At 64.3% G+C, this 115,343-nt stretch carries 100 protein-coding genes and 1 pseudogene (2 of these 101 only partly in view); 45 read left to right on the top strand and 56 right to left on the bottom strand.

What is annotated here, in order from left to right:
- The 4 genes from QZL87_RS06410 to QZL87_RS06395 form a co-directional block, all read right to left on the bottom strand.
- Positions 1–27, bottom strand: partial view of a CusA/CzcA family heavy metal efflux RND transporter gene (locus tag QZL87_RS06410; protein WP_295325527.1) — the 5' portion only. 3,204 nt of this gene lie to the left of the window's left edge; 27 of the gene's 3,231 nt are visible here — the first part of the coding sequence; the start codon lies at positions 25–27; its stop codon lies beyond the left edge, outside the window.
- A gap of 2 nt (positions 28–29) precedes the next feature.
- Positions 30–1,154, bottom strand: coding sequence for an efflux RND transporter periplasmic adaptor subunit (locus QZL87_RS06405; protein WP_295325524.1), 1,125 nt, complete (start codon positions 1,152–1,154; stop codon positions 30–32).
- Positions 1,151–2,416: a TolC family protein gene (locus QZL87_RS06400; RefSeq protein ID WP_295325521.1), complete on the bottom strand. Its 1,266-nt coding sequence runs from the start codon at positions 2,414–2,416 to the stop codon at positions 1,151–1,153. Before QZL87_RS06400 ends, QZL87_RS06405 begins: the two co-directional genes overlap by 4 nt.
- 64 nt (positions 2,417–2,480) lie before the next feature.
- Positions 2,481–2,816 carry a hypothetical protein gene (locus tag QZL87_RS06395; protein WP_295325516.1) on the bottom strand — a complete coding sequence of 112 codons (336 nt, stop codon included), beginning with the start codon at positions 2,814–2,816 and terminating at the stop codon, positions 2,481–2,483.
- Between the two features lie 152 nt (positions 2,817–2,968).
- Here QZL87_RS06395 and hutC point away from each other — a divergent pair, with 152 nt between their 5' ends.
- A complete protein-coding gene (gene hutC, locus QZL87_RS06390) occupies positions 2,969–3,769 on the top strand; it encodes a histidine utilization repressor (RefSeq protein ID WP_295325513.1) in 801 nt (266 codons plus the stop codon).
- 3 nt (positions 3,770–3,772) lie between these two features.
- Here the strand turns inward: hutC and QZL87_RS06385 are convergent, their stop codons facing one another.
- The 8 genes from QZL87_RS06385 to QZL87_RS06350 all read right to left on the bottom strand — a co-directional run bounded on the left by QZL87_RS06385 (position 3,773) and on the right by QZL87_RS06350 (position 12,514).
- Complete coding sequence (locus tag QZL87_RS06385) at positions 3,773–4,507, bottom strand: PepSY domain-containing protein (protein ID WP_295325510.1); 735 nt, start codon at positions 4,505–4,507, stop codon at positions 3,773–3,775.
- Positions 4,504–5,208: a PepSY domain-containing protein gene (locus QZL87_RS06380; RefSeq protein WP_295325507.1), complete on the bottom strand. Its 705-nt coding sequence runs from the start codon at positions 5,206–5,208 to the stop codon at positions 4,504–4,506. Before QZL87_RS06380 ends, QZL87_RS06385 begins: the two co-directional genes overlap by 4 nt.
- A 14-nt stretch (positions 5,209–5,222) precedes the next feature.
- Positions 5,223–7,922: a TonB-dependent receptor gene (locus tag QZL87_RS06375; RefSeq protein WP_295325504.1), complete on the bottom strand. Its 2,700-nt coding sequence runs from the start codon at positions 7,920–7,922 to the stop codon at positions 5,223–5,225.
- A gap of 340 nt (positions 7,923–8,262) precedes the next feature.
- Positions 8,263–9,423: a copper resistance protein B gene (locus QZL87_RS06370; protein ID WP_295325500.1), complete on the bottom strand. Its 1,161-nt coding sequence runs from the start codon at positions 9,421–9,423 to the stop codon at positions 8,263–8,265.
- Positions 9,420–11,216 carry a copper resistance system multicopper oxidase gene (locus QZL87_RS06365; RefSeq protein WP_295325496.1) on the bottom strand — a complete coding sequence of 599 codons (1,797 nt, stop codon included), beginning with the start codon at positions 11,214–11,216 and terminating at the stop codon, positions 9,420–9,422. Before QZL87_RS06365 ends, QZL87_RS06370 begins: the two co-directional genes overlap by 4 nt.
- Positions 11,217–11,274: 58 nt before the next feature.
- Positions 11,275–11,838, bottom strand: a complete 564-nt coding sequence (locus QZL87_RS06360; RefSeq protein ID WP_295325493.1) for an RNA polymerase sigma factor — start codon at positions 11,836–11,838, stop codon at positions 11,275–11,277.
- Entirely contained in the window at positions 11,835–12,275 is a 441-nt protein-coding gene (locus QZL87_RS06355) for a periplasmic heavy metal sensor (RefSeq protein WP_295325490.1), read from the bottom strand. The genes QZL87_RS06360 and QZL87_RS06355 overlap by 4 nt, the downstream gene beginning before the upstream one ends.
- Entirely contained in the window at positions 12,275–12,514 is a 240-nt protein-coding gene (locus QZL87_RS06350) for a hypothetical protein (protein ID WP_295325487.1), read from the bottom strand. Before QZL87_RS06350 ends, QZL87_RS06355 begins: the two co-directional genes overlap by 1 nt.
- A 216-nt stretch (positions 12,515–12,730) precedes the next feature.
- Here QZL87_RS06350 and copC point away from each other — a divergent pair, with 216 nt between their 5' ends.
- Both copC and copD read left to right on the top strand, forming a co-directional pair.
- Complete coding sequence (gene copC, locus QZL87_RS06345; protein WP_295326771.1) at positions 12,731–13,075, top strand: copper homeostasis periplasmic binding protein CopC; 345 nt, start codon at positions 12,731–12,733, stop codon at positions 13,073–13,075.
- Between the two features lie 3 nt (positions 13,076–13,078).
- Positions 13,079–13,993 carry a copper homeostasis membrane protein CopD gene (gene copD / locus QZL87_RS06340; protein ID WP_295325481.1) on the top strand — a complete coding sequence of 305 codons (915 nt, stop codon included), beginning with the start codon at positions 13,079–13,081 and terminating at the stop codon, positions 13,991–13,993.
- Positions 13,994–14,355: 362 nt separating this feature from the next.
- Here the strand turns inward: copD and QZL87_RS06335 are convergent, their stop codons facing one another.
- Positions 14,356–14,724, bottom strand: a complete 369-nt coding sequence (locus QZL87_RS06335) for a hypothetical protein (RefSeq protein WP_295325478.1) — start codon at positions 14,722–14,724, stop codon at positions 14,356–14,358.
- 368 nt (positions 14,725–15,092) lie between these two features.
- Between QZL87_RS06335 and QZL87_RS06330 the strand changes: the two genes are divergently transcribed.
- The 12 genes from QZL87_RS06330 (at position 15,093) to QZL87_RS06275 (ending at position 21,395) form a co-directional block, all read left to right on the top strand.
- The gene (locus QZL87_RS06330; protein WP_054728090.1) at positions 15,093–15,299 is read left to right on the top strand and encodes a cold-shock protein; all 207 of its coding nucleotides are present in this window, start codon (positions 15,093–15,095) and stop codon (positions 15,297–15,299) included.
- An 8-nt stretch (positions 15,300–15,307) separates the two neighbouring features.
- Entirely contained in the window at positions 15,308–15,562 is a 255-nt protein-coding gene (gene infA, locus QZL87_RS06325; protein WP_136174216.1) for a translation initiation factor IF-1, read from the top strand.
- A gap of 180 nt (positions 15,563–15,742) precedes the next feature.
- A complete protein-coding gene (locus tag QZL87_RS06320; RefSeq protein ID WP_295325473.1) occupies positions 15,743–15,955 on the top strand; it encodes a hypothetical protein in 213 nt (70 codons plus the stop codon).
- A 360-nt stretch (positions 15,956–16,315) separates the two neighbouring features.
- Entirely contained in the window at positions 16,316–16,645 is a 330-nt protein-coding gene (locus tag QZL87_RS06315; protein ID WP_295325468.1) for a metalloregulator ArsR/SmtB family transcription factor, read from the top strand.
- 13 nt (positions 16,646–16,658) lie between these two features.
- Positions 16,659–17,087, top strand: coding sequence for an arsenate reductase (glutaredoxin) (gene arsC / locus QZL87_RS06310; RefSeq protein WP_295325463.1), 429 nt, complete (start codon positions 16,659–16,661; stop codon positions 17,085–17,087).
- Positions 17,088–17,097: 10 nt separating this feature from the next.
- Positions 17,098–18,162: an ACR3 family arsenite efflux transporter gene (gene arsB, locus QZL87_RS06305; RefSeq protein WP_295325460.1), complete on the top strand. Its 1,065-nt coding sequence runs from the start codon at positions 17,098–17,100 to the stop codon at positions 18,160–18,162.
- Between the two features lie 5 nt (positions 18,163–18,167).
- On the top strand, positions 18,168–18,926 hold the full coding sequence (gene arsH, locus QZL87_RS06300) for an arsenical resistance protein ArsH (RefSeq protein ID WP_294029606.1): 759 nt from the start codon (positions 18,168–18,170) through the stop codon (positions 18,924–18,926).
- Between the two features lie 52 nt (positions 18,927–18,978).
- Complete coding sequence (locus QZL87_RS06295; RefSeq protein ID WP_294029607.1) at positions 18,979–19,917, top strand: hypothetical protein; 939 nt, start codon at positions 18,979–18,981, stop codon at positions 19,915–19,917.
- 395 nt (positions 19,918–20,312) lie between these two features.
- The gene (locus QZL87_RS06290) at positions 20,313–20,621 is read left to right on the top strand and encodes an antitoxin Xre/MbcA/ParS toxin-binding domain-containing protein (RefSeq protein ID WP_294029608.1); all 309 of its coding nucleotides are present in this window, start codon (positions 20,313–20,315) and stop codon (positions 20,619–20,621) included.
- 8 nt (positions 20,622–20,629) lie between these two features.
- Positions 20,630–20,851 carry a hypothetical protein gene (locus QZL87_RS06285; protein WP_294029609.1) on the top strand — a complete coding sequence of 74 codons (222 nt, stop codon included), beginning with the start codon at positions 20,630–20,632 and terminating at the stop codon, positions 20,849–20,851.
- A 188-nt stretch (positions 20,852–21,039) separates the two neighbouring features.
- Positions 21,040–21,213 (top strand): hypothetical protein, encoded by a 174-nt coding sequence (locus QZL87_RS06280; protein ID WP_295325447.1) that lies wholly within the window; start codon positions 21,040–21,042, stop codon positions 21,211–21,213.
- A 47-nt stretch (positions 21,214–21,260) separates the two neighbouring features.
- Positions 21,261–21,395, top strand: coding sequence for a hypothetical protein (locus QZL87_RS06275; protein WP_264081034.1), 135 nt, complete (start codon positions 21,261–21,263; stop codon positions 21,393–21,395).
- A 7-nt stretch (positions 21,396–21,402) separates the two neighbouring features.
- Here QZL87_RS06275 and QZL87_RS06270 read toward each other — a convergent pair whose 3' ends face one another.
- From QZL87_RS06270 to QZL87_RS06245, 6 genes are all read right to left on the bottom strand, one after another.
- The gene (locus QZL87_RS06270; RefSeq protein WP_295325443.1) at positions 21,403–22,638 is read right to left on the bottom strand and encodes an FAD-binding oxidoreductase; all 1,236 of its coding nucleotides are present in this window, start codon (positions 22,636–22,638) and stop codon (positions 21,403–21,405) included.
- Between the two features lie 9 nt (positions 22,639–22,647).
- Positions 22,648–24,798 (bottom strand): catalase, encoded by a 2,151-nt coding sequence (locus QZL87_RS06265; RefSeq protein ID WP_295325440.1) that lies wholly within the window; start codon positions 24,796–24,798, stop codon positions 22,648–22,650.
- A 68-nt stretch (positions 24,799–24,866) separates the two neighbouring features.
- Entirely contained in the window at positions 24,867–26,150 is a 1,284-nt protein-coding gene (locus QZL87_RS06260) for a glycoside hydrolase family 130 protein (RefSeq protein WP_192648818.1), read from the bottom strand.
- Between the two features lie 7 nt (positions 26,151–26,157).
- Positions 26,158–28,428 carry a glycosyltransferase family 4 protein gene (locus tag QZL87_RS06255; protein WP_295325437.1) on the bottom strand — a complete coding sequence of 757 codons (2,271 nt, stop codon included), beginning with the start codon at positions 28,426–28,428 and terminating at the stop codon, positions 26,158–26,160.
- A gap of 195 nt (positions 28,429–28,623) precedes the next feature.
- Positions 28,624–29,370, bottom strand: a complete 747-nt coding sequence (locus QZL87_RS06250) for an HAD-IIB family hydrolase (RefSeq protein ID WP_295325433.1) — start codon at positions 29,368–29,370, stop codon at positions 28,624–28,626.
- A complete protein-coding gene (locus tag QZL87_RS06245; RefSeq protein ID WP_295325430.1) occupies positions 29,367–29,978 on the bottom strand; it encodes a hypothetical protein in 612 nt (203 codons plus the stop codon). The genes QZL87_RS06250 and QZL87_RS06245 overlap by 4 nt, the downstream gene beginning before the upstream one ends.
- Before the next feature lie 352 nt (positions 29,979–30,330).
- On the opposite strand from QZL87_RS06245, the gene QZL87_RS06240 reads away from it, so the two are divergent.
- Positions 30,331–31,122, top strand: a complete 792-nt coding sequence (locus tag QZL87_RS06240) for an isocitrate lyase/PEP mutase family protein (protein ID WP_295325426.1) — start codon at positions 30,331–30,333, stop codon at positions 31,120–31,122.
- Here QZL87_RS06240 and QZL87_RS06235 read toward each other — a convergent pair.
- The 12 genes from QZL87_RS06235 to QZL87_RS06180 form a co-directional block, all read right to left on the bottom strand.
- A complete protein-coding gene (locus QZL87_RS06235; RefSeq protein WP_295325421.1) occupies positions 31,119–32,030 on the bottom strand; it encodes a hypothetical protein in 912 nt (303 codons plus the stop codon). The two genes, QZL87_RS06240 and QZL87_RS06235, sit on opposite strands and share 4 nt — an antisense overlap.
- An 8-nt stretch (positions 32,031–32,038) precedes the next feature.
- Positions 32,039–33,205 carry an FAD-binding oxidoreductase gene (locus QZL87_RS06230; RefSeq protein ID WP_295325418.1) on the bottom strand — a complete coding sequence of 389 codons (1,167 nt, stop codon included), beginning with the start codon at positions 33,203–33,205 and terminating at the stop codon, positions 32,039–32,041.
- Positions 33,202–34,710 carry an aldehyde dehydrogenase family protein gene (locus QZL87_RS06225; RefSeq protein WP_295325414.1) on the bottom strand — a complete coding sequence of 503 codons (1,509 nt, stop codon included), beginning with the start codon at positions 34,708–34,710 and terminating at the stop codon, positions 33,202–33,204. The genes QZL87_RS06230 and QZL87_RS06225 overlap by 4 nt, the downstream gene beginning before the upstream one ends.
- Entirely contained in the window at positions 34,707–36,929 is a 2,223-nt protein-coding gene (locus tag QZL87_RS06220; protein WP_295325411.1) for a S9 family peptidase, read from the bottom strand. Before QZL87_RS06220 ends, QZL87_RS06225 begins: the two co-directional genes overlap by 4 nt.
- Before the next feature lie 116 nt (positions 36,930–37,045).
- Positions 37,046–38,275 (bottom strand): FAD-dependent oxidoreductase, encoded by a 1,230-nt coding sequence (locus QZL87_RS06215; RefSeq protein WP_295325407.1) that lies wholly within the window; start codon positions 38,273–38,275, stop codon positions 37,046–37,048.
- Between the two features lie 29 nt (positions 38,276–38,304).
- On the bottom strand, positions 38,305–39,291 hold the full coding sequence (locus tag QZL87_RS06210; protein WP_295325404.1) for a membrane dipeptidase: 987 nt from the start codon (positions 39,289–39,291) through the stop codon (positions 38,305–38,307).
- Positions 39,291–40,526, bottom strand: a complete 1,236-nt coding sequence (locus tag QZL87_RS06205; RefSeq protein ID WP_295325401.1) for an MFS transporter — start codon at positions 40,524–40,526, stop codon at positions 39,291–39,293. The genes QZL87_RS06210 and QZL87_RS06205 overlap by 1 nt, the downstream gene beginning before the upstream one ends.
- 44 nt (positions 40,527–40,570) lie before the next feature.
- Positions 40,571–42,295 (bottom strand): CocE/NonD family hydrolase, encoded by a 1,725-nt coding sequence (locus QZL87_RS06200; RefSeq protein WP_295325397.1) that lies wholly within the window; start codon positions 42,293–42,295, stop codon positions 40,571–40,573.
- Complete coding sequence (locus QZL87_RS06195) at positions 42,292–44,241, bottom strand: alpha/beta fold hydrolase (protein WP_295325393.1); 1,950 nt, start codon at positions 44,239–44,241, stop codon at positions 42,292–42,294. The genes QZL87_RS06200 and QZL87_RS06195 overlap by 4 nt, the downstream gene beginning before the upstream one ends.
- A 4-nt stretch (positions 44,242–44,245) precedes the next feature.
- A complete protein-coding gene (locus QZL87_RS06190) occupies positions 44,246–45,787 on the bottom strand; it encodes a serine hydrolase (RefSeq protein WP_295325390.1) in 1,542 nt (513 codons plus the stop codon).
- A 1-nt stretch (position 45,788) separates the two neighbouring features.
- Positions 45,789–47,075, bottom strand: a complete 1,287-nt coding sequence (locus tag QZL87_RS06185; RefSeq protein WP_295325386.1) for a peptide MFS transporter — start codon at positions 47,073–47,075, stop codon at positions 45,789–45,791.
- The gene (locus QZL87_RS06180; protein ID WP_295325383.1) at positions 47,072–48,064 is read right to left on the bottom strand and encodes a dipeptide epimerase; all 993 of its coding nucleotides are present in this window, start codon (positions 48,062–48,064) and stop codon (positions 47,072–47,074) included. The genes QZL87_RS06185 and QZL87_RS06180 overlap by 4 nt, the downstream gene beginning before the upstream one ends.
- Positions 48,065–48,333: 269 nt before the next feature.
- On the opposite strand from QZL87_RS06180, the gene QZL87_RS06175 reads away from it, so the two are divergent.
- Positions 48,334–48,948, top strand: coding sequence for a DedA family protein (locus tag QZL87_RS06175; RefSeq protein WP_295325379.1), 615 nt, complete (start codon positions 48,334–48,336; stop codon positions 48,946–48,948).
- A 15-nt stretch (positions 48,949–48,963) separates the two neighbouring features.
- Here the strand turns inward: QZL87_RS06175 and QZL87_RS06170 are convergent, their stop codons facing one another.
- A complete protein-coding gene (locus tag QZL87_RS06170; RefSeq protein ID WP_295325375.1) occupies positions 48,964–49,443 on the bottom strand; it encodes an Lrp/AsnC family transcriptional regulator in 480 nt (159 codons plus the stop codon).
- A 141-nt stretch (positions 49,444–49,584) separates the two neighbouring features.
- Between QZL87_RS06170 and QZL87_RS06165 the strand changes: the two genes are divergently transcribed.
- Positions 49,585–50,715, top strand: a complete 1,131-nt coding sequence (locus tag QZL87_RS06165; protein WP_295325369.1) for a diaminopropionate ammonia-lyase — start codon at positions 49,585–49,587, stop codon at positions 50,713–50,715.
- 132 nt (positions 50,716–50,847) lie between these two features.
- On the opposite strand, the gene QZL87_RS06160 is transcribed toward QZL87_RS06165, so the two are convergent.
- The gene (locus QZL87_RS06160) at positions 50,848–52,767 is read right to left on the bottom strand and encodes a peptidase M61 (RefSeq protein ID WP_295326769.1); all 1,920 of its coding nucleotides are present in this window, start codon (positions 52,765–52,767) and stop codon (positions 50,848–50,850) included.
- Positions 52,768–52,826: 59 nt separating this feature from the next.
- Between QZL87_RS06160 and QZL87_RS06155 the strand changes: the two genes are divergently transcribed.
- The gene (locus QZL87_RS06155) at positions 52,827–53,042 is read left to right on the top strand and encodes a hypothetical protein (RefSeq protein ID WP_295325366.1); all 216 of its coding nucleotides are present in this window, start codon (positions 52,827–52,829) and stop codon (positions 53,040–53,042) included.
- Here QZL87_RS06155 and QZL87_RS06150 read toward each other — a convergent pair.
- Entirely contained in the window at positions 53,023–55,509 is a 2,487-nt protein-coding gene (locus QZL87_RS06150; RefSeq protein ID WP_295325364.1) for a transketolase, read from the bottom strand. The two genes, QZL87_RS06155 and QZL87_RS06150, sit on opposite strands and share 20 nt — an antisense overlap.
- 238 nt (positions 55,510–55,747) lie before the next feature.
- Between QZL87_RS06150 and QZL87_RS06145 the strand changes: the two genes are divergently transcribed.
- A complete protein-coding gene (locus QZL87_RS06145) occupies positions 55,748–57,625 on the top strand; it encodes an alpha/beta fold hydrolase (RefSeq protein ID WP_295325362.1) in 1,878 nt (625 codons plus the stop codon).
- A gap of 8 nt (positions 57,626–57,633) precedes the next feature.
- On the opposite strand, the gene QZL87_RS06140 is transcribed toward QZL87_RS06145, so the two are convergent.
- Positions 57,634–58,605, bottom strand: a complete 972-nt coding sequence (locus QZL87_RS06140) for a M20/M25/M40 family metallo-hydrolase (RefSeq protein WP_295325359.1) — start codon at positions 58,603–58,605, stop codon at positions 57,634–57,636.
- On the opposite strand from QZL87_RS06140, the gene QZL87_RS06135 reads away from it, so the two are divergent.
- Positions 58,594–58,965, top strand: coding sequence for a hypothetical protein (locus QZL87_RS06135; RefSeq protein ID WP_295325357.1), 372 nt, complete (start codon positions 58,594–58,596; stop codon positions 58,963–58,965). The two genes, QZL87_RS06140 and QZL87_RS06135, sit on opposite strands and share 12 nt — an antisense overlap.
- Before the next feature lie 42 nt (positions 58,966–59,007).
- On the opposite strand, the gene QZL87_RS06130 is transcribed toward QZL87_RS06135, so the two are convergent.
- The 3 genes from QZL87_RS06130 to QZL87_RS06120 form a co-directional block, all read right to left on the bottom strand.
- The gene (locus QZL87_RS06130) at positions 59,008–61,884 is read right to left on the bottom strand and encodes a TonB-dependent receptor (protein ID WP_295325353.1); all 2,877 of its coding nucleotides are present in this window, start codon (positions 61,882–61,884) and stop codon (positions 59,008–59,010) included.
- Positions 61,885–62,021: 137 nt separating this feature from the next.
- Positions 62,022–62,447 carry a hypothetical protein gene (locus QZL87_RS06125; RefSeq protein WP_295325350.1) on the bottom strand — a complete coding sequence of 142 codons (426 nt, stop codon included), beginning with the start codon at positions 62,445–62,447 and terminating at the stop codon, positions 62,022–62,024.
- A gap of 82 nt (positions 62,448–62,529) precedes the next feature.
- Positions 62,530–64,017 carry an amidase gene (locus QZL87_RS06120; protein WP_295325348.1) on the bottom strand — a complete coding sequence of 496 codons (1,488 nt, stop codon included), beginning with the start codon at positions 64,015–64,017 and terminating at the stop codon, positions 62,530–62,532.
- A 316-nt stretch (positions 64,018–64,333) separates the two neighbouring features.
- Here QZL87_RS06120 and QZL87_RS06115 point away from each other — a divergent pair, with 316 nt between their 5' ends.
- The 4 genes from QZL87_RS06115 to QZL87_RS06100 all read left to right on the top strand — a co-directional run bounded on the left by QZL87_RS06115 (position 64,334) and on the right by QZL87_RS06100 (position 68,314).
- On the top strand, positions 64,334–65,242 hold the full coding sequence (locus QZL87_RS06115; RefSeq protein WP_263587997.1) for a site-specific integrase: 909 nt from the start codon (positions 64,334–64,336) through the stop codon (positions 65,240–65,242).
- 5 nt (positions 65,243–65,247) lie between these two features.
- The gene (locus QZL87_RS06110) at positions 65,248–66,438 is read left to right on the top strand and encodes an IS91 family transposase (protein WP_263587998.1); all 1,191 of its coding nucleotides are present in this window, start codon (positions 65,248–65,250) and stop codon (positions 66,436–66,438) included.
- 463 nt (positions 66,439–66,901) lie between these two features.
- The gene (locus QZL87_RS06105) at positions 66,902–67,486 is read left to right on the top strand and encodes a YdeI/OmpD-associated family protein (protein ID WP_295325345.1); all 585 of its coding nucleotides are present in this window, start codon (positions 66,902–66,904) and stop codon (positions 67,484–67,486) included.
- Between the two features lie 552 nt (positions 67,487–68,038).
- Positions 68,039–68,314, top strand: a complete 276-nt coding sequence (locus tag QZL87_RS06100) for an HU family DNA-binding protein (protein WP_295325342.1) — start codon at positions 68,039–68,041, stop codon at positions 68,312–68,314.
- 163 nt (positions 68,315–68,477) lie between these two features.
- Here the strand turns inward: QZL87_RS06100 and QZL87_RS06095 are convergent, their stop codons facing one another.
- The 4 genes from QZL87_RS06095 to QZL87_RS06080 form a co-directional block, all read right to left on the bottom strand.
- Positions 68,478–69,638, bottom strand: a complete 1,161-nt coding sequence (locus QZL87_RS06095) for a carbohydrate porin (protein ID WP_295325339.1) — start codon at positions 69,636–69,638, stop codon at positions 68,478–68,480.
- Positions 69,639–71,057 (bottom strand): succinylglutamate-semialdehyde dehydrogenase, encoded by a 1,419-nt coding sequence (gene astD, locus QZL87_RS06090; protein ID WP_295325336.1) that lies wholly within the window; start codon positions 71,055–71,057, stop codon positions 69,639–69,641.
- Positions 71,054–72,247 (bottom strand): aspartate aminotransferase family protein, encoded by a 1,194-nt coding sequence (locus QZL87_RS06085; protein ID WP_295325333.1) that lies wholly within the window; start codon positions 72,245–72,247, stop codon positions 71,054–71,056. Before QZL87_RS06085 ends, astD begins: the two co-directional genes overlap by 4 nt.
- A gap of 158 nt (positions 72,248–72,405) precedes the next feature.
- Positions 72,406–74,706: a TonB-dependent receptor gene (locus QZL87_RS06080; protein WP_295325330.1), complete on the bottom strand. Its 2,301-nt coding sequence runs from the start codon at positions 74,704–74,706 to the stop codon at positions 72,406–72,408.
- A gap of 137 nt (positions 74,707–74,843) precedes the next feature.
- On the opposite strand from QZL87_RS06080, the gene gcvA reads away from it, so the two are divergent.
- A complete protein-coding gene (gcvA, locus tag QZL87_RS06075) occupies positions 74,844–75,746 on the top strand; it encodes a transcriptional regulator GcvA (protein WP_295325327.1) in 903 nt (300 codons plus the stop codon).
- A gap of 11 nt (positions 75,747–75,757) precedes the next feature.
- Here the strand turns inward: gcvA and QZL87_RS06070 are convergent, their stop codons facing one another.
- The 5 genes from QZL87_RS06070 to QZL87_RS06050 form a co-directional block, all read right to left on the bottom strand.
- On the bottom strand, positions 75,758–76,789 hold the full coding sequence (locus QZL87_RS06070; protein WP_295325324.1) for an arginine N-succinyltransferase: 1,032 nt from the start codon (positions 76,787–76,789) through the stop codon (positions 75,758–75,760).
- The gene (locus QZL87_RS06065; RefSeq protein ID WP_295325321.1) at positions 76,789–77,892 is read right to left on the bottom strand and encodes a PepSY-associated TM helix domain-containing protein; all 1,104 of its coding nucleotides are present in this window, start codon (positions 77,890–77,892) and stop codon (positions 76,789–76,791) included. The genes QZL87_RS06070 and QZL87_RS06065 overlap by 1 nt, the downstream gene beginning before the upstream one ends.
- A gap of 17 nt (positions 77,893–77,909) precedes the next feature.
- Complete coding sequence (locus QZL87_RS06060; RefSeq protein WP_295325319.1) at positions 77,910–79,340, bottom strand: M20/M25/M40 family metallo-hydrolase; 1,431 nt, start codon at positions 79,338–79,340, stop codon at positions 77,910–77,912.
- Between the two features lie 132 nt (positions 79,341–79,472).
- Positions 79,473–80,852 (bottom strand): sensor histidine kinase, encoded by a 1,380-nt coding sequence (locus QZL87_RS06055; RefSeq protein WP_295325317.1) that lies wholly within the window; start codon positions 80,850–80,852, stop codon positions 79,473–79,475.
- 37 nt (positions 80,853–80,889) lie between these two features.
- Complete coding sequence (locus QZL87_RS06050) at positions 80,890–81,558, bottom strand: response regulator transcription factor (RefSeq protein WP_295325315.1); 669 nt, start codon at positions 81,556–81,558, stop codon at positions 80,890–80,892.
- A 113-nt stretch (positions 81,559–81,671) separates the two neighbouring features.
- Between QZL87_RS06050 and QZL87_RS06045 the strand changes: the two genes are divergently transcribed.
- On the top strand, positions 81,672–82,757 hold the full coding sequence (locus tag QZL87_RS06045; protein WP_295325312.1) for an ABC transporter substrate-binding protein: 1,086 nt from the start codon (positions 81,672–81,674) through the stop codon (positions 82,755–82,757).
- An 11-nt stretch (positions 82,758–82,768) separates the two neighbouring features.
- Here the strand turns inward: QZL87_RS06045 and QZL87_RS06040 are convergent, their stop codons facing one another.
- Positions 82,769–84,085, bottom strand: a complete 1,317-nt coding sequence (locus tag QZL87_RS06040; protein ID WP_295325309.1) for a CitMHS family transporter — start codon at positions 84,083–84,085, stop codon at positions 82,769–82,771.
- Between the two features lie 217 nt (positions 84,086–84,302).
- On the bottom strand, positions 84,303–85,880 hold the full coding sequence (locus QZL87_RS06035; RefSeq protein ID WP_295325307.1) for a serine hydrolase: 1,578 nt from the start codon (positions 85,878–85,880) through the stop codon (positions 84,303–84,305).
- Between the two features lie 419 nt (positions 85,881–86,299).
- Between QZL87_RS06035 and QZL87_RS06030 the strand changes: the two genes are divergently transcribed.
- The 4 genes and pseudogenes from QZL87_RS06030 (at position 86,300) to QZL87_RS06010 (ending at position 93,838) form a co-directional block, all read left to right on the top strand.
- A complete protein-coding gene (locus QZL87_RS06030; protein ID WP_295325304.1) occupies positions 86,300–87,928 on the top strand; it encodes a tannase/feruloyl esterase family alpha/beta hydrolase in 1,629 nt (542 codons plus the stop codon).
- 34 nt (positions 87,929–87,962) lie between these two features.
- Positions 87,963–90,830 carry a TonB-dependent receptor gene (locus QZL87_RS06025; RefSeq protein ID WP_295325301.1) on the top strand — a complete coding sequence of 956 codons (2,868 nt, stop codon included), beginning with the start codon at positions 87,963–87,965 and terminating at the stop codon, positions 90,828–90,830.
- Between the two features lie 58 nt (positions 90,831–90,888).
- Positions 90,889–92,799 (top strand): annotated as a pseudogene (locus QZL87_RS06020) (gamma-glutamyltransferase family protein).
- Between the two features lie 4 nt (positions 92,800–92,803).
- Positions 92,804–93,838, top strand: coding sequence for an SMP-30/gluconolactonase/LRE family protein (locus tag QZL87_RS06010; RefSeq protein ID WP_295325291.1), 1,035 nt, complete (start codon positions 92,804–92,806; stop codon positions 93,836–93,838).
- Here QZL87_RS06010 and QZL87_RS06005 read toward each other — a convergent pair.
- The gene (locus QZL87_RS06005) at positions 93,835–94,827 is read right to left on the bottom strand and encodes a GntR family transcriptional regulator (RefSeq protein WP_295325288.1); all 993 of its coding nucleotides are present in this window, start codon (positions 94,825–94,827) and stop codon (positions 93,835–93,837) included. The genes QZL87_RS06010 and QZL87_RS06005 overlap by 4 nt on opposite strands.
- A 462-nt stretch (positions 94,828–95,289) precedes the next feature.
- On the opposite strand from QZL87_RS06005, the gene QZL87_RS06000 reads away from it, so the two are divergent.
- Positions 95,290–96,390, top strand: a complete 1,101-nt coding sequence (locus tag QZL87_RS06000) for a pyridoxal phosphate-dependent aminotransferase (RefSeq protein ID WP_295325285.1) — start codon at positions 95,290–95,292, stop codon at positions 96,388–96,390.
- Positions 96,391–96,444: 54 nt separating this feature from the next.
- Here QZL87_RS06000 and QZL87_RS05995 read toward each other — a convergent pair whose 3' ends face one another.
- A complete protein-coding gene (locus tag QZL87_RS05995) occupies positions 96,445–97,365 on the bottom strand; it encodes a hypothetical protein (RefSeq protein ID WP_295325281.1) in 921 nt (306 codons plus the stop codon).
- An 85-nt stretch (positions 97,366–97,450) separates the two neighbouring features.
- Between QZL87_RS05995 and QZL87_RS05990 the strand changes: the two genes are divergently transcribed.
- Together QZL87_RS05990 and QZL87_RS05985 are read left to right on the top strand one after the other, a co-directional pair.
- Entirely contained in the window at positions 97,451–98,173 is a 723-nt protein-coding gene (locus QZL87_RS05990; protein ID WP_295326767.1) for a LuxR C-terminal-related transcriptional regulator, read from the top strand.
- A 79-nt stretch (positions 98,174–98,252) separates the two neighbouring features.
- Entirely contained in the window at positions 98,253–99,209 is a 957-nt protein-coding gene (locus tag QZL87_RS05985; RefSeq protein ID WP_295325278.1) for a threonine/serine dehydratase, read from the top strand.
- A gap of 5 nt (positions 99,210–99,214) precedes the next feature.
- On the opposite strand, the gene QZL87_RS05980 is transcribed toward QZL87_RS05985, so the two are convergent.
- Entirely contained in the window at positions 99,215–100,000 is a 786-nt protein-coding gene (locus QZL87_RS05980; protein ID WP_295325273.1) for a class I SAM-dependent methyltransferase, read from the bottom strand.
- A gap of 91 nt (positions 100,001–100,091) precedes the next feature.
- Here QZL87_RS05980 and QZL87_RS05975 point away from each other — a divergent pair, with 91 nt between their 5' ends.
- Entirely contained in the window at positions 100,092–101,345 is a 1,254-nt protein-coding gene (locus QZL87_RS05975) for a hydrolase (RefSeq protein WP_295325269.1), read from the top strand.
- Here QZL87_RS05975 and QZL87_RS05970 read toward each other — a convergent pair.
- Both QZL87_RS05970 and acnA read right to left on the bottom strand, forming a co-directional pair.
- Entirely contained in the window at positions 101,325–102,332 is a 1,008-nt protein-coding gene (locus QZL87_RS05970) for an alpha/beta hydrolase (protein ID WP_295325264.1), read from the bottom strand. The genes QZL87_RS05975 and QZL87_RS05970 overlap by 21 nt on opposite strands.
- Entirely contained in the window at positions 102,329–104,899 is a 2,571-nt protein-coding gene (acnA, locus tag QZL87_RS05965; protein WP_295325261.1) for an aconitate hydratase AcnA, read from the bottom strand. Before acnA ends, QZL87_RS05970 begins: the two co-directional genes overlap by 4 nt.
- A 131-nt stretch (positions 104,900–105,030) precedes the next feature.
- Here acnA and QZL87_RS05960 point away from each other — a divergent pair, with 131 nt between their 5' ends.
- Genes QZL87_RS05960 through QZL87_RS05945 form a run of 4 tightly spaced genes read left to right on the top strand, consistent with a single transcriptional unit; the run spans position 105,031 to position 108,121 of the window.
- Positions 105,031–106,071, top strand: coding sequence for an isocitrate/isopropylmalate family dehydrogenase (locus QZL87_RS05960; RefSeq protein WP_295325258.1), 1,041 nt, complete (start codon positions 105,031–105,033; stop codon positions 106,069–106,071).
- Positions 106,068–107,435, top strand: coding sequence for an NAD-dependent succinate-semialdehyde dehydrogenase (locus tag QZL87_RS05955; protein ID WP_295325253.1), 1,368 nt, complete (start codon positions 106,068–106,070; stop codon positions 107,433–107,435). Before QZL87_RS05960 ends, QZL87_RS05955 begins: the two co-directional genes overlap by 4 nt.
- Positions 107,432–107,824 carry a cupin domain-containing protein gene (locus QZL87_RS05950; protein ID WP_295325249.1) on the top strand — a complete coding sequence of 131 codons (393 nt, stop codon included), beginning with the start codon at positions 107,432–107,434 and terminating at the stop codon, positions 107,822–107,824. Before QZL87_RS05955 ends, QZL87_RS05950 begins: the two co-directional genes overlap by 4 nt.
- Positions 107,825–108,121 (top strand): antibiotic biosynthesis monooxygenase, encoded by a 297-nt coding sequence (locus QZL87_RS05945; protein ID WP_295325245.1) that lies wholly within the window; start codon positions 107,825–107,827, stop codon positions 108,119–108,121. It abuts the gene before it with no gap.
- A gap of 171 nt (positions 108,122–108,292) precedes the next feature.
- On the opposite strand, the gene QZL87_RS05940 is transcribed toward QZL87_RS05945, so the two are convergent.
- Positions 108,293–109,198: a LysR family transcriptional regulator gene (locus QZL87_RS05940; protein WP_295325240.1), complete on the bottom strand. Its 906-nt coding sequence runs from the start codon at positions 109,196–109,198 to the stop codon at positions 108,293–108,295.
- Between the two features lie 97 nt (positions 109,199–109,295).
- On the opposite strand from QZL87_RS05940, the gene QZL87_RS05935 reads away from it, so the two are divergent.
- The 3 genes from QZL87_RS05935 to QZL87_RS05925 all read left to right on the top strand — a co-directional run bounded on the left by QZL87_RS05935 (position 109,296) and on the right by QZL87_RS05925 (position 112,084).
- The gene (locus QZL87_RS05935; protein ID WP_295325236.1) at positions 109,296–110,045 is read left to right on the top strand and encodes a sulfite exporter TauE/SafE family protein; all 750 of its coding nucleotides are present in this window, start codon (positions 109,296–109,298) and stop codon (positions 110,043–110,045) included.
- A gap of 167 nt (positions 110,046–110,212) precedes the next feature.
- On the top strand, positions 110,213–111,478 hold the full coding sequence (locus QZL87_RS05930; RefSeq protein WP_295325232.1) for an acetyl-CoA C-acyltransferase: 1,266 nt from the start codon (positions 110,213–110,215) through the stop codon (positions 111,476–111,478).
- 12 nt (positions 111,479–111,490) lie between these two features.
- Positions 111,491–112,084 (top strand): uracil-DNA glycosylase family protein, encoded by a 594-nt coding sequence (locus QZL87_RS05925; protein WP_295325229.1) that lies wholly within the window; start codon positions 111,491–111,493, stop codon positions 112,082–112,084.
- 21 nt (positions 112,085–112,105) lie between these two features.
- Here the strand turns inward: QZL87_RS05925 and trxC are convergent, their stop codons facing one another.
- A complete protein-coding gene (trxC, locus tag QZL87_RS05920; RefSeq protein WP_295325226.1) occupies positions 112,106–112,570 on the bottom strand; it encodes a thioredoxin TrxC in 465 nt (154 codons plus the stop codon).
- 446 nt (positions 112,571–113,016) lie between these two features.
- On the opposite strand from trxC, the gene QZL87_RS05915 reads away from it, so the two are divergent.
- The 3 genes from QZL87_RS05915 to gnd form a co-directional block, all read left to right on the top strand.
- Entirely contained in the window at positions 113,017–113,958 is a 942-nt protein-coding gene (locus QZL87_RS05915) for a VPGUxxT family thioredoxin-like (seleno)protein, type 2 (protein WP_295325222.1), read from the top strand.
- Positions 113,934–114,746 carry a transglutaminase-like domain-containing protein gene (locus tag QZL87_RS05910; RefSeq protein ID WP_295325219.1) on the top strand — a complete coding sequence of 271 codons (813 nt, stop codon included), beginning with the start codon at positions 113,934–113,936 and terminating at the stop codon, positions 114,744–114,746. The genes QZL87_RS05915 and QZL87_RS05910 overlap by 25 nt, the downstream gene beginning before the upstream one ends.
- A 198-nt stretch (positions 114,747–114,944) precedes the next feature.
- Positions 114,945–115,343: the beginning of a phosphogluconate dehydrogenase (NAD(+)-dependent, decarboxylating) gene (gene gnd, locus QZL87_RS05905; RefSeq protein ID WP_295325215.1), read on the top strand. 582 nt of this gene lie beyond the right edge of the window; only the first 399 of its 981 coding nucleotides appear in the window; it begins with the start codon at positions 114,945–114,947; its stop codon lies off the right edge, out of view.

Raw genomic sequence — 115,343 nt, 5'->3', positions numbered from 1 at the left:
GGCGAAATCGACGATATGGGCGATCATGTTCAATGCCCTCCATGTTCGGCTTCGCCCTTGCCGAGCTCCGCCTTCAGCGTGAAACTGCCCTCCGCAGCGATCGACTCGCGGCCCGACAAGCCGGTGACCGTCGCCCGCCCTCCGCCGCGCGTTGCGACAGCGACCGGAACCGCCCGAAAGCCCTTGGTAGTGCGGACGAAAACAACGGTCTCGCCCCCGACGGTCTGGAGCGCGCTTTCGGGAACCGTGATCGCATGTGTCGCCGAGCCGATCCGGATCGCGACCGATACGGGCTCTCCCGGCCGCCACACGGCGCCGTCGTTGGCGAGCATCGCGACGGCCGGCACCAGCCGCGTCGCCTCGTCGAGAACGGGCGACACGAACGCGATACGCGCCTGCGTGCCGCGGTTGCCCGATCGCACCTCCACCGGCATGCCCACACTGATTTTCCCGGCGTCGGCGGGCGAGAGCATCAGCTTGATCGCGAGTTGTTCGAGATTGGCGACGCGGAAGAGTTCGGCGTCGGGCGCGACCGTCTGCCCCAGGACGACGTTGCGCGCGATCACCTGCCCGCCAATCGGCGCGACCACCCCGATCCGGTTGAGCGAACCATCCGCGACGCCCGCCGCGGCGAGTTGCTGCCGCGCGAGACGCAAGGCGATATTCGCTTCGGTCATCGCCGTGCGCGCCGCGATCACGTCGCGTTCGGGCGATACCTTGAGCTCGAACAACCGCTCTTCGCGGACAAGGGTCGACCGCGCCAGGGCGGCGCGCGCCCGCGCCGCCTCGATTTCGGCGCGGAGGCTCGCAGCATCGCGGCTTTCGATGACGGCGAGAGTTTCGCCGCGACCGACCGTCTGCCCCAGGTTGCGATTGAGAGCGACGATCCGGCCGCCGATCGCTGCCGACACCACCTGCGTCGCCTGTGGATCGCTTTCGATGGTCGCGGGAAGCGTCAGGGTGTCCGAACCGCCGGCGACCGGGCGCACGATCTCGATCCCCCCCGCGGCGATCTGCTTCGCAGTCAGACCGACATTGCCCTCTTCCTCCTCATGGCTTTCCGCGGCCTTCTCCGGCCGCTGCTGGTCACAGCCGGCCATGACGAGCGTCAATGCGAGCGGCAGGACCGCCCGGATAAGGATTTTGGATGTCATTCTATTTCCCCTGCGCCCCGAAAGCGCGTTGTCAGGCGCTCCAGGCGCGCGACGGCGTTGTGATAGGCGGCGCGGGCATCGATGGCCGCGCGCTGCGTGTCGAAAAGCGTGCGCTCAGCATCGAGCAGCACCATCTGGTCGAACTTGCCCTCGGCATATCCGATCCGCGCGATGCGGGCGGCTTCGCCGGACGCGACGAGCGCGGGCCCGGAGGCTTCGACCGCAGTCGCCGCGCGATCGCGATCGGCCATGGCCGCCGCGATGGCCTGCTCGGCTTCGAACAGTGCGACGCGCTGCCGGGCCTGGGCCCGATCGCGTTCACGCGCTGCCTGCGTAACAGCTGCCTTGCCGCCGTTCAGGACGGGAAGCGGTATCGTTACGCCGAAGACCATCGCCTGATCGTTCGATCCCGCAAGCCACCGTGTTCCCGCCATTAACGAGACATCCGGCGCGCGCTGGCTGCGGGCGAGACGGACGCCGGCTTCGGCCGCCTCGGTGTCCACCGCTGCGGCGGCAAGCGCCAACATATCCTCTGCTCTGCCCGGCATGTCCGGCCCGTAGGAAGCGAGCACCGGCCGATCGAACCAGCCGACATCGAGCGCACCGAGCGCCCGGTCTCCCACATATGGCCGCAACAAGGATCGGGCGGCCATCGCCGCGCGCCGTGCAGAGCCGGCCTCGGCACGCGACCTCACCGCTTCGAGCAACGCTCTCTGCTCGTCGATGGGAGAATTGGCGCCGACCATCACCCGGTCCCGGGCAATGCGCAGATTTTCAGTCGTGACGGCAAGCTGCGCCTCTGCAATCGCGGCGCGGCGATCGGCGGCGATCGCGCCGATATAAGCCTGCGTCACATCCAGCCGCAGATCGGCGCGGGTGATCGCGAGATCGACCTCCGCCTGCCTGATCCCGGCGTCGGCGACCGCGACACGCGCCGAACGCTTGCCGCCCAATTCGACCGGCAGGGCAAAGGCGACGGTCGTATCGCTTTCGTCGAACCCGCGATACGGCCCGGTTCCGAGCAGGTTTTCGGTTTCGATGCTGATCGACGGATTGGGGCGAAGCCCGGCAACGGCACGCGCCGCTTCTGCGGCGCTCACCCCGGCCTGGGCGGCAACGGGCGCTGGCGAAATTCTGCCCGCCTCGGTCAACGCCTCCCCAAGGGTCAGCATATCGCCGTCCGCAGGGGGCGGCGAGGTCTGCGCCTGCGCCGCAAGGACGCAGAACGGTGCGGCAACGACGGCCGCGATCAATCGCTTCATATGGAAATATCCCGAACAATCCGAAGAGAACCGGCGTCCTCAAGCGGACGACGGCGCGGATGGTTCAGGCGATGGGCGGGCGCAGATTGGCGTCGGGCACCAGTTGGGGCAGGAAATCCTTTCCGGCAGCGAAGCTCAGCGCGCGCGCGGGCGGCAGGCCCGCTACTCCGCCCTTGCCGATCGCATCCACCTGATGATGGCCGTGGCATCCGCCATGGGCGTGCAGACCCCATTTTTCGGCATCGCCATCGCCAGGCGCGCCATCCCTCTCGTGCGTCGCGATTTCCACGCACGCGGACGACGCGCTGTCGACAACCGCCTCTCCGGCATGGGCAATCGCGCCCAGCCCAAGGGAGAGTGTGACCATCAGGCCGAGCAGGAGGCGCGTTAGCCGGCGCATGACGCCCCTATAGTGGAACGATCGGAAGATGTCACGGATGCAAGCTCGGTCCGCGCGTCTTCATAAAGCCTGTAGCGCCAACCGAGGGATGGACGCCACGAAGCCTTTGATGCGGGTTGGAATTCGCCGCCGGCGACTTGTATATACGATCGATGGATTCGCCTTCCCTCACATCGCGCGGCGCCGTCAAATCGACGCGCCCACGAAGCTCCGGCGCCATGGAGGCGAACCTTCGCGAGGCCGGTCAGCCTTCGCCTCGCTATGCTGCGATCAAACAATCGATTTCCGACGCCGTGCGCGACGGTCGATTGAAGCCAGGCGATCGCGTGCCGTCGGAGGCCGAACTCGTCGATCAATTCGATGTATCGCGCATGACGGCGAACCGGGCGCTGCGCGAACTGCAGGCCGCGGGCGTAATCATCCGGAAGGCGGGGATCGGGTCCTTCATCGCCGAACAAAGGCCGATCGGACAGATGATCGAAATCCGCAATATCGCGGAAGAAATCCGCGCGCGCGGACATATATATCGCGCTCGCGTAATTCAGAATGTCGCCGAACGGTCGAGTGCCGAAACGGCGCCTCTGCTCGAAGTGCCAATAGGAACGAAGCTCTTCCACTCGATCATCGTCCACCACGAGGCGGAGTTCCCCATCCAGCTCGAGGAACGCTTCGTCCTCGCGTCGATCGCGCCCCGTTATGGCGACATGGACTTCACCGTGACGACCCCGAACGAATATCTGACCCGGATCGCCCCGCTCGAACGCGTCGAGCACCGCGTCTGCGCGATGATGCCCGACGAGCGCACGCGCGCGATGCTCGGCCTCGATCCCGGCGAACCGGTGCTGCGGATGACGCGGCGGACGTGGAGCCGTTCGCGGCTGGCATCGCACGCCTGGCTGACGCACCCCGGCTCGCGGTTCGAACTGTCGGCCGCCTTCTCGATCGACGATTGAGGTTCAGCCGCCCCTGCGCGTCGCCACGGGCTTGCGGCGGCGGCGAAGCCAGCGAAAATCGGCGCGGCTGAAGCTTTTGAACAGCAGGTAGAAGCCCGTCCCCGACAGCCAGAGCGCGCCGAAGCCGACAAAGATGATCAGCGGGTGGTTGAAGCTCTTGCGGTTCAGATAGTCCATATTGTGGAGCATCCAGAAGAAATCCCAGGTGCGCCAGGTGTCGCCGCGCATCACGAGGAAGCGCGCGGTATCGAGCGTGACATAGGCACTGCTGTTTTCGGCATCGGCGAAATCGACGCGCCACATCGCGCCTTCATGGTCGCGCGATTCGAGGTTGGGCTTGGCGATCGCGCTCACCTTGCGGACCGGCGCCTCGTTCATCATCATCGCAACTTCGCGCGCCATGTCCTGATCGACGCGGATATTCTCACCCGTCGTCGCATCGACAAGACGGGTGCCCTTTGCGCTCTCGATCTCATAGACCGGCCGCGCGCCGAGATCGCGCAGCACCACCCCCGTCACCGGCTCGCCATCGGGCAAGGCGGCGACATCATAATATTCGCCCGGCGGCAAGGGGTGCGAATGCGACATGCCGCCGCCGTGGCCGCCGACCTTGTCCTTGTCGAGCAGCGCCATCATCGAACCGCTCAATGCCCAGAGGAGGAACTGGAGGCCGAGGATCAGCCCGACCCATTTGTGGATGCGCCGGAACAGCAGCGGCGACAGGCGAAGCTTTTTCATGCCTTTTTCCTCTTGCGGCGCGGGAAGGACCAGATCAGCAGCCAGGCGCCGGTCGCCGCCATGGCAAAGGCGCTCCAGGTCGCGACGCGAAGCAGCGGATTGTTGACGTCGGTCCGCTCGTCATAATCCATGATGTGGAGCATCCAGGCGAAGTCGAAGACGCGCCATAATGCGTGGCGGCGCGAGATCAGTTCGCCGGTCTGCGGCGACAGATAGAGCGTCGGCCGGTTCCAGCCTTCGAATTCGATCTGCCAATAGGGCGGCTTGCGCGCCTGCATTTCCTGCGGCGCCTTGGTCAGAAGCCGAACCGCGACGATTTTGCCGTCACCCGTATAGATGCGCCGCGCCTGTTCGCGCACCTGGGGCTCGGTCAGCGCGGGCAGCGGCGCTCCGGTGCGCGCATCGAACAGGCGCGCGCCTGCGGGCGTCTCGGCGCGCCAGACCGGGCGGTCGAGGAAGCGCTGAAGCCGGATTTCCGAGACACCCGGTGCCGCCGCGACGATCTTTGACGGCGCGGCAAGCTCGTCGAGGTCGAAGGGCTGGGCAACCGGCGCGCGCACCAGATCGTCACCGTGGATGATGTCGATATGCACCGCCACCATGTAAAAGCCGGTCAGCGTCCAGAGCAAAGCCTGGACGCCGACCACGAGGGCCAGCCATTTATGCGTCCGGCGAACGACCAGCGGCCAACGAATTGCCATGCTCCCCTGCCCCTTTAAAAGGCGGTACGGAAGCCGGCATAGAAGCGCCGGCCGAGCAGGTCATAGGTCATCGTGTCGGTGTTCGCATCGGTGAAGCTCTGGATATAGGGCGCCTTGCGGTCGAAGAGATTGTCGACGCCGAGCTGGAAACGTGTCTTCTCGTCGATCTCGTAGGCGAGCTGGAGATTGTGGTAGAAGACATTCGGGGTGCGATAGCCGATCTCGCCGGGCGCGGCGTTGAAATCGGTCGCCTTGCCGATCCACTGCGTCGACCAGGTCGCGCTGATTCCGTCCTTCTCGGCCGTCAACACGCCATAACCGCGCCACTTCGCATAGCCGCCGTTGCCGCCGCCGATGAAGCCGTCGAAATCGATCGGAGCGCCGCCGGGGAATGGCAGCACGACATATTTGTTGAGGTAGGTCAGGTTGACGTCGAGCGAGAGGTTCACGCTGCCGATTCCGCCGGCATAGACGAGCCCCAGATCGAGCCCGTTCATTTCCTCGCGGCCGGTGTTTATCGGCTGCGCGGAGAGGAAGGTCACTTCGCCGGTCAGCGTGCTGCGCGTGAAATCGTCGCAGAAGGGATGCGACAGATTCTGGCTCGCGTAACAGATCGACAATTTGGTCGAGCCGGGGATCGCGCGGATCGCATCCTTGATCGTGATGTCGAACCAGTCGGCGGTCAGCGACAGGCCGGGGATCAGCCCCTTGGGCGAGATCACCGTCCCGACGGTCCAGGTCGTCGAGCTTTCGGGCTTCAGATTCTCGTTGCCGCCGACCGTCGTCAGGATCGTCGTGCCAAGCTGAACATAATTGGCGGGCACGCCCGAGGCCTGGCAATTGGCAATCAGCGTCGCATCGCCGCTGGTCGAATAGCGCGAGCAGGGATCGGTCGTCGTCAGATTGCCTTCGGATACGCCGCCATAAAGTTCGGGCACGTTCGGGATGCGGAAGCCCGTGCCATAGGTGCCGCGCAGGCGGAAGCTGTCGCTGATCATCCAGTCGAGGCTCGCCTTGTAGTTCCAGTCGCTGCCGAACAGGTCATAATCGGAGAAGCGCACCGCACCGCCCGCGGTCAGCGCCTCGAAGAAGGGCGTGTCGGCGAGGATCGGCACCGACAGCTCGAAATAGGCTTCCTTCGCCGTGGTCGAACCCGAGATCGGATCCTGCTGGTTGGTGTTGGCGATTCCGAGCACGGTCAGCGGATCGGGATCGCGCCAGCCCTTTTCCTTGCGATAGACAAGCCCGGTCGCAAACGACACCGGACCGGCGGGCAAGTTGAAGAGGTTGCCGTTCAGGTCGGCGGTGACCGTCGCCAGCTCGTTGCCGCCGCGATCGCGCGAGGTGAAGAGGATATAGTCGAGAACCTCGGGCGTCAGATCGCCGAAGCCCAGATAATCGGCGCACGGGATCGAGGCGCCCGCCGCCAGGCTGCATTTGCTCGTATCGAGCGTGCTGGCGACGCGCTCGAGATTGGCGATATTGGTCGAGCCGTCGACCGCCGTGTTGCGCCCGAATGCGCCCGCGACTTCCCACGCCCAGTCGTTGGACAGCTTGCCGCGCAGCCCGAACGTGCCCTGCCAGGTGTCGGTTTCCTGAAAAAACTGGCGCGGCCCCGGTTCGGCGAGGCGCCGCTGGATGAGCACGATGTCCTGCCCCGTCGGGTTGGTCGGGTTGCTCGCGGCGATCGACAGGTTGCGCAGCGTCCCCGGGGTCGCGATCTGGTTCGACTTGCGGAAGGTATAAAGGAACTCGCCGAACGCCTCGATATTGTCGCTGAGGTCATAGTCGGCGAAGAAGGCCGTGCTGACGCGCTCGACGGGGCTCACCGCGTTGAGGAACGGGTTCGAATTGAAATTATGCTTGGCGGCGCTGTAGGGCTCGAAGAAGTCGCCGTCGCCGCCGAGCTGCTGGTTGAAATTGATCTGCTGCCCGTTCGGGAGCACCGCGCGCCCGCCGATCGTCGAGGCGCTGTTGACGCAGCTCAGCGCGCCCGGGGTCGTTTCGGCGAGCGAACAGGGCGCGCGCGTCGCCATGTTGACCGCCCGCGTCTTTTGGTAGGTGACCGCGGCCATGAAGCCGCCGCGATCGCCCCGGACGCCCCACAGGAGGTCGGCGGTAAAGTCGGACCCGTCGCCCCTTTCGGTGATGCCCTGGCGCACGCTGAGGCCCAAGCCTTCATAATCGGTGCGGGTCACGAGGTTGACCACGCCCGCCATCGCGTCGGCGCCGTAGATCGCCGACGCGCCGTCCTTGAGCACATCGGTGCGCGCGAGCGCCGCGACCGGGATCATGTTGAGGTCGGGCGAGGAGTTCGCCCCGGTGCCGCCCGCGACGAGGCGGCGGCCGTTCAGCAGCACCAGCGTGCGTTTGATACCGAGGCCGCGAAGGTTGACCTGCGCCGTGCCATAACCGTTGTTCGCCCAATAGGCCGAAGTCTGATTGCCCGCGAAGCCCGCGTTGGCGGGCAGGCGTTGCAGCACGGTTTCGATATTCACGAGGCCGGTATTCTCGATCTGCTCGGCCGAGACGACGGTCGCCGGCCCGACGCCCGCAAGGTCCTGCCGCCGGATGCGCGACCCGGTGACGACGATGTCGTCGGGGCTCGCGGCGCTTTCGGCGCCGCCGGCCGGCGCTTCGACCTGTGCGAAGGCGGGCGTGGAAAGGCCGGCGGCGAGCGCGGCGCTGGCGAGCAAAATTGTCCTGATCGTCATGGCAAACCCCCATCTGGTTTCGTGCATGGCGGCAGAAAACATCAATTGTATATACAGGTCAACGGAAATTTCGTTTTTATTTCAATATCTTACATACGCTTCCGTAGGACGCATTGCCAGTCGATATACGCAGGCGAAAGCCCCACCCCTCAAAGTCGCATGATTTTTTGCTCGCACCGCAAAATCGGCGTAATTAAATTACGCGCGCTTGTCGGGGAGGGAGCGATGCGGCGCGCAAACGCCGGGGCGACCGCGGGCGCCCCCCCGAGTCGCGGCGGCGAGCGGCTTGTCGATTGGCTTGTCCGGAGCGTGCCCCGGGGAGGCGCCCAGGGTCAGAACCCTAGAACCAGGCGCGCACCCCCATGACAAGCGCTACACTGCTGGAATCCTCGCCCGCCGCGCGCGCGAAGCGGGCGGTGTCGCCGAACCGGCGCGTCCATTCGACGCCGATATAGGGCGCGAATTCGCGGACGATCTCATAGCGCAGGCGGAGGCCCAGCTCGACGTCCGACAGGCCCGATCCGATGCCGTTCGCCGGCACGTCCTGCAGCGCGAAATTCGCTTCGACGGCGGGCTGGAGCACCAGCCGCTGCGTGATGCGCTGGTCATATTCGCCCTCGATCCGGGCAAGAAGGTCGCCCTTGTCCGACAGGAAAAGCGCGCCGCCCACCTCGAACCAATAGGGGGCAAGCCCTTCGATCGCGACGGTGGCATAGCTCCGGTCGGGACCGGGGCCGAGATCCTGGCGAACACCGGCCTGCGCATTGAAATAGGGGCCGATGGCGCGGCTGTAGAGCAATTGCGCCTCGCCCTCTTCCAGCCCTTCGCCGATCGCGCTTTCGCCTTCGCTCTTGATCGTCAGCCGGTCGATGTCGCCGCCGTACCAGGCCTCTCCCTCCCAACTGAAGCCGTCACGGCCCTTGCGCGCCTGATATTCGAGGTCGGCACTGACGAAGCCGAAGGTCTGGCCGCCGTTCTCCTTCATCATCTCGTGCCGCGAATGGTCCATCGCGGCCTTGGAAAAGACGCGGTCGGCATACCAGTCGTCCGGCGGCGGCGGCGCGGGAGCGTCGCCCGGCGGCAGGTCGGTGCCCGTCGCACCGCCGGGGGACTGCGGCGGCGGTGCGACGTGGGGCGTGCAATGCCCCATGGCGGCATGTTCGGGCGGACAGGCGGGATCGCCCGGCGCGGCTTGCGCAGCGGGCGCCATCGCATGGCCGGCATGGGGGTCGGGTTCGGCCGGGGCAGGCCCGGCTGGCTCGGCATGATCGCCATGCGCGCCATGATCGGGGTCGCCGCCGGCCATGGTGCAATGACCCATCGCCGCATGTTCGGCGGTGCAGCCGCCGTTCATGCCCTGCTCCTTCACCTCGGGTGCGGGGGCTTCCTGCACGGACGGTTGCGCCGCACCATGCCCCGCATGGGGGTCGGACTGCGCGACGGCGGGACCGGCGAGCGCGAGGGCCGACAGGCCGGCGAGCAGCATCGACGCGCGCCTCATGCCGCCTCTCCCTTCGGGCGGACGCTGACGACGCGCATCATGCCGGCGTGCATGTGATAGAGAAGATGGCAGTGGAACGCCCAGTCGCCGAGCGCGTCGGCGGTAAAGTCGAACGTCGCGATCCCGCCCGGCTGGACGATCACCGTATGCTTGCGCGGCGCGTGATCGCCCTTGCCCGTCACCAGTTCAAAGAAATGGCCGTGCAGGTGAATGGGGTGGCTCATCATCGAATCGTTGATCAGGTTCACGCGCACCCGCTCGCCCTCGATAAAGGGAATGGGTTCGTGATGGTCGGACATCTTCACGCCGTCGAACGACCACATGAAGCGTTCCATATTGCCGGTCAGGTGGATGTCGAGCGCGCGTCCGGGCGCGCGCACGTCGGGATTGCGGTCGAGCGCGACGAGGTGATGATAGGTCAGCACCTCGTGCCCCACATCTTCCAGCCCCTGCCCCGGTTCGGCCATCCGGTCGACCGGCATCGGCGAAATCGACTGGACGCTGGGGTCGCGCTTGACCTGCGGCGCGACGCTGAAATCGCGCATGCTGTGCTCCATGCCGCCCGCGCCATGCCCCATTGCGGCATGATCGGTGGCGGGCGCGGCGCCGGCGGGGGTGCAGTGCCCCATCGCGGCATGTTCGGGCGCGCACGCCGCGTCGCCGCCGCCCGGCATGCCCCCCATCCCCCCCATGCCCATGTCCTTCATCGTCGCGAGCGGGCGCGGGCGCAGCGCCGGAACCGGCGCGACCATGCCCGCACGCGGCGCCAGCGTCGCGCGCGCCATGCCCGACCGGTCGTTCGCTTCGGCGACGAATGTATAGGCGCGGTCCTCGGCCGGGGTGACGACGACGTCATAGGTTTCGGCCACGCCGATCTGGAATTCGTCGATCGCGACCGGCCGGACGTTGAGCCCGTCGGCCTGCACGACCGTCATCCGGAGCCCCGGAATGCGGACGTTGAAGATCGACATCGCCGACGCATTGATGATGCGCAGCCGCACGCGCTCGCCGGGCGCGAACAACGCGGTCCAGTTGTCGCGCGGTCCATGGCCGTTGACGAGGAAGGTGTATGTCGAACCGTTGACGTCGGCGATGTCGGTGGGGTCCATCCGCATCCGGCCCCATTCGACCCGGTCCTTGAGCTTCTGGTCCTTGCCGGCGAGCAGCCCCGACAGCGCCTGGCGCTGCATGTTGAAATGCCCCGGATTGACCTTCATCTTGCGAAAGATTTCTTCGGGCGCGAGCTGGCTGTGGTCGGACAGCACGATCACATGTTCGCGGTCATAGGCGACCGGATCGGCATCCTTCGGATCGATCACGATCGGACCATAATGGCCGAGCTGTTCCTGCAGCCCCGAATGGCTGTGATACCAATAGGTCCCCGACTGCACGACCGGAAACTCATAGACAAAGGTCGAACGCGGCTTGATCCCCGGAAAGCTGACGCCGGGAACGCCGTCCATGTGAAAGGGCAGGATCAGCCCGTGCCAGTGGATCGAGCTATCCTCGTCGAGTTCGTTGACGACCCGCAACCGCGCCTGCTGCCCCTCTTTCAGGCGGATCAGCGGTCCGGGGATCGTGCCGTTGATCCCGATCGCCCGGCTGAGCTTGCCGTCGATGCGCATCGTCTGGCGCGCGATGCGCAGCGTGACGTCGTTGCCCGACACGGTCGGCAACTGCGCCTTCAGCCCGGCCGATACCGGCTGGGCCCAGGCCGGAAACCATGCCGAAAGCGCCGCCGCGGCCCCGCCTCCCGCCGCCGCGCCGATGAAATGCCGCCGATCTACCTGCATAAATCCTGTTTCTTCCTCTTATAAACTGCAAACTATACGCGCGCACCCGGCGCGCCCCTCACTCGCCCAGCATCGCGCGCAGCTTGGCGCGCGCGCGATAGAGGCGCGTTTCGACGGTCTTCTCGCTCACGCCCAGCATCTCTGCCGTTTCTGCCTGGCTGAGTTCCTCGATCCCGCGCAAGACGATGATTTCGCGAAGATTGCCCGGCAGCTCGACGATGGCATCCCGAACCCGCGCCAGTTCGGCGCGGTCGGCCGCTTCGACATCGGTCGCGGGGCTGTCGCCGGCAACGTCATGAGCATTTTCGAGCGGGAGCGCGCGCGTAAAAAAAGAACGCACCGCCCGGCGGCGGGCCCAGTCGCGACATTTGTTGAGCGCGATGCGCGAGATCCAGACGCGAAACGGCCGCTCGCCGTCATAACGCCCCAACGCCGCGAATCCGGCAACGAAGCTTTCCTGTGTCAGATCCATCGCCTCGCCCTCGTCGCCCACATTGCTGCGGATCAGGCGAAAAACGGGAGCCTTGTACCGCGCCAGAAACTCACGATACGCGTCCTGCCGACCCGACAGGGCAAGCGCCGCGAGAGCGCGGTCGCTATAGTGCGACAGGTCGCGCGTCACCTCGCATCGGCGGTCAGCGCCTTGACCACAACCTTGTCGAACATCGCGGCCTGTCGGGCGTCGAGGACGCTGCGCATCGCGAAAAGATGGCGCAGCGTTTCCTTCTGCAATTCGCCCATCACTTCGTGCGTCTCGTCGATGGCCTCGGTCACGCGCGGGCCATAGCCATGCTCGGCCTCGATCGCCCGCGCCAGCCGGATGTTGGACGCCCGCATCTCGACCTCGAGCGCCTCGCGCCGGCCCGCAAATCGCGCCTCGATCGTCCGCAGCCGCGCTTCCTGTGCGTCGGACAGCGTCAGTTCCCGGTGCAGCAGCGCGTGCAACTCGGTCTCGCTCTGCCGCGGGGCATCGACCAGCAGGCGGCCGACGAACACGCCCGCGAGCGCGGCCACGAACGCGATGAAGCCGATGATCGCCATCCGGCGCGCCGTCGTCATCAGCGGGCGTCCAATATCGTCGAAGGCGCCAGCGGACTTGCCGGTATCAGGGGGGTCAGCGGACTTGCGGCGACCGCACTCGGCACGAAAGCGCTGCCCGCCACGACCCCGCCGCCGAGCGAAAACAGCGCCGCGACCGCCATCAACCGGCGCGTCGCCGCCGCTTCGGCCTTCCGGACGGCAAGCGCGGCGAGGACATGGTCGTCGAGCGTTTCGAGCGCCGGCGGCAAAACCGCCATGTTCAGTTTCCGAAACTCTGCCTCCATCACCTTCTCATCGGTCCTTTCAGGAAATTATACGCGCGCCGTTGCGCTACCCCTCATCCTCCAGCGACGCGGCGCGCCCGTTTGCGCAAGGGGTGTCGCCATGCCCTGCGTAATAGCAGCAGGAACATCCCGTTGGAGTATTTTATGATCAAGCCTGCCCTCTCCCCTTTCGCCGCGCTCGCCGCCGCCATGCTCACGCTTTCGCCGACCGCCGCGCTTGCCCATGCCAAGCTGGTCGCATCGACCCCCGCCGCCAACGCCAAGGTGGCGAAAGTGACGTCGGTGCAACTCAAATTCAGCGAGAAGCTGATCGCCCCGACGGTGCGCGCCGAACTGGTGATGACCGCGATGCCCGGGATGACCGACCATCCGCCGATGAAGATCGCGATCGGCTCCGCGATGGGCAAGGACGGCAAGTCGATGACGCTCACCCCGAAGCGTGCGCTCGTTCCCGGAACCTACAAGGTCAAATGGTCGGCGGCGGGCGCCGACACGCACCGCATGGGCAGCGAATTCAGCTTCACGGTCAAATAACCCATGCCCGATCCCCTCATGACCGGGATCAGGTTCCTGCTATTCGCCGATCTGATGCTGGTCATGGGGCTGGCGGCTTTCCCGCTTTATGCGCTCCGTCGCCCCGCGCGCGAAGATGCGCGCATCGTCGGCGGACTGATAACCCCGCAGCCATGGCTTTGCGGCGCGGGCTTCCTCGCGTCGCTCGCGGGCATGCCCGCACTGACCGCGAGCATGATGGGGATATCGCTCAGCGAAGTCGATCCGGCGATGCTGTTCGAGATCGCGACCGAAACCGATGTTGGCAAGGCATGGCTCGTGCGGATGGCCGCGCTCGCCATCGCTCTCGCCGCCGCCCTGCGACTCGATCGCCGTCCGCCGGCCGCCGCCTTCGCTCTCCTCTCCGCCGCTGGCACGGTCGCGCTCGCCAGCCTCGCTTGGTCGGGCCATGCCGCGGCCGGCGAGGGCTGGGCCGGAGCGATCCATCGCGTCGCCGACGCGCTCCATATGATCGCCGCGGGACTCTGGATCGGCGCCATCGCCGCCTTCCTGATCCTGTTGCGCCCGGCCCGGGATGCCGCACGACCGGAAAGGCTCGCGCTCGCCGCCCACGGTCTCGACCGGTTCGCATGCGTGGGCACGGGCTGCGTCATCATCATCGCGGCGACGGGATTGATCAATTTTCAGATGATCGTCGGCATCGCGCAGGCCGGACGGATGCTGCACTCTTCCTATGGCTATCTGCTCATCGCCAAGCTCTCGCTTTTCGGCGCGATGCTCGCGCTCGCGGCCCTGAATCGCTGGCGGCTGGCCCCGGCGCTTGCCGCGACGGGCGGCGAGATGCCGGAGCGCGCGATCCGGCATAGCCTTGCGCTCGAAGCAGGCGCGGCCGCCGGCATCCTCGCGCTTGTAGCGCTGCTGGGCGTGCTCGAACCCTGATCTTATGAAGCGGAGCCCGGCTCGCCGACCCCGGTCAGCGAAGGCCCGCAGCGTCGATCATGCTGTCTTGGAGATGGTGCAGGGCTTGTATCGAACCAAATATATTATCTAATAATTATCATAACTTAAAGGATGCCTGAAAAATACTACCCCCACATTTACCCCCACATTATTGAAGCGTTGGGTCGATTAATAGAACCACCGTTTAGATTCGCTTTGGCAGATAAGCGACCGCTGACGGCTGGCTCAAACTGTTTCGCAAAGACTCACAAGAGCATTTTCGAGGGCCCTTCGCCTGTTATGACCATAGCCGGTGAGGCATTGTCGCGAGGAATAGAAGAAACGCGAAACCAACTTTTCCCCTATCGGTTATCCTCCTGGACCGAGGCAAGCCGGCCGACGACATCCTCCAAGCCGAAGGCCGCCCTTTCCTCCTCGGTCATCGCCAGCGCCTCGGTGATGAGCAACTCTGCAATCAGCGTGTCGCCAACAAAAACCGGATAGTCGGTTGCCGGATCGGAAACAGGTGGGTCAGCCTTCGGACCAACATGTTCCGGCGTGATAACCGCTGCAAAGCCGTCGGCCAGCCCACGGCGCTCGCGATACTCATTGATCCGCTTCGCATAATAGCGGGGCAGATCGAAGTTCGGAAGCAAGTGACCGTCGCGCCGGGCCTGGCTCACCGCCATGAGCGCCATCTGGTGATGATAGAGAAGTTGGTTGAGATCCATGTCTGCTCCCTTTTGCGGGAGCGCGATTGTCTCTCAGTCACCGGCATGCAATGCCAAGCTGGCGATAGCCTCATGTGGGCGTCCCGATGCTGCATTACAAGCCATCTGCATGTCGAAAGGTCCTGATCGAACTTCAGGCGCCCCGGGCGAGCATCGACCTCCTGCTCCCGGCCGACTATTTGTCGACGTAACTGAAAGCCAAGGAATTCCTTGATTTTTTTAGATTGGTGACTTATATGCAGATCGCTAACGTCGCCTGCGACGGAAATTTGATGCCCCCGCAGGGGGTCGCTTCTTCCCTTCTCACGCTTCCAGCTCTGCCGGTGCTTTTGCCGGCGGATACCCTGTTTTCGTGAAAGGAAACATCCATGCCGATCGGCAACGTCAAATTCTTCAACAGCGACAAGGGCTATGGCTTCATCGCAGCCGCGGATGGTTCGGGCGACAGCTTCGTCCACATCACCGCCGTCGAGCGCGCCGGGATGGCGACGCTGAACAAGGACCAGCGCCTCAGCTACGACCTTGAGACCGGCCGTGACGGCAAGGTTTCGGCCGTGAATCTCGAAACGGCCTGACGCGCCGGGTGGCCAAGGAAGAGCTCCTCACCTTCGACGGGATGATCGACGAGATTCTGCCCGACGGGCGCTTTCGCGTCGAACTCGAAAATGGCCACCGGCTGATCGCCTACACCGCCGGACGAATGCGGCGTTTCCGCATCCGCTCGGTGGTGGGCGATGCCGTGCGCGTCGAAATGACGCCCTATGATCTGACCAAGGGCCGCATCGTCTATCGCGATCGCGGCCCCGGCAATCCGGGCGCCGCAAGCAAGCGGCGCTGACACTAATATTCAAGAAGACCAACATGTTTCAGAATAATATCTACCCCGGCCTTACAGGCCTTTCACAGGCAGGGAGGCCGATACGCCTCCGCCCGCAGGCTCGGCGCTCGCCGACGTTATCGCGCCGCGAACTCCGCCGTCTCATCGCCGACATGATCGACTGATCGAAAGGACCTCACCGTGGCCGCTACAGCAACAAGCGTTCATTATCGCGAGCAGGCAGAACGGTGCGAGGCCGAAGCCGCTGCGGCCGAGCTGACGCAGGTGCGTGATCGCAACCTGCGCTCGGCCGCTGCCTGGCATGCCATGGCGGTTCGCCAGCTGAAGTCCGAAAAGGCGCGAGCCGAAAGAGACCATCTCGCGAATGAGGTGCGCAAGCAATGCCTCGCATGAGCAATGGTTCGGCAACGCCATCCTAACGCTTCGGGCGGCATTTTCCGAATATTCAGCCGGGAGATCTTAATGTGCGCAGCAATGGCTTCCGGTGGCAAAAAGGGTCCTACCAAGCGGGGGCCGGCCCAGCCTGCGACCGAAGTACCACCCCATCCCGATCCAACACGGCGTCTTCCGGACCCCATCGGGCAGAAAAATGGCACCACACCGAAGCCCACCCTTCAATAGCTGTTCCATATCGCCGGCGGCCGGGCGAACTCTCCTATATTGCCCGAGCCGGGTTATCAGCCAGCCCGCCCGGCCTATCGGATATTTCCGATATGAATTGACAGACGCTAATGCATCGGATAATTCCGATACATGAACACCGACACCGCCCTTGCCGCACTCGCTGCGCTGTCACACCCCACCCGTCTCGAAGCCTTTCGCTTGTTGGTCCAGCATGAGCCCGCCGGGCTATCGACCGGGCAGCTCGTCGATGCCTCGGGGCTGACGCAAAGCACGTTTTCCACACATCTCGCGGTGCTGGCCAAGGCAGGCCTCGTCAAATCCGAAAAACAAGGGCGACAGCAGATCCAGCGAGCCGATATCGACACGCTTCGGGATCTGATGCTCTTCCTTGCGAAGGACTGTTGCCAAGGCCGCCCCGAGCTCTGCGAACCGCTGCTCGCCGAACTCACCTGCTGCTGAAGGAACCGGCGCAGTGACCGACATCGTCATCTACCACAATCCCGAGTGCGGCACCTCGCGCAACACGCTCGCGCTGATCCGCAATGCCGGGATCGAGCCGCACGTTGTCGAATATCTGAAGACGCCGCCTTCGCGTGCCTTGCTCGAGCAATTGATCGAGCGCGCCGGGATCACACCGCGCGAACTGCTCCGCGAGAAAGGCACGCCCTATGCGGAGCTCGGTCTCCGCGACGAAAGCCTGAGCAATGGCACCCTGCTCGATGCGATGATGGAGCATCCTATCCTCATCAATCGACCGCTCGTCGTCTCGCCGCTCGGAGTCAAGCTCTGCCGTCCCTCCGAAGCCGTGCTCGACATCCTGCCCGCACGGCAGCTTGGCGCCTTCACCAAGGAAGATGGCGAACAGGTCGTCGACGCCGGCGGCAATCGCGTTCAGGCCTGAGGACAGCATCATGACTGCGGCAAAGCGCGAACGCCTGTCCTTCCTCGATCGCTACCTGACGCTCTGGATATTCCTCGCGATGGCGCTCGGCGTCCTCTTGGGGTCGGCATTCAAGGGCTTACCCGACGCGATCGACGCCATGTCGATCGGCACGACGAACATCCCGATTGCGATCGGCCTCATCCTGATGATGTATCCGCCGCTCGCCCGCGTCCGCTACGACGAACTGCCGCGCGTGTTCGAGGACAAGCGCGTGCTCGCGATCTCGCTCGTTCAGAACTGGATCATCGGGCCGGTGCTGATGTTCGCGCTCGCGGTCCTCTTCCTTTCGGACAGGCCCGAATATATGACCGGCCTGATCCTGATCGGTCTCGCCCGCTGCATCGCGATGGTAATCGTGTGGAACCAGCTCGCCAAGGGCGACAATCAATATGTCGCGGCGCTCGTCGCCTTCAACTCGATCTTCCAGATTCTCTTCTTCAGCGTCTACGCCTGGTTCTTCCTCACCGTCCTGCCGCCGCTTTTCGGACTCGAAGGTAGCGTCATCGACGTGAGCTTCTGGACCATCGCCGAGGCGGTTCTCATCTATCTCGGCATCCCCTTCCTCGCAGCATATCTCACGCGCCGCTTCCTCGCCCGCGCAAAAGGAGACGAGTGGTACGAGACGCGCTTCCTGCCCAAAATCGGGCCGGTCACGCTCGTCGCGCTGCTGTTCACGATCGTCGCGATGTTCAGCCTCAAGGGCGGCGAGATCGTCACCATCCCTGGCGACGTCGTCCGTATCGCGATCCCGCTCACGATTTATTTCGTCGTCCAGTTCCTCATCAGCTTCTGGATGGGAAAACTCATCGAAGCCGACTATCCGCGCACAACCGCGGTCGCCTTCACCGCCGCGGGTAATAACTTCGAACTGGCAATTGCGGTCGCGATCGCCGCCTTCGGGCTCGCCTCGCCGGTGGCCTTTGCGGCCGTCATCGGACCGCTCGTCGAAGTGCCCGTCCTCATCCTGCTCGTCGGCGTCGCCTTCCGCCTCGGCCGCCGCTGGTTCCCGGCAACCACGCCTGCACAAGCCTGAGTATTATGACAGAATTGACCTATACGCGCCTTCGCACGCTCACCGACCCGCACCACCTCCCGGCGCTCAGCGCCGAATATCTTCACGCGCAGCCGGCGCTCGGCCTCGGACCGCTCGATCCCGCGCCGCGCATCCTGCTACTCTACGGATCCTTGCGCGAACGCTCCTATTCGCGGCTCGTCGTCGAGGAGACGGCGCGCCTGCTCCAGCTCTTCGGCTGCGAGACGCGCATCTTCGATCCCTCCGACCTCCCCTTGCCCGACCAGATCGCCGACGACGATCATCCGGCGGTCGAGGAACTCAGACAGCATTCCATCTGGTCCGAGGGCCAGGTCTGGTGCAGCCCCGAGCGACATGGCCAGATTACAGGTATCATGAAGGCGCAGGTCGACCATCTTCCGCTCGCCTATAAGGGCCTCCGCCCGACGCAAGGCCGCACGCTCGCGGTGATGCAGGTGTCGGCGGGGTCGCAGTCGTTCAACAGCGTCAATACGCTGCGCATCCTCGGCCGCTGGATGCGGATGATCACGATCCCCAACCAGTCGAGTGTTGCGAAGGCTTGGCAGGAGTTCGACGAAACGGGCCGTATGCTGCCGTCGAGCTATTATGACCGGATCGTCGACGTTGCTGAGGAGCTTGTCCGCTTCACCATCCTCACACGCGGGCATGCCGCCCAGCTCGTTGACCGCTATTCGGAACGCAAGGACCGGAAAGAGCCCGTCGTCACGCCCGCCGAACTGGCCGGAATTCCAGGCACGCGCTGAAGGTTCGACGCCATATTGGCACGCCGCCGAGCTGCTGATCGATGGGTCGGGCGTGCTGATCCCGTTCGACAATCCGGCTGGCTTCGGTCCTGCAATTGCCAATCTGCTGGGCGACGAAACCGGACGTCTGGCGATGGGCCGCAAGGCCTATGCCGCCAGCCGTCCGATGACCTGGGCGAATACGGCGCGCCGCTATGCCGCGAGCTTTCGCGCGGCTTCCCGCAAAGGCAGGGTTGCGACCGGCGACCGGATGGACATGCCAAAACCCATCCCGACGATCGCACAGACGAAAGCCCGACCGAACCTCCCGCCCATGTCGCTCGATCATCTCGCCGCGATGAGCGACGATACGGGCATGGCCCAGCATGCGGTTCATGCGATCGCCGACCGCCGCCATGGCTATTGCATCGACGACAATGCGCGGGCGCTGCTGCTGTGCTGCGGTCTCGCCGACGGTCCCGACGCGCCGCTGGTGCGCCGCCTGTCGTCCACCTTCGCGGCCTTCATCCAGCATGGCTGGAATCCGGACAATCGGCGCTTTCGCAATTTCATGAGCTTCGACCGGCGATGGCTGGAAGATGCGGGCTCGGAAGACAGTCATGGGCGGACGCTCTGGGCGCTGGGCACCTATAGCGCACGCGCCGGCTCCCCCGGACACGCGCGCTGGGCAAGAGAGCTGTTCAGCGAGGCGCTGGACGGGGTGGTAGCGTTTACTTCGCCGCGGGCCTGGGCGTTCACCTTGCTCGGCCTCGCGCCCTATTGCGCGGTTTACGCGGAAGATTATGCCGCCGCGCACCTGCGGGCCGAACTCGCCGACCGCCTCGAAAAACTGCTGAGCGCATGGGAAGGTCCCGAATGGACATGGTTCGAGAATGGCCTCAGCTATGACAATGCGCGGCTGCCGCAGGCGCTGATCGTCACGGGCGCGGCAACACGTCGCAGGGCTTTACGCTCGAAAGCTACGAGCCGATGGATGCTGACGAGCCAGTGAGTGATCCGGCCGCACAAGCCGGGTAGAGGCAGTCCTGTTTTCCGCTTCCTGTCCCCCCCCTCGCCTGAGACGGATTACGGCTCATTACCGCCAGACCTGGCCGTTTGCGGAACGGCGGCTTTTGGCGGTCGAATGAAACTGGCGGACGCTCCAACTATTCCCGGCGTTCGCTTGAAAGCTCGATCTGCGTGCTGGTGCAATCGAGGCGCAACCACGTTTCGCAGGAACCGAATAGACACTGACGGGCTCAGATTCCCGAAACCCGTCAGATGATCGGCGCGACACCTTATAATCCTGGCTGGAGCTCCCATATACGGATCATCGCGGCACACGTTCATCGTAGGCGGCCGCGGCTGAGAGACCTGGCGCTCCCGCTTACATGCAGGAGCCGCCCCATGCCGCCCGATTCCGATCAGCCCCAGTCGCCGGCCCCGGACACGCCTGCCCCAGCCAACGCGCAATCGAGACGATTTTTCCGCAAGAGCCGTAGACCATTCGCCTTGGATGACGCACGGCGCCAAGGGGACATCAGTCAGCTCGCCTTCTTGACGATGGGCGGACGGGATCCGGCGATAGCCTTCCTGAACACCGACAACGCCGCGCTCGGCGGCCGCCCGCTTACAGTCGCGACCGCGAGCCCCGAGGGATATGAACGGGTTGCGGCAGCGATCCGCCGCTGGCCGAGCGGCCCAGGATTCAAATGAGCCGCGCGATGAACATTTCGCTGCCGGAAGACGAGGTCAAGCGCCTGTGCCTTCTGCAAGGTGTCAGCATCAGTGCGATCGAGCCGCTTCAGTCGGGCGGTACCCGCCTTGTCTGCACATCCGGCTCCGGCGCCGAGGAAATGCGCCTCCGGCTCCGCGGTCACCTGATCGACGGCCATGTTCTCCGTCACCGCTTCTATCGCCCGCCGGCCACGCATGAGCGCCCATAAGGCCGGCGCGCGATTTCGTGGTGAGCGAACGTCTCTCCCGAACCCGAATAATGTCGGTATTCGTGCCGCACATTTATCGGGATGTGCTATAGGCCTCCCATCACCTGAAATCGAACAAGCTCCATGTGACAGAGGGACGATCCGTGCTCTCGCTTGATGCAGGAGCACACACCATGTGCCTTATTCAATTGCTCGAAGACGAGCAGATCGCGCTCGCGCGATACGCCGCCGCAACAAATCCCTCGGCGATCGACCGTTATGGGCGCATGATCGAAGGGATCGGTCGGCGTCTGACGGCCTTTCCCTACCAGCATCGCCCCTATTTTCCGCTCAACAGATTGCGGACGCAAACGGCTCGCTAGCACGTTCGTGAACACGCGCATCCTGAAACCGAAGAAAGATATCTGACATGGCCAAATCGCAAAAACGCAGCAATCGCGAGATTCGCAAACCCAAGGCCGCCAAGGCGAAGCCGCCGACCGCGCTCGCAGCCCAAGAGGCCTCCGCGGTGCAGATGACCGCCAAGCCGAAGGGCAATCGCTGACGCGCCGTCAAAAACTGCGATGGAAGCTGACCAGATCGGCGTCGGGATCGCCGTAGCCACAGATAAGGCTGCGCAGCATCTGGGCCGCCATCATCGAGAAGGTGATTCCATTTCCGCCATAGCCCATCGCGGCATAGCAGTTCGGCATACCGGGAATGCGACCGATAGTCGGCGTACCGACCGGGCTGTCGCCGAAACTGCCGGCCCAGCTATAAGCCGGTTCCGCATCCACTCCCGGTAACAGGGCAGCAAGCTTTCGCGATAGCGTCGCTGCCTTGTCGGGGAGCTTCGCATCGCGGAGAGCCGCGTTACCGATTTCCTCATCCTCGCCGCCGCAGATGATTTCTCCGCGTGGGGTCGTCCGGATGTAGAGGTAGGGATCGGCGGCTTCCCAGATCATCGCGGCGGTCGGCCAGATGGCCCGGGGCTGCGGGCGCGTCGCGATCGACCAGCTCGAGATGATCTTGTTCCCCTTGCGAGGAATCCCCTTCATCATCTCATAACCCGTTGCCATGACGACATGGCGCGCGCGAATGCTCGGTCCGCGCGCCGAGACCAAGGTGACCCCCTCGCCCGTCGGCGCGATGTCGCAGATATCGACGGGCGAATAGAGCCGCGCGCCCCGCGCCAGCGCAACGTTCAGAAAGCCTGCGGTAAGGCGGCGCGGATCGGCGGAATAATTGCCGAAGCCTAGCAGCGCGTGGCGTCCCTTGATCCCGTAGCGATCCAGCACTGCGGCGGGTTTGAGCAGCTCGACCTCGAACCCCGCGCGCCGCCGGGCGTCGGCTTCACGCGCAAGACCTTCGGCGTCGAGGACGTTGCCGTCGAGATAGATCGAGGCGCGCGTCGCCCCATCGACGGCGAGGCCCAGCCGCTCGGTCCGTTCGCGTAGTGCATCGACCGACTGGCGCGATCGCCGCCAGATGCGTTCGGCCTTTTCGCGCCCGATCCGCTCGGCCATCAAGGTCAGCGGGGTATCGAGCTCATATTGCAGCATGGCGGTCGACGCGGCGGTCGATCCTTCGGCGGGACCCCGGCGATCGACGATCACGATGTTGAGCCCCGCTTCCGACAAGGCCTCGGCGATCAGCGCGCCCGACACGCCAGCCCCGACGACGACCACGTCGCACGCGATATCCCTTGTCAGCGGCCGCGCAGCGATCGCGGGACGACGCCGTGCCGACCAGATCGACTGGCCGGTCCGGAGATCGCGATGATGGGTCGCCGATGCGCGGCTCACCATGACGGGCGATCAGGCAAGATCGCGCACCCTGGCTTCGCGGGCCCAATGGCGCCGAGTGCCGACGCTTTCGAACTCGTCGATCGCAACGACCCCGCCGTCCTTTTCGACCCCTGCCTTGTCGAGCAGCAATTGCGTCGCCTCGTCATGCGCGATCGTCTTGCAATGGCCATAGGCGTCCATGAACCACTGGACCGCCGCGCCCTGCCCCGACAGCGCCTTGGCCTGTTCTTCGGTCAGGATCGAAGCCACGGCGTCGAACAGCACCGAGGGCGAGCCCGCGAGCTGGCCGTCGGCCTTGAGCGTGCCGCCCTTGACCTTGATCCCGCCGACCTTGGGCGCGACCAGGAACGGGGTGCCGCCGGCGCTTTCGATGTCGCCCTTCAGCTTGTCGATCGCCGCCTTGTCCGATCCTTCGGCAAACAGGATCGCGACCTTGCGGCCCTCCATCGTATCGTCGGCATTCTTCTGGATCGACAGCGCGTCGGAGGTCTTGAGATCGACCGGCGCGCGCGCGGCCTTTTCCTTCGCCGGCAGATCGATGGCGAGTCCCATGGCGACACGCGTCGCAAGAGCCTCATCGATGTTGCGAAGCTGGCCGACGACGCGGGCGCGGACATGATCGAGCGTGACCTTCGACAGTTCGAACACCAGCGCCGAGGCGATATGCGCCTGCTCATTCTCGGTCTGCGACAAATAGAACAGTCGCGCCTGGCTGAAATGATCGGCGAAAAGCTCGGCGCGGATGCGCAGCTTTTGCGCAGGGTCGTTCCGCTCGTCATTAGCCGTGAACGTTCTGAAGCCCGATTCGGCGCTTGCGCGCGGACCGCCATTCTCGCCCGCCTCGGCCAGGCTGTTCGGCTCGTAATTCGCGCGCCCCGTTGGCACGAGCGTCTGCATCATCCCGTCGCGCTGGAAATTGTGGAACGGGCATTTCGGCGCATTGATCGGGATCTGGTGGAAATTGGTCGTGCCCAGCCGCGACTTCTGCGTGTCGAGATAGGAAAAGAGCCGGCCCTGAAGGAGTGGGTCGTTGCTGAAATCGATGCCCGGAATGATGTTCGACGGCAGAAAGGCGACCTGTTCGGTCTCGGCGAAGAAATTGTCGACATTGCGGTTGAGCGTCATGCGGCCGACGATCTCGACGGGGATATCCTCCTCGGGGATCAGCTTGGTCGCGTCGAGCACGTCATAAGGCTGCTTCTCGGCGAAGGCTTCGTCGAACACCTGCACGCCGAGGTCCCACGCCGGGAAATCGCCCGCATCGATCGCCTCGAAAAGGTCGCGGCGATGGAAATCGGGATCGGCGCCGGCGATCTTGACCGCCTCGTCCCATGTCGTCGACTGGACGCCGAGCACCGGCTTCCAGTGGAATTTGACGAATTTGCCTTCGCCCTTTTCATTGACGAAGCGGAAGGTGTGGACGCCGAAACCCTCGATCATGCGCAGGCTGCGCGGGATCGTGCGGTCGGACATCGCCCACATGATCATGTGCATCGCCTCGGGCATCAGCCCGATGAAATCCCAGAAGGTATCGTGCGCACTCGCCGCCTGCGGATATCCGCGATCGGCCTCCATCTTCACGCTGTGGACGAGGTCGGGGAATTTCATCGCGTCCTGGATGAAGAAGACCGGGATATTGTTGCCGACGAGATCCCAGTTGCCGCTGTCGGTATAGAGCTTGACCGCGAAGCCGCGCACGTCGCGCGGCGTATCGACCGAGCCCGCGCCGCCCGCGACGGTCGAGAAGCGGACGAAGACCGGACAGGTCGCGCCTTCCTTCTGGAAAATCGACGCCTTGGTCAGCCCGGGGATCGCCTTGGTGCATTCGAACACGCCGTGCGCGCCCGACCCGCGGGCGTGCACGATGCGCTCCGGAATACGCTCATGGTCGAAATGGAAGATTTTCTCGCGCAGGACGAAGTCCTCGAGCAGCGTCGGCCCGCGTTCGCCGGTGCGCAGCGAATTCTGGTTGTCCGAAATCCGGTGACCGAAATTGTCGGTCAGGAACGCCGCATCGGCTGATTTGTCGCCCGATGCCAGATTCTGGTGCAGCTCGTCACCGTTGCCGCGGCTCTCCTCGATCTTCGGCTGGCCGTCGCCTGGCTGGTGTTCACGAAACACATGGTCATTCGCGGGCGACGGCGGCGGAGATTTCGGCATCGGTCATTCCTTCTGCCGCGGAAGGCGACACTCCTACAATCCGCCGCTTCGCTTTATGTTGCGTGTCGCTAGGCCATGGCGGCCAGAATCTCCTTGATCGCGACGAACGCAAAGCAGACCGAACTGTCGGCTACCCCGTAGGGCAGGAAAATATCGTCGCCGACGCGGATCGCTCCACAGGTGTAGACGACATTGGGGACATAGCCTTCGCGGTCCTCGTCGGCGGCGGACAGGATCGGATTGGGCGTCCGGCCGATCACCTTCGAGGGATCGTCCTTGTCGAGCAGTACAGCACCGATCGCATATTTGCGCATCGCGCCGACCCCATGGGTCAACACCAGCCAGCCCTCGTCGAGTTCGATCGGCGCGCCGCAATTGCCGATCTGGATGAGTTCCCATGGAAAGCGCGGCTCCAGCAATAATTCGCCGTCCTCCCACTGATCGACCGTGTCCGAGCGCAACAGATAGAGATTCTTGCCATCCTGCCGACCGATCATGCAGAATTGCCCGTCGATCTTACGCGGGAACAACGCCATGCCCTTGTTGCGTCCCGCCTTTCCCTTGATCGGGCTCAGCGTGAAATCCCTGAAATCGCGCGTCCGTAGCAGCTCGGACTGGATGTCTCGCCCGCTATAGGCGGTGTAGGTCCCGATCCATTCGCTTTTGCCGCTATCGCGCTCGAACTCGAGCAGCCGCAGATCCTCGAGCCCGTTGCGCTGCGCCTCGGTGATCGGGAAGATCACCGTGCCCGAAAGGGTGCTGTCCTTCTGCCGATAGAGCGAGACAACATCGTCGGGCTTGTCATCGCGGTGCGGACCAAGCATCGCCGCCGTAGCGAAGGCGGGCTGCGGCAGCAGCGTCAGTTCGCGGTCGCAGGTAATGATTCCCTCGCGAAAGGCGATCGTCGAAATATGACCCTCGCCGACAGCGCGCAGCGACAGGAGGATGCGGATGCAGCCTTCCTCCAGCCCGGTCTGGTCGGGATGACGAACGACGCTGGGGTTCATCAGCGCCGCCGCGGCATAGCTATATTCGTGACAGAAATAGGCGCCGATCAAGAGGCGCATCTCGCGCTTCAATGTGAGGCCTTCGAGACCAAGTTTGGGTTCGATCTGCTCGAAGCGATCCTCGAACACCTTCTCGATCTGCCAGTGCCGGTCGGCGAAATCGCGCAGCACCACACTGAGCTCGGCGCGCACGGTGCGCGTGTCGAGCGTCACGATTTCGCGAGCCAACCGCTGTACGCGCTCGAGATCGGGACCCGATGCTTGCCATGCGAGGTGAAAGGGCCGCACGACGACGCGCGTCGGGTCGGCATGGAGCCGCAATTCATCCTGTACCAGATGCACCATATTCCCCTCAGCCGGTTTTGCGGATAAAATCCCGGATCGCGTAAGTCGCGTGCTGGTAGGCAAGAACCGACTCCGCCCCTTCGTTGAGGTTCAGGCCGCGCGGGTTAATGCCATCCTTGCTGCTCCCGGTCAGCGGATCGCCAACGATCACGCCGCGGTCGTTACGCCGGGAGAACCAGTCGTAAGCGCGCCGCGCGTGCGCCAGCCAGATATCGTCGCCGGTCACATCATAGGCGGCCGAAGCGGCATCGATCGCGGCCCAAATCTCGAGCGGCTGCTGATCGAATGGCCGCGGCAGCGCATGGGCATGGCCGAAGCTGTCGGACCCGACGGGGCGATAATGACCATGAGGCGAAATCTGCGCATCGTTGATCCACCGCAACGTCTCGACTCCGCACGCGGTAACATCCCCGCGCCCAAGTCGTACGCCCGCGCGCAGCATCGCTTCGGGCAGGCGGCAATTGTCATAGGCGAGTACCGGCTCGAACCATCGCCAGTCCGGTCGCGCCGCGGCCTGATAGAGCGCGATCAGCCGGTCAGCGCCGCTGCGCAATATCCGGTCCGCCAGATCATGCTCGGGATGCGCCGCGAGCACGAAGTCGGCGCCGAGCATCGCGAAAGCAATCGCGCGCGGTGACTCGAAATCCAGCGCGGACGCCGCGGTACGCTCGAACAATTCATGCGCCCATTGCCGCAGACCGGGGTCGCGCGCGCCCTGCGCCGTCGCACCGAGCGCCCAGAGGGTTCGGCCGCAGCTGTCTTCGGACCCCACATCCTCGAGCCAGTTGCGTGCGAATCCCATGAAGTTGCGAAACTCGCCGCGGTCGGGGTTCCAGGCATGCTGTACGAACGCCGCAAAGACCGGGGTCAGTTGTCCGCACTTGCCGAGCGCATCGTCGTCGAGCCGATGCATCAGCATCAGCGCGCGCGCATTGTCATCGACGCAATAGCCGTGCGCGCGATCGGGGACCATATGAACGCTGTGCTGGAGGATGCCGGTGTCGTCGCAAATGCGCAGGAACCCATCGATACCGATATGCTCGGGAATAGGCGCAGCTTTCGGCACGACGCGGCTTTCCGCGATCAGCGAACAGGTCCGCTCCGCGAACACCGGCCAGATCATGTCGCGACTGCGGCCATAGGCGCGACGCTGCAGCGTGAGCAGCCGGTCGGCATCGCCGAGCAGATAGCGGATTTCGTTCGCGATCGCTTCGCTGTCGTTGAAGGGAACGAGCACGCCATGATCGTCGGCGAGGAGCTCGACCGCATGCACGTAAGGCGTGGAGATCACGGCCTTGCCCAGCGCCATCGCATAGGCGAGCGTACCCGACGTCGATTGCTGCGCACCCGTATAAGGCGTCACATAGATGTCCGCCGCCTCGATAAGATCGAGCAGATCGTCGGTGTCCATGAACGCGTTGATCCAGCGGACATGCGCATCGACCCCGAGCGAGACAGCAAGCGCCTGGAGCCGGTCGCGATAGGCCTCGCCTTCAAGCGCCAGCAGATTGGGATGCGTCGCGCCAGCAATGCAGTAAAGGAAGTCGGGATGATCCTCGATGATCGCGGGCAATGCCTCGATGACCGCCTCGATCCCCTTGCCCGGCGACAAAAGACCGAAGGTCAGCGCGACCTGTTTGCCCGCAAAGCCGAACTGCGGCTTGAACTGCGACGCGCGGCCGAACGGGCGGTCGGGGACGCCATGTGCGATCATGGCGATCTGGTCGTCGTCGGCATGATAGACGCTTCGCAGCAGATCGTGCGAGCGCTCGGACATGACGATCAGCTTGGTCGCGCGCGCGATCAACCGCTCCATCACGCGGCGCTGATCGGCGTCAGGTTCGGCGAGCACCGTGTGAAGCGTGACGATCAGCGGTGCGGAAACACGATCCACCAGTTCCAGGATCATATCGCCCGCCAAGCCGCCGAAGAGGCCGAACTCGTGCTGCAGCCACACAATCTTGGCACAGCTCGCCTCGATTTGCCGGGCCGCCTCGATAAAGCTACCGGCGTCACCCTCGGTTATGACGCCGCGAACAACGGGGTCGAATATCGTGGGAACGGCGGCCGGCGCCATCGCATAGACGTCGACCATAAGGTCGGGAGCAGCCTCGGCAAGCGATGAATGGATGTCGGTGGTGAAGGTCGCGATGCCGCAGCGTCGCGGAAGAAAGCCGCCGACTAGCGCGACCCGGGCAGTATCCGAAGTTTTTGGCCGAAGCGTTTGGCCCGCCTCCAAACCTTCATCGAACGATCTACGATCAAGCGTTTCGTACACAGGCATACCTTCCAAAAATGATGCGACAGAAGGCCTCACCCAGTATTTTGTCGTTTGTTTCGAAGCGCGCAGTCGGCCTCGGAGCATCAGAAAACAGAACAGCTCAGCGGCGCATTTGTTCCAATTGACCGACGCCTCGCGAGAAGCTTCGCAGGCCAATTCCGGTCATGCTCGCCAGGCGGCAACGCTCCGCTCTCATTTCAGGCAGGCGACAATGATTCCGATGATTCCAAGCGTTTCTTCGGGATTGTGTACGGAGATTGTATTGAGGCCCAGCGCCTTCGCCGGATAATCATTGCCGCCCGGAAAGATCGCATCGCCTATAAAGAGCATCGCACCCAGTTCGACACCGCTGGCGCCGCTTAGCTTCGTCAGGCCATAGGCCTTGTCGACGCCCTCACGCGTGATGTCGATCGACGTCGCCCCGCCCATGTTGATCGACAGACCGGGCAGACGTTGGCGAAGCTCGGCCTGAATCACCTTGCGTTTGGCGAAGTCGGGATCCCATTTTTCCTTGGCATCGATCGGCGCTTCCTGACCCAAGGCCGAAAAGGTGATCTGACTTCCGCGATCCTCGATCCGTTCGCCCCAGACCGTTTCGGGAACGAACCCGGTCGCCAGCAGCGCCGCATCGAAGGCTTCGAATATGCGTCGCTTCTCCGCATCGGCAAAGATTTCGGCATAGCGCGCCTGCCACGCGCCCGAGCCGAACGTATAGAGCTTGGTGCCGGTTGTCGGCATGAGCCAGAGCCGGGCAAGGTCCGCGCGCTCTGGAAGGCGCGTCGCCACCTGTTTTTCGAACTGCGGCCAGTCGCCACCGGATATCACCGCGACATCTGCCACGCCGAGGAGATCGGCAAGCGCCTCACCCATCGCGGGTTCCATCGGCTGCTTGCTTTCGGCAAGCGTTCCATCAAGATCGAAGGCAATCAGCCGTTTCATGCAGGCGTCGCTCCGCGCCCGTCGCTCGCCGCGTCCCGCTGCCGCCGAGCGGCGGCTTTGGCATCGGCAAGGTTCGAATAGCGATAGTCGCCCACCGCGAATTGTTCGACATAGGTCCGGATGATGCCATCCTCCTCGTCGCCCGGTGGACGCAGGCCTCCGCCCTCGCCTTCCCACGCCGAGCGTGACGCAGCTTCATCGATCGCGGCGGCGAGAGGGCCGTCCTCCACGCCCAGCGAGCGATAAAAGTCGCGCCCGACGGCCAGAAGGGTGGCGCGAATATCGACGACCGGATCGTCAACTCCATCGCTTCCGGCGGTGAGATGTTCGTGCGTCGCCTTTTCGAAGGCCTTCGCCATGAGCAATTCGGCGATCAGTACATCACCGACCAGATCGTCCGACGCTTCAACAGCACCGGCAGGTGATACGGCGAGATCGGCGATAGCCTCGGCGTCGCCGCTCAAGCCGCGTAGCTCGCGATATTCGTTGATCCGTTTGGCATAATAGCGCGGCAGGTCAAAGTTTGGCATCGCCTGCCCATCGCGTCGCGCCTGGCTCACGGCCATCAAGGCCATCTGATGGTGGTGGAGAAGTTGGTTGAGGTCCATGATTTTGCTCCTTCAGCGGGAGCGCAATGGTCTCTCAGTCGCCAGCACGCGGTGGAAGCGGGCGATATTATAGAAGTGGGGTCACAGGCTTCCGATTGCAATGAGCAGACATTTATAATTGCAGGCGACCGACGAGAGCCTAATCATATGTCTCGACTTCCTTCGGAATAGGCCTAGCGTTCGACCGGCAGCGACTTTCCACGCGACCCGGAAAGTCGATGGGGCTTAGCGTCGATGATGGGCGGCAACGCCGCGTAAATATGGACCTCGTGCTCGAATACTGCAGGTCCGAGCCAGACAACGCCCGGATAAATGCCTCATTCGAGCTATTTCCGACGGAGGAGGTAGTTCGATGACCCATTCACCGTACGGCATGACGCTCGTTCCAGGCGTTCACGACGCCTTGTCGGCTCAACTCGCGGTCAGTGCCGGACTGCATACGCTCTTCCTGTCCGGCGCTGCGCTTCACGCGACGCTTCTCGGCCGTACGGATATCGGCCTGCTGACACTGACCGAGTTGGTCGATGCGACGTGCAGGATCAAGGAGCGGACTGCATGTTCGCTGATCGTCGACGCCGACACGGGATTCGGCGGCACGCACAATCTGGCACGCGCAACGCGCATGCTGGAACGCGCCGGTGCCGATATCATCCAAATCGAGGATCAACTTGCGATCAAGCCGCGGGCACAGCTTCTGGAGCGACCCGTCGCTCCTCCGGAAGACATGGAAAATCGCATCAAGGCGGCCCTCGACGCTCGTGTGTCAACCGATTTTCAGATCAGCGCCCGAACCGACGCCCTGCCGTCGCTTGGCCTGAATGCAGCGATCGACCGCGCATGTCGCTATGCCGAGGCGGGCGCCGATCTTCTCTTCGTCCAATCGATCCGGACCGAGCAGGACCTCGCCGCAGTGAGCGCCGCCCTGTCGCCCCTTCGCCCGTTGGTCGTCCATTTGCCCGATCCGAGACGCGGCCTCGGTGAAGGGACCACCCATCTCGGCCGTGCGGGCTTTCGCTATGGCTTGATCCCTCATATTCTGTTCGAAGCGGGTGCTGGTGCGATCATGTCGGCGCTTCGCGATATTCCTGGAACAGCCGCCGTGCCCGATCTCGGCACGAGCCTGAGCGGCGGGATGCCGCCCTAGTTTCGATATGGCGGAAGGCAGCGCCAAAGATATTCCGCGGTGATCAGGTCGTTCTCCGCGCTGCCCACCGATTTGAATAGAGTGCGAGGTGCATTGGCGCGAAGACCAACCTCCATCGACAAAAGCGACTTCAGCGTGATCGGTTCGTCCTCACGCAGATATCCATCGCGGATCGCGGCCAGCAGTTCACCGGCGCTGGTCACCGCGGCGGAAGTGTCGACGACAACCAAGGCATCACGGAAAGCCAGGCTGTCGGTCTCGCGCATCTGCGGTGTATAGCCGCCGATCAGCCCGAGATGGGCATCCTTCTTCAGCCATGATCCCAGCACCAATGGTGCGGTGCTCGACGTCGCGCAGCATATGATATCCGCTCGCCGGACAGCGGCCTCGAGATCGGGCAGCGCCGCAACGCCTCGCGGCGATGCCCGCGCGACGAGTTCGCCGGCTCCCGGTCGTCGGCCCCAGATCGCTATCTCACTTCGGGGGTAACTCGCGGCGAAGGCCGAAACGAGATAGGGCGAAAGCGCGCCGGTGCCGACAATGAGAATATGTTCCGGGGTCCCTCGATAGAGATGCAAGGCCGCGACAGCTGCGACGGCGGCGGTTCGCCACAGCGTGAGCTCAGTCCCGTCGATCGTCGCCAGCAACTCGCCGGTTTGCGCGGAAAATAGCTGATAGGCGGCTTGGACAGTCGGAATCGCAGTTCCGGAATTTCCGGGAAAGACCGTGACGATCTTCATTCCCAGAAACGAAGGAGAAGCCGCCGGCATGGCGAGGAGATCACCGTGCGCAACTTCATAGTGCAAACGGTCAGGAGCCGCGAATCGGGACCGATCTGCGGTCGCCAGCACATCAATCAGCGCGGCCATGTCCAGCAATTCCCGTACCGCGGCGGCATCGATCCACATAGAAGCACCTAAATGATATGGGCCTCGGGCGAAGCGAAGATTTGCTGAAGACGGTCGAGACTGAGGGGATACAGGTCGATCGATCGATATTGGCCATCGATCATCAACTCCGCAAGGCCGCGCCCCGCCGCCAATGCGTGCTGCAGCCCGTGACCGCTGAACCCATTGATCAGCCAAAAATTCTGGACACCGGACGGGCCCACCACGGCGTTGCTGTCGAAGATGTTCATCTCATAGTGGCCGGCCCAGGCGCCGAGCAATTTCAACCGCTCGAACGCGGGCGCTCTCGCCGCCAACCGGGGCCACAGCCACTCGTCGAAGACTGGATAATCGGGTTCGAAATCGTCGGCCGAACAAAAGTCTGCCGGCGCCGGCGCACCGATCAGAAAGGTTCGACCTTCGGGGCGGAAATAGAAGCCCTCGGGGTCGATGACCAGTGGCCAGTCGGAATCGGCATCGGGCGCATCGACGACGAACACCGAACGCTTCTGGCCGCGCACGGGCAAGATGCAGCCGGCCATATCCGCAATTTCCGCCGCCCACGGCCCCGCTGCGTTGACGACATGCGAACAGGCGATGGCGCCGCCTTTCCCGAGCTCGACGGACCAGTTCGCTCCGTCCCGCCGTAGAGCAACGACATTGTCGTCAACCAGCTCGGCTCCCTTGCCGCGCGCTGCAGCGCGAAGGCTGCGCAGCAGGCTATAGCCATCGAACCACCCCTCGCCTTCGCGGCCATGCGATGCGATTGCAAGGTCCTCGGTGTGAAGCCATGGATAGCGCCCCGCCAACGCCGGCCCCTTAGTGAGTTCGGGGTCGAAGCCGCAACCGCGTTGCACCTGATATGCATGCTCGATTCCGGCCTTTTCATCGCCGCGCCCGAGAAAGAGATAACCGCGTTCGACGAACTGGAAATCGGGCGCTTGACCTTCGATCATGAGCGGCGACGGATCACGCAATATTTCCAGCGTGTAGCGGGACATTTCGATGTTCACCGGGGTCGTGAATTGTTGCCGGATCGAACTCAAGGATAGCGCAGATGAGGCAAAGCGATAGCTCGAATCCCGCTCGACAATGATAATGGATGCCGAGCCTCGCGACTGGATGGCCAGATGCCAGGCGAGCGAACATCCCATCACGCCGCCGCCGACGATAACGATGTCTGCCGCGCGGATCACAAATCGAAGGTCACGCCTTGCGCCAGAGGGAGCGCGTGAGAATAATTTATGGTCGCCGTCTGCCGGCGCATATATCCGCGCCAGGCGTCCGATCCTGACTCGCGACCGCCTCCGGTGGCCTTCTCGCCCCCGAAGGCGCCACCGATCTCCGCCCCGGACGTACCGATATTGACATTGGCGATCCCGCAGTCCGATCCGATGGCGCTCAGAAAATATTCCGCGTCGCGAACGTCGGTCGAAAAGATCGACGACGACAGCCCATGTGCGGAATCATTCTGAATGGCGATCGCCTCGGAAAGTTCGGAGTAACGAACGGCATAGAGAATGGGTGCGAACGTTTCCCTGGTCATGGGTCCGCTCGCGGCAGGCATCTCGACCAGAGCCGGACGGACGTAGAAGGCCGCCTCATGCCCAAGATGAATTCGTTCACCGCCATGGATGTGGCCGCGGGCGGCCGCCACATCGGTGAGAGCGGCTCGCATTCGCTCATAGGCATCTCGATCGACCAACGGACCGACGAGCGTCGACGGTTCGAGCGGATTACCGATGGGCAGACGTGCATAGAGGTCAACGAGCCGCCCGATCACCTCGTCGTATATCGACTCGTGAACGATCAGGCGTCGGAGGGTCGTGCATCGCTGGCCGGCGGTGCCCACGGCGGCGAACAGAATGGCCCGAACGGCCAAATCCAAATCGGCACTGGGCGCTACGATCGCCGCATTATTCCCGCCGAGTTCGAGCAGCGAGCGTCCGAACCGCGCCGACACGGCAGCACCGACCTTACGCCCCATTTCGCTCGATCCCGTCGCGGACACGAGCGCGATCCGGGGATCGTCGACAAGGCGCGCACCGATCGGAGCATCGCCATTCACAAGAGCTGCGAGGCCCTTGGGTGCGGCTTCGAACTCGCCTATCGCGCGTTCCATCAGGGACTGGACGGCGAAGGCGGACATCATGGCCTTCTCGGACGGTTTCCAGATTATGGAATTGCCGCAGACGATCGCGAGACAGGCGTTCCAGGCCCAGACCGCGACCGGAAAATTGAATGCCGAGATGATCAGGACCGTTCCAAGAGGCTGCCAGGTTTCGCGCATGCTGTGGCCCGGGCGCTCGGATGCTATGGTCAGCCCGTGAAGCTGGCGCGACTGGCCGACGGCGAAATCGGCCATGTCGATCATTTCCTGAACCTCGCCCAGCCCTTCAGACAGAATCTTTCCGGTTTCGATCGAAACAAGGCGACCGAGAGCTTCTTTATGCTCGCGCAGCATGAGGCCGAAGCGGCGGACCAGTTCTCCGCGAACGGGAGCCGGCGCGCACCGCCATTCCCTATGCGCCGCCGTTGCCAACCGGACGATCGTCTCGATATCTCGGGTTGAGGTCTGCTCGAAACGATGGAGCGCGCTTCCGTCGATCGGGCTGCGCGCCTCAAAGCCCCCCTTTGACGGCGGCAAATCGATCCCCATCGCCTCGAATGCGGCGCGAGCGGCTTCGATGGGAGTGCTCATTTCGCGTCCTTCAGCGTGCGATCGAAGAAATCGAGATAGCTGCGCCACAGATGCCGCTGCGCCGCGCCGCGAAGCAGATGGGCGCCGCCGGGATAATAAAGCTGATCGAATACCGTCCCCTGCTTTTGCAGCGCAGCGGACACCCGAATGGCGTTGTCGAACACGACATTGTCGTCGGCCATGCCCTGGATGAGCAGCAGCCGGCCCTTCAAGCCACCGATCCGCTTTACGATGTCCACCGCGTCATAGGCTTCGGGATGCTCCATCGGCGTGCCCAGAAACCGTTCGGTATAGTGCGTGTCGTAAAGCCGCCAGTCGCTCGGCGATGCGCCGGCAGCGCCCGCGGCGAAGGGATGGCCAGGCTCGGTCATGAGCATCAGAGTCATGAAGCCGCCGAAACTCCAGCCCATCACGCCGATCCGCGAAGGATCAACGTTGGGCATGGTGGCAAGGAAGGCGGCGCCGGCCAGTTGATCCCGCGTTTCCTCGATGCCGAGCTTCCCCGCGATGGCCGTCTTGAAGGCGACCGACCGATTGCTCGAACCTCGATTGTCGAGCCGGAAGAGAATGTAGCCCCGATCGAGAAGCAGCCGATCGGTGACGTCTCCCCACTGCCGGCGGACAGTCTGGACCATGGGACCGCCGTAGGTCGATATAATCGCCGGATAGCGCCGCGCGGGATCGAATGCCGTCGGCATCTGGAGTGAGTAATAGAGTGTCTGACCGTCGGCCGCCTGCAACGTCCCGTAGATGGGCTTCGGCAGGCCGGCGACGAAAGGCCAATAGGGATGGGTTTCATCAAGCGTGTTCGGTTCGATCCAGCGCAGCAATCTGCCGCTTGTCGAATAGAGTCCGGTGCGCGGCGGGGTTCGGGGATCCGAATAGGTTCCCACAAAGGTCTGCGGCGCTCTCGCGAAGGTGAACCGCCACCACCCGGGCCCTTTGGTCAGCCGCTTGGGCTCCGCCGGCCTGGTGTAAGAAACCGAATAGAGCTGCCGCTCGATCGGCGTTTCGCGCGAGGCCGAGAAGAAGACGATCTGCTTCGCCTCGTCGACCCCCTCGATCGCCGATACCGGCCAATCGCCCGACGTCACCTGGGCAAGTTCCTTCCCGTCCGCACCGAAACGATAGATATGCCGGTTCCCGTCACGCTCGAGGGTCCAGAGAAACCCGCCGGAGGCCAGCGGCCTGAAATCATCCGACAATTCGATCCAATGGTCGGATTTTTCGGCCAGCAACAGACGTGCGGCGCCCGATGCCGGATTCACTGCAAATAATTCGAGACGTCGCTGGTCGCGCGACTGTCGCTGGACGAACAGGGTCTTGCCATCGCGCGCCCAGTCGACGCGGGCCAAATAATAATCGGTCCCGATATCGATGTTCGCCTCGACCGGCTTCGCGCTCGCTACATCGATGATCGCAAGCCGGACCGACGCGTTCGGGCGGCCGGCGCGGGGATAGCGTTGCTCGACGACCGCGCTTCCCGCGGCGCCCGTCACGATTCGCGGAACGAGATCGACGCCGCTTTCATCGACGCGCTGTGCTGCGATATAACGGTCATCGGGCGACCACCAATATCCCGAGGAACGCCGCATTTCTTCCTGCGCGACAAATTCGGCGAGGCCCCAGGAGACGGCCCCGCCGCCATCGGTGGTCAACGGCCGCGTCGCCGAAGACCCGATATCGGTCACATAGAGATTGCGTCCACGAACAAAGGACAGCCGGGTTCCGCCCGGAGAGAAGCGGACGTCGACATGATCACCGCCATTGTCCGGCACGCGCGCAAGCTTGCGGGTAGCGACATCGACGATCCAGATGTCCTCGCCCGACGGTATCAAGAGCCGCCGGCTGTCGTCATCCCACATATATTCCGTCACGCCGGTCGTCGTGATCCGCATGCGTTCGCGGCGCTCGAACGCGTCTCCGGACAAGGAACGCTCCGATCGTTCGAGACTTTGGCCCGCGACGAGGAGAAAGGGTTTTCCGCCGCGAGCCTCAGCGACCCATAAATCGCTTACACCCTCGTGGGCGGGGTCTGCCTTGAGATAGGCGACAAGCTCGCCGTCGGGCGAAGGCTTCACCCCGCGGGCGCGCGGTCCATCGAGACTGACGGAACCGATCGCCTGCTCGACCGCGAGTTCGGCTCCACGCGCCGGAAACCCGCAAGCCACCGCCGCGCCTGCAGCGATCCATGTGGCCCAGTGCAATATGCTCGTCATTTTCAAGCTGGCTCGCTTTCCGTTGGGGAACGACTATGGGCACATTAGCCGTGACCGCGACCGGATTCAGGAGGAAGCGCGCATGGTGGCGCATGATTTGCGCGCCCGGCCGACGATCACCGCCGAATTCGCGCGAAGCGATCGAGCGAGAGATGCGGGAGCATAGCCGAGGCTTGCCGCTTGCATATCATGTTCGCAATCATCTCCGCCGTAATGGCGGACAAGGTCAGCCCGAGATGCTGATGACCGAACGCATAGTGGATGGACGTGCCTGCGATCGCGCCGATCGCGGGAAGCGAATCCGGAAACGTCGAACGCGATCCCATCCAGCGGGTGGCGCCGGCCGGCTCGAGATCGGGCAGATAGGCTTTCGCACCTTGGAGCAGCTTATCTGCCCGGCGCCAATCGGGCTCGTCATTCTCGGCCGCGAATTCGGCCGTGCCCGCGAGGCGAACGCCATGCGCAAGCGGGGTGGCGACGAAACTGTCGCTCATGAACATGACCGGCCGCCCCAGCGCAGGACCCTTTTCGGTAAGCTGCATATGATAGCCGCGCTCCGCAGCGAGCGGGATCGCTTTCGCGAACGGACGCAGCAGCGACGGTGAGCCGGTTCCCGCCGCGACCACGACATGCCGCGTCTCGATTTCGGTACCATCGATCAGGACCCGAACGCCGCTATCGGTCACATCGAGGCCGTCCACACGGGCTTGCCGGAACGTGCCACCATATTTGCCGAATGCATTGGCATAGGCGACGACAATGTCCAGCGGATCGGAAACATGGGCAACCCCGGGGTGAAAAAGGCCACCAGCAAGGCCGGCTTTCAACGCGGGCTCCAGATCGCAAAGTTCCGAGGAATCCAGCGTTTCAACCGCGATTCCATACTGCTCGCACGATATCTTGCGCGCGCGCAGCAATGAACGCCCCTTTTCATCTCTGATCGCGTCGATCATCCCGGAACGGCGGATCAGTCCGTGGTGCGCTGCTTCGGGCAGCAGGCGCATATGCGCGTCGAGCGATTGTTCGCACAGTGCCGCAAGAACCATTGTTGCGCTTTCACGGCGCGCACGCCTTGCAGAGAGCGCCGCCCGCCCGAACCATGGCAGAAGCCGCGGCAAAGCACGTGGCGAAATGCGGAGCGGTCCCAGTGGATCGAGCAGAAGCGCGGGAACGCGCAGCATCGTGCGGAAGCTGACGAGCGGCTCGATTTCGGAGGTGGCGATGATACCGGCATTGCCGCGCGAGCAAGCCAGGCCGGGAGGGCCGCGATCCACAAGCAAGACCTGCATGCCGGTCCGCGCGAGCGCAAGCGCGATCGCGGTCCCCACGATTCCGGCGCCGATCACGATCGCATCCGCGCCCTGTTGTGACGTCCTCACGTCCAGCGATCGCTTGCCAGTTTCAGGAGATTGCCTCCGAGTATCTTCTCGATACGGCGCGCGGGGTGTCCCAGCGCGACGAGGCTATCGACGACGAGCGGCAGTTCCTCGGGGGCCGTCAGGCGCATGCCGGCCGAATATCCATAGCTCGCCGGAAAAGTTCCGGCCATCTCGGCAACATAGTCGTCGAGTTCACTGAGATCGAAGACATAGTCGATTCCGAGTGCGACATGGTCCTCGCCCGCCACCGCGATGGCATGGTCGATATGGCGCGCGATCAGGGGCGCGGTTTCCCGGTCGGTGCCAAGGAAAAGCCCGACCCCGTTGATGCCGATGACGCCGCCCTTGTCGGCGCAGCGCCGCATGAGATCGTCGGGAATATTGCGCGGGTGATCCCAAAGCGCGCGCGCGTTGGAATGGGAGAAGATGACCGGTTCGGGCGAATAGTCGATCACCTCGGCAGCGGTCCGATAGCCGGTGTGCGAACAACAGGGCAGCATGCCCACCCTGTTCATCTCATCGATTGCCCGGCGCCCGAAATCGGTCAGCCCCTCGTCGGCGTCATCCTGACATCCGCTCCCCGCTTCGTTGCGATGATTATAAGCGATCAGCATCCAGCGGACGCCAAGATCATAATAAAGCCGGACGAGATCGACCTGCCCGCCGAGCGCGCGCATGCCTTCGACATCGAAGTAGATCGCGAGTTGACCAGCCGCCTGCGCCTCCCGGATATCGCGCACCGATCCGACCAGCCGGTATCGCGACGGATGCGCCGCGATCCAGCCGCGCAACATCCCCAGCATCCGTATATGATCTTCAATCCCCTGCTCTCCGAACCCCACATTGAGACTCACCACGTCGACCCCGACGGCGCGGTAGCGGTCGAGCGCCGGCAGGAACTCGACATCGTTCGGGCGTAGCGGCGGACAGGCATGATTGTCCCACACGAGGGCGGACTGAAGCAGTTCCTGCGAAGACATCATCAGGGTTCTCTCTCCTCGGGCATTTGGGACCTCGACACCAGGAACAGGATCGCCCCGACGAGCGCAGCCGGAACGGTCACGATTGCGATCGACCAGCCGACGGCCGAGGAATCCGCAAAAATCGTTTCGGTGACCTCCGCGATGAGCGTTGGCCCGAGGCCGAGGCCGATGAGGATCGCGAAAAACGACACCAACGACATGGCCGTGCCGCGGCAATCCGCCGGCAGCACCCGTTGCAGGACGGCAATTCCACCGATGGCGGCGACGGCCGACGCCATCGTCCAGCCAAGAATACCGGCGACGACCAGCAGTTGCGAAGGCGTGGCCATGGCGGCCGCAGCGACAGCGGCAAGGCCTGCCAGGATCGCGATGATCGCGATATGGCGCCGCATACCGTTCTTCAGGCCGAGCCAGTCGAGGAACAGCCCGCCGCCGAGCGACCCGATGACCCCGGCGAGCGTGACGCCGAGACCGAAGATGAGCGCGATATCGGCGGCCTCGAACCTGAAGTTGCGGGTGAGCAGGCTCGGCGACCAGGTCAACAAGCCGAAGTCGCCGATCGAAAGCAAGGCGAGACCGAGATAGATGGGGAGAACGACGCCGATATGCCGGCGAAAGGTCGCCAGCACCTGTGATAGAGGCACGCCCACTTCCGTCTCTTCCCGCAGGGGCTCGCGCAAGGTGAGAAACAGGAAGGGAAGGATCAGGCCAAAGCCGCCGCAAGCGAGCAACACCATACGCCAAGGCACGAAGGGCAGGCCGGCCGCGTGTCCTTCAAAGATCGCCAGAAGCGCGCCGCTGATCGCCACCGCGCCGGGACCGCCGACGATCGTTCCCATGACGAAGGCACCGATAGCGGTCGCGAGGCGCTGTGGCGGCACCGACGCGGCCAGCAGCGACACGGCGGCGGGCGCGAGGGTCGCCTCGCCGACGCCAACCACCATCCGGGCTGCGAACATCTCGTTGAAATTCCCCGCCAGGCCGCAACCGACGGTACCGAGGCACCAGATTAGCGACCCGGCGACAAGCAACGGGATGCGGCGGCGGAGGCGATCGGCGATACGACCAAAGAGCAAACCGGCAACGATATAAACGAGAGCGAAGGCGGCACCCTGAAGCAGAGCCAACTGCGAATCCGACAAGGCCAGGTCATGTTTGATCGGGTCGATCAGACTGCCGAGGATCAGGCGGTCCATGTAGGAAATGAAGCCCGCGAACGTGAATACGCCCGTCATCCACAAAGCATGTACCGTCCAGCGTCCGGAGGGCGAGTTCTCCGTCACCGCGCTGCCCGTGCTGGAACGATCGGGAGGAGAATATAGGAGGCACGCCGCGCATCGTGGAAAACGGTTTGATCCGCGACGATGCCGCGCGCCTCGCGGGCGATTGCCCCTCCCGTGTTCAGATTGCGGTCGAATTTCGGATAGGCGCTCGACGCGATCTGGACCCGTAACCTCTCGCCCCGCTTCACGGCAATGCAGGTTGCCCAGAGGTCGATGTCATAAGGCACGACTGCCCCGGGCTTCACGAACTCGGGCCGTTCGAGCGAGTGATGATATCGCGCCCGGACGATGCCGTCGTTCAGGCGCTGCACATAACCGTCGGTTCGAACGAGCTGAAGCTGCGCGGTCCAATCCGTGTCGCGGGCACTGGTCGAGGCGAACAGGCGGACCTTGACGGGCCCGCAGACCTCGACGGGTGCGGTCAGCACCGGGGTCGTATAAACCAGCAGATCGCCGCGCTTCTGAACCTCCGCATAATCGTCGGGTCCGCCGACCTGCGTCGCATCGGGCGCGGTGATCAGCGGAACGGGATTCGCCGGATCGTATCGGAAGCGATCGGGCGGATCGCCTGCCGGCGGTTTGAGACTGAGAAGGCCGTCGCCGGCGCTGCCATTTGCCCTGCCACCGCTGCGCAGAAAATATTTCGTGTAGACCGTCCGCGCGATCGGCCATTCCCACTCGTCACGCCAGACGTTGGAACCCATTACGAACAGCCGGACCGGCGGCTCGCGCTCGATACCGTTGTCGATCCCCTTCAGCCACCGGTCGAACCATCGCTTCTGCAAATTTTCATAATCGATCACCGCGTCCGGCCCAAAATCGATTTCGCCCAGCTTGCGCCCGGCGTTGACCTTGTGCCCCCAGGGGCCGATCACCAGCTTCTGAAAACCGAAGGATGAATTCCGGCGGGAAAGAGCGGTAAAATTCTCCAGTGTCCCGACCAGCACGTCGTCGTACCAGCCGCTGACGTGCATTGCGGGCGCCCGCGCATTCAGCAGCGCCGACTGATATCCGCGGGCACGCCAGTAACCGTCGTAGGACGGGTGTTCCAGCCATTCGCGCCACAGCGGAAGGTTTCGCCCGATGGCGCGATCAAAATCGGCAAGCGGCAGGTGATGATAGGCGGCCGCAAGATCGACATTTTCGAAGGTCTGCCGCTGGCGACCATCGACCAGCGCCGCCCAATGCGCCGCCGCGACCATCGGGACGCCGAATTGCAGCGGAAAATTGCGATGCGGGTCAGGTGCCGTCACGGCGGGGATCATGGCCGCCAGATGCGGATTGTTCAGCGACGCCGGATAGAGCTGTGTCCATCCCAGATAGGAGCCGCCCGCCGTGCCGACCTTGCCCGTCGACCAGGGTCGGCCCCCGGCCCAGCTCTGGGTATCGAAACCGTCATCGGCCTCGTGAACGAAGGGCTGGAAGTTCCCGTCCGAATCGCCGCGACCGCGAACATCCTGAACGACGAAGGCATAGCCCCGTTCGGCCCACCATTTGCCCATCGCGGCATAGCGCTCGGTGTTTCGACCATAAGGTGTGCGTATCAGAACGACCGGCACGCGGTCCGCCGTGTTGGGACGAACGACATTCGCCGACAACAGGGTTCCGTCACGCATCGGCACCGATACATTATATTCCCGGATCAAGCCCGGTTCGCCGCCCGCCCCTGTCAACGCGAAGGCCGAGAGAGTGGCGATAGCGAGGCGGCGCGCGATGGTCATTCCGCGACTCCCGCGGTCGGCGTTTCGCCGAAAAGTCGCGACAGAAACTGGAGCTGCACGCGTGCCTGCCCCGCCTGGTTGTCGCGCTTCTGGAAACCATGCCCCTCGTCGCCTGCGACAAGGAGCCAGGCCTCTCCTCCTCCCGCTCTCACCTTGTCGACGATCGCCCGCGATTCGCTGACCGGCACCCGAATATCGTTGGCGCCCGCAACCACGAGCAGCGGTTTGCGCATCCTGTCGGCGTGATGAATCGGGCTGATCCGGTCGAAGAAGCCACGAATTTCGGGATCGCGCTCGTCGCCATATTCCGCGCGCCGCCTGTCGCGCCGGTAGCCTTCCGTGTTTTCCAGGAAGGTCACGAAGTTCGAGATGCCGACGACATCGATCGCACCGGCAAGGCGATCGGAATAATGCGCTAGCGATGCCAGCGACATGAAGCCGCCATAGGATTCGCCGTAAACGACGACGCGTGCGGGATCGAGATCGGGCTGGCGATCGATCCAGTCGAGAAGTGCGCCGATATCCTTTACCGCATCGAGACGCTTCAGACCGTCGTCGAGGGCGAGATAATCGCGCCCATAGCCTGTGGAGCCGCGAACGTTCGGCGCGACGACAACCGCGCCCAGCAAGCGGGTCCACAGCTGATATTGCGCGTTGAACCAGCTGCGCTCCTGCGCTTCCGGCCCGCCGTGAATCGAAATGATCACCGGTCGGCGGGCGACCCTTCGACCTTTCGGTCGGTACACCAGCGCCGGAATCATCCGCTCGTCGAATGTTGAAAACCGGATCAACTCGGGGACTGCGAAGTCATCCTCCGCAAGACCGCCGAGTTCGGACCGGGTCCACCGCACGAGGCCGCGCTTCGCGTCCCAGCTCCACACGTCGCCGCCGGTGGCGGTGGACAGGCCGATGCCGAGCCGCGATCCGTCGTCGGTGAAGGACAATTTGAACACCATGCCGTCGGGAACCGGAATTGGGCGGGGTGCTTCGGGGCGTTCGAGGTCCAGGATCGCGACCCGCGAAAAACCGTCGATATTCATGGAAAGCGCGATGCGGTTCTCGTCCGGCGCGACGTCGAAAAGCTCGACATCCCAGTCTCCCTCGCCAAAGGGATAGGCGTATTTGCCGGTGGCGACGTCGAAAATCGCCAGCGAGCGAATTCCCTTCTTTCCGACGAGCGTAAGCGCGATCCGCGATCCGTCGCCGAGAAACCGGCCGTTGCGAAAGGCGGCATCGGCAAGTTCGGGCAGGATACGGACAGCGCGGCCCGACCGACTATCGAGAATAAGATATTGGTTGCGCGCAATCGATTCGCGCTGTTCGATCAATATCGTACGGCCGTCCTTACTGACATCGATAGGTGCCACCGTGCCCGTGCCGTCGTAGATGACATGGCGCGACGCGACAGCGTCGGCGTCCATCAACATGATATGCGCATTGGCCTTACCCGGCGTAAGGCGCGACCATGCCAGCCAGCGCCCGTCAGGCGAGAAGACGAAATGCTCGTTTCGCGTGCCGGGCTCGCTGACCTGGACAGCGTCGGCGTCGCCGCGTCCGAGATAGCCTTGGTATGATTCGTCCCCGCCCCTGTCGCGCACGAACAGAAAGCTTTCGGTGCCGGGTCGGGGCAGCGCGCTTCCCACCGGCTCCGCTGCAAAAGTGAGCTGGGTCCGCGCCATGCCCGGCGCTGCAACCTGATGGATCTGGTCGACGCGACCGAAACGCGTCTGGATCAGCATCGAGCCATCGGCGAGCCAGCCCTGAAAAAAGGCCGTACGCATCGCGTCGAAGCGATGAATCTCGGCTTCCCCCGCCAACGGCTCGGTGGTCGGAATCCCGTCGAAGGTCAGTTCGCCTTCCTGCCGGACCGGTGCGGTGGCGGCCTCGCGCGCCGCGACCGAAATGCAAGGCACGAGAAGCAACGTCGCGAGGAGAGACAAGCGCATATGATTACTCCCGGGTCAGATCGAGATGTTTGAAGTCGAAGCTGAAATCGGCGGCCGGCGATACCGGCGCCGCGCTGGCACCCGCAACCTTGCGCCCCGCGATCCGGAAGGTCAGATAGGCATCCTCCATGCCCGGCTCGGTGAAGCGGGTACGGAAAATATCGCCCCCGGCATGTTCGAGGCGGCCCGACAAAAAAGGCGACCGGTCGAACCGGATCCGCAGTTCGCGATCGTCGCCGCTGACCTCGACGATGCCGAAGGCCTTGTCGCGATACCGTCCGATATAGGCTGATAGCGGCAAGCTGGGCCCGCCCCGCGGCAATCGCGCCTGGGCCTGTTTCATTTCGGCAAGGGCGTCATGCCACATGCCCGCATCCTCCCTCTGCTGCAGTCCGACCCAGTCGGGCGACGTCCGGTCGAGATAATGATCGAGGAGGAGCAATTCGGCCGCCCGCAGAAACCCCGACTCTTCCGAATTCGTCAGGATGATGAAACCGATGTTCTTTTGCGGGACGAGGGTGAGGAGCGCGACGGCGCCAAGAGTTCCGCCCCCGTGATACAAGAGCTTGGTGCCATGATAGTCGCGCACAAACCAGCCGAGGCCGTAGCCGCTGAAATGCGGATCGGCCGCACGGAACTCGCCCTCGCTCGGTCGGATACGCAGCGGCGTCTGCAGCGCGTGCATTTCCCGCGCCGCATCTGCGCTGAAGAGCTGTTCGCCATTGGGAAGCCGTCCGTCCGCGAGTTGAACCGACATCCACCGGGCCATGTCGGCACCGCTGGCATAGAGCGCACCGGCGGCACCGTCGCCATCGAGCCTGTAGCTGCGCGGAAGCGGAACGACGGGTCCGGTCCCCCGCATCTCCTCGGTGATCCGGGCATGCGGCCAGGCGGTGCTGCTGCGTCCGAGCGCATCACGCATGCCGAGGGGCGCGAGAAAGCGCGTGCGCACATAGTCGGACCAGGGCATGCCGCTGCGCCGCGCGATAATCTCTCCGACAGCGCCGTAAAGCAGGTTGCTGTACCCATAGCGCGCCCGAAATCCCCGTGTCAGCGGAAGGTAGCGAAGCGCGGCCAATTTATCGTTCATCGGAATATTGGTCTGCGGCCATGACAGCAGATCGCCCGCGCCCGACGCGAGGCCGCTGCGATGGGACAACATGTCGCGGATCGTGAGTTCGCGCGTGACATAGTCGTCATTCATGTGAAGCTCGGGCAGATACTCGATCGCCTTGTCGTCCCACGAGAGCCGCTTTTCATCGACCAGCTGCGCGATCGCGGCGGCCGCAAAGGATTTGGTGATCGAGCCGATCGCAAAGCGCGTGTGCATCGAAACCGCGTCGGGCTCGCCCAGGCGCACTACACCCACCGCCCGTTCATAAACGATATGATCGCCCTCGACGACGACTATGACGGCTCCCGGAACCCCGAAGCTCGTCGCCGCGCGGTCGATGACCGCGTCCAGCGGCTCCGGTACGCGCGCGGACGCGGTGGCTGGAAGCCCGGCGATCAAAAGCAGGAAGAGAATCCTCAAAAGTTGCGGCATGTCAGCTCCCCCGTTTCTCTTCCACGCGCGCGATCCATCCCGACAGGGCCAAGCACAGCAGGGCGGCAGCGCCCGAAACCGACGCGACGAGCATAAAGAAATGGTCCGGCGAAAGACTCGACCAGAACGCGCCGATGATGCCCGATAAAAAGCTGCCGGCGCTGATCGCGGCGAACCAGATCGCCATCACCGACGCCGCGATGCGACGGGGCGCCAGGCGGCCGAAAAGTCCGAGCCCGACCGGAAGGATATGGAGCTCTCCGGCGGTGATCAGGAAAAAGAAAAGGACGATCCACGGCCAGGCGACGGCCGATTGATTGGCCTCGGCTGCAAAGGATATCGCCGCTGCGAGCACATAGGCCAAAGCTACCAGCCCTGCCCCCGCCGCCATGCGGCGCCCCGAAGAGACGACCGCCGAGCGCCGGTTCCACCATGCCAGCAACAGCGGCGTGAGGAGAACGACCAGCAGGCCGTTCAGCGACTGGAACCAGGTCATGGGAATGACGAGCTGTCCGATATCCCGGTCGGCGGCTTCGATCCAAAGCGCAACGCTATTCCCGAGTTGCTCATAAGCGCCGCGAAAGAGGATCACGACCGCCAGCACGGCAAGGAGCAAGGGCATCGTCCCCTGCCCCTCTCGGGCCTCGGGCGTATCCACCGGCGCATCACCTGTACTTTCCGGCAGGCTTTTCTCGCCCGCCAAATATATTGCCAGGCCGACAAGCATGCCGATCCCCGCCAGCCCGAATCCCCAGTGCCAACCGTAGGTTTCGCCGAGATAGCCACACGCCAAAGGCGCCAGAAAGCCACCGACGTTTCCGCCCATATAATAGATGCTGAAGGCGCTTTTCTGTCGAGGGTCTCCCGACCTGTAGAGCCCGCCGATCTGGCTGGCGATGCTCGGGACATAGAGACCATTGCCCACAGCGATGAGCGCGAGCGCGACGAAGAAGGCGGGCTCCCATGCGAGAATGAGGTGGCCGACCGCCATGGTCAGCGATCCCAGAGCGACGGCGCGGCGACGCCCGAGCCATCGATCGGCCAGCACGCCGCCGATGATCGGCGTGAAATAGGCGGCCGCGACGTAGGTCGCGTATATCATCGATGCCGACGGCTGGGAGAAGCCGAGCGTGCTGATCATGTAATAGATCAAGAGCGCCCGCATGCCGTAATAGGAAAATTGCTCCCAGACCTCCGTCGCCACCAGGACGGATAGGCCGCGCGGATGGCCGAAAAGCGGCCGGCCGTCCGCGGCCGGTGCCGCAATCGCGGGCGTCGAAGCGCTCACGCCTGACCCCATCGGCATGCGCCAGCTCGCACCATTCCCCCCGAATAATCCAACCCGCCCGCAATATCCCTGCCAATAAGCAGCGGGCCATCGAGATCGACAACGTCGCAATGTTGACCGACGATCATGCCGGGTGCCATCGCACGCGATGTGCCAAGCATGTTGCCGACCATGATCTTCATTCCCAGGCGGCGCGCCTCATCGGCCATTCGCAACGCTTCGGTCAGGCCGCCCGCCTTGTCGAGCTTGATGTTGATGACCTGATAACGGCCGGCAAGTGCCGCGATATCGGTTGCCGTCTGAACGCTCTCGTCGGCCGCGAGCGGGATAGGCCAATCCCGCCCTTCAAGACCGGCGTCCTGCCCGACCGCCAGAGGCTGCTCGAGCAGATCGACCTTTGCCTCGCCAAGTGCGGGGAAGAGCTCTTCGAGCGTCCGCAGCGTCAGGCTCTGATTGGCATCGACGCCGATCCACGCCGCGGGGCGCACTGATCGAACGGCGCGCACGCGCGCGCCGTCCAGGCCGTCGCCCGCCAGCTTCAGCTTGAGCGCCCGCGCCGACGGCACCGCGAGCGCCGCTGCGGCCATATCGTCGGGATCGGCGATCGAGAGCGTCTGAACACATGTCAGCGGGCGAAGGCTCGATAATCCAGCGGATCGCCACGCCGCGACGCCCGAGCGCTTCGATTCCAGATCCCACAATGCGCAATCGATCGCGTTGCGCACACCCGAGGCGGGGAGGCATTGCTGCAATTCGTCGCGCGTCAGGCCGTTTTCGAGCCGATCGCGCAACAGCTCGGCACGGGCGGGCATGTCGGCGACGGGTTCGTCGTGATAATAGACGCCCGCCCCCTCGCCAATTCCTTCGTGCGTGCCGTCGTTCACGCGCGCAACGAACAGATCGAGACTGGTCCAAACATGTCCCGCAAACCGGTAGGGCGTGCGGAACGGCCAGGATTCCACGCTAAACTGCCAATCATATTTTGTCATCGCCGCCCTCCTGCTCGGTCAATCGACCGGCCGGTCCGCGGGCACGCCGATGCAACAGCGAAAAAAGCAAATACAACCACTTCAGGAGCCTCCCGTCATAGGGCTAGATCAGGGTCACGCCGTTTTCAGGCGCTTTTTGCCGACAACCCGCCGAATTCCAGCGCGGCCTCTGCCCCATTTGCGCGGCAGCCCTTGCGCGGACAGCGAAAATGGCCGCTTCCGCGCCCCGCGACAAGCCGCGACGGCCTTGTTTCTGCTTGAGGATCATGATGTTCGACTGGCTCTTGGACGTTATCCGCGATTATGGCTACTTTGGCTTGTTTCTCTTGATGTTGCTCGAGAATATCTTTCCGCCGATCCCTTCCGAACTGATCGTTCCGCTCGCGGGTTTTGCCTGCGCGCGCGGAGAGATGGACCCGGCGCTCGTTTTGTTGGCGTCGACCGCAGGCAGCGTGGCAGGAGCCCTTCCCTGGTATTATCTCGGCCGGGCCTTCGGACGGCGGCGGACGATCTGGCTCATCAAGGTCGCGGGCCTTTGGCTCACGCTCAGCCTTGGCGAATTCCGTCGCGCCAAGCGACTGTTCGACCGCTTTGGCTGGATCGCTGTCCTCTTCGGGCGCCTTGTCCCGGCGGTGCGAACCCTGATTTCGGTGCCGGCCGGTCTCGCACCGATGGCGCTTGGCCGCTTTCTCATTCTGACGATAGTGGGGTCGGCGATGTGGAACACGATCCTGATTATCGCCGGCTACGTCCTCAAGGACCAATATGCTGAAGTAGAGCATTGGGTGAACCCGGTCACCAAAGCGGTCGTTCTGGGCGTCATCGCCATTTATGTCGTGCGGCTCGCCCTCAAGCTCCGGCAGCGCCGCGCCGCCGTCGCGTGAGGGTCTCGCCCCACCCTAGTCGCCCTCGTCGATCGCCACCGCCAGGCCGGTCTTGACGCGGCTGAGTACGACCGAAGTCCGGAATTTGCGGACTGCGCCGTCCTGGAACATCAGGCGCTGCACGACCTCTTCATATTCCTCGATGTCGCGCGCCGTGACGATGAGGATGAAATCGCTGTCGCCCGTCACATAATAGCATTGCTGGACCTCGGGCGCGGCCATCATGCGACGCTTGAAGTTGCTGACCACCTGGGCATTCTCCCGTTCCAGGCTGGCCTCGACGATGAAGGTCGCCATCTGCCCGACGCGCTTCGGGTCCACCACCGAGATATCCTGCAGGATTATCTTTTCCTTGCGCAGCCGCTTGGCGCGGCGCTGGATCGCCGAGGCCGAGAGGCCAATGGTTTCGGAGAGGCGGTCCGCGGACGTCAGATTATTTTCCTGAAGCGCGTTCAGGATCTGACGATCCAGCTTGTCGAGTTCGAGTTCGCTCATGTTTCCTCGCGCCGTTTTGATGCACCATTTCAATAAAAATTGCCGCAACTTCGCGTCGAGTCAAGCGATGGCGCCGCATATCGCGCACCGCTGTCGCTATTTTGTTCCGACAGAGCTGTTGCAGCAAAGGGGACGAACCGCATGCAAATCCACATCAATGAACTGGCATCGCGCGCCCCATATTCGGATGCCGAACGGGCAGTGACCAGTCTCGAAGATGCGCGCGACGCGCTTGCCGAGGTCGGGCGATGGCCGCGATATGCCCCCACGCCGCTGCGCGATTTGCCGGGAATGGCGAGCGAACTCGGCTTGGCGAAGGTGTGGATGAAAGATGAGTCGCAGCGGCTTGGTCAGAACAGTTTCAAAAGTCTCGGCGGCGCCTATGCAGCGACGCTGAAGGTCAGCGACATGGCGGACAAGCAGAATATCGTGCTCTGCACCGCCACGGAGGGCAATCACGGACGTTCGGTGGCCTATGCGGCGCAGCGCCTCGGCTGCAAGGCGGTCATTTTCATGCAGGAACATGCCCTCGATTATAAGGTCGCCGCGATCGAGGCGCTCGGTGCCACCGTGATCCGATCACCCGGAAATTACGACGATTCGGTCGTTATCGCCGCCGCCGCCGCGGAAAAAAACGGTTGGCTGCTGATCTCCGATACGAACGATGCCAGCGACCGAACCGTTCACCACGTGATGCACGGCTACGGCATCATGGCCCTCGAACTGCTTGACCAGTTTGAACCGGCCCGCTTTCCGACGCATGTTTTTCTCCAGGCGGGCGTCGGCGGCCTTGCAGCGGGGGTCATCGGAGTACTGAGCGAGAAGCTCGGAGCCGCCCGCCCTCAATTCGTCGTCGTTGAACCGGAAACGGCGGCCTGCGTTCTCGCCAGCGCCCAGGAAGGCCGCCCCGCGCAGTTGAAAGGCGATGTGTCGACGGTCATGCAAATGCTCGCCGTCGGGAACGCCTCGCCTGCCGCCTGGCCGATCCTCTCGATCCGCGCCGACGCCTTCATAACCGTGCGGGACGACGAGGCGATCCGCATCCGCCAACGCCTCCTCATGGGCGAATTCGGCTTGACATCCCATGATATCGGCCTGTCCGGCGTTGCCGGTCTTACCGGGCTTCATACGCTGATCGGTCACTCGTCGGAAGCGGCCGAACGGCTCGGGCTTGGCCCGGATTCGCGGGTTCTCGTCTTCGGCACCGAGGCCGGCCCTACAACCGCGACCGCCACCGCGCCGGCCGATGAACAGGCGGCACTCCAGCGCTGAGATGCACCGGCTCTGACCGCCTGCCGATGGTGAGTTTCCGAGCTCTCCAATGCTTATCGGCCATCGGCACGCTGCGCTCAGAGGCTCGGAGATCAAGCATCTTCGGGTCGCGTCTCTGAATGTCGATCACCCCTAAAGCGGCTTGAAAATCGCGCCGAGGCGATCGACCGAGCCCGGAACCGTCTCAAGCGCCGGATAATCCGCCCCGTCGGACACGGGTATTTTCTTCACACGAACCCGATTGTCATCGCGCACTGTGAGCGTAATCTCGCCTTTACGGGCGGCCGCCGCTTCGATCGCCTTGGCCAGAATCGCGGGGCTGTAGGTTTCACCGTCCACTGCAAGAATTTCGGCGCCGCTACTGAAACCGCCGAGAAACGCCGGGCCATTCCATCGCACCGTCCCGACGATGCCCGAGTGATCGACCACCATCCCGATCGAATAGCTGTGGTCGGACTGCTTCGCCTCGCTCTCTGACAACTGCTGAAATTTATTGGCTCGCGTGCGAAACACCGTCCGATAACCCGATCCATCGAGCGATCCCTGCAAATCCGTTCCGGTGCGATCGAGACGAAGGCGAAGCCAGCTTTCCCAGTCATACGGCCAGACTGCATGCAGCGCGGCGACGAGATCGTCGAAAGTGAACGTGCTGGTCGTCCGCCGCCCCGCCTCGCCGGCGAAGAAGGCGCGCATGAAATCGTCGAGCGAGCGCCTGCCTTGCGATTGTTCGCGGATGAGCAGGTCGGCCTCGAGCCACAGAAGAAGCCCTTCATCATAATAGTCGCGCACGGAACGCTGGTAGTCCGGCCACGGCAGGGGACGCTGCGTCGAGAAGATGGCGCTGTTCGTCGTATCAGCCAGCGATCGCCAGCTCCGGCCAGGCAACTGCGCGTAACTGGCTTGCGTCAGCGCCAGGAAATCATGTGCGTCAGCCTCGGACAACATACCTGCTCGGGTCGCCACCACCAAAGCATAGTAAGTCGTAAGCCCCTCATAGACCCAGAGCAATTCGTTGCGGGTCGGCGTGTTGAAGTCCGCGGTGAAGGTGAGTGCCGGTCGCCGGAATTTTCCGTTCCAGGCATGAACATATTCATGCGGCAGTAGCATGCGGGTCCAGGGAAGCGCGTCCCAGCGCGAGAAATAGCCGGAACTCGACCGGTTTTCGCTCGACTGCTCGTGCTCGGTTCCGCCGGCAGGTATCTTGTCGCTCAGCGACAGGAGAAAAACATAGCGGTCGAACGGCCGCGTACCGAACAAACGATCGCATTGCCGGATGATTTCCTTGTGGACCGCGATTTGCTGGTCACTCGCATTGACCGCGTCCGCCTTGTCCCCGAACACATCGAGAAAGACCGGTTGCTTGCCTCCATCGAGTTGATATCGCCGGTGATGCCGGCTTGCATAGAGCGGTGAATCGACGAGGTCGGCGACGGTGGTCGGCGCGAAATCGATAGCCGCCGCCCCCGGTTTCGCGGCGAGAGCCGTCGACCAGGACCAGCCTTCGGGCAGATCGATGCTCGCGTCGACCGGGATACGGCGCACATAATAGCCGGCCGGATAAAAGAGGAGACCGTTCCAGGGAAGGTTGAGGAAATCTCGGGTGAAGATGATCCGACCCTGCTTCGAATTCAGCGGCGCGAGCAAAGCATATTCCAGGACGATCTTCTGCACTCCCGACGGCACGTCGATATGAAAGGCCGCCATCTCGACCGGATCACGCCGCCAGGCCAGATTCTTGCCGCCCCCCGTCACGCGCAGTCCCGCCAGATTCTGGAGCGGCCCGCGCGGCGCATGATTGCCGGGCATCCACATCGGATACAGAAGTGTAATCGTTTCGCCGCCGTGCGTCGTTATGGTTTGCCGAGCCTGAATTATGCGCTGCTCGAAATTTCGGGCATCGATCTTCAGTTCGATCCGGCCCGGATAGGGAATATCGCGCGCTATCTCGCGCGCCGGCGGAAACGGTTGCTGCGTGGGTTCGGTCTTGGCCTCACCATTCTGGACCGACAGGCTCGCACCAAGAAGTAGAAATGATAATCCCCGGAATAGCATCTTCACCCTCGCTCCATTGTCAGTTCGACCGACGTCACCAAGATATTCGCTCTGACCGCTTGCTCGATCAGAAGCGCCTGCGCGGCACCTATCCCGTCCTGCCAAAGCCGCATTTCGAGACCCGCCTCGCGCCGTCGCGCTTCCATCGCCAGCGGCACCAGGCCGCGCTGCGCGAACAGCCCCACAAGCCGGGGCACAAGTCCGGGATCGAGCGGGCCTTCGATGCGGTATTGGGCGATCTGACCCGCTCTCCGCTCAGCCTGCATCGCGATTAGCCTTGAGGATGTAATGTTCGGCAAAGCCATCGAAAATCGCATCGCGATCAAGCCCGTGGATACGATAGAGGTCTTCCAGGCTGCCGGTTTGGCCAAAGCTTTCGACGCCGAGAGGGGTGACTCTATGGCCGCGCACGCTGCCGAGCCAACTCAACGCGGCCGGCGCGCCATCACAAAGGGTCACGAGACATGCCCTATCGGAAAGCGGCGCGAGCAAACGGTCGATATGGCTGGCGTCCGCACCAGCGCCGCGCCAACGCGCCGAGCGCGCAGATGTCCAGCCTTGGTGAAGGCGTTGCGGCGAGGTCGCGACCAGAAGTCCAAGGCCAGGAATGTCATCGACCAGTTCCGACCATGCCGCAATCGCTTCGGGCAACATCGCCCCCATTGCGACGATCGCGCCATCGGCGCCATCTCCGGGCGCCCGAAGCCAGTATGCGCCGGCCAACGTTCCCTCTCGCCAGCTCTCGTCTGTCCGTTGCGGTTGCTGAAGCGAGCGCGTGGTCAGCCGCAGATAGACCGAGCCGCCCTCGTCCGCCTGCACATGGTTGAGGCTCCATTCAAAGATCGCGGCGAGTTCGTCGGCGAAGGCCGGCTCGAACATGGTCAGTCCCGGCTGTCCCATCGCGATCAGCGGCGTATTGATCGACTGGTGGGCGCCGCCTTCGCGGCCGAGCGTCAGGCCGGACGGCGTGGCCACGAGAATGAAGCGCGCATCCTGATAGCAACCGTAGTTGAGCGCATCGAGCCCCCGCGCGATAAACGGGTCATAGACGGTTCCGATAGGAATGAGCCGTCCCCCGAAGAGCGGCGCCGATAGTCCGAGAGCCGTCAGCATGAGGAAAAGGTTGTTCTCGGCGATACCGAGTTCCAGATGCTGGCCGGCGGGATTCGCGCCCCATTTTTGCGGCGACGGCACCTGGTGAAGCCGGAAGACGTCATTCGCCGCCTCGCGCCGGAACAGTCCCCGCTGGTTCACCCACGGCCCCAGGTTTGTGGAGACGGTCACGTCGGGCGATGTCGTCACGATCCGATCGGCAATCGGGTGCCCCGATCGCGCGAGATCGTTCAACAGCTTGCCGAACACGACCTGGGTGGACTGCGTATCGTGTGTGACACGAAGCGTCGGAGCGACGACCGGTTCGCAATGCGGCGGATCACGCCGCACGGCCAGCGCCGAACGCTCGAGCAGGCCGCGGAGCGCGCCGGCGACATTGTCGCCAAGTCCGGCAAACGGAGCCCACTCCTCCCCTTCTGCAATATGCATCGACTGCCGCAGCGCATCGATCTGCGCGCGCGTCATCAGTCCGGCGTGATTGTCCTTGTGTCCGGCGAGGGGCAGTCCATGCCCCTTGATCGTATAGGCGATGAACAGGGTCGGCCGTTCATCGTCCGCGGCTGCGAAAGCGGCTGCGATGGTTTCGGGGCAATGGCCGCCGAGATTGGTCATCACGGCAGCAAGGCCGTCGTCGTCGAAGCTGTGCACAAGGTCCAGAGCCAGCCGGTTATCGCCAAGATCGGCGGTCAGGCGTTCGCGCCACGCCGCCCCTCCGCGATAGGTCAGGGCCGCGAAGTCGGCGTTGGGACAGCGATCGATCCAGTCGGCCAAAGCATCGCCACCCGGCCGCTGAAACAGTTCGCGCTGGCGCTTGCCATGCTTGAGCGTGATGACCCGCCAGCCGCATGTTTCAAAAATATCGTCGAAGCGGCGGAACATGCGATCTGCCGTCGTCGCATCGAGCGACTGCCGGTTATAGTCGACGATCCACCAGCAGTTCCGCAATTCATGTTTGTAACCCTCGATCAGGCATTCGTAGATATTGCCTTCGTCGAGTTCGGCGTCACCCATAAGAGCGATCATGCGGCCGGGCGAACCGTTCGCAAAACGGCCGTGCGCGAGCAGATAGTCCTGAACAAGGCTCGCAAAGGCGGTAATCGCGACGCCCAGTCCGACCGAGCCGGTAGAAAAATCGACCGGAATGCAGTCCTTCGTCCGCGAAGGATAGCTTTGCGCGCCGCCTAAATCCCGGAAGCGTTTCAGTTGATCGAGGCTTTGCTGACCGAGCAGGTAATGGAGCGCATGCAGCAACGGCGCCGCGTGCGGCTTCACCGCCACCTTGTCTTCGGGTCGCAGCGCGCACGCATATAATACCGCCATGAGCGTCGACATCGACGCGCACGAGGCCTGATGGCCGCCGACCTTGATGCCGTCGTCATTCCCGCGAAGGAAATTCGCGTGATGGATCGTCCAGCTCGAGAGCCAGCGCAGCCGCGCATCGAGAGCTTCCAGCAGTTCAAATAACTGTCCGGTCTCGGCCGCTTCGAGAGGCCTCGGGTCAGGTCGGTCCGGAAGATCGCGCGAATAGCAGGTCATGCTCCCAAAATAGCGGTCCGTGCAGGTCACCTCGGGCAAATTGAAACCCAATGACGCAGAATCGCCGCGCACAATCGGGATCGCGCACTGCATCGCAGCGAAGGCCGCGCCTGCGTTCCAGAATCAGGCCGATCCTGTACCACCACCGACGAAATTCTGCGGTAAGTGGCCGCGCTTCGCGCAAATCGGGCTTTTCGCGGACCTAGGATCACCGGAGACACCTACAATCTACAATATTGGAGGCTTCATGATCCGGTCCGTTTTTCTCTCGTCAGCCTTGGCCTTGATTTTTGCTGCGCCGATTTCCGCGCAGGGCGGCGATGCCGCCTCGTTGGTATATGACGGAATCCCCGCCGTCCCCGAGGGCATCGAGACGGACCTGCAAACATATCAGAATACGCGCTCGGCGACGTTCCAGGGCTGGACCGAGGCCGGGGGCATTCTGATCCGCACCCGCTTTGGCGAAACGGCGCAACTGCATCGCGTCGCGGCGCCTGGCGCCGCCCGCGAACAGATCACCTTTTTCGAGGAGCCGGTTCGCAACGCGACATCCGCTCCCGCGGGAGACCGCTACATCTTCGCGAAGGACGTCGGTGGCCGCGAACTATATCAGGGTTATCTTTTCGACAGCGCCGGAATCAGGACGCTCATTACCGACCCGGGCACCCGCAATGACGCCTTCACATTTTCGCGGGACGGCAAGCGAATTGCGTGGACGCGCGCCACACCGGGACGATCGGACTGGGACATCCTGCTCATGGAGGGCGGCGACATCACGACGCGCCGCGTCGTAGCGACAGGACCGGGCGTGATCGCTCCGCTCGACTTCTCGCCCGATGGCCGGAAGATTCTTCTCCATCGTTATATTTCAGCGACCGCTTCGGAGCGCTATATCCTCGACCTCGACAGCGGCAAGACCCGGCAGATCAATCCTTCGGACACGGAAATCTCCTATGTCGGCGGGCGGTTCACCCCGGACGGCGAAGGCGTGCTCGTGCTTTCGGACCAGGACGCCGAATATACGCGGCTGGTGCGTTTCGATGTCGGCACCGGAAAATCCGCCCTGCTTTCGCCTGCGGACCTCGCCTGGGACGTCGAGGGCTATGACCTCACCAAGGTGTCGGCGTTCGACGTCTCGCCGAACGGTCGATTGCTGGCCTATTCCATCAATGAAGATGCACGGTCGCGCATGGTTCTCATCGACCTCGTCAATGGCAAGAAGCTTCCGGTGCCGGACCTCGGCGAGGTCGTCCTGCGAAAACTGCGCTTCTCTCCCGACGGGACGAGGATCGGCATGACCGTATCCGCCGGCGATGCCGAATCCGACGTCTGGACGTGGGACCATAAGCGCAAATCGCTCGAACGCTGGACCTTCAGCGAGATGGGCGACCTGGCATCGGGGCAGCTGCCGATGACCTCCGTCATCCGCTTCCCCTCATTCGACGGACGGTCGATCCCGGCGATCGTCTATCGCGCCAAATCGCCGCCGCCCGGCAAGCGCCCGGTGCTGATCGTCGTGCATGGCGGGCCGGAAGCCCAGATGCGTCCGAGCTTCGATGCCACCTTCGCATATTTCGTCGACAAGCTCGGGGCCGTGATCGTGGCGCCCAATATCCGCGGATCGACCGGCTATGGCCGCAGCTTCACAAATCTCGACAACGGATTGAAGCGGGAAGACGCGGTCAAGGACATCGGCGCCCTCCTCGACTGGATCGCGGCGCAGAGCGATCTCGACCCCTCGCGCGTTGTTATTTATGGCGCTTCCTATGGTGGCTATGTCACCCTTGCCTCGCTTGCCTATTATGATGCCCGTCTTGCCGGCGCGATCGACGAGGTGGGAATTTCCAACTGGTCCACCTTCCTCAAGACGACCGAAGGCTATCGACGCGACTCGCGGCGGGCCGAATATGGCGACGAACGGGATCCGGAGATGCAGGCATTTTTCGACCGCATCTCTCCCCTCAACATGACCGGGCGGATGACCAAGCCGCTTCTCGTGATCCAGGGCGCCAACGACCCGCGTGTCCCACGCACCGAGGCCGAGCAGGTCGTCGCCAAGCTTCGCGCCGCCGGGCGCGAAGTCTGGTATCTTCTCGCCAAGGACGAAGGCCATGGGTTCCGCAAAAAGGCAAACCAGGATGCGGCGGCGGCGGTGCAGACGATGTTTCTGCGCCGCGCCTTCGGCCTCGACGATGCCGGAAAGAAATAGGCCGGCGCTTATTCGCCCGGAGCGGCGCGCTTTTGCAGCAGCGGCTCACCGGCGCCGTCGACCCCCACGAGCGCGAGCACCGTAAGCGCGGCACGCTGAGCTCCGATCCACGGATCGACAGGACGATACCATTCGCCAAGCGAATGGAAATCGCCCCCCTCGCCGCCCCCGGGCAATGTGATCGCGGGAATGCCGTGGGCAATCGGAACATTGCTGTCGGTGCTGCTGTTGGCCAGTTTCGGCACGGCACCGCCGATACGTGCAGCGGCAAGCGCGACTTGCACGATATTCGAATTGTCCGGTGTGGCGCCCCCCGGCCGGTCGCCGATCAGCGTGCGCGTCACCGCAATCCTGTTCGAGTTCCACCGCCGATTTTCCGCAGCAACGCCAGCGTCGACCGCGGCCATCGCCTGGCCTTCCAAGGCAGTCAGATTTTCACCGCTGTCCGATCGCAGATCGATTTCGATCGTCGCCTTTCCCGCGATGGCGTTGACCGAAGTGCCTCCCTTCGCAACACCGACGGTAAAGGTCGTGCGCGGCTCGGTGGGCGGTACGATGTCCCCGATGGCGGCGATAGCGCGGCCCATTGCATGCACCGCGCTCGGTCGGCCGAAGTCGAGAAAACTGTGCCCGCCTTCGCCCGAAAATTCGATGCGCCACCGCCGGCTGGCCGTTCCCCGCGAAACGATCCGCGACAAGTCGATCCCGTCGATCGATATAAATCCGTCGATGGCCGGATTATCGCGTACGATGGCCTTTACGCCCCTGAGATCGCCTTCGCCTTCCTCACCGACAGTCCCGACGAACAGAATGTCGCCGAGGGTAGCTATTTTGCTTTCCTGAAACGCTCGCGCGACGGCAATGACGACGGCAAGCCCCCGCGCATCATCGCCGAGACCGGGACCATGGAGGCGGCCATCGCGCTCCTTCACCTTGACGTCGGTTCCTTCGGGAAACACGGTATCGAGATGCGCCGACAATATGAGCGTCGGCGCCGATCCGGAGCGGAGGCCTGCCCGGCGCGCGATCACATTGCCTTCGCTGTCGACCCGTGCGTCCAGACCCAAGGATTTCAGCCGCGACTGAAAGGCGAGCGCGCGCGCTTGTTCCTTGAAGGGCGGCGCCGGGATTTCGGCAAGCTCGCGTTGCTCGCGCAGGCTGAGATCGTCGTGGCGCTTCACATGATCGAGCACCAGCCTGACCGATGGCAGGGACGAAATCGAGGCGACCTTTGCCTGGACCGGCGTTTCGGCACCCTGGGCCGCGACCGGGCACACGAAAAATACCGCAGCGAGAAAAGGCAAGCGAAGGATCACACAGGTTTCCCGGAAAGACGATGAGGCGATATTGGTGGAGCGACAAACGCCGCCCCACCTCCCAGTTCAGTATTTGAAGCGGACCCCCACCGTATAGGCGCGGCCGATGACATCATAAAGCCCGCTTCCCTGGATCGGAATCTGGAAGTCCTGCGGATGGACCGGAGGGTCGGTATCGAGAAGATTGTTCACGACGCCGTAGATCTGGACCATCCGGTTTCCGGTGTTCAGGATATCGAGGCTGGCGGAAGCCGTCAGATAATAGCGGGCCGGAATCCTGTTGTTCGCGAGGTTCAATGCGCCATCCTGATTATAGTCGATATTATATTTGCCGGCGCTGACGAAGCGCCCGCCAAGATAAGCGTTGAACGGCCCGCGCGAGTAGGAGGCATGGGTCGAAAACTGCCAGTTCGGCTGCCGAAAGCTGTTGTTATTGCCGTTCTCGCCGACGCGGTCGATTTTGGCGATGGTGGTCGTTTGCGACAATTCGGTTGGATGCGTTGCCACGATTCCGAGACTCACATCGCCTCCCAACGCCGCGAAACGGTACCGCGCTTCTATGTCCCAGCCCGTCGACCGGAATTGGTTGATGTTGACGTTGGTGCCGCGCAGTTCGACCGGCACGCCATTCTCGAAAGTGAAGAGCGCGCATATTTCCTGATTCCCGTCGGTGCACGCATCGATCAGTTGCTGCGGCGTGCCGGCCGCGGCGGCGATCGCGCCCTTCAACTTGATGTCATACCAGTCCACCGACAGCTGGAAACCGGGAATGAAGGCGGGCTCGATCACGCCGCCCAGGATCAGGGTATCGGCTTTTTCCGGCGTCAGATTGATGTTGCCGCCTCGAAAGCGCGGGAACTGAACCGTCGTTCCGTTGGTGAAAACGCTCACAGTCGAGCGATTGCCTGCCGTGAACAGTTCGTTCACGTTGGGCGCTCGAATGTCGCGCGAGCGCACGCCGCGAAGACGCAGCCCGTCGAAGACCGACCAGGTCACCCCGATTTTCCAGGTGGTCGCATCGAAATCGCGCTTGGCGGTACCCGGGGCCGGAAAGGTCACAGGACCCTCGGCCGTATAAAAGGAGTGACGAATTGCACCGAGCAATTCGAGATTCCGGGCAATCGGCGAGTTCGACAAGAGAGGCACGACCGTCTGGCCATAGAGTTCGGTGACGCTGACCTTGCCGGTGAGCGCCGAAGCGGTCTGGCCGAGGAAGAATCCTCCGGCCTGCGAGACAGGATCGGAAATCTGGGCGATCTTGTCGCTGCGATATTCCGCGCCGAAAGCCACCGAAACCGGTCCGGCCCAGGTCGAGAACGGATCACCGGTCACGTTGAGCGAGCCGACATGCTCCTCGATACGCGTGCGCCGCGTGGCATCACCGTGAATATAGTCCAGCGCAGCCTGATCGGGCGCCCCTTCGCCGAACAGGTTGAGCGGTCGGCATGCCGCGTCGTCATTCGTCGCCACCGCATCGGCGTTGATGCGGCAAGTCGCGACATTTCCGACGAGAACCGAGTCGACGGCATTGGCGAGCCGCGCCGTGTAGATCGTATCCTTTGCCAGCGCATCCTCGGTGCTTTGACCATATTGATAATAGGCCTGCCATTTGAACTTGCCGAGATCGCCGCGCACGCCAGCGACCGCGCGAATGGTCTCGAACACGCTCTTGCCCTGCACGAACCCGAAGTCGGTATTGTAGCGGCCCATCTTGAAGCTGGTTTCGCCGGCACCTTCCATGAGGCCGCGGATATTGTCCGGCAGGTATGCATTGTCGATCGAGATCGTGAACGGGGCACCGAATATGATGCCGGCATCATGCGCAAAGGCCGTCGGCGAACGGCCGGTGATCTTCGAATAGGAGCCCTCGGCGAACAGCGTAACGGCATCCGAGACATCGAATGACAGACGGCCGAAACCCGCATAGCGTTCGACCGGCTGTTCGATCGGGACGTAGAGGCCCGGCGACACACCCGAACCGCCGGACATGCTCTGGCCGGCAACCGTCGTGCCCGTGGGAGACACTGCAAAGGACGCAGGGTTGAAATACTGACCGGGTACGAAAGGCCGTGAAACGCCTCCCGGGCCGAAGTCGGTGCCGCGCGCCACCCCGCTCAGGATCAGGCCGCCCAGCGTCGCGCTCGACGACTGGAAGTCGGGCGCAAGAATGAACTGATATTGACCATTCCCCTCTGCATAGGCCGGGTTCCTGATCAAGCCATATTGCTTCGCCGACCAGTCACGGTCCGCCTGCAGGAGAATCCCTTCGTTGCGATACCATTCGCCGCCCACAAGGATGCGGGCGCGGTCATCGGCAAAGGAGGTTCCCCATGCAAGGGAGGCAAGATAATTGGCATGATCGCCCTCGTCGGCGATGCCCGCCTGAACATTGCCTTCGAAGCCGTCGAGGCGATCCTTGAGCACGACGTTGATGACGCCGGCGACGGCGTCGGAACCCCAGTCTGCCGATGCGCCACCCGAGACGATTTCGACACGCTGGATCAGCGAACTCGGGATGACGTCGACATTCATCCCCGTTCCCGTCGAACTCGGAACGTGGCGACGCCCATCCACCAGCACGAGAGTCCGGGTGCTGCCGAGGCCGCGAAGGTTGAATGTCGTGCCGGCAACGCCGGAATAGCCCTGCGTGAAAGCCGTCGGGCTATTCAGCTCGCTCTGGGTCGGCATCAATTTGCTGAGTTGCCCGACGCTGGTCACCGCGTTGTTCTTGATGAGCGTATCGTCGATGACGGTGGTGGGGTTCGGGGCATCGAAACCTTCGCGGATGACGCGCGACGACGCGGTCACCACGATCTCTTCGTCCGAAGCTGGCCTGGTACCATCGCTCGACGTTTGGGCCATCGCCGGCCAGGATGCGACAAGTGCCGTGGCACTTGCGCAGCCCCACAACAGCTGCCGGGTGAGTTTTGTCGTATCGGTCATTTCCAATCCCCCTTCATGTTTCCATTACGGTAAGACGTTGGAAACGCGATGTGCGGCGAACTAGACCTCAGTGGCGCCGGAGAATGGCATCAAAAAAGCATTTTACGCAGTTTTCCCGCTCAGCTTTTTTCCACGCCCTATGCTGTCCGGCATGATCGGCTGGGCGCTGAACGAACGGTATCGCGCGGGCGCACAACAGACGCAGCAACTCGCTTGGGCGCACTGGACTTGCCGGCTGGAATCAACGGTCGCCCTGCCACATCGGTCAATTCGACCGCCCGAACCTCCTTCACCGCTTCGACGCGAGCGAGAAGCTGGCGGGGCAGATCGTAATGCAGCCCGTCCAAGGTAATCTCGATCTGCTGCCACTTGCCAGCCCGGTCCAGTTGCACGTCGACAGGACGTAGAGCGTGCCGGGCTAGCATGGCGAGCAGGCGTGCCAAAAGCGCGGGGCAATGGAGGCCTTCAACCCTCAGATAGGTGAGGCTTTCGCGCGGACACTTGGGCATCACGATGGCCTTGTCTCGAGCGCCAGGATTCATTCGCGGCATTTTCGTCACCATCCGAAGCGCGCAAATGCCGCCGGATACCCCGCCGAGACATGAGGTTGCCGTCGCAGTTGACAAAGATGTCGGCACGCGCGGGTCACGCGAACCACTGGTCCGGGTGCCTTTGCGCCCAAGGCCTCGCCTGCTCGAGCTGTAGTGCAAGCCCGAACAAAAGACCTTCCTGCCCGGTCGGGGCACATATCTGCGATCCGATCGGCAAGCCCTCGCGGGTCCAGTGGAGAGGAACGCTCATCGCTGGGCCTCCCGCCACATTGTGATACGGCGTGTAGCCGGCATAGCGGATCAACCGCTCCATCAAGATGTCCATCGGCTGGCTCCCCGAAAGATAGCCGAGCGGTGGCGGCGGCGTGAAAACCACCGGCGACAGCACGGCATCGAGCTTCGACGAAGCAAACCAGGGATCGTATGCCGATGCGGCCTCCTTCAGCCCCGTCACTGCCTGACCGAGGCTCTGCTCGGACGTATTTGCGAACAGCTCCGCCAGGCCCAAGGTAAATGGTTCGAAGAGATCCTCGAGCTTCCGGTCGGGCTGGGTCTTTTTCGCCTGTGCCGCAACGGCAGCGGCGCCCGACGACCAGAACAGCAGGAAATCCTGAAAGAATTTCTCGCCGATGGGCCACTTCGTCGGAACAACTTCGTGCCCGAGATCCGTCAGCAGCTTGGCGGTGCCGAGCACCGCCCTGCGAACATCTCGCTCCGGCTCGGACCCGTCGAATGTGTTGACGACAAGACCGATCCGCAACCGGCGGTCAAGAGGCTCCTTGATCAATCCGACGGGCGCGAAACGGGCGCCCTCGCCACTGTCTTCCGTCAGCGCGAACATCGCCGCGGAATCCCTGACACTGCGGGTCAGGACATGGTCGGCGCTGAGACTCGTCGCGTCGATGTCTTTGCGCGTTCCGAGCATTCGGCCCCGCGACGGCTTGAGCGCGAAAAGCCCGCAGCAAGATCCGGGGATACGAAGCGACCCGCCGCCATCGCTGCCATGGGCAACAGGCACGATCCCGGCCGCTACAGCCGCCGCCGCTCCGCCCGATGATCCACCTGCTGAGCGCCCAGTATCCCAAGGGTTGCGCGTGACTCCCGATGCAACAGGTTCGGTCGTGGGCAAGAAACCGAATTCAGGCATGGCGGTCTTGCCGAGCACGACCAGACCGGCGCGGTCGAAGGCATCGGTATAGACGCTTTGCCGGGCAAGCGGCGGGCTGCCCTGACGCGAGCGGGAACCGGCCCGTGTCGGCAGGCCGATATAGGATAGCTGATCCTTGACAAGGAAAGGAACTCCTCCGAACGGCCCTGTAGGACGCCCAATTCGAACCTTGTCCATCGCGCGTTCAAAATCGGAGACGGTCAGAAAGTTCAGCTTTGGCTGCGCCGCTTCTGCCATTCGGATCGCATGCTCGACCGCCTCTTTTGCTGACAGGTCTCCCTTGTCGATGCGCTCGGCCAGGTCGGTCGCATCCCGCCACTCGGATTGCGTTGCTGCAAGTGCGGGCCTCGCCAAAAGCGACATCCCTGCTGCGGCCGTTGAGGTGACGAATTGGCGACGCGATTGATTGAACATACAGCTCCCTTTCATGTGACCGCAGACTATCGGCTGGCAAGGCAGGAATTATGCGTTCTGAGAGGGGTATTCGCCGTATTTGGCCACGGATCGCCATGCAGCGACGGACAAACGTCGGCCATCCTCAAACGGCGCTGGAGCATTTTGTTGGCCTTGTCGTACTTGATCCGCATTCCGCTGGACCTGGCCGATGCACGAACCGCTCCGCGGATTGGTGCTAGCCTCGATGTAAAGCGGCCGAGCGAGCGCCGCACCTGATTGAACGTGGGCTGCCGCAGGTGGACCCTCTCGACTCCTTCACCTGAGGAGTCGAACGATGAACGAGCTTATCCAGATTGGCCCGATCAGCCCGCTGCGCCAGCGCCTGATCGACGACATGACCATGCGCCGCTTCTCGAAGGAGACGCAGCGTAATTATCTTCGCGATGTGGGGCGGTTCGCGACCTGGCTCGGACGCTCGCCGCACACCGCAGGCGCCGAGGACATTCGGCGGTTCCAGATCGAGCAGCAGCAGGCGGGCGTCCCGGCGCCGACCATGAACAGCATCGTCGGCGCGCTGAGGTTCTTCTTCACGCACACGCTCGACCGCCCCGACCTCGCGCGCAAGCTCGTCCGCACCAGGCAGGTACGCAAGATCCCGGTCGTGCTGACGATGGCCGAGGTAAAGCGCCTGCTCGATGCGACCCGCAGCCTCAAGCACCAGGCTGCGCTGTCGGTCGCCTATGGCGCGGGCCTACGCGTCGCCGAGGTGTCGGCGCTCAAGGTCAGCGATATCGACAGCAAGCGCATGCTGCTTCGGATCGAGCGCGGCAAAGGCGGGCGCTACCGCAACGCCATGCTTCCCGAAGGCCTGCTCCTGCTCCTGCGCGACTGGTGGCGCGCTGGGCGGCAACAGGGCATCCTTGTCCCCGACGGCTGGCTCTTTCCCGGACAGAGCGCCGCGGCGCCGATCAGCACGCGGCAGCTCTACCGCGTCGTCGTCGAAGCCGCGGAGGCGGCGGACATCGACAAGCGCGTCGGACCGCATACCCTGCGCCACAGCTTCGCCACCCACCTGCTTGAGGACGGTGTCGATATCCGCGTCATCCAGGCGCTGCTCGGTCACGCCAAGCTGGGCACCACCGCCTTTTACACCCAGGTGGCGACCAAGACGGTGCGGTCGATCGTCAGTCCGCTCGACAGGCTCGCGCTCGCATCGCCCAGCGAGGAAGCGCCCGACGGCTGAGGCCGATGCGCGCCTCACTCGAGGTCGCCGACGTCTTCCGCGCTGCCGGGCCAACCTACCGCGCCGCCCATGCCGGGCATCTCAGCCTGCACCAGCTCAAGATCATGTCGGCGATCGAGCATTGCCGCACCGCCGCGCTCGGTGGTCATGTCGAGGCCTGTACCGACTGCGGGCACTGGCGGATCGCCTATAACAGCTGCCGCAACCGGCACTGCCCCAGGTGCCAGGGCGCCGCCGCGCGCAGCTGGCTCGAAGCGCGCGAGGCCGACCTGCTCCCGGTCGGTTACTTCCATGTCGTGTTCACCCTGCCTGCCGAGGTCGCCGCCATCGCCTTCCACAACAAGGCGCTGGTCTACGATCTGCTGTTCAAGGCCGCCGCCGATACGATGCTGACCATCGCCGCCGACCCGAAGCACCTCGGCGCCCGGATCGGCATCACCGCCGTCCTCCACACCTGGGGCTCGGCGCTGACCCACCATCCCCACATCCACATGATCGTACCCGGCGGCGGCCTATCGCGCGATGGAACGCGCTGGATATCGGCACGCCCCGCCTTCCTGCTCCCGGTTCGCGTGCTCGGCGCGCTCTTCCGCCGGCTTTTCCTCACCCGGCTGCGCGCCCTCCATGACCGCGGGCAGCTCGCCTTCTTCGGCACCATGTCGCAGCTTGCCGAGCGGCGCGCGTTCCTGCGGCACCTCTCACCCGTCAGGAAGAAGCGCTGGGTCGTCTACGCCAAGCCGCCGTTCGCTGGCCCTGAGGCGGTGCTCGCTTATCTCTCCCGCTACACCCACCGGGTCGCCATATCGAACAGTCGGCTCCTCCGGTTCGACGAGGAAGGCGTCACCTTCCGCTACAAGGATTACCGCAAGGCCGGCGCCGGACGGCAGCAGGTCATGACCCTCGCCGCCGACGAGTTCATCCGCCGCTTTCTTCTCCACGCCCTGCCGCGCGGGTTCCACCGCATCCGCCACTATGGCCTTCTCGCCAGCGCACACCGCAAGGATCATCTCGAACGCGCCCGCCGCCTGCTCGATGTCGCACCTCCGCCGACCGACGAGCCCGTCGTCGATGCAGGGCCCGGGCCAACCTGCCCGTGCTGCGGCGGTACCATGATCATCATCGAGGTCTTCGAGCGCCGCTACCAGCCCCGCGCGCCGCCCCAGCTTGCGGTCTCATCCGGGGCACCTGCGCCGTGACCCGGCACGGCCTGGCACCGACACGATCCAGCGCACACCCGCGCCTGGAAGCGGACCCGCTCAAGCCGACGCTGCCCAAAAGCAGACATCACACCACCAAAATCAGCCCGTCTGCTTTTGCATGTCCGCTTTTGCGACCCATATCCAGACGGTCCGATATCGCGCACGTCTGCTTTTGGGCAGCGCCTGGCTATCCCAACATCAGCGCAAAACAGCTTTCCCCATAGCTCGCACCATGACCACCGCGGTTCGGGCATCGAAGACTTTCCGACGCCTGGCGGCGTCCGAAACTCTCAACGATTGCGGCCGGCCTGCTATGGGGAGGGATTCTTCGAAAGCAGCCGCTGGCTTATTGCGAATGAAAAAATGTTCGATAGAGCCGGACATGCCAGAAATTTGTCGCTCATATTGAACTATGCATTTCGAAAAGCGTCGTGTTCAAATTTCAAAGGGAGAGCGTCCGATGGCCGAAGATCACTGCGGCCTACCGGTCATTGCTTTTGCCGATGCGGCAGCCTTGGAGCGCTGGCTTGAGGCGCAGCCTGCAAACTCTCCTGGGCTCTGGATCAAGTTCGCCAAGGCGGGATCGGGCATCGCCAGCGTGACGAAGCGCGAGGCAATCGACGCTGCGCTCTGCCACGGCTGGATCGATGGGCGGCTCGACAAGTACGACGATAAACACTGGCTTGTCCGCTTCACGCCGCGCAAGGCGGGCAGCAAGTGGTCTCAGGTAAACCGCACCCGCGCAACCGAGCTTCTGGAGGCTGGACGGATACATGCGCGCGGGCTGGCACAGATCGAGGCTGCCAAGGCAGACGGCAGGTGGGAAGCCGCCTACGCACCCGCAAGTAAGGCCGAGGTGCCCGCCGACCTCCAGGCAGCATTGGATCAGAGCCCTGGGGCGGCAGCCTTCTTTGCAACGCTGACCGGTTCGAACCGGTATGCGATCCTCTATCGCATAGGAGCCGTGAAGAAGAGGGAGACGAGAGCGCGCAAAATCGCCGAGTTCGTCGCGATGCTCGAACGACACGAAAAAGTTCATGGGTGATCACTGGGTCGCAGCGACCAACCGATTCGGACAGAATTCAAAGCAGTGATGGAAGCAGAACTCTAGCACTTCCGGCCGATTTCGGACTGGCAGGTTTGAGACCGAGAGCTATTGCCGTCGTTTCTCCTGCATCACCGTGCGACAATAATTGCCTGAAGACTGGTCATTGGGAACCACGATTCCTGTTCCCCGAAACCCGTCGTCGGTTGGGTGGACGAAGGGCGGGCGCTTCTTCGCCTGCCCCACCAGCATGCCGGCGCGCGCGAAACCCGACCTTCGGCAACGCGGCGATGACGAGGGTGGCGGCCGGTGCCAAGAGCAGGAGCCGAACCGAGACGCCCGGCTCCGCGATCCGAAGGGGTTGCCGACCGGAGCGGGCCGCGACCGGTCGGCCTTCGTCGCGATACCCGTGCTTCGGGCAAAAGCGAGGGAAAATGCACAAGGTTCCCGTGCTCCTGCCCAGCAATATCGCATTGGCGAACCGCACCGCACACGCCTATAGCGTCGCGCCGCCGTCGGCGAGGGGCCGGCGGGTCATGATGGAGAAAAAGAATGAACCACGCCGAATTGTCCGACAGCGTCGCCGCCGCGCTCGGGACGAGCAAGGCCGACGGCAAGAAGACCGTCGAGGCCGTCTTCGCCGCGATCGCGGACGCCGCTGCCAAGGGTGAAGAAGTGTCGGTGAACGGCTTCGGCAAGTTCAAGGTCAAGAAATCGGCCGCACGCGAAGGCCGCAATCCTTCGACCGGCGCGACGATCCAGATCGCGGCTTCGAAGAAGCTCGGCTTCTCGGCGGCCAAAGCGGTCAAGGACAAGCTGAACGGCTGACCCCGAACGGACGCGCCGGCCCAGCCGGCGCGTCATTTCCGCAACATCTCGGATGCGTGTCGCCTTCGAATGTGAAGCCGAGGCGACCTGATTGAATGGCAGGCCGGTCCCTCCTAGTTCCGGGAAACCCACTTAGCCCCACACGATGGAGCTTCGCGATGGCTCAGTCGGCAGGCCAGGCGAAGCTGAAACGCAGGCCCGCGACTGTTGCATCGGATCGGCTCGGCTCCCAGCCGGGATTGACTACATACTGCAGGTCGGGCTGAATGGTCAGCCAAGGCGTTACGCGGTACGCATAGGTGAGCTCAATCGCAGTCTCCGCGCGGTTCGACCGAGCGTTGTGTCGGGCTGCTTCACGCATCACCGCATCGCCGCGCCTGGCGTGCGCCACTGCGATACCAACCCTCTGCGCCTCGTCGCCATAGGTCAGGCCCCCGCCCGCATAGGCCCCGATCTCGTTCACGCTGCTGCTCGCGACTCCGATACGCATCCAGCCCTCGAGCTTTGCGTCACGATGTGTCGCCAGCGGAGTCTCGATCATCGCATAGGCGCCTTGGCTCACGCCGCGCCCCCCGCGGGTAGTGTCGATGCGCTCAAAGCGTGGGGTGTAACGCCATATACCTATCTGCGCCTCGCCGCCGCGTGCAAGTTTCCGATCAACCTCGCCCACCAACAGTGCGCCGGTTGTTCCAGGGAAGCGGAAAGCAGCCTGGCGCGGATTCTTGCGGCTGCCTGCCACCGCATCGAACAAGCCCAGGCGCGCACTCCAACTCGCGCTTTCATAGCGAAGCATTATTGCAGTCGCTCCGGCCGGAAATATGGACGGGCCATTGGCGCCTGACTGAGAGAATTCGGGACCGATTCCGTGGGAACTCCCGACGAAATGCTTGCCGACTGATTGAACGTCAAACTCCGAATTGAGGTCGATCATGCCAAGCTTCACCGACACATCATCGCTGATCGGGCCCGCGATCCACGCTTCGATCGGACGCACCGCGCTATCGCCCTGGACATTGCTGACTGTCTGCCCGTCTCCGACATAGTCGCCCGAGAAATCAGCGCTCTGCACAGCCAGTACATCGACAAATATCTCGGCACCGTCCCAGCCGAAGGCCGATCCATCGACCGATATCGTGGCATCGGCACGGCCGAGCCAGACGAACCCCTTCTTCTCGCCGCCATCCAGATTGCCGATCACGTCGGTCACATAGGATGCTCCGAAATCAACGACTTTTACCGGATCGTCCTTTGCTGATTCGGTCTGCGCATAAGTGGCCTCGGGCGTCAGAACCGCACACGCGAAAAGAGCACCTGCATTGCGCATTTAGCTTGCGACGCCTTTCAAGCTCGCAAGCTGATCCACCACATTGTCCGCTTCGAGGCTTGCAACCGGCCAAGCGCAATAGTCCGCGGCATAATAAGCGCTCGGACGATGGTTGCCGGAGTGGCCGATCCCCCCAAACGGCATGTCGGACGAAGCGCCGGTGGTCGGGCGATTGCGGTTAACCACCCCTGCACGCGCTTCGACGCGAAAGCGCGCCCACAGCGCATCGTCGTTGCTGATAAGAGCGGCCGACAAACCAAAGCGCGTTGCGTTAGCAGCAACGAGTGCTGCGTCGATATCGGGGACACGACGGACCTGCAGCACCGGCGCGAAAATCTCCTCGTCCGGAACCTCCAGCCCGGTCACGTCGAGGATCGCGGGGGTGACAAACGCCGCCGAACGCCCGACCACAGGTTCGAATGCGCGGATGACCCGCGCGCCCAGCCCAACCAGGGTTTCGACCTGCGATACCGCGCGCCCGGCGGCGACCCCTGATATCAGGGGTCCCATGAAGGGTTCAGGCGCCTCGTTCCACGCCCCGATCCTGAGACGGCCGGTCAGCGCCGCAACAGCGTCGACAATCGCATCGCCCGCGGCGTCACCAGGTACAATGAGCCGCCGCGCACACGAGCACCGCTGACCCGTGGTAATGAACGCCGAAGCGACGATAATCGACGCAGCAGCGTCGGCATCGCCATCCCATGCGACCAGCGGATTGTTGCCACCAAGCTCGAGCGCGAGGATGACCGCGGGCCGGTCGGCGAACAGTCGCCGAAAATGCGCCCCCGCTCCAGCCGAGCCGGTGAAGAGCAGCCCATCGATGTCCTCTGCCACCAGCGCCGCGCCAGTGTCGCGTCCGCCCTGGACGAGGACCGCGACATCGTCAGGAACTCCCGCGGCGTGCAGTGCCTCGACAAGCAATTGCCCGACAAGCGGCGTCTCTTCGGACGGTTTGAAGACGATCGTGTTGCCCGCGAGCAGCGCAGGCACGATATGCCCGTTCGGCAGGTGGCCGGGGAAATTATACGGCCCCAACACCGCCATCACGCCGTGCGGCCGATGGCTGAGCCGCGCGCGTCCGAAGGCGGTTTCGCCTTCGCTCGTGCCGCTGCGCTCGGCCATCGCCTTCACCGAGATCGCGACCTTGCCGATCATCGATGCGATTTCGGTTTGCGCTTCCCATAATGGCTTGCCCGTCTCGCGCGCGATCGCTTCAGCGAACGCCGCCTGCCGCTCGCCCAGCACCGCGGCATAGCGTTGCAGGACCGCGATACGCGCGTCCGCCCCCTGCCCCGCCCAGGCCGGGAATGCCGCCCGCGCCGCGGCGACAGCGCGCGCGCAATCATCAGCCGACGCCGCGGCGCCTTCCCACACCGTGTCGCCATTTGCCGGGTCCGTGGAAATAAAAGCCGCGCTCATGCCGCAACCGCCGCGGTCATCACCGCACAGGTTGCGTCGAGGCGGGCGACGACTTCGTCGGCTTCCGCGATACTCATCGTCAGCGGCGGCAGCAGCCGCACGATATTGTCGCCCCCGCCCGCGACGAGCAGCCTCTGAGTACGCGCAGCCGCGATAAAGGCACGGTTGTTCACTGCAAGCCTCAGTCCGATCAGCAGGCCTTTGCCGCGCACGTCGGTGATGACGTCGGGCCAGCCCGCGGCCAGCGTCCCGAGACTGGCGCGCAGCCGCTTTGACAGCGCGCGCGCATGCGCCAGGGTTTCGGGCTTCGCGATTTCGTCGAACGCGGCGGTCGCGACCGCCATCGCGAGCGGATTCCCCCCAAAGGTCGAACCGTGTCCGCCTGGCTGCATCCCCGACGCCGCCTCGGTCGTGGCAAGGCATGCGGCGACAGGAAGCCCCGACCCGAGCGCCTTGGCGACCGCCATGATATCGGGCTCGGTGCCCGGAAACCATTGGTGCGCGAACAACTGGCCGGTGCGCCCCATACCGCTCTGCACCTCGTCATAGATCAGCAGAACGCCGGCGGCGGTGCAGGCCGTGCGCAGGCTCTCAAGAAAGGCGCGCGTCATCGCGCGCGCGCCGCCCTCGCCCTGCACCGGCTCGATTAACACCGCGGCGGTCGCGGGATCGGCGATCGCGGCGGCAAGCGCAGCCTCGTCGTCGACCGACAGATGGACGAAGCCCGACATCGGCGCGCCGAACCCCTCAAGATGCGCGGCGTTGCCCGCCGCGTTCAGCGCAGCATAAGTCCGGCCGTGGAACGCGCCATGGAAGCCAATGATGGCTTGGCGCTCGGGCGCACCGCGCGCGGCGTGATAGCGGCGCGCGACCTTGATCGCGCACTCGACCGCCTCGGTCCCGGTGTTGGCGAAGAAAACTGTGTCGGCAAAGCTCGCTTCGATCAGCCGCGCTGCCAGCCTATCCTGCCCAGGCACCTCGAACATGTTCGACACATGCCAGAGCGAGTGGCCCTGTTCGACCAGCGCCGCGACGAGCGCAGGGTGGCAATGGCCAAGCGCGTTCGACGCGACCCCGGCGACGCAGTCGAGATAGGGCTCGCCGCCTTCGCGGCTGGTAAGCCAGGCGCCCTCGCCCTTGACGAAGGCCAGCGGTGCGCGCGCGTAAACATTCATGAGCGGGGTAGTCATCGCGTTCTCCAAAGTTGTGCGAGCCCCTCAGTAAATTCCCAAACCGCGTTCCCACAGGAAGAAATTCAGCAGATAATCGGAGTTATTTGACGATTTTCATTCCATATTGGAATAAGTCCGGGGCGGGCGAAGGCCCGCCCCGGCAGGGGGAGAGACGGTCAGAAGAACTTTGTCTCGATCGAGAATTTGACCGTTGAGGGCACACCCTGCGAGAGGAGCAGGCCTCCGGTCGATCCCCAATATTTCTTCCCGCCGACATTTTCGGCGCTGATGCGGAAGGTCGTTTCCGTGCCGGCGATATCGGTCGTGTAACCCGCCCCCAGGTCGAACAGCGTGTAGCCGGGGATAAAGGCCTGGTTCAGGGGGTTAATTGCGCGATTGCCGGTGTGGTAAACCGCACCGTTGACACTGAAGCCCGGCAGCCAATCGGTGAAACGATATTCGGTCGCAAGCGAGAAGGTCCGTTTCGCAGCGTTCTCGACCCGGTTGCCGACGATGCTCGGGCTGATCCGCTGACTTCCATCGGGGCCGAGGACCGGATTGCCCGCATCATCGACGACGAGCAGCGTCGGCGATCCCGACTTGTATTTCGCATCGAGGAACAGCGCGCTCGCATAGACCGACCAGTCGGGTGTGACATTGCCGGTGAAGCTGAGTTCGACCCCGCGGTAGGACGATTTCCCATCCTTGACCCACCGATTGGCGCCGTTGACGACCGCCGAGTCGCGACTGATGTCGAAATAGGCCGCCTGGAACAACAGACCACTCTTCGGCTCCCACTTGATGCCGCCCTCATATTGCGTCGAGGCGCTTGGCGGGAGTTGTTCGGCCGCGTTGACCGTGGTGAGCGGCGCCGCCGGGGTCGATTCCAGGCCTTCGATATAGGTGCCGTAGATGCTGACCGACGAGATCGGCTTCACCACCGCGCCGAAGGACAGCGAGGTCGGGCTTGCCGAGAAGGTCTTCAGGCCGGTGTCGAGACGCTCTTCCTTGTAATCGGAGATACGGACGCCGCCCAGGAGCTGCAACCATTCGCCGATTTCCATGCGATCGAAGATGAACGCCCCCGTATCGGTGATCTGCGTCGGGTTGTTGAGCCCCGGAAGCGGTTCGCCAAGCTGAGGGATATCGTGCGGGTCGGTGATGCTCTGGAGGCAGGCCGAACGCGTCGCGCCGGCCGGCACGGGCGTCGAGGGGAAACCCGCGCCGAGAAGGGCGCCGGTCGCATTGTTATAGAAGCAGGTCTGGGCCGTACTTGCCGACGAACGGTTGGCACGGATATTCTGCGACACGCCGATCAGCAACTCATGCTTGATGCCGAAGGTTTCGAAGGCGCCCGCCACTTCCGCGCGATAATTCTGGTTCTTGAATTTCGCGACCGGCTGATAGCTGATCGAGACCGGAAATTCGCCCACCGGTCCCCTCAGCGGATCAGTATTGGGATCGTTCGGGTCGAGCGTGTTGAAATGGCGCCCGCGCTGGACCTGCGACAGACCGGCACTCGCGACAAATTCCCAGGATGGGCTGAATTTCCAGATCACCTTGCCGAGCAAATTTGTGGCCTCGGTCCGGTTGGCCGCCCAGTCGGGGCCGAAGTTCGTGTGGGGATCGATCAGCTCGGGAAGCGCGATCCCGGTATCGGGATTGTCGACCGTCAGGATGGGGGTTTCTCTAAAACGATAAATCCCGGGCTCGTTCACTTTCTTGAAGATATGTTCGCCATCGACCTGGACGGTGAGCGTATCGGTCGGCTTGATATCGAAGGCACCGGCGAGCACGGTTCGCGTGCCGCTGGTATGGTCGATGCCCGAATCCGGCCGGTCATAAACGGCGTTGATGCGATAGCCGAGAATTCCGGTGGTCCCGCCAAAATCGACGTGCCCGCCAATACGCCCGTGGCTGTTGCCAAAGATTTTGGCAGCCAGATACGGATCCTGCGTCGGCCGTTTCATCGTCAGGTTGATGATGCCCGATGGCGTCGTGAAACCGTAATAGAGCGCCGATGCGCCTTTCAATGCCTCGATGCGCTCCTTGTCCTCGAGCGGCAGGTCGGTCAGGTTGATGATCGGCAGCGTGCCGTTCAGGCGATAGTTGCCGCGATTTTCCACGTCGATACCGCGGATCGCCAGATTATTATATACCGTCGGCGAGGTCTGCGACGTCGTCACGCCAGCGGTGTTGCGCAGCGCGTCGATCAGGCTGGTTGCCTGCTGGGTATCGAGCACATCGCGCGGGATCACCGCGATGGTGAGCGGCGTGTCGAGCTGTTTCGCACCGCGAAAGCTGCCCACCTGGACCAGCTCGGTACCCGTGCGGTCGGCGGTGACGACGATTTCGTCGAGCACCGGGCCGCCGCTTTCGGTGGCGGCTTCCGTTTCCTGCGAAAAAGCCAACGAAGGCGCCATTGCCACGCCGAGTGCGGCGCCGGCAAAAAGCAGTGTTTTATGCACTTTTATCATGATAACTTCCCTCCAAAATTTCCTGGACCCTGACTAGCGGGAGAATTTCCTGATTGTTCCCGCCAAAACCCTCACAAATCGCACAATTGGAAAATCCTGTCTTGTGAACAATCCGCATGTAAGTATGACTCATGCTCATGAACGAGCATGCCCGCCGCTTGCTGCCGCCAATGGCCGCCCTGCACAGCTTCATGGCCGCCGCGCGCCACGGCAGCTTCTCCAAGGCGGCCGCCGAAATCGGCCTGACCCAAAGCGCGGTGAGCCGGCAGGTCGCGACGCTCGAGGACTGGCTCCAGACCTCGTTGTTTGACCGCGCCGGTCGCCGGGTCCAGCTCAGCGCGGATGGCCGCGCCTATGCCGATGCGATCGGCCCGGCGCTCGCGGCAATCCGCGTCGCGACTGCGCGAGCGCTCGCCGAACCGGCCGAAACCGCGCTGCGCATCGCGACGCTGCCGACCTTCGGCATGCGCTGGCTCGCGCCGAGACTGGGGCAATTGACCCGCGACATGCCCGAGCTGGTGATCGAGTTCGCCGCGCGCAGCCACGAGTTCGACTTCGAGGATGAAAGGTTCGACGCGGCGGTCCATTATGGCCTGCCGACCTGGCCTCGCGCCGAGCATGACCTGCTGTTTCGCGAGCGCGCCATCCCCGTGATCGCACCGCGCCTGCTCGACGAACACCCGGTCACTACGCCGCGCGATCTGCTCCATTTTCCGCTTCTCGTTCAGGCCGAACGCCGCGATGCGTGGCGACTGTGGCTGCACCATATGGGGGTGCCGGTCGACGGCATGATCGCCGGGCCGACTTTCGAACATTTCCTGATGCTCGCGCAGGCCGCGGTCGCGGGCGCAGGCGTCGCCCTGCTCCCCAGTTTCATGATCGAACCCGAGCTCGAATCGGGCGCACTTGTCTGCCCGTTCGACCAGGCGGTGGTCGGCGAAGCGGCCTATTATCTCGTCTATCCGGCCGAACGCCTGAACAGCCCGCTCTTCGCGCGGCTGCGCGAATGGATCCTCGCCGAAGCGGCAGCGCAAGGCTGATTGCCGCGCGATCATGCGCCGATGTCCAATTGAACCGGCGACGAGCGGAGTTGCTCGCCGCGATCGGCGCCAAGCGCCCGAACGACATCGTCGCTTAGCGCGATCTCGCCCGGAGCGGGCCGGGCCGCCGCCAGCGTAACACGGAAGCGGTCCAGATCGCCGGTGCACACCAGATAGTCGCGCGCGCCGGGCGCAAAATTGGGCGAGAGCGTCACTGGCAGGCCGCAACGCGACAACCGCACCGTCGCGATCTGGTCGCGGTCGCAATGCACCTGCGGCCCGACGTCGAACACGTCGACATAGCCTTCGTAGCGGAAACCTTCCTGCATCAACATCGCCCTCGCCGGCGCACTGGCATCGTGCGGACGGCCGATAACGGCGCGCGCGGCATCGGGGAGCAGGTCGATATAGATCGGATGCTTGGGCAGCAGTTCGGCGATGAAATCGGCGCCGCGCACCGCGCTCAGCCGGTCGGCAGTCGCAAAATCCATGTTGAAGAAGCGCGCGCCGACCGCATCCCAGAAGGGGTTGCGCCCGGCGGCATCCTGCCAGCCGCGCATCTCGGCCATCAGCAGCGGCGCGAACAGGTCGGGCCGCGACGCGACGAGCATGTAGCGCGCCCGCGCGAGCAGCCTCCCTGCCCCGCTGCCCTTCTCGCTCGGCCGCACCGCGAGCGTCCCGACCTCGGTCGTCCCGGTATAGTCGTTGGCGAGCGTCAGCATCTCGACGTCGCAACTCGCGCCGACCGCCTGGCTTCGCTGCACGAGACGGATGCGCTTGTAAGAGAAGAAACCAAACGGCGCGCCAACCGACGGATAGAGCGCCGAGGTGCCGAGCAACCGGCCCTCGGCATCCTCGAGCACCAGCATATAATGCGCGTCGGCGCGCTCGATGTTGCCGGCAAAGCTCGCGACCGACCGCTCGACCTTTTCAGCGAGCGTGGCGCGGTCCGCCGGCAGCGTCGTCATCCCGGGCCCGAGACTTTCGGCCAAGTCGACGAGCGCGGCAAGGTCGCGCGTTTCGATCGGGCGGACGATGCGCATCAGGCGCCCTCCGTCACTGCCGCAGACCGCGCCGCGGGGCGGCGCTTGCGCCCCCGCGACGTCCGCGAATACCAGAGCCACAGCCCGCTCGCCGACAGGCCCGCGAGCGACAACCCGCCCGCCATCACGAGCAGCCGCGTCGCCGTGCCGCCGAACATCCCGGTGTGGAGCGTGATCAGCCAGTCGACGATCTCGGTCCCCACGGGCAGCGCGCCCGACACATAGTGGCCGACATCGCTGCCGTCGTAGCGGTTATAGTAGATTTGCTTGGCGCCTTCGGCGCGGACGGTGAGGTCGCTTTCGAGGAAGATCGCCGCAACGCGGCCTTCATCCGAAAAGCGGATCTGACGGAGCGCCGTCGCGCCATATTCGGCACGCGCCTTGGCAACAAGGCGATCGAGCGGAACCATCGCCGCGCCCGGCTGTGCGTCGACTTTCGGCGCCGGCTTGTCGGTAACCGGAGTGACGGTCTGCAGCACATTGCGAAAGCCGGGCTTCCACACCATCAGCACGCCGGTCGTCGCCGACATGACGAGCACCACCGCCGCGATCGCCCCGCCCGCCCGGTGCAGCGTCCGCCATTTGAGGTCGGCGCCTCGATCCGTGACGACCTTGAATCCGTGCTTCAATCGCTTGCGTCCCGGCCACCAGACGATCGGGCCGACGAGTGCGAGGAACAGCAGACCCAGCCCTTCGACACCGACGATGGTCTCACCGACCGGGCCTGCGAGCAGGCTGTCGTGGAGGAGGAAAATCCATTCGCCCGGCCACGACGCGAGCGCCCCGTCGCGCACGATCGCGCCGCGATAGGGATCGACCGCGGTCAGCCAGCGCGTGCCATCCTTCGCGACCAGCTTGAACAGCACCGCGCCGTCATCCCACGCCGAAAATTCGGCGCGGCTGATCGTCGCCCCCTCATGGCGCGCCTCGACCGCATCCATGAGCGCCTGTACCGGCACGCGCGTGGCGACCGGTTCCACGACCAGCGCCGGATGGATAAGGCGTTCGATTTCGTCGCGAAAGACCAACGATGCGCCGCTGAGCCCCTGCACTGTCAGCAACAGTGCGAGGGTGAGGCCGACCCAGCGATGAAGCTTCAGCAACCGGGGCTTCCATGCCTTCATCGAGCGCTCGCGTAGGTCTTGACGAGGCTGTGGAGGAACTGGCGCGCGTCATAGAGCGACTTCACGCGCACGCGTTCGTTGAGCCCGTGGACACCATTGCCGTCCGGATCGACAAAAATCGCGGAAATGCCGTAGGTCGGGATACCCGCCGCCATCAGGAAGCGGCCATCGGTCGCGCCGGTGCTGAGGTTCGGGATCACCGGCACCCCCGGCCACATTTCGGCGACGAGCTTTTCGACGGGCTTCATGATTTCGGGGGTCAGCGGCGGCGGGGCCGATACCGGGCCGGGCTCGTCGGCGAGCGTGACTTCGATCCGCGGATCGGCGACGACCTCCACCAGCGCCTTGTGGATCGTGTCGATCGTCGTACCCGGCAGGATGCGGCAGTTGATCGTCGCCTGCGCGCGCTGCGGCACCGCGTTCGGCGCGTGCCCGCCGGTCACCTGCGTGTTGGTGCAGGTCGTGCGGATCATTGCGTTCCACACCGGATCGGCCTTGCTCAAAAGGTCGAGCGCCGCGGCATCGTCCGCGCCCGAACCGACGAGACGCATCGCATCGCCCGTCGCGCCCGGATAGAGCGGCGCCGAGCGCGCGAAGAAATTGCGCACCGCATCGCCCGGCATCGCGGGAAAATGATAATTGCCCGTCCGCGCGAGCGCTTCGGACAGGCGCGTGATCGGATTGTCGGCGTGCGGACGCGCGCTGTGGCCGCCCGGCCCGCTCGTGACGAGGGTAAAATCCTGGTAGATTTTCTCGCCCGCCTGGACGCCGAAAGTGCGCGGCGCGCCCTTGTCGTCGAGCCAGCCCTTGCCGCCCTCGTTGATCGCGAAACCTGCCTTCAGCGTCTCGGGCTCGGTGGCGAGCAGATATTCGACCCCGTCGAAGGTGGCGTCGGTTTCCTCGCCGCATGTCAGCGCGACCTTGACCGTGCGGCGCGGTTTGAAGCTTTCCTCGCGATAGCGGACCAGCGAGTCGACAAAGATCGCGGCCATCGCCTTGTCGTCGATCGCGCCGCGCGCGAAGAAATAGCCATCTTCCTCGACCAGCTTGAACGGGTCGCGCTCCCAGTCCTCGCGCTTCGCCTCCACGACATCGATATGCGCGACGAGCAGGATGGCGGGAGCCTTTGGATCGCTGCCCGGGATTTCGCCGACGAGGTTGCCGAACTTCGGAAACTTCTCGGGCACGACGACGCGAAACTGGTTTTCGGGGTAGCCTGCAGCGACGAGCCGCGCCTTCATCCGGCTCGCCGCGAGCGTGCAGTCGCCGTTCGAGAGCGAGGTGTCGGTCTCGATCAGCTCCTTGTATGTTTCGCGGAAGCGGTCGCGGCCGGCGTCGGCCTGCGCGTGCGCCGACCCGGGCAACACCAGACAAGCAGCGACCACCGCGTGCGACAACGCGTTACGAATGACGCCAAATGGACGCACGAAAATCTCCCTCCCAGAAGGCCCAACAAGACTGAGATGCGGGCTGCGCCCCGCGCTCGCCCTTGATGGGCGATGTTTATGAGCGGAGCCTATGCCGGCTTCCTGTCACAGCGCTGTCACGTTGCGGCGAGGCTATAATATGGCGTCGGAGCCGCGCTTTTCTGCCGATGGGACCGGAAAACCGACGGTGACGCGGAGCCCCGGCAGGGCTCCGCGATCGGCGAGTTCGACCGTTGCGCCCAAGCTCCCGGCGAGCGCATGGACGATCGCGAGTCCCAGCCCGCTGCCTTCGCGCTCGCGGTCCGGTGCCAACCGACCAAATCGCTCGAACGCGGTCGCACGCGCCTCGGCCGGGATACCGGGACCTTCATCTTCGATGATCACGGCGCCATCGTCCCGCACCGTCACGGTCACGGTACCCCGGTCGCGGTTATACCGGATCGCATTGTCGATCAGATTGCCGATCAGTTCCCCGGCCAGGTCGGGCTGGGACAGAACCGCGACCGCCTGGTCGGTCGCCTCGAAATGGAGATCGACGCCGGTCTTCACGGCCAACCGCGCGTGCTCGACGCTGGCGGCGCGCGCGATTTCGACAAGATCGACGCGCGCGCGGAGGTCGGGCCCGCCGTCGCGCGCGCCGTCGGCGCGCGCGAGCGCGAGAAGCTGGGTGAGCAGACGCTGAAGCCGCCCCGTCGCCGCCTCGATGTCGTCAAGGGACTGCTGCGCCGTCCCCGCCGACAGCTTGGCCGAGCGCAATGCCGCGACATGCGCGCGCAGGATCGACAGCGGCGTACGCATCTGGTGCGACGCATCGGCGGTGAAGCGGCGGATGCCTTGCATCGCGGCGTCGAGCCGGCCGAGCAAGCCGTTGAACGCATCGACCAGCCCGCGCAGCTCGACCGGCACATAATCGAGGGGCAGCGGCGTGAAATCGGCCTCGCGCCGGGTCCCCATCGCACTCAGCACGCGCTTCAACGGCGCAAGTCCCCAGCGCACCGCGAGCGGCAGCAGGCCAAGCGACACGGCGATCAGCAGCAGTTCGAGGATAGCAAGCGCGACAAGCATCCGGTCGCGCAGCGCGTGACGCGCCTCGAGCGTCTCGGCGACCTCGACGATGACGGGCCGATCGATCCGCGGGACCTTGCGCGCGACCGCAGCGATGCGGATGCGATAGTCGCGGTAGTCCGCATATTGGAAGACCATCTCGCCGTCGTCGTTGGGTGGATCGGAGACGCGCGGCAGATCGGGATAGCCGGTCAGCAGCTCGCCATTCGCCCACACGCTGTAGTAGACATTGTCGCGCGCGTCATTTTCCAGCATGCCGAGCGCCGATGCCGGCAGGTCGAGCGTCACTTCCTCATTTTCGAGCGCGAGCGTCTCGGCGATAGCGCGCGCGGAGGCGCCGAGCAGGCGGTCGTTCACGCCCTCGACGACCTCGTTGATCGTCACCGCGCCGCCGACGCCGAGCAGCAGCGCGAGCGCGGCCAAAGGGAAACCCATCCCCAGGATCATCCGGCGTGTGATCGAACTGACGCGCCGCCGGGGCAAGCTATTCGTCTTCCATCAGGTAGCCGAGACCGCGCAGCGTGCGGATCGTCGGCCCATCGGGTTCGAGCTTCTTGCGCAGCCGCGCGATATAGACTTCGATCGCGTTGGGCGCGACGGGTTCGTCATAGCCGAACACTTCGGACGCCAGCCGGTCTTTAGATACGACTTGCCCGACGCGTGAGAGCAGGCGTTCGAGCACGACCCATTCGCGGCGGCGGAGGTCGAGGTCGCGCCCCTCGATGCGCGCAACATGGTGCGAGCGGTCGAATTCGAGCTTGCCGACGCGGATCACCGGCGCGGGGTCGACCTGCGGCCGCCGCAGGAGCGCGCGGATTCGCGCCGCCAGTTCGCGAGGTTCAAAGGGTTTGAGGAGATAGTCGTCGGCACCAAGGTCGAGCCCTTTGACCCGATCGTCGATCTCGTCGCGCGCTGTCAGGATCAGCACCGGGGCATGGCATCCCTTGGCACGGAGTGACTTCAGCACATCGAAGCCTGACATGTCGGGCAGCCCAACATCGAGCGTGATGATCGCATAGGGTTCGTCCGATGCCATCATCAGCGCCGACGCACCATCGGGGGCGGGATCGACCGAATAGCCCTCCGCCGTCAGCGCCGCGACCAGCCCGCGCGACAGCGCGGCGTCGTCTTCGATCAATAATATGCGGGCCATTGCTTCGATCCGTGACAGCCGGTTGACAGGTTGACCATGTTTCCCTTGGCCATAAACATAAGCAAAATTGGGGAGAAGATAAGGTGACGCATATTGCGGGACGAAGGAAGTTCGTGGCAACCGTCCTGCTGGCGATTGCCGGTCCGGCATTCCTCATCTCCGCGGCCAGCCCGCTCGGCAATCCTCCGAAGGGTTATCCGCGCTCGTATCGCGCGATCATGGACGCTGCGCGGGCCGAACGGACATTGGTCATCTATTCGACCACCGACCGCCGCGAGGCGGCGGGACTTCTTGCCGCATTCGAGAAGCGCTATCCCTTCGTTCGCGTCGATTATCGCGAATTGTCGACGACGACGCTGCACAACCGGGTAATCGCCGAAGCGCGGAGGAAACAGGCGGGCGCCGACCTCTTGTGGAGCGCGGCGATGGACCTCCAGACCAAGCTCGTGAATGATGGCTATGCGCAGGCCTATGCTTCGCCCGAGAAGCCGAATTTGCCGCCATGGGCAGCCTGGAAGAATGAAGCCTGGGGAACGACGGCGGAGCCCGTTGTGTTCGCCTATAACCGCAAGCTGGTGCCTGCCGCCGACGTGCCGCGCACGCACGCCGACCTGACCCGGCTGCTGCGTGCCAAGGCGCGCTTCTATCGTGGGCGCATCGCGACTTATGATCCCACCCGGTCGAGCGCGGGCTATCTGTTCCTGAGCCAGGATCTGCAGGTCAGCCGCGACACGGTGCCGCTGATGGCGGCGCTGGGGCACGTCAAGGTCGCGGCCTTTCCGACCAGTTCGCAAATGCTGACGCGGCTCGGCGACGGACGGCTCGCCTTCGTCTACAATATGATCGGATCCTATGCGCTCGAACGCCAGTCGCATGATGCGAACATCGGTGTCGTGATGCCCAGCGACTATACGCTGATCATGTCGCGGATCGCGATCATCCCCGAACAGGCGCGCCATCCGAACGCCGCGAAGCTCTTCCTCGATTTCATGCTGTCGCGCATCGGGCAAGCGCAGCTCGCTTATCGCTACATGACCCCGGTGCGCGCCGACGTGCGCGCGCGAGCGGGCGCCCGTGCCCCGGCAAGCGCGGCGCGTGCCTTGCGCATCGGCCCGGCGCTGATCGCCAACCTCGACCAGATGAAACGCCGCCGCATCCTGAGCCAGTGGCACGCCGCGATCGGCACGCCCCGAAAATAGCGGCCGCCACCTCATCCCGCGCGCAGGGGGAATATGCCGAGCAGGAGACAGGTCGCCATGAAGACGGCACATGCTCCGACGGCCCAGCGAAAGATGAACTTCTGGTGGTCGCCGAGCTCGATCCCCGACAGGCCGACAAGCAGATAGGTCGAGGCGACAAGCGGGCTGAGCAGGTGAATCTGCTGTCCGACGAGCGAGGCGCGGGCCATCTCCATCGGCGTCACGCCATATTCGGCTCCGGTCGCGGCGAGGATTGGCAGCATCCCGAAATAAAAGGCGTCGTTCGAGATCAGCACTGTGAATGGCATGCTGATCAGGGCGGTGATCGGCGCCATATAAGGGCCGAGCGCATCGGGGATCACCGCGATGACCGAACTCGCCATCGCGTCGACCATCTTTGTCCCCGACAGGATGCCGGTGAAGATGCCTGCCGCGAACACCAGGCTGACAGTCGCCATCGCATTGCCCGCATGCGCCGCGATGCGCTCCTTCTGCTGCTGGAGATTGGGATAATTCACCGCTGCGGCGATCGCGAAGGCGCCCATGAACAGGATGACGAGCGGAATCGAGCCGCCGATCAGCAAGCCGAGGAGCGCGAGCGTCAGCGCGAGGTTGAACCAGAAGAGTCCCGGGCGGCGATGGTCGCCGACCATCTGCTCGCGGAGCACCTCGTCGCCCGTCGCATCCTCGTCGACCGCGTCGGCGGGGAGCGTCGCGAGCCGCGCGCGTTCGCGGCGGCCGAAAATCCACGCAACGAACAGGACCCAGATCGCGGTCATGATCATCGCGGGAATCAGCGATACGAACAGCTCGCGCGGATCGACCCCCAGAGCGAGCGCCGCGCGCGTCGTCGGACCGCCCCACGGCACGATATTCATCACCGCGACCGACATCATGATGAGGCACGCCATGATGCGCACGTCCATCTTCATGTGGCGATAGAGCGGGAGCAGTGCCGCGACGGTGATCATGTAAGTGGTGGTGCCGTCGCCATCCAGGGCGACGATCAGCGTCATAACCGCGGTGCCGATGCAGATGCGCATCGGGTCGCCATGGACGATGCGGACGATCGTCTTGACGAGCGGGTCGAACAGGCCGACATCGATCATCAATCCGAAATAGAGGATTGCAAAGAGCAGCATCACGCCGGTCGGCGCGAGGTCGCGCACGCCCTCCAGCATCATGTCGCCGAGCCCGGCGCTGAAACCAGCGATCAGCGCGAAGATCGTCGGCACGACGATCAGCGCGATCAGCGCCGACAGCCGCTTCGTCATGATCAGCGCCATGAAGGTCGCGACCATTAAAAATGCCAGGAGTGTCAGCATCATCCCCGTCTCGGTTACAGGCGCCTGCTCGGTGGCGCGCCCTGTTCACGCTATGGCTAAAAGGCGATGCCTGTCATGCCGCTGTCACGCCGGAGCGCATCGCTTTTCCTAATATTTGCAATGGGATGATCGCACGGAACGAAAGACCCCCGGCGCCTGTGGCGCCGGGGGGAAGGAAATCGGGTGCCAGTGTCAGGTCCGGCACCGTCACATCGGTTCGTCAGTCGATCCGGGCCATGAGCGTAGGCAGCCGCTCCTCGGCCGAATTCAGGTTGACGCTGCGATCGACCGTGACCCCGTCGCTCGCAAACGTGCAGACGAGGGTGTCGCGAAAGGCGGTTTCGACGAATTGCCAGGTCATTTCGAGCGTCTGCGGCGACGTCCAGCGCGCGCCGGCGACGACGCGCTGGCTTGGCGGGCGATATTCATGGTGCAGTCGGTTACCCGTCATGCTGGTGTCCTGTTCCAGATATTCGCCGAACCCCGCAGTTATCTCATGCTCCCCATGCGCGTCGCGCATCCGGTAGGTGCAGCGGTCGCCAACGAAATCGAACGACAGCCATTCGACGCCCTGATCGTTCGTCTGGACCGCCAGCCGCTTGCCGCTGATCCCCGCAGGCGCCGCAAGACTTGCCGGATGCAGCGGCGGTAGCAAGCGCAGGCCCGCGGTCCTGCGCTGCAGCGCCACCGCGCCGGGATCGGCGGGGAGGGTATCGGCCACGAAGGCCGCCGGGAAATGTTTCCAGATATAGGGCTTGATCTTCTTGCTGCCCTTGATCGCCGAGAAGAGCGCGAGCACGGCATTATGCTCGGGAAAGACGATCGACATCTGGCTGAACAACCCGAGCGCGAGATAGGCCTTCCCCGGCCCCATCCACCATTGATAGCCATAGGCGCCGTCGGCGTCGCCCGGCGTCTGCTCGGTCGTCGCCTCGCGCACCCATTTTTCCGAAAGGACGCGGTGGCCGTTCCATGTCCCGCCGTCCGCATGAACCGCCCCGAGCTTGATCGACGCCGCCGTGTTCCACGTCAGCCCGTTGCCGCCGGGACTGACGCCGGCCGGGCTGCTGTCCCAGTGCCAGCGGTCGATACCCATCGGCTCGAAGAAGCGCGGCGTCAGATAATCGGCCATCGACTCGCCCGTCGTTCGACTGACGATCGCGGAGAGCATGAAACTCGCCGCGCTGGTATACTGGAAATGCGTGCCCGGTTGATGGACGACGGGGATCTTGAAGAATTCGGCCGCCCACGGCGTGTCGATCGGCCGCCATACCGAACCCGATGTTTCGACATCGTGGCCGCACTGCATCGTCAGCAGGTTGCGCACGGTCATCGCGCGCATATTCTCGCTCGCATCGGCCGGCACATATTCGGGAAAGAAGGACACGACCTTATCGTCGAAGCCGAAGCGCCCCTCGTCGATCGCGAGCCCCGCCGCGACCGCGGTCACGCTCTTGGTCAGCGAATGCGTCATGTGAATGCGGCCGGGCGAATAGGGCCACCACCAGCCTTCGGCCACGACGTGGCGATTACGCATCAGCATGAAGGAGTGGAGTTCGAGTCCCGCGCTTTCGACGTCGGCGAGAAAAGCAAGGATCGCGTCGGATGAGACGCCCTGCGCTTCGGGCGTGCTGCGCAGCAGGCCGTCCTTATAGGAATCGGGCTGGACCGGCCCGACGCCCGGAACCGCAGCCGACACGCGCCCGGGTCGTAGGGCGCAGCCGCCGAGCATCACGAACGCGCTCGCGCCCATTACGAGCTGCCCGGCTCGCCGCCGCGTCATATTCATATCTCTCATCCCCTCACTCCATTTGCCGAGCCTTTATCACATCGTGCGGCCACCGGCTGTCACCACGCTGTCACAGGACGAACGCGGCCCAAATGGATCGATCGTGAGTAGCGACTCGGCCGCCTTATTGCATTTTGCATACTCATATCGGAAGCCACTCCGCCTTCCACGACATGAGGAATCTCCCCAAGAGACGCGCATTTTGAGCAATAAAAATTCAAAAACCTGCCCTCTTGCATATGATTTTGGTATATTGCATTTTGAACTTACAAAATGTGATTCGTCCAAAATGGACGCGTAGCGGCCCGAATTCCGGTCGCTGCGCGACAGGCCCGGGAAAGCTTCGCGCGCCCAACCCGGGCCTGTCGATAAATGTGGAGGATGCCGTGATGGTCCGTTTCAGGGATTTGAATAGCCGGGTTTTACCGATGATCGCGACGGCAATCGGCGCCTTTGCGCCGCACGCGGCGCAGGCGGCCGATTGCGAAGGACTCACCGCGCTCGATCTGCCGAATGTTGAAATCCGTTCCGCCTCGCCGGTCGCGCCCGGCACGTTCAGCGAACCCTCGCGAGGAGGGCGGCCGGGTGACAGTCACGACAATGTCCCCGCGTTTTGCCGCGTCGCGGGCATCGCGAGCCCCGAAGCGGGATCGCGGATCGGCTTCGAGGTGTGGCTCCCCGCACCCGACGCCTGGTCGCAGCGGCTGCACATGATCGGAAACGGGGGCTACGGCTCCAACCTCTATTGGGCGCAACTCGTCGCCCGGGTGCAGCGGGGCGACGTCGCCGTCGCGACCGATACGGGGCACAGCGGCAGCTCGCTGACCTTCGGCATCGACAATCCGGTGGCCATCGTCGACTGGGGCAATCGTGCCGCCCATGCCTCGGTCGTCGCAGCAAAGGGCGTCGTGAAGGCCTATTACGGCCGACCGCAGCGCTGGTCCTATTTCAGCGGATCGTCGACCGGCGGGCATCAGGCGTTGATGCTCGCCCAGCGCCATCCGGAGGACTTCGACGGCATCATCGCCGGCGCACCGGGGAACAACCGCACGGCGCTCAACTTCCAGTTCATGTGGAATTTCCTGAGCAATCACCGGCGCGGCGACAACAGTACGCAGATCGTTCCCAACCGCAAACTGCCGATGATCCGCCGCGCCGTGGTCGCGGCGTGCGACGCCGACGACGGCGTCATCGATGGCGTGATAACCGAACCGCTGAAATGCGGCTTCGATGTCGGCGCCCTCGCCTGCCCCGGCGCCGAGACCGCCAATTGCCTGACCGCCGAGCAGGTCGCGACGATGCGCGCCATCTATCGCGGCCCGCGCAATGCGCGCACCGGCGAACAGCTCTATCCCGGCCTGACGCTGGGCAGCGAAGGCATGGGGGGTGACGAGGCGAACCCCGGCTGGGCCGATTTCTGGGCGAACCCCGACAAGCCCGACGAGCCGCAGCGCGCCGACTTCTTCCGTTACTGGGTGTTCAAGGACGCGAACTGGAATTGGTGGAATTTCGACTGGGATAAGGATGTCGACACCGTCCAGCGCGTGATCGCCCCGGTGGTCAACGCGACCGATCCCGATATTTCGGCCTTTCGCGCGCGCGGCGGCAAGCTCATCATGTTCATGGGCTGGGACGATCCCGTCGGCTCTTCGGTCGAGGCGATCAACTATTATGACAGCGTCGTCGCGCGCGGCCAAGGCGCGGACGAAGCCGCGAGGCTCGCCGACACCCAGAGCTTCGCGCGGCTCTACATGATCCCGGGCATGGGCCACACGGCGGGCGGTCCCGGCGCGACGCACGTCTCGACCGCGACGCGCGATTCGGCGCCGCCGGTCGAGGATGCACGCCACGACATGGGCCTCGCGCTCTACGACTGGGTCGAAAGGGGCACGGCGCCCGAAGCACTGATCGGCACTCATTTTTCGAGTGGGACCGGGGCGACCGGCACCGTCCAGTTCCAACGCCCGATCTGCGTCTATCCCAAGGTCGCCCGCTACGCGGGCGGCGACCCGAACTCGGCGGAAAGCTTCCGCTGCGAGCCCGCTACCCGGCGCTGAAGACCGGGAGCTTTTACCCAAGGAGAGGATTGAAATGCGTCCTATCAAGTCGATCATATTGGCGACGACCGCCCTGACTTTTTGCGCCTTCGCCAGCACCGCCCAGGCGCAGGAGACCGCCGAGCAGGAAGCAGCCGATGAAGCACCGGCGGCAGGCGACATTGTCGTCACCGGGACGCGCATCACGCGCGATGGCTATGACGCGCCGACCCCGACAACGATCGTCACCGCCGAACAGCTCGACATCAGTTCGCCCACCAGTGTGACGCAGGGACTGATCAAGCTTCCGCAATTCGCGGGATCGCAGACCCAGGCCGGGTCGAACGGCGGTCTCGGCAGCGGCGGCGTCAACAACATCGGCAGCTTCCTGAACCTCCGCAACTTCGGATCGCTGCGCACCTTGATTCTGCTCGACGGCCGCCGCGTGCCGCCGACCAACTTCGACGGCAATATAGACGTCGACACGCTGCCCCAGGCCCTTGTGCAGCGTGTCGACGTCGTCACCGGCGGTGTGTCAGCGGTCTATGGCTCGGATGCCGTGACCGGCGTGGTCAACTATGTGCTCGACCGCAAGTTCACCGGCATCAAGGGGCTCGCGCAGGCCGGCGTCTCGCAATATGGCGACGGCGCGTCGCAGCGCATCAGCCTGTCCGCGGGCACGCCCTTCGCCGGCGGGCGCGGGCACCTGCTCGTCAGCGGCGAATATCGCAACGAGGACGGCGTCGCGACGAAGGAGGCACGCCCCTGGTTTCGCGACCAGCTCCTCACCGGCAACGGCAGCGCCGCGACGCCGTACAAGAGTTTCGATTTCGGCCGCGAAAACGACCGGTCATTTTCCAGCCTGATCCGCCGGACGGCGACGGTCAATCCGGGCATTCCCGACGCGCTCGCCAATATGCAGTTCAACGCCGACGGCACGCTGCGGCCGTTCGACAAGGGCGCGCCGACCAATTCGGCCAATTTCAGCTCGGGCGGAGACGGCACCTATCACCCCGCGACCAGCCTCGTCGCATCGCTGAAGACACGGCAGCTGTTCGGCCGCGCCCAATATGATTTCACCGACAACATCACGGGCTTTGCGCAGATCAGCTATTCGAAGCTGGGCAGCCATCACAGCCAGGCGACCGCGAACCGCGCCGACACCAGCAGCAGCAAGCCCGTCATCTTCGCGGACAACGCCTTTCTGTCGGACGAGGTGCGCGACCTGATGAACGCCAACAATGTCGACGCGCTGACACTGTCGCTGCGCGGCCTCTACATCGGACGCCCCGATTTCGAGATCAATACGAAGAACCTGATCGGCACCGTCGGCTTCGAAGGCAGGATCGCCGACCGCTTCAACTGGGATATCGCCTATACTTACGGCAAGGGCCAGACGAACCAGATTCAGCACGACAACGGCAGCAACCCCAAATTCTATGCCGCGATCGACGCGGTGCGCGATCCGGTCAGCGGCAATATCGTCTGCCGCGTCGCGCTGACCGCCAATGCAGCGCTCTATCCGGGCTGCGTGCCGCTCAACATCTTCGGCGACCACCGCGGCGAGGCGCAGCAGGAAGCGGCGATCGACTATATCAACGAAGACACCGCCTGGTATGCGACCAACCGGACCGACAACATCGTCGCCAATTTCGGCGGCGATCTGTTCGACCTCTGGGCGGGGCCGGTCTCGTTCAACATCAACGGCGAATATCGCCACCAGAAGTTCGAACTCACGAGCTCGCGCGAGGCGACCGACCCGGTCAATTTCATCGGGCTGCGCCCGAACGGCTGGGTCGGCTCGACGCTCGCCTATACCGGCGTGATCGTGTCGTCGGGCGGCGGGTCGCAGGAAGTCTATGAGATCGGCGGCGAACTCGTCGTTCCGCTGCTCAAGGACTCGCCGCTGGGCCGCTCGCTCGACCTGTCGGGCGGCGCGCGCTACACCCATTATCGTACCAGCGGCGGGGTCACGACGTGGAAGGCGGGCCTGTCCTATGCTCCCATCGACGGGCTCAGCTTCCGCGGCGTGATCTCGCGCGACATCCGCGCCCCCACCCTTTACGAGCTCTTCCAGCCCAATTCGATCCGCAACCTCGGCTCGCCCGTCGATCCCTATGGTCCGGCGGTGACCTATCAGCAGATCGCGGGCGGCAATCGCAACCTGATCCCCGAAGTCGCGCGGACCTTCACGCTCGGCGCGGTGTTCACACCCGCTTTCTTCCCGGGTTTCAGCGCCTCGGTCGACTATTACCGCATCCGTATCAACAACATCATCGGGCTCGTCCCGGTCGAGGTCCAGCTGCGCGATTGTCCGCCGAACACCAATGCCTCACCCTTCTGCCAGAATATCACGCGCAATGGCGCGGGCGTGCTCCAGTCGATCTTTACCGGACCGACCAACGGCGCCTTCGCAAAGACCGAAGGCGTCGACCTCGACATGAGCTATCGCAGCGCCGTGCCGGCTTTCGGCGAGGATGGCGCGGTTGGCCTGCGCGTCTTCGTTGCCTATCAGCCGAGCTTCGAACGCCGCAACTATCCGACCGATCGCACGCTCGATTATGCCGGCGTGGGCGATGGCTATTTCTCGAAATGGCGCGTCACGACCGAACTCAGCGTCAAGGCCGCGGGCTTCGACGTCACCCTGCTCAACCGGTTCAAGAGCGGTGTGAAGCGCTCGGCCGACCCGGACCTGATCTTCGTCGATCCCAACCCTGGCACCTACACGATCACCGACCTCACCGTCGGACGCGACATCGGCACCGGTCCGCGCTCGATGCGCTTCTTCGTCAACGTCGGCAATCTGTTCAACCGCCACCCGCGCATCATGGCGAACGACAGCCCGGGCCAGGTCACCCCAGTGGTCAACGGCGACGATGTGATGGGCCGCTATTTTACCAGCGGCGTGCGTTTCAAATTCTGAAGAATTCGGTGCCGGCCGCCTCCTTCGGGATGCGGCCGGAAGCCGTTACGGGGGACCCATGCGTTCTATATTGGCACTTGCCGCCGCGGCTGCGGCGCTCACTTCATTTTCAGCACCAGCACAGGATCCGGGCATCCGGCTCGGTCTCGGCGCGCAAGCGGGCCCCGGCGAGGTCGGACGCGGCGACCGCTATTCGGGCCGCGTCTGGGCGACGCGCTCGCCCGTCATCGCGCGTCATGGCATGGCCGCGACCGCGCATCCCCTCGCGACGCAGATCGCGATCGATATTCTCAAGCAGGGCGGCACCGCGATGGACGCCGCGATCGCCGCCAACGCGGCGCTCGGGGTGATGGAGCCGATCTCGTGCGGTATCGGCGGCGACCTGTTCGCGATCGTCTGGGACCCGAAGACCCGCAAACTTTATGGCTATAATGCCTCGGGCACCGCGCCGAAGGGCCGCAGCCTGGCCCAGATGACCGCTGCGACGAAAGCAGCCGCCGCCAAGCTGGGCAGACCCTATCCCGCGCGCGTCCCGCTCTATGGCTCGCTCTCGGTCTCGGTACCGGGTGCCGTCGACGGCTGGTTCGCGCTCCACGGCCGCTTCGGCAAACTGCCCATGAAGAATGTCCTCGCTCCCGCGATCACCTATGGCCGCGAAGGCGTGCCTGTCGCCCAGATGATCGCGCAGAACTGGAAACGCAATTTCGGACTGTTCGACGATTATGGCGCGATCATCGAAGAGCGCGACAATGCGCGAGCGACCTTCCTGATCGACGGCCACACGCCCGCCGAAGGCGAAATCTTCCGCAACCCCGATCTTGCCGCAACCTATGAAGCACTCGCCGCGGACGGACGCGACGCTTTTTACAAGGGCGCGATGGCGAAGGTCATGGACGCCTATTTCAAACGCATCGGCGGGGGCCTCGCCTATTCCGATCTCGCGGGCTTCGAGGGCGAATGGGTGACGCCGCAAAGCGTCCGCTATCACGGCTACGACGTGTTCCAGCTCCCGCCCAACAGCCAGGGCTTCGGTGTATTGCAGATGCTGCGCCTGCTCGAACCCTATGACCTTGCGAAAATGGGCGCGGGCAGCATCGAGGCAATGACCACTGTGCTGGAGGCGAAGCGCCTTGCCTATGAGGATATGGCGAAATTCTATGGCGACCCGCGCTTCGCCAGGATTCCGGCCGAGGCGCTGCTGTCCGAAGCCTATGCCGCCCGGCGCCGCAAGCTGATGAACCCCGAGCGTCCCGATCCGGCGCTCGGTCCCGGCGATCCGCAATTGCGCATCGGCGACACCACCTATCTGACCGTCGCCGATAAGGACGGGATGATGGTGTCGCTGATCCAGTCCAACTACAGCGGCCTCGGATCGGGCCTCGTCGCCGACGGGCTCGGCTTCATGCTCCACAACCGCGCGAACCTCTTCTCGCTCGATCCCCGATCGCCCAACGCCTATGCGCCGGGCAAACGGCCGTTCCACACGCTGATCCCCGGCTTCGTCATGAAGGACGGCGAACCCTTCCTGTCGTTCGGCGTCATGGGTGGCGACATGCAGGCGCAGGGCCAGGTGCAGTTGCTCGTAGGTTTCAAGGGCGAAGAGGGCGGCCTTTAAACCGATGTTGCCCAACAGCCCCGACAGCAGGGCCAGGTGCAGTTGCTCGTCAATATCATCGATTTCGGGATGAACATCCAGGAGGCGGGCGACGCCGCGCGCTGGTATCACGGCGGCACCGCGACGGTCACCGGCGAGAAATCGCAAGGCCTCGGCACCGTCGCGATCGAGAGCGGCTATTCGGATGCGGTCAAGGCCGCGCTCCGCGCGCGCGGATTCAAGGTCATCCCGCCAGGCTGGGACTATGGCACCGACGAATTCGGCGGCTATCAGGCAATCATGCGCGACCCCGCGCACGGAACCTGGTGGGGAGCGAGCGAAATGCGCAAAGACGGCGCGGCACTGGGCTACTGAGGGCATGGCCCGTCACCATATTCTCACCGCTCCCCTGCTCGCGCTTGCCCTGGTCGCGGCCACCCCGGATCGCGTCACGGCGATCGAGCTGCATCGGCCGGAAGCGGGCGAACTGATCGACCCCGCCGCGCGGATCGAAAAACTCGCTGACGGCTTCGGCTTCACCGAGGGACCGGTGTGGGTCGCAACAGGTGGTTATCTGTTGTTCAGCGACGTCCCCGGCAATGTGATCTGGAAGCTCGTGCCCGGACAAAAGCCGGTCGTCTATCGCGCCAATATCGCCTTCGACGGCCCCGACATCTGGCGCGTGGGCGGGATGAACAGCAACGGCTTCCCCGAAGGCGACCTACGCCGCGAACGCTTCGCCATGATCGGTCCCGACGGGATGGCGCTCGACCGGCAGGGCCGCCTCGTCTTCTGCTCCTTCGCCGGTCGCTCGATCGTCCGGCTCGAAAAGGACGGCAGCCGCACGATCATCGCCGAACGCTATCGGGGACAGCGTTTCAACGGCACCAACGACATCGCCATCAAACGCGACGGCGCGATCTATTTCACCGATACCTTCGGCGGCCTCCGCGAACGCGCGGACGACCCGCGCAAGGAGATAGCGATCAACGCCGTCTATCGCTGGAACGACGGCGTGCTGACCCGCGTCGTCGAGGATATGCCGTCGGTCAACGGCCTCGCCTTTTCACCCGACGAACGCATCCTCTATGTCAACTCGGGGGTCGACAACAGCGTCAACCGTTACGATGTCCTGCCCGACGGCACGCTCGCGAACGGCCGCCGCTTCCTGGCGCTCGCGGGCGATCCGAAGACCGGCGTCTCTGACGGGATGAAAGTCGATGTGCGCGGCAATATCTACATCACCGGCCCAGGAGGCATCTGGATCGTCTCACCCGCAGGCGGGCATCTTGCAACGATCGCCTTCCCCGAAAAGCCGATCAATCTCGCGTTCGGCGGCGCCGACCGGCGCACGCTGTTCGTGACGGCACATACCGGCATCTATCGCGTCGCGGTGCGCGTGCCTGGGATCTAGCGCGCGACCTCCATCGCGCGGTCCTTCGACTGCCACGCGCGGTCGATATGCTTGCGCAGAAAATCGGCGGCGTCTTCGCGGCGATCCGCCGCGAGCATATCGAGCAACATGATATGCTCCTCGCACTGTTCCTTCAGCCGCCCGCGCCCGCCGCCGACGCGATACTCCATCAACCGCCGCAGCCGGTTGATCCGGCGCAGCGCGTCGAGAAAAAAGGCATTGTTGGACCAGGCTACGATCGTTTCGTGGAAGTTGGCGTTGATTTCGAACAATCGCGTTCGCGGCAAGGTGAACATGGCGCCGTCGAGCAGGTTCTGCTGTTCGGCCCGCGCGTCGCGCAGCGCACCGGGCTCGACTTTGAACGCGGGCTGCAGAATCGCCTGCGATTCGATTACCGCACGGAATTGATAGGCCCGGGCATAGGCCTCGCCCGAATTCAGCGTCGATCCGAACAGCCAGCCGTGTCCGGGCAGGCGCTCAACCCACCCCTCCTCGGCGATCTGGCCGAGCAGAAGCTGCAAGCGGCTGCGGCTGACGCCATAGCGGCGCATCAATTCATTTTCGCTGATCCGATCCGGCAACCGGCCAGACAGCCGGTCTTCCGCGATCTGGAAATAGAGCCGTTCCTTCTCTCCATCGGCCGGCGGCGCCGGCGTCGACGACGGCAGATGGCCAATCGGCTTCGCGACGAAATAGCCGCGGTGCGGCTCGCTGTAGACGATGCCCACCTCGCCGAGTTCCTTCAGCGCCGCGCTCACCGGTGCGCGGGAAACGCGGAGCATGTCGGCAAGCTGCTGCGCTCCGAGATGGTAGCCGGCGGGCAGTCTCTGCTCACGAATATGCTCGACGATGGCATGCACGACCTGTGTGCCCAACTTCTCTCGCATAATCCTAAAAACCTCTCCGAGACGCCCGATCGCGACGCCACCATTGGTGACGATATCGAAACGCCCGGTCTCTCGCAATTCCAGCCAATAAAGCGACGTCATAACGAAAAGTCATGCCAGGCCGAATAGCCGGCTTCGCGCAAAGATTACCAGAATATCCGCGCAAGAAGCAGTTCAATTATCTCCGGCGCAAGGGTGGGTGTCGAACAAGGTGGAAACAGGGCGAACCAAACCCGGTTGGAAGTTGGCTCTTGTCGTTCCAGACGGCGGCCCCCCGGCGGCACCGGCGTTGGAGACGGCTGATGGCCGATCGGCTTCGCGACGATCGGCGCATATACGCTATCGAACACGTGCTTCGCGCAAAGCCGCATTTTCCAATGCGCGGCGCCGGACGGGAATGGGCCTCCTGCAGGAAGATGATGGGTGCTCAATCATTCAGAATTTCTGCGCATGCCGGTATCGGATTGCCCGGTAATGGAGACGGTCGCCCCCCCGATAGAGGGATGGCGGAAAACAGCCGCTTTGCCGATGAGCAGACTTCCATATCCATCGAGGTAAGCTGCCATGCGTTACGCAAGACTCCCGATCGAAGTCGAATCCCCCGAAGAGTTCGGATACGGAAATATCCGCAACAATCTGGCCGAGAGTTCGATTTCGGACCGCAAGCTGTCCGACCTTGGACTGACAATTCCCGACCTGACCCTGCTCTACACCGAACATCGCGGCGGCACGGCGCTGCGGGCATTGATCGCGCGCGACGGCGCGGGCCTGACCGCCGACGACGTGCTCGTGACCACCGGCGCGGCGGGGGCCCTGTTCATCATCGCGACGGCGCTGCTTTCCCCGGGCGACCACATCGTCGTCGTGCGCCCGAACTACGGGCTCAATCTCGAAACCCCCCGCGCGATCGGCTGCGAGATCAGCTATATCGACCTCGCCTTCGACACCGGCTTTCGCACCGACGTCGATCAGGTCGCCGCCGCGGTGACGCCGAAGACCAAGGTCATCAGCATCACGCACCCGCATAACCCGAGCGGCATATTGTCCGACGAGGCGGAACTGCGCCGCCTCGCCGGGATCGCCGCCGACGCCGGCGCCCATCTGGTCGTCGACGAAACCTATCGCGAGCTGTGCTTCGGCCCGCTGACCCCGCTTGCCGCGACGCTCGGCAGCCATGTCATCAGCGTATCCTCGCTGTCGAAAGCCTATGGCATCCCCGGGACGCGCATGGGCTGGCTGATCGTTCGGAACCCGGAACTGCACGAAATCTTCCTGGCGGCGAAGGAGCAGATCGCGATCTGCGGCAGCGTCGTCGACGAATGGATCGCCGAGCAATTGCTGTCGCGCAAGGACGAAATACTCGCCGAGACGCTTGCCGAGATGGGACAGCGCCGCGCGCGGGTGATCGAATGGATGGCGGGCGAGGAGATGCTCGAATGGAACGAGCCGTCGGGCGGCGTCGTCGGCTTCGTGCGGATGCGCGGCGAACCGGCGGGCGGCGTCGCGGCCTTTTACGAGCGACTACTTAACGATCATGGCACCTATGTCGCGCCGGGGCATTGGTTCGACCTGCCCGACACCTATTTCCGCCTCGGCTACGGCTGGCCGACGCGCGCCGAAATGGAAGCAGGTCTCGTCGCGATCTCGGCGGCGCTGCGCGGCTAAGGACGCGGCGAAGCGGCGGTCGATCCAGTCCCGGGATCGGCCGCGCTTTTCGTTTCAGCGCGCCAGCCTTTCCCATACCGTCTTGGCGATCGCGATGTCCTGAACGGCGACGCCCGTCAGGTCGGCGACGACGATTTCGTCGTCGGCGAAAGAGGCCGGGCTTTCGAGCAGCGCACCGAGTTCGACGAGCGACTCCGGTGCGATCAAGCCGGCGCGGATCGGCCAGCCCGCTTCGCCATGGTGCGCGCATTGCACGGCAGAATCGACGATCAGCCGCGCCTTGGCGGTCAATGCGGTTTCGAGTTCCTGCTTGCCCGGCGTATCGGCGCCGACCGCGACGATCCGCGTTCCCGGCCGCACCAGATCGGCGGTCAGCACGGGCACGGTCGAGGGCGTCGTCGTGACGATCAGCTCGGCGCGGGCGCTTAGGTCGGCGAGGCCGACCGCCTCGCCGCCCAGCTCGCCCGCCAGCACCGCAGCCTTGTCGGCGCTCCGACCGTGGATCAGGACGGTTTCGAAGCCGAGCCGCCGCGCGATCATTTCGCCCTGCATCTTCGCCTGGATTCCCGTGCCGACGATGCCCAGCACCTTCGACCCGGTCCGGCTAATCGCGCGTGCCGCGATCGCTCCCGCCATCGCCGTGCGCGTGTCGGTGAGGACGCCTTGATCCTTGAGCATCGCCAGCGGCTCACCGGTCCTGGCGCTCACGACGATCATGCAGCCATTGCTCGATGACAGGCCCAGTTCGGGATTGCGATAAAAGCTCGTCGCGAATTTGAAGACGAAGATGTCGTCGCCGGCGATATATCCGCCCTTCACATGGCAGTCGCCGGGTGGATCCGGAAAGTTAAGATGGGCGACCTCGGCGAGTTGGACCCGGCCGCGATGCAGGCGGCGAAATCCGTCCTCGACCGCGGCGAGCGCAGTCTCCTCGTCCAGTGCGTCCAGTATTTCGGGTAATTCGACGATCCGCATGGCGTCCTTCCTGCTGTGATGCGACAAGCTGGTGTCAGCTTTCGCGCGATAGTCCATCCCCCGACGGAGGGGATGGGCCTTGACGATGCAATCCGCACTGACCGAAATGATCGGCGCCATTGGCGAAGACGGCTTCGTCGCCGTGGCCGCCGAGGGCTTGCGCGGCGCCATCGGCTTCGATCTCGCCGCCGCCATCCTCCACCGCGCAGACGCGCGCGCGGAAATCCTCTTCGACGGCTTCGCGCCCGCCGGGTTTGGCGAAGGCCTCGCCAACTATGCCCGTCACACGCACGGGATCAGCCCGATGGTGCATCCCGTCCCGCGGCTGGGCGCCGTGCGCGCAAGCGACTTCGTGCTCGACGGCGATACCCGGAGCGATGCCTATCTGGTGTGGACCGACGAAGAGGAAATGGGATTCCGCACCCTCGGCTGGCCCGAACGGTGCGAGGAGATCGGCCTCTATGTCGCGGCATGGAGCGGCGTCGTCGAGCTCAGCTTCTATCGCGCGCGCGGCCGGGCCTGCTTGTCGTCCGAAGACTTGCTGGCGCTGGGCGAATTGTCGGGACCGGTGGCTGCTGCTTTCGAGCGGCACGGCCGCTTTTCGCGCCCTGCCCCGGTATCCGGGGTCCTGTCGGCGCGCGAATGCGAAGTATATGAGTTGATAATCGCAGGCTGTTCGAGCGAAGCGATCGCGCTCCGGCTCCGGATCAGCCGTCACACGGTCAAGGATCATCGCAAGCAGATTTTCCGCAAGCTCCGCGTCGGTTCGCTTGCCGAGCTGTTCGCGCAGAGCCGCCGCGCCAATTGACCCCTCCCGGGAGGGATGGTCCGGTGGCACGGAAACGGGCACGCCCGCACCATCACGCAATGGAAGGATGGAGCGCAGCATGGACCCTTTTTTCGACCAGATCCGCGAGGCGCATGTCGCGATCCGGCCTCAGGTTGCGGTCACGCCGCTGGCGCCGAGCCCGGTGCTGTCGAAGCTGCTCGGTTGCGACGTCTCGCTCAAGCTCGACTTCCTGCAACCGACGGGATCGTTCAAGATCCGCGGCGCGACGAACAAGGTCCGCACCCTCGATGACGACGCGCGCCGCCGCGGCGTTCTGACCGCCTCGACCGGCAATCATGGCATGGCGGTCGCGCGCGCGGGCGCCCTCGCCGGGGCGCCGGTCACCGTCTATGTAGGGAACGACGCGCTGCAGATGAAAATCGACGGCATCAAGGCGCTCGGCGCCGAGGTGGTGGTGATCGACGGACCGGCGGGTGACGCCGAACTCGCGGCGCGCCGCGCGGGTGAGAAACAAGGCCGCACCTATATCTCCCCCTATAACGATCCGGCCGTGATGGCGGGCCAGGGCACGATCGGCATCGAGATCGCCGAACAGGATTCCGATCTCGATGCGGTGTTCATCGCGGTCGGCGCCGGCGGATTGATGGGCGGCGCGGGGACCGCGCTGCACGCGCTGCGCCCCGGTATCGAAGTCGTCGGCGTCTGGCCCCAGGCGTCGCTGTGCATGCTGCGCGCATTGGAAGCAGGCGAGATCGTCCCGACACAGGAGTATCCGACGCTTTCGGACGGCACGCTCGGCGCGATCGAGCCCGGATCGATCACATTTCCGGTGTGCCAGAAGGCGATCGACACGCGGATCGTGGTCGAGGAAGGTGAAATCGCTGCGGCGATGAAGCGCATCGCCGAAACCGAACGCTGGATGATCGAAGGCGCGGCAGGCGTCGCCTTCGCGGGGCTCGTCCAGCAGGCCGAACGCTATCGGGGACGCAAGGTCGCGGTCGTGCTGTGCGGCCGCAACATCGCGCTCGACCTGTTTTTGCGAACGGTTTCCTGAGCGGTTCAGCCAGGCGCGCGCGCAATGTACAACGGCGTCTGGAAAACACGCTCGAACCGCTCACCACGTTCGTACAGCGCCTGCTCTTCGACTGCATCCAGCCGCGCTGCGCGCACCGCCGGCGGCAACTGCCGCACCGCCGAGAAGGTGGCGAAGAGCGCGCGGAGCGACGCGGGCGTCACCGCGATGCTGCGCTCCAGCATGACATGCTCGATCCCGGCCAGCCCCGCCGCCGCCAGCTCACGCATCCGTGCCGCGGTATCGAGCGAATAATGCTGGTCCGACATCATCGAGGGCGGCCGCGCCAGCCCGTCGAACAAGGCGTCGAACAGCCGGTCGTCACCCGGCTCGCGAAAGACGTTCCACCACATCGCGAAGACGCCGCCGGGTTTCAGCAACCGCCGCACGTCGGCGAGCGCCGGTTCCGCCTCGAGCCAGTGAAAGGAGGTTGCGGCGACAATCAGGTCGAAGCGCCCATCGCCCGGCACGGCGGGACCAAAGGGCAGGGTTACAACCTCGAGACGCGCCTCGCCCCATCCGCAAAGATGCCGCGACAGGTCGGAATCGGGTTCAACCGCGATGACGCGCGCCGCGCCGGCGTCGAGCAGTTCGCGTGTCGCCTGCCCTGTCCCCGGCCCGATTTCGAGCACGTCGGCGCCCGCCGCGAGCCCGCCGCGTTCGGCGAGAATGGCGAAGAGTTCGTGCGGATAGTCGAGCCGACCCGCGGCATAGCCCGCCACATCGGCGCCAAATGCGGTGGCGCCCACCGCGCGATCCAGAGTTTTGCTCATCATCACTCCCTTCCCCTTCATCTAGCTTCGCCATTCTGTCCTCTTGCTGTCGCGACAGCGGGGTGAAAGCGGGATCTCATAGAAACAGGTCATGACGATCATCGACATCAGCCGCGACGAAGCCGAAGCCCTCGCCTGGATCGACACCCTGGGACCAACCCTCCTCGACCGCACGCTCGCATGGTCAGCGGTCAATTCGGGGAGCTTCAATCTCGCCGGCCTCGGCCACATGGCAGAACTGATCGGCGGCGAGATGGACCGGCTTGGCGGGACGGTCGAACTTCGCGATCCCGCTCCCTTCGCTTACCCCGATGCGCGCGGCGACCTTCAACCGGTGAAGCATGGCCGCAACCTGCATTTCCGCCGCGACGCGGCGGGGGCCGCCAACCGCGTGCTGCTGGTGGGTCACATGGATACGGTGTTCGCGGCCGATCACCCGTTTCAGACCCCGGGCTGGATCGACGAGCGCACGGTGCGCGGCCCCGGCGTCGCCGACATGAAAGGCGGCATCATCGTGATGCTGACCGCGATCGAGGCGCTGTCGCAAACCTCGCTCGCGGATCGGCTTGGCATCGAAGTGATCGTCAACGCCGACGAAGAGGTTTCCTCGGTCGGGTCCGAACCTCTGCTCGCCGAAGTCGCGGGGCGCTGCACCGTCGGCCTCGCCTACGAACCCTCGGCGACGCCCGAAGGCGTGCTCGCGGGAGCACGCAAGGGCTGCGCCAATTTCGCCGCGGTGATCACGGGGCGCGCCGCGCACGCCGGGCGCAATCCGCAGGATGGCCGAAACGCGATCGTCGCAGCGGCCGAACTCGCGGGCCGCATCGCCGGGCTGACCGGCGCGCGCCCCGATCTTACCGCGAACCCGGCGCGCATCGATGGCGGCGGGCCGGAGAATATCGTCCCCGACCGCGCGGTGCTGCGCTTCAACGTCCGGCTCGCGAATCCCGCCGATCAGCCGTGGCTGCTCGAGACGCTGAACCGGCTGGTCGATGAAATCGCGGTGCGGCACGATGTCGCGATCGCGCTGCACGGCGGCATCCAGCGTCCGCCGAAGCCGATGGACGCCCACCAGCAGCGCCTGTTCGACCTCGTCCGCGACTGCGGGGCGGCGCTCGACCTCGACATCGCCTGGCGGGCGACGGGCGGCGCCTGCGACGGCAATAACCTCGCCGCGCACGGGCTCGCGGTCGTCGATACGCTCGGCGTGCGCGGCGGGGCGATCCATTCGGACCGCGAATTCCTGATCGTCGACTCGCTCGTCGAACGGGCGAAGCTGTCGGCGCTGCTGCTGATGCGGCTCGCGCGGATGGAGCAAAGCTTCTCAGCGCCGCGCGGCGAGTGACCCGAAAAAGGCGAAGGTCCGCCGCAGCGCGAGCATATTGGCCTCGCGCGTCGCTTCGGGCGTCGCGCCCGTCAAGCCGTGATCGACGTCGGGGATGAGCAGCAGGTCGGCCTTGGCGCCGACTTTGCGCAGCGCCGTCACCATGGCTTCGGACTGCGATACATCGACCGTTTCGTCCTTCGTTCCGTGGATGAGCAGCATCGGCGGCGCATTCTTTCCGATCCGGTGAAGCGGGCTCGCGTTGCGCGCGATATCCCGGCAAAGCGCGGGGTCGCAGCCGAGCAGTCCCGCGACATTGACGCTCGGCACATGTTCGAGGTCGAACACGCCGTACCAGAGCGCCGCGCCCTGCACGCAATCGTCGACGGCGGGCGCCTTCGTGCCTTTCAGCGCGTTGATCTGGCTCCGCGAAAGCCGGCCGGTCGAGGGCTGCGGATCATATTCGCGGGCGCCGCAGGTGACCGCGGCGAGCGAGGCGAGATGGCCGCCCGCCGAACCGCCCCACAGATAGACGCGCGACGTGTCGACCCCGAGCGCGCCGCCCTGCGTCCGAAGATGGCGGATCGCTGCCTTCACATCCTGGATTTGCGCCGGAAAGCGCGCCTCGCCGCTCAGCCGGTAATCGAGCGATGCAACGACGAAACCGCGCGCGGCAAGCGAGGCGAGCACGGCAGGCCAGTTCGCATATGCCCCCGACGTCCGCGCGTCGCCGCGGCTCCATCCGCCGCCGTGGATCCAGAGCACCGCGGGGCGCGGATTGCTGCGGTCCCGCGGAGCATAGATATCCATGCGTATCGGGCGGAAGCCATCGAGATTCGATATCTCGACCTGCGGATAAGCGACGACGTCGCCGGGAAAGGCGACCTCGGGCTGCGGAAACACATCCTCGCGCGCGCTCTTTTCCGAAATCTCGGCCTCGACCGGCGGTTGGGCCAAAGCGGGGCCGGCAAGCAGCAGGGCGGCGATCGCCAGACCGATTTTCATCATGCGACTTTCTCCACAACTTGGCCAAGCAGGTTTTGCAACAACGCGGGCAGCATGCCGCCGCGCGTCAGGATGTCGCACTCGGCCCGCGTGTCTGCCGCCAGCCGCGCGGCATATTCGTGCGCGCCGCCGCGATCTTCGATGCGCATCCGGATCACCGTTCCCGGTTCCAGCGGAACCGTGGCGGGAAAGTGAATGAGCGCATCGGGCGACAGGCTCCTGAGCGCCAGCGCGTCGTCGCGATCGACGGTCAGCGGAAGCACGGCCATGTTGATCAGGTTGCTGCGGTGAATGCGCTCGAAACTCGATGCGATCACCGCGCGCACGCCAAGCAACTGCGGCCCCTTGGCGGCCCAGTCGCGCGAAGACCCGGTGCCATAGCGATCGCCCGCGACGATCACGAGCGGCATTCGCTCGGCGGCGTAGCGTTCCGCCGCGTCCCACAGCGTCATCTCCTCCCCGCCCGGGGCATGGACCGTCTTTCCGGGCGCGATCTCCGCGCGCAGCAGGTTTTCGATCGAGGGATTGGCGAAGAGCCCGCGAACCATCGCCTCCCAATTGCCGCGGCGCGCCGCGAAGACGTTGAGGTCGCCGGGCGTTTCGCCGCGCTCGATCAGGTAACGCGCCGCCGGAGTGCCCGCCGGGATCGCGCCCGCGGGCGAGATATGATCGGTCGTGATGTCGTCGCCGAGCACCAGCAGCGGCCGCGCCACGGCGCCGTCCAGCGCAGGCCGTGCGTCGGCGCGAACGAAGGGAGGCGGACGCAGATAGGTCGAGCCCGCATCCCATGGGAAGAGCGCGCTGTCCGGCGCACCGAGCGCCGCCCACGCCGGGTTCGCCTCGGCGGCGTCATAGCGGCGCTGCACGTCGTCCGGCGCCCGCGCGTCGGCGAGCACACGGTCGATCTCGTCGGGATCGGGCCAGATGTCATCGAGCGTGACCGGCCGGCCGTCACCGCCGCGGCCGAGCGGATCGCGCAAAATGTCGCGCGCCGCATCACCCGCGAGCGCGAAGGCGACGACCATCGGCGGCGACAGGAGAAAGCTTTCGCGCACCTCGGGATGCACGCGCCCCGGAAAATTGCGATTGCCCGAAAGCACCGCGACCGGCACGACACCGGCCGCGATCGCATCATACATCCGCGGCACGAGCGGCCCCGAATTGCCGATGCAGGTCGTGCATCCGACGCCGACGATGCCGAAGCCGAGCTCTTCCAGCGGCTCCATCAGCCCGGCCCGGCGCAGCAGCGCCTCGGCGGCGGGCGATCCCGGCGCGAGCGAGGTCTTCACCCAATCGGGTATCGTCAGTCGCGCCGCGACCGCGTTGCGCGCGAGCAGACCCGCGGCGACGAGCATCCGCGGGTCGCTCGTATTGGTGCAACTCGTGATCGCGGCGATCGCGACCGCGCCCGCGGGAACGCCGCCCGCCGCGACCCCCGCGGTGATGAAATCCACGGCCTTGCCGGCGTCGCGCAAATCCTGCGGCCGCGCCGGTCCCGCTACCCCGCGTACGACATCGCCGAGGTCGATCGTCACCACCTCGGCATATTCGGGCGCGGCGGCCGGATCGAACCACAGGCCCTGGCGGCGGCAATAGCTCTCCACCAAGGCCAGCATGCCCGCCGGGCGGCCGGTCTCGCCAAGATAGGCGATCGTCCGCGCATCGACCGGAAAGAAGCCCGTCGTCGCGCCATATTCGGGCGCCATATTGGCGACTGCCGCGCGCGTGTCGGCCGACAGCCTCGCGACGCCGGGACCGAAAAATTCGACGAAGCGCCCCGCGACCCCATGCGCGCGCAGCCTTTGGGTCACGAGCAGCGCGAGGTCGGTACCGAACACGTCGGCCGGCAGCTCGCCGGCCAGCCGTACCCCGACGACTTCGGGCACGCGCAATATCACCGGCAGGCCGAGCATCGCCGCCTCGGCCTCCAGCCCGCCGACGCCCCAGCCGAGCACCCCGATGCCATTCACCATCGGCGTATGGCTGTCGGTGCCGATCAGCGTATCGGGCGCCGCCCACGCCTCGCCATCGCGCTCTTCGACGCGCACCACGCTCGCAAGCCGCTCGAGGTTCAGCGTGTGCATGATGCCGGTGCCGGGCGGGTGGACGGTCAGCTTTTCGAAGGCACCGCTCGCCCACTTCATCAACCGCAGCCTTTCGGCGTTGCGCTCGCGCTCGCGCGCCATGTTGAGCCGCGCCGCGTCGGGATCGGCGAAATGGTCGACCGCAAGCGAATGGTCGGTCGAGACGTCGACCGGCACGACCGGATCGATTCGCGCGGGATCGCCGCCCTTTGCAGCCAGGACGTCGCGCGCCGCGGCGAGATCGACGAGCGCGGGAACGCAGGTCGTGTCGTGCATCATGATCCGGCCGGGACGGAAAGGCAGCTCGACGTCGCTCCGCCCCTCCTCGATCCACGCCGCGAAGGCCGCCGTGCCATCGTCCCCGCCCGCGCGCAGCAGATTTTCGGCAACCAGCCGGTGAATTACCGGCATCGTCGCGAGGCGCGCGCCGAGCCGCCCGGGAAGATCGATAATGCGAAGTTGCCGCCCCGCTGCGGATAAAATCATGACTGCACCCTTGTGGATTTATGAGACTCCGCTGGATCGGTATATGATTTTTGTCAATGCAAAATGCAATTATTGCTCGACAGCCGGTGCGTGTCAGCGGCATGACAGGCTGGATGGTTCAACAGGCGCCCATGACACATATTCTCACACTTCCCGGCGACGGCATCGGTCCCGAAATCACCGAAGCCACGCTCGCTATCGCCCGCGCCGCCGGCGGCGACGCGATCCGCTTCGAAACCATGGACATCGGCCTCGCGAGCCTCGCTGCACAGGGGAGCACGCTTCCCGACGCGGTGTTGGGCGCGATCCCCGGCGCCGATGGCGTGATCCTCGGCCCGGTCTCGCATTACGACTATCCCGCGGGGCAGCCCAATCCGTCGGCGAAGCTGCGCACCCATTTCAACCTGTTCGCCAACGTCCGCCCGTGCCGCGCGCGCGAGGGCCTCTCGATCCTGCGCAAACCCATGGATCTCGTCATCGTGCGCGAAAATACCGAGGGCTTCTATGCCGACCGGTCGATGCACATGGGTCCGGGCGAATTCATGCCCGACGCCGACAGCGCCTTTGCGATCCGCAAGATCACCGCGCCCGCAGTCCGGCGCGTCGCGCGCGCTGCGTTCGAGCTTGCCGCCGAACGCCGCCGCAAGGTGACCGCGGTGCATAAAGCCAATGTGCTCAAGCTGACCGACGGGCTGTTCCTGCGCGAGGTCCGCGCGGTGGCGGCGGACTTCCCCGGCGTCGAACTCGACGAAGTGATCGTCGATGCCGCCGCGGCGCTGCTGATCCGCAGTCCCGACCGCTTCGACGTCATCGTGACCACCAATATGTTCGGCGACATCCTCTCCGACGAAGCCTCCGAACTCAGCGGAAGCCTCGGCCTCGGCGGGTCGATCAACGCGAGCGACGATATCTGCGTCGCGCAGGCGCAGCATGGTTCGGCACCCGATATCGCGGGCCAGGGCATCGCCAACCCGACCTCGCTGATCCTGTCGGCCGCGATGCTGTTCGACTGGCTCGGCCGGAAGCGCCGCGATGCGGCGCTTGTCGATATCGCACGGCGGATTGAGACGGCGGTTGAAATCGCGCTCGCAAATCCTGCGACGCGAACGCGCGACGTCGGCGGCCCGCTCGACACGCACGGCTTCACCGAAGCGGTGATCGCGGCGCTATGATCGCGACAATCGACCCTGCGACCGGCGAGACGCTCGCGCGCTTCGACGCCCATACCCCCGCCGAAATCGATGCCCGGCTCGAACGCGCGGCGCGCGCGCAGGACGCATGGCGGTGGCGCTCCGCCGAAGAGCGCGCAGCGATACTCCCGCGCCTCGCCGCTTTGCTTCGCGCCGAAAAGGACAGGCTCGCAGCGCTGATCACCTGCGAAATGGGCAAGCCGATCGCCGAGGCAGCGGCGGAAGTCGAGAAATGCGCACTCAACTGCGATTTCTATGCCGAACGCGCTCCCGCGATGCTCGCCGACGCGCCCGTCGCCGCGGCGCCCGGCACCACGCTCGCCTTCGAGCCGCTCGGCGTGATCCTTGCAATCATGCCGTGGAATTATCCGCTGTGGCAGGTCGTCCGCTTCCTCGCCCCCGCGCTCGCCGCGGGCAATGGCGCGATCCTCAAACACGCCGCGAATGTTCCGCAATCGGCGCTCGCACTCGAACGCCTGGTCGCCGAAGCAGGTTTTCCTGAGGGCTTGTTCGCGAACCTGTTCGTCGAGCCCGTCGATATCGCCGCAGTCATCGCGGACCCGCGCATCGCCGGCGTCACACTCACCGGCTCGACCGAAGTCGGCGCGATCGTCGCCGGACAGGCGGGCGCGGCGCTCAAGAAGCAAGTGCTCGAACTCGGCGGTTCGGACCCGTTCGTCGTGCTGGCCGACGCCGATCTCGAACGCGCCGCGCGCACCGCCGTGACCGCACGCTTCACCAACGCCGGGCAGAGCTGCGTCAACGCCAAGCGCTTCATCGTCGAAGCGAGCGTCGCCGATGCCTTTGCCGACCACTTCCTTAAGGGCATCACCGAGCTCAAGCTCGGCGATCCGCGCGATACCGCGACGACCCTGGGGCCGCTCGCGCGCGGCAATCTGCGCGCCGCGATCGACGCCCAGGTCCAGCGCAGCATCGCTTCGGGCGCGCAGCTCCGCACCGGTGGGACGATACCCGGCGGTCCAGGATTCTATTATCCCGCGACGTTGCTCGACCATGTCGCGCCCGGAATGGCGGCGTTTGACGAGGAAACCTTCGGCCCCGCCGCCGCGATCGTGCGTGCACATGATGCCGACGAAGCGATCGCACTCGCCAACCGCACCTGCTTCGGCCTCGGTGCCTCGGTCTGGACCACCGACATCGACCGCGGCAGATTGCTCGCGCGGCGGGTCGACGCCGGCGCGGTGTTCGTCAACGCGATGGTCGCCTCCGACCCGCGCGTGCCGTTCGGCGGGATCAAGCGCTCGGGTTACGGCCGCGAGCTCGGCGAGGCGGGAATGAAGGAGTTCACCAACATGAAGACCATCCGCGTAGCGGACGCCATATGAGCGCGCCGCAAATCCTCGTCCCCGAAGGACTGCCGGTCAAGGATCGCGGCAATGGCATCGTGACCACCCCGCTGGTCACCGCCGGGCGCGGCTCGAAATCGATGCTCAACGGCATCACCCGTATCGCGCCGGGCGCCGCAGTGCCGCTCCACGTCCACAATTGCGAAGAAAGCGTCGTCGTGATGTCGGGTGCCGGGACGGCCCATATCGGGGGCACAGACTATGTAGTGTCACCGGGCACAACGAGCTGGATTCCGCCCGAGGTGCCGCACTGCTTTATTAACGCCGAAGGCACCGAGCCGCTGGTCATCTTCTGGACCTATGCCTCGATCGACGCAACCCGCACGGTCATCGCGACCGGCGTCACCACGCGCATCGACGAGGAATAATTGGTTCGCGAAATCGCCCGTATCGAGATCAGCCCTGATGACGCGGCGGCGTTCGAAGCAGCGGCTGCGCAGGCTACCCCGCTGTTTCGCAGAGCGCGCGGTTGCAGTGGCATGGAGTTGCTTCGCTCGCACGAGATGCCCGGCCGGTATTGGCTAATGGTCGAATGGCGCACCGTCGAGGATCACCAAACATTCCGGTCTTCCCTTGATTTCGCCGCTTGGCGCGCGCTCGTGAGCCGTTATTTCGTCACGGCGCCCGACGTCGAGCACGGAATCCCCTTCGGCGTGGGATTCTGAGTTTCGGCTGGGAGCGAAGCGCCTGACTTCAGCACCGGGCCGGACAATATGAAACGGCGGACTTCAGGCGCCTTGCTGACGGACCGCTCGGCCAATACCAGCCCAGACCGCGGCAAGACCGCAACGGTTCGCCTGCGCCCGGAGGCCCTGCCGGGTACAGGACGACAGCTTTCAGGATTCTATGTCCAAACGGGCCTCCCGCGCCGAGAGGCGGTCGAACAAGGAGCGCGCGGGAGCGGTAAGGTCACGATCATCGCGGACACATAAGGACAAATATCGTGTCGCCCACGGGTCCGACAGTCTTGTCACCTTGATCCGGGCCGCTCGCCGGCAACGTATCGCAGCCGCCTCGGGTACGATTCCTATGCCCACGCCGACGCCGGCCATGTGGCAGATTCCGTCAAAGTTGCGGAGGCGAATGCGGGTCTTGGGCCTTGCCCCCATGCGAGAGGCCTGTGCGTCGATATGGTCCTGCAATGGTCCGCTGGTCAGGCCGACAAACGGATAGTCGAACAGCTCAGCAAAACTGACCTGTCGGCAGCCAGCCACCGGATGCTCCCCCGACGCCACAACGACCAGACGATCGACGGCGAAGGGCCGGAGGTGCAAAGCTCCCGTATCATTCGCGCTCGAGAGAACCCCGATCTCTGCGAAACCCGCGGCGACGCTCCTGACGATCTCGGCGCTTTCCCGCTCTTTCAAGTCGATATCAACTTGCGGGTTTTCCGCCATCCAAGGCGCTAATTTCGAGGGTAGCAATTCGCTCATCGAGGCAGTGTTCGCGAAGACGCGGACCGATGCGCGAAGGCCCTTGGCGAACTGCCCGATGTCGCCGCGCATCCGTGCCATCTGATGCAGGATTGCGCGGGCATGATGCGCGAGCGCTTCGCCTGCTTCGGTCGGCACGACGCCGCGTCGCCCACGGTTCAGCAAAGCGACTTCGCCCGTGGCCTCCATATCGCGCAGCCGCTCGCTTGCCGCCGGGAGCGACAATCCGACCTCGGCTGCGCCATGCGTGATGCTGCCCGCATCGACGACGGAAATGAACAGGCGAAGGTCCGTGAGGTCGAAACGCATGAAAATCCTGTAGCGCGGATTGAGCCTTCGCTCCAGCCGAAGTCACCACTCGGACCTTCCGCATTGTGAACGGATCGGCAATCGCTAGCTCGGCGCCATGTTCGACTATCCTGCTCCGCTGCTCATAGCCATCATCGCGACCTTTTTTGCCGCCGGGATCATAAAAGGCGTGACCGGAATGGGGCTGCCCACAGTTTCCATGGCTATATTGGGGTCGCTTCTATCGCCGCTGACCGCCGCTGCGATACTGCTGGTGCCATCCTTCGTTACCAATGCCTGGCAGCTCTCCAGCGGTCCGCAGCTTGGCTCGCTCGCGCGGCGTCTGTGGCCGATGATGATGATGATCCTATTGGGGACCATCGCGGGCTCGTTTTTGCTGACAGGCAGCGACACTCATATGTCCACGGCCGCCCTGGGCCTCGCGCTTTCAATCTATGCCGCCTACACGCTGCTCGCCAAGCCCTTCCATGTCGCCGCTCACCGCGAACGGTGGCTTTCGCCGATCATTGGCCTCGCGACTGGCCTTCTCACCGGGGCAACCGGCGTTTTCGTAATTCCGGCGGTTCCCTATATCCAATCACTTGAACTTGATCGCGACGATCTCGTGCAGGCCTTGGGTCTGTCGTTCACGGTCTCAACCGTCGCGCTGGCAATCGGACTGTCGTGGCACGGCGCCGTTCCGCTCGGAAATCTATTCGTCTCAACCGTTGCCATCGCGCCCGCCTTACTCGGCATGGCGGTCGGACAGTTCATTCGCACGCGCATCAGCCCCCCTCTGTTCCGCCGTGTCTTTCTCATCTTTCTCCTATTGCTCGGCATGGAAATGGCTTTCCGAAGCTTTTTCTGAGAAGGCTGACCGACATCGCAGAACGAGGAACGACCTACACCCCGAGAATGGTCGCGGCATCGCTGGTCGGCGGCAGGTGTAACCGAAACCGTGCATGAGCGTGTCTGGAAGGAGACAGAGCGGCGACAGCCGGCTATGTTTATGTCCCCGCCAGAATGAGAACCGCCATGCACCGTTTTTCGCAACCCGTTTTCGTCGCGGCCGGGCTCCGCACGCCCTTCGGCCGCGGCGGCGGCGCGCTCGCCAACTATGACGCGATCAGCCTCTCGGTTCCCGTCGCGCGGGCCATGGCTGATCGGGCTGAACCCGATCTTGTCGTTTGGGGCAGCGTGATACCGAACATCGGCTGGAGCAATATCGCGCGCGAAATGTGGCTTGATGCCGGGCTTAATCCGAACGTCCCTGCCTTCTCGGTGGTGCTCGCCTGTTCCACCAGCATGACGGCTGCATTCGCCGCCGCCGGCATGATCGGCCAAACCATCGACCTCGCCATGGTAGGCGGCGCCGAGGTGATGAGCCGCCCGCCGATCGCGCTGACCTCCGACGCGTCGAAGCGCCTTACGGACCTGTTCGCGCGCGATCCGGGTGCCGCCGTGGCGGCGCTGAACGCTCTCGAACTTCAGGATTATGTGCTGCCCCTCAAGGGATGGGCCAACCGGATTACCGGGCGCACGATGGGCGATCATATGGAGGAAACGGCCAAGGCGTGGCACATCAGCCGCGAGGCCCAGGACAGCTGGGCGCTCAAGAGCCATCAGCGCGCCGTCGCCGGATGGGCCGGCGGCTTCTTCGACGACCTTGTCGTCAAGCTGCCCGAACTCGAGCGCGACGCCAACCCGCGTGCCGATACGTCGGCCGGGAAGCTTGCAGCGTTGAAGCCCGCGTTCGACAAGACGAGTGGACAGGGCACGCTGACGGCGGGCAATTCCTCTCCCATTACCGATGGTGCGGCCGGCTGCTGGATTGCGAACGAGGCCGGCCTTGCCCGGCTTCCCGCCAGCACGCCCTATTTGCGCCTGGTCGATTACGAAATTGCGGCGGTCGATCATCATATCGAGGGACTGTTGATGGCGCCCTCCTATGCGATCCCGCGCCTGCTCGCGCGCCACGGCCTGCGATACGACGACATCGCTCTATGGGAGCTTCATGAAGCCTTCGCCGCCCAGGTGCTGGCGAATGTCGCGGCGATCGAGGACAAGGCATGGATTCGGGCCAAGACCGGGCTCGACACCGACTTCGGCCTCTTCCCCTGGGACCGGGTCAATCCCAACGGCGGGTCGGTCGCGCTCGGGCACCCGTTCGGCGCGACCGGCGCACGCGACCTGAGCCAGGCGGTGAAGGAACTCTGGTCATATCCCATCGGATCGCGCGCGCTCATCAGCGTCTGTGCCGATGGCGGTCAAGGGACGGTCGCCCTGCTCGAGCGGGTTTGAGCGTTCGGGCGGATGGAGCGGGATGATGCTCTCTTGCGGGACGAAATCTCGGCTTGCAGCTTTTGTGCGCCCTATCTGCCGCTCGGACCTCGCCCGGTCACCCAGTTCAGCGGGACATCGCGCATTCTCATCATCGGGCAGGCGCCGGGCACCAAGGTGCATGCCAGCGGTATCCCGTGGGCCGACGACAGCGGCGATCGATTGCGCGAATGGACCGGGCTTGCCCCCGAGGCATTTTATGATCCGGCCAAGGTGGCGCTGGTGCCGATGGGCTTTTGCTATCCGGGCAAGGCGGCAGGCGGCGACGCCCCTCCCCGCCCCGAATGCGCGCCGCGCTGGCATCGCCGCATTCTGGACAGGCTTCCCGCCGACCGCCTCACGCTGCTGGTCGGTTCCTACGCACAGCAGGCCTATCTTCCCAGGGATGCCGGCAAAACGCTCGTTGAACGCGTGCGCGGATTCGAGCGCTTCGCACCTGCCGTCTTTCCCACGCCGCACCCGTCGTGGCGAAGCGCGGGCTGGCAGAGGCGCAATCCATGGTTCGAGGCGGAACTGCTTCCGGCGCTGCGGGCCGAGATCAAACGCCGGCTCGACCAGAATGGATAGCCAAGCCCGCGGCGAATGACCTTAAAGGCTGGTCACGCCTCGGTGAGAAAGCGCCTTTTGGGCCCAGGCGACGATCGCCGTCGTCGGCATCGCGCCGGACTGCCGCGCTATTTCCCGTCCCTTGTGGAGGATCATCAGCGTCGGAATCGATTGGATAGCATATCGCTGCGCGAGGCCGGGCTCGTCTTCGGTGTTGAGCTTGGCCAATCGCAGGATGGGCCCGAGTGGAGCGGCAGCGGCGGAAAACGCCGGCGCCATTTGCCGGCAGGGCCCGCACCACGGCGCCCAGAAATCGACCAGCAGCGGAATGTCCGATCGCTCGGCGAGTGCCGCGAAATTTCGCGGTGTAAGGACTGCCGGTTCTTGCCCGGACAATGCCAAACCGCACCGCCCGCATTTTCCCTCGGCCGCGGTCTTGCCCGCCGGCACACGGTTCGTTGCTCCGCATGCGGCGCAGCCCACCATCCTGCTGTTCGCGGTCGACATAGAGTTTCCTCCCTGCATTTTTCTGATAACTCGCAAACGGGGTCCTGTTGGTGACAATCGTTTCGCGCGATATCCTCACCCGGCGAGGCGCGCCGGCAACCCGCGCCCGTAACCCCGAAAGCCGCGGTGCCGAGCGACACATGGGCGGGGCTCCCCGGCGCGACACGGAAGCGCGGACACCGCGCCGTCGGCATCCACCCGCGCGAAGAGAGATCAAGGCCATGAACGCGTCAACACGCAGATTCGATGCCATCACCATTGTAGCCGGCCAGGCCGGCCCATCGCTCGCCGGCCGGCTCACCGGGGCGCGTTGATCGAGCGAAATACGGGCGATACCCGCGTGAATAGGGGCTGCATGCCGACCGAGAAGCCAAGGTCGCGGCGCCTGTTATTGTATTACAAACGAACCTTACTAAATTATCGGCATGCAACAAAATCCGATTAGCGTGCGCGAGCACGCCGAGCTCGGCGATGTCGCGTGGCTGCGCGACCATGATCGCGGTCTGGCGCTTGCGGCCGAGCTCGGCAAACCCGTCTTGCTGTTGTTCCAGGAAGTTCCCGGCTGCTCGAGCTGCGTGCGCTTCGGGCAGGATGTCCTGGCGCATCCGCTGATGGTGGAGCTGATCGCCGATCGCTTTGTACCGGTGGCGATCTTCAACAATCACCCCGGCGCGGACGCGGAGCTCCTGCGCCGCTACGGCGAGCCGTCATGGAACAACCCCGTGGTACGGTTTCTCGGACCCGATGGCGCCGAGCTCCTGCCGAGGCTGGCCGACCGCCATGACGCACCGGGCGTGCACGAGAGGATCACGGCGATACTCGAACTGCTCGGCGAGGATGTGCCGGGCTATGCCCGCTTGCTGGGGCGCGATCTGCTGGTCGAACATGGTCTCGGCAAATGCGCGACCTACACGACGCCCTGCTTCTGGTCGGGGGAAACGAGCCTCGCGCAGCACCCCGCGGTCATCACGACCGATGCCGGCTGGGTCGATGGCGAGGAGGCGGTTCGGGTCCATTTCGATCCGCGCCAGGCGACGCTGCCCGATCTCGACGCCTATGCCCGCGTGGAAGGGTTCAGCCCGATTGCCGGGGATGGCTTCGAGGTCGATCGCGAGCCGCAATTCTATCTGCGCAAGCATGCCGCCCGCTATCTGCCGCTGACGGCGGCCCAGCGCACGCGGATCAACCTGGCAGTGCCTTACAAGGATTCGCTCGGCGAGCTGCTCAGCCCGCAGCAGGCCGCATGGCTTGCCGATCCACGGCTGCAGCAGACGGGCCGCGACGAAGCCTATCGCGAGGATATTCGCATGAGCTGGCCGACGCTGGTTTCCAAGCTCGGCCTCATCGGGAAGGAAGAGGGATCATGGACATCACCGCCATCGGCCTGATCGAGGACGAGGATATTCTGCTCGATCTCGGGGCGCTCGCGCTCAGCCACCTTGATCACGCGAGCGCGGATATGGCCCCTTATCTCGCGATGCTCGAAGCGATCGAGGACCGGCTGTGCCGGGCCGGGCGCAGCGCGCTTCTTTCGGGCGAGCGCGCTGCGATACTGTCGCGGGTGCTGCACGGCGAATTCGGATTTGCCGGCGACGCCGGGGCTTATGATGCACCGGTCAATGCCGATTTCATCCGGGTGCTCGAACGCCGCCGCGGTCTGCCGATCGCGCTTGCGATCCTCTATGTCGCGATGGCCCGCCGGGCGGGATGGAGCGCCTATATCCTCGATCTGCCGGGGCATGTGCTCGTCGAGGTGGGCGAGAAGAATCCGGTGGTGATCGATCCTTTCGCCGGCGGCGACAGGGTGCCGGAGGCGCAAATCGCGGCGATCCGCGAGGCTTGCCTTGGGAAGGCAGGCGGTGCCGCCGCGCCCGGCATCCCCAGGTTGAGCAATCGCGACGCGCTGGCGCGGCTGTTGAACAACCAGGCTGTTCGGGCGGAAAATGGAAGCGACCTGCAGCGCGCCCTCGCCGTCTATCGGCGGATTACCCGCGTTGCGCCGGGGGCGGTCGATGCCTGGCACGGACTTGCCCGTCTGCAACTCGCGTTCGGCGATGTCGCGGGAGCGAGGGCAAGCCTCTTCGCCATGTCCGAAGTCGCCCCCGATGAAACGAGGCGCCGCCATATCCTGGAGGCATTTGCATCGCTCGATCCAACCGGGCCCGTCGCGCCATAGCGCCGCACGGCCCGGGCTTCCGGGTCAAGATTTGAGGCGGCCGGCATGGAAGGACCGGGATTTTCCGATTTGCAAATCCCGGCGGCCCGATATGCAAGTGGCGGACGAGATCATCTGTAACGGCGAAGCTCCCCCACCCGAGCAACCATGAACCGAGCGAGGCAGCAGGGCATAGCTCGTTTCGAACCGGAGAAGCACATGAAGATCGGCATCATCGGCCTTGGCCGCATGGGAAGCAATATAGCGCGGCGGCTTATTCGGCACGGGCATGACGCGGTCGTCTATAACCGGACTTCGCAGGCCATCGACGACCTTGTCCGCGAAGGCGCGATCGGTGCGACCGGACTGGCCGACATGCGCGCGAAGCTCGACAAGCCCGCGACCTTCTGGGTGATGCTGCCCGCGGGGCAACCGACCGAGGACATGATCGCGGCGCTGGCCGATATCGTGCAGGAGGGCGATATCGTCATCGATGGCGGCAACAGCCGTTACAAGGACGACGCGCGCCGCGCCGAGGCGTTTGCGGAAAAAGGTGTCCGCTATCTCGACGTCGGCGTGTCCGGCGGCGTGTGGGGGCTCGAGCGAGGCTATTGCATG

Origin of the sequence: uncultured Sphingopyxis sp., from assembly GCF_900078365.1 — a bacterium.
Classification (GTDB): domain Bacteria; phylum Pseudomonadota; class Alphaproteobacteria; order Sphingomonadales; family Sphingomonadaceae; genus Sphingopyxis.
The sequence above is the reverse complement of the archived record's forward strand: the minus strand, read 5'-3'. Positions and strand labels throughout refer to the sequence as shown.

What these genes read in the sequence shown, in the direction of transcription:
- QZL87_RS06405 (WP_295325524.1), bottom strand. Translation starts at nt 1,154, where the DNA reads ATGACATCCAAAATCCTTATCCGGGCGGTCCTGCCGCTCGCATTGACG.
- QZL87_RS06400 (WP_295325521.1), bottom strand. Translation starts at nt 2,416, where the DNA reads ATGAAGCGATTGATCGCGGCCGTCGTTGCCGCACCGTTCTGCGTCCTT.
- QZL87_RS06395 (WP_295325516.1), bottom strand. Translation starts at nt 2,816, where the DNA reads ATGCGCCGGCTAACGCGCCTCCTGCTCGGCCTGATGGTCACACTCTCC.
- hutC (WP_295325513.1), top strand. Translation starts at nt 2,969, where the DNA reads ATGGATTCGCCTTCCCTCACATCGCGCGGCGCCGTCAAATCGACGCGC.
- QZL87_RS06385 (WP_295325510.1), bottom strand. Translation starts at nt 4,507, where the DNA reads ATGAAAAAGCTTCGCCTGTCGCCGCTGCTGTTCCGGCGCATCCACAAA.
- QZL87_RS06380 (WP_295325507.1), bottom strand. Translation starts at nt 5,208, where the DNA reads ATGGCAATTCGTTGGCCGCTGGTCGTTCGCCGGACGCATAAATGGCTG.
- QZL87_RS06375 (WP_295325504.1), bottom strand. Translation starts at nt 7,922, where the DNA reads ATGACGATCAGGACAATTTTGCTCGCCAGCGCCGCGCTCGCCGCCGGC.
- QZL87_RS06370 (WP_295325500.1), bottom strand. Translation starts at nt 9,423, where the DNA reads ATGAGGCGCGCGTCGATGCTGCTCGCCGGCCTGTCGGCCCTCGCGCTC.
- QZL87_RS06365 (WP_295325496.1), bottom strand. Translation starts at nt 11,216, where the DNA reads ATGCAGGTAGATCGGCGGCATTTCATCGGCGCGGCGGCGGGAGGCGGG.
- QZL87_RS06355 (WP_295325490.1), bottom strand. Translation starts at nt 12,275, where the DNA reads ATGACGACGGCGCGCCGGATGGCGATCATCGGCTTCATCGCGTTCGTG.
- QZL87_RS06350 (WP_295325487.1), bottom strand. Translation starts at nt 12,514, where the DNA reads ATGGCGGTTTTGCCGCCGGCGCTCGAAACGCTCGACGACCATGTCCTC.
- copC (WP_295326771.1), top strand. Translation starts at nt 12,731, where the DNA reads ATGCTCACGCTTTCGCCGACCGCCGCGCTTGCCCATGCCAAGCTGGTC.
- copD (WP_295325481.1), top strand. Translation starts at nt 13,079, where the DNA reads ATGCCCGATCCCCTCATGACCGGGATCAGGTTCCTGCTATTCGCCGAT.
- QZL87_RS06335 (WP_295325478.1), bottom strand. Translation starts at nt 14,724, where the DNA reads ATGGATCTCAACCAACTTCTCTATCATCACCAGATGGCGCTCATGGCG.
- QZL87_RS06330 (WP_054728090.1), top strand. Translation starts at nt 15,093, where the DNA reads ATGCCGATCGGCAACGTCAAATTCTTCAACAGCGACAAGGGCTATGGC.
- QZL87_RS06315 (WP_295325468.1), top strand. Translation starts at nt 16,316, where the DNA reads ATGAACACCGACACCGCCCTTGCCGCACTCGCTGCGCTGTCACACCCC.
- arsB (WP_295325460.1), top strand. Translation starts at nt 17,098, where the DNA reads ATGACTGCGGCAAAGCGCGAACGCCTGTCCTTCCTCGATCGCTACCTG.
- arsH (WP_294029606.1), top strand. Translation starts at nt 18,168, where the DNA reads ATGACAGAATTGACCTATACGCGCCTTCGCACGCTCACCGACCCGCAC.
- QZL87_RS06290 (WP_294029608.1), top strand. Translation starts at nt 20,313, where the DNA reads ATGCCGCCCGATTCCGATCAGCCCCAGTCGCCGGCCCCGGACACGCCT.
- QZL87_RS06285 (WP_294029609.1), top strand. Translation starts at nt 20,630, where the DNA reads ATGAACATTTCGCTGCCGGAAGACGAGGTCAAGCGCCTGTGCCTTCTG.
- QZL87_RS06275 (WP_264081034.1), top strand. Translation starts at nt 21,261, where the DNA reads ATGGCCAAATCGCAAAAACGCAGCAATCGCGAGATTCGCAAACCCAAG.
- QZL87_RS06270 (WP_295325443.1), bottom strand. Translation starts at nt 22,638, where the DNA reads ATGGTGAGCCGCGCATCGGCGACCCATCATCGCGATCTCCGGACCGGC.
- QZL87_RS06265 (WP_295325440.1), bottom strand. Translation starts at nt 24,798, where the DNA reads ATGCCGAAATCTCCGCCGCCGTCGCCCGCGAATGACCATGTGTTTCGT.
- QZL87_RS06260 (WP_192648818.1), bottom strand. Translation starts at nt 26,150, where the DNA reads ATGGTGCATCTGGTACAGGATGAATTGCGGCTCCATGCCGACCCGACG.
- QZL87_RS06250 (WP_295325433.1), bottom strand. Translation starts at nt 29,370, where the DNA reads ATGAAACGGCTGATTGCCTTCGATCTTGATGGAACGCTTGCCGAAAGC.
- QZL87_RS06245 (WP_295325430.1), bottom strand. Translation starts at nt 29,978, where the DNA reads ATGGACCTCAACCAACTTCTCCACCACCATCAGATGGCCTTGATGGCC.
- QZL87_RS06240 (WP_295325426.1), top strand. Translation starts at nt 30,331, where the DNA reads ATGACCCATTCACCGTACGGCATGACGCTCGTTCCAGGCGTTCACGAC.
- QZL87_RS06235 (WP_295325421.1), bottom strand. Translation starts at nt 32,030, where the DNA reads ATGTGGATCGATGCCGCCGCGGTACGGGAATTGCTGGACATGGCCGCG.
- QZL87_RS06225 (WP_295325414.1), bottom strand. Translation starts at nt 34,710, where the DNA reads ATGAGCACTCCCATCGAAGCCGCTCGCGCCGCATTCGAGGCGATGGGG.
- QZL87_RS06220 (WP_295325411.1), bottom strand. Translation starts at nt 36,929, where the DNA reads ATGACGAGCATATTGCACTGGGCCACATGGATCGCTGCAGGCGCGGCG.
- QZL87_RS06210 (WP_295325404.1), bottom strand. Translation starts at nt 39,291, where the DNA reads ATGATGTCTTCGCAGGAACTGCTTCAGTCCGCCCTCGTGTGGGACAAT.
- QZL87_RS06205 (WP_295325401.1), bottom strand. Translation starts at nt 40,526, where the DNA reads ATGACGGGCGTATTCACGTTCGCGGGCTTCATTTCCTACATGGACCGC.
- QZL87_RS06200 (WP_295325397.1), bottom strand. Translation starts at nt 42,295, where the DNA reads ATGACCATCGCGCGCCGCCTCGCTATCGCCACTCTCTCGGCCTTCGCG.
- QZL87_RS06195 (WP_295325393.1), bottom strand. Translation starts at nt 44,241, where the DNA reads ATGCGCTTGTCTCTCCTCGCGACGTTGCTTCTCGTGCCTTGCATTTCG.
- QZL87_RS06190 (WP_295325390.1), bottom strand. Translation starts at nt 45,787, where the DNA reads ATGCCGCAACTTTTGAGGATTCTCTTCCTGCTTTTGATCGCCGGGCTT.
- QZL87_RS06180 (WP_295325383.1), bottom strand. Translation starts at nt 48,064, where the DNA reads ATGACAAAATATGATTGGCAGTTTAGCGTGGAATCCTGGCCGTTCCGC.
- QZL87_RS06175 (WP_295325379.1), top strand. Translation starts at nt 48,334, where the DNA reads ATGTTCGACTGGCTCTTGGACGTTATCCGCGATTATGGCTACTTTGGC.
- QZL87_RS06170 (WP_295325375.1), bottom strand. Translation starts at nt 49,443, where the DNA reads ATGAGCGAACTCGAACTCGACAAGCTGGATCGTCAGATCCTGAACGCG.
- QZL87_RS06165 (WP_295325369.1), top strand. Translation starts at nt 49,585, where the DNA reads ATGCAAATCCACATCAATGAACTGGCATCGCGCGCCCCATATTCGGAT.
- QZL87_RS06160 (WP_295326769.1), bottom strand. Translation starts at nt 52,767, where the DNA reads ATGCTATTCCGGGGATTATCATTTCTACTTCTTGGTGCGAGCCTGTCG.
- QZL87_RS06150 (WP_295325364.1), bottom strand. Translation starts at nt 55,509, where the DNA reads ATGCAGTGCGCGATCCCGATTGTGCGCGGCGATTCTGCGTCATTGGGT.
- QZL87_RS06135 (WP_295325357.1), top strand. Translation starts at nt 58,594, where the DNA reads ATGCGCCGACAATATGAGCGTCGGCGCCGATCCGGAGCGGAGGCCTGC.
- QZL87_RS06130 (WP_295325353.1), bottom strand. Translation starts at nt 61,884, where the DNA reads ATGACCGATACGACAAAACTCACCCGGCAGCTGTTGTGGGGCTGCGCA.
- QZL87_RS06125 (WP_295325350.1), bottom strand. Translation starts at nt 62,447, where the DNA reads ATGGTGACGAAAATGCCGCGAATGAATCCTGGCGCTCGAGACAAGGCC.
- QZL87_RS06120 (WP_295325348.1), bottom strand. Translation starts at nt 64,017, where the DNA reads ATGTTCAATCAATCGCGTCGCCAATTCGTCACCTCAACGGCCGCAGCA.
- QZL87_RS06115 (WP_263587997.1), top strand. Translation starts at nt 64,334, where the DNA reads ATGAACGAGCTTATCCAGATTGGCCCGATCAGCCCGCTGCGCCAGCGC.
- QZL87_RS06110 (WP_263587998.1), top strand. Translation starts at nt 65,248, where the DNA reads ATGCGCGCCTCACTCGAGGTCGCCGACGTCTTCCGCGCTGCCGGGCCA.
- QZL87_RS06105 (WP_295325345.1), top strand. Translation starts at nt 66,902, where the DNA reads ATGGCCGAAGATCACTGCGGCCTACCGGTCATTGCTTTTGCCGATGCG.
- QZL87_RS06100 (WP_295325342.1), top strand. Translation starts at nt 68,039, where the DNA reads ATGAACCACGCCGAATTGTCCGACAGCGTCGCCGCCGCGCTCGGGACG.
- QZL87_RS06095 (WP_295325339.1), bottom strand. Translation starts at nt 69,638, where the DNA reads ATGCGCAATGCAGGTGCTCTTTTCGCGTGTGCGGTTCTGACGCCCGAG.
- astD (WP_295325336.1), bottom strand. Translation starts at nt 71,057, where the DNA reads ATGAGCGCGGCTTTTATTTCCACGGACCCGGCAAATGGCGACACGGTG.
- QZL87_RS06085 (WP_295325333.1), bottom strand. Translation starts at nt 72,247, where the DNA reads ATGACTACCCCGCTCATGAATGTTTACGCGCGCGCACCGCTGGCCTTC.
- QZL87_RS06080 (WP_295325330.1), bottom strand. Translation starts at nt 74,706, where the DNA reads ATGATAAAAGTGCATAAAACACTGCTTTTTGCCGGCGCCGCACTCGGC.
- gcvA (WP_295325327.1), top strand. Translation starts at nt 74,844, where the DNA reads ATGAACGAGCATGCCCGCCGCTTGCTGCCGCCAATGGCCGCCCTGCAC.
- QZL87_RS06070 (WP_295325324.1), bottom strand. Translation starts at nt 76,789, where the DNA reads ATGCGCATCGTCCGCCCGATCGAAACGCGCGACCTTGCCGCGCTCGTC.
- QZL87_RS06055 (WP_295325317.1), bottom strand. Translation starts at nt 80,852, where the DNA reads ATGATCCTGGGGATGGGTTTCCCTTTGGCCGCGCTCGCGCTGCTGCTC.
- QZL87_RS06050 (WP_295325315.1), bottom strand. Translation starts at nt 81,558, where the DNA reads ATGGCCCGCATATTATTGATCGAAGACGACGCCGCGCTGTCGCGCGGG.
- QZL87_RS06040 (WP_295325309.1), bottom strand. Translation starts at nt 84,085, where the DNA reads ATGATGCTGACACTCCTGGCATTTTTAATGGTCGCGACCTTCATGGCG.
- QZL87_RS06035 (WP_295325307.1), bottom strand. Translation starts at nt 85,880, where the DNA reads ATGAGAGATATGAATATGACGCGGCGGCGAGCCGGGCAGCTCGTAATG.
- QZL87_RS06030 (WP_295325304.1), top strand. Translation starts at nt 86,300, where the DNA reads ATGATCGCGACGGCAATCGGCGCCTTTGCGCCGCACGCGGCGCAGGCG.
- QZL87_RS06025 (WP_295325301.1), top strand. Translation starts at nt 87,963, where the DNA reads ATGCGTCCTATCAAGTCGATCATATTGGCGACGACCGCCCTGACTTTT.
- QZL87_RS06010 (WP_295325291.1), top strand. Translation starts at nt 92,804, where the DNA reads ATGGCCCGTCACCATATTCTCACCGCTCCCCTGCTCGCGCTTGCCCTG.
- QZL87_RS06005 (WP_295325288.1), bottom strand. Translation starts at nt 94,827, where the DNA reads ATGACGTCGCTTTATTGGCTGGAATTGCGAGAGACCGGGCGTTTCGAT.
- QZL87_RS06000 (WP_295325285.1), top strand. Translation starts at nt 95,290, where the DNA reads ATGCGTTACGCAAGACTCCCGATCGAAGTCGAATCCCCCGAAGAGTTC.
- QZL87_RS05995 (WP_295325281.1), bottom strand. Translation starts at nt 97,365, where the DNA reads ATGCGGATCGTCGAATTACCCGAAATACTGGACGCACTGGACGAGGAG.
- QZL87_RS05990 (WP_295326767.1), top strand. Translation starts at nt 97,451, where the DNA reads ATGCAATCCGCACTGACCGAAATGATCGGCGCCATTGGCGAAGACGGC.
- QZL87_RS05985 (WP_295325278.1), top strand. Translation starts at nt 98,253, where the DNA reads ATGGACCCTTTTTTCGACCAGATCCGCGAGGCGCATGTCGCGATCCGG.
- QZL87_RS05980 (WP_295325273.1), bottom strand. Translation starts at nt 100,000, where the DNA reads ATGAGCAAAACTCTGGATCGCGCGGTGGGCGCCACCGCATTTGGCGCC.
- QZL87_RS05975 (WP_295325269.1), top strand. Translation starts at nt 100,092, where the DNA reads ATGACGATCATCGACATCAGCCGCGACGAAGCCGAAGCCCTCGCCTGG.
- QZL87_RS05970 (WP_295325264.1), bottom strand. Translation starts at nt 102,332, where the DNA reads ATGATGAAAATCGGTCTGGCGATCGCCGCCCTGCTGCTTGCCGGCCCC.
- acnA (WP_295325261.1), bottom strand. Translation starts at nt 104,899, where the DNA reads ATGATTTTATCCGCAGCGGGGCGGCAACTTCGCATTATCGATCTTCCC.
- QZL87_RS05960 (WP_295325258.1), top strand. Translation starts at nt 105,031, where the DNA reads ATGACACATATTCTCACACTTCCCGGCGACGGCATCGGTCCCGAAATC.
- QZL87_RS05955 (WP_295325253.1), top strand. Translation starts at nt 106,068, where the DNA reads ATGATCGCGACAATCGACCCTGCGACCGGCGAGACGCTCGCGCGCTTC.
- QZL87_RS05950 (WP_295325249.1), top strand. Translation starts at nt 107,432, where the DNA reads ATGAGCGCGCCGCAAATCCTCGTCCCCGAAGGACTGCCGGTCAAGGAT.
- QZL87_RS05940 (WP_295325240.1), bottom strand. Translation starts at nt 109,198, where the DNA reads ATGCGTTTCGACCTCACGGACCTTCGCCTGTTCATTTCCGTCGTCGAT.
- QZL87_RS05935 (WP_295325236.1), top strand. Translation starts at nt 109,296, where the DNA reads ATGTTCGACTATCCTGCTCCGCTGCTCATAGCCATCATCGCGACCTTT.
- QZL87_RS05930 (WP_295325232.1), top strand. Translation starts at nt 110,213, where the DNA reads ATGCACCGTTTTTCGCAACCCGTTTTCGTCGCGGCCGGGCTCCGCACG.
- QZL87_RS05925 (WP_295325229.1), top strand. Translation starts at nt 111,491, where the DNA reads ATGGAGCGGGATGATGCTCTCTTGCGGGACGAAATCTCGGCTTGCAGC.
- trxC (WP_295325226.1), bottom strand. Translation starts at nt 112,570, where the DNA reads ATGTCGACCGCGAACAGCAGGATGGTGGGCTGCGCCGCATGCGGAGCA.
- QZL87_RS05910 (WP_295325219.1), top strand. Translation starts at nt 113,934, where the DNA reads ATGGACATCACCGCCATCGGCCTGATCGAGGACGAGGATATTCTGCTC.